The sequence below is a fragment of the Klebsiella sp. FDAARGOS_511 genome (genome assembly GCF_003812845.1).
Classification (GTDB): domain Bacteria; phylum Pseudomonadota; class Gammaproteobacteria; order Enterobacterales; family Enterobacteriaceae; genus Klebsiella; species Klebsiella grimontii.
Window position 1 is genome coordinate 1,944,796 of record NZ_CP033824.1, and the last position, 115,343, is coordinate 2,060,138.

98 protein-coding genes and 1 riboswitch (2 of these 99 only partly in view) are annotated in these 115,343 nt (G+C 55.0%); of the genes, 42 read left to right on the forward strand and 56 right to left on the reverse strand.

The window, feature by feature from the left end:
* The 12 genes from murD to leuO form a co-directional block, all read right to left on the reverse strand.
* Window positions 1-733 carry the 5' portion of a UDP-N-acetylmuramoyl-L-alanine--D-glutamate ligase gene (murD, locus tag EGY08_RS10355; RefSeq protein WP_004128946.1) on the reverse strand. 584 nt of this gene lie to the left of the window's left edge, so the window shows 733 of its 1,317 coding nt (coding positions 1-733); the start codon lies at window positions 731-733; the stop codon falls past the left edge of the window.
* Window positions 734-735: 2 nt separating this feature from the next.
* Window positions 736-1,818, reverse strand: a complete 1,083-nt coding sequence (mraY, locus tag EGY08_RS10360) for a phospho-N-acetylmuramoyl-pentapeptide-transferase (RefSeq protein WP_004098585.1) — start codon at window positions 1,816-1,818, stop codon at window positions 736-738.
* On the reverse strand, window positions 1,812-3,170 hold the full coding sequence (gene murF / locus EGY08_RS10365; RefSeq protein WP_123828469.1) for a UDP-N-acetylmuramoyl-tripeptide--D-alanyl-D-alanine ligase: 1,359 nt from the start codon (window positions 3,168-3,170) through the stop codon (window positions 1,812-1,814). The genes mraY and murF overlap by 7 nt, the downstream gene beginning before the upstream one ends.
* Entirely contained in the window at window positions 3,167-4,654 is a 1,488-nt protein-coding gene (murE, locus tag EGY08_RS10370; RefSeq protein WP_004128941.1) for a UDP-N-acetylmuramoyl-L-alanyl-D-glutamate--2,6-diaminopimelate ligase, read from the reverse strand. Before murE ends, murF begins: the two co-directional genes overlap by 4 nt.
* Window positions 4,641-6,407, reverse strand: coding sequence for a peptidoglycan glycosyltransferase FtsI (locus tag EGY08_RS10375; protein WP_004098582.1), 1,767 nt, complete (start codon window positions 6,405-6,407; stop codon window positions 4,641-4,643). The genes murE and EGY08_RS10375 overlap by 14 nt, the downstream gene beginning before the upstream one ends.
* A 15-nt stretch (window positions 6,408-6,422) precedes the next feature.
* Window positions 6,423-6,788, reverse strand: a complete 366-nt coding sequence (gene ftsL / locus EGY08_RS10380; RefSeq protein WP_002888550.1) for a cell division protein FtsL — start codon at window positions 6,786-6,788, stop codon at window positions 6,423-6,425.
* Window positions 6,785-7,726 (reverse strand): 16S rRNA (cytosine(1402)-N(4))-methyltransferase RsmH, encoded by a 942-nt coding sequence (rsmH, locus tag EGY08_RS10385; RefSeq protein WP_004128935.1) that lies wholly within the window; start codon window positions 7,724-7,726, stop codon window positions 6,785-6,787. The genes ftsL and rsmH overlap by 4 nt, the downstream gene beginning before the upstream one ends.
* Before the next feature lies 1 nt (window position 7,727).
* A complete protein-coding gene (gene mraZ / locus EGY08_RS10390; RefSeq protein WP_004108122.1) occupies window positions 7,728-8,186 on the reverse strand; it encodes a division/cell wall cluster transcriptional repressor MraZ in 459 nt (152 codons plus the stop codon).
* Window positions 8,187-8,812: 626 nt separating this feature from the next.
* Complete coding sequence (gene cra, locus EGY08_RS10395; protein WP_004098577.1) at window positions 8,813-9,817, reverse strand: catabolite repressor/activator; 1,005 nt, start codon at window positions 9,815-9,817, stop codon at window positions 8,813-8,815.
* A gap of 180 nt (window positions 9,818-9,997) precedes the next feature.
* Window positions 9,998-10,489 carry an acetolactate synthase small subunit gene (ilvN, locus tag EGY08_RS10400; RefSeq protein WP_004098573.1) on the reverse strand — a complete coding sequence of 164 codons (492 nt, stop codon included), beginning with the start codon at window positions 10,487-10,489 and terminating at the stop codon, window positions 9,998-10,000.
* A gap of 2 nt (window positions 10,490-10,491) precedes the next feature.
* Window positions 10,492-12,216 (reverse strand): acetolactate synthase 3 large subunit, encoded by a 1,725-nt coding sequence (ilvI, locus tag EGY08_RS10405; RefSeq protein ID WP_004128929.1) that lies wholly within the window; start codon window positions 12,214-12,216, stop codon window positions 10,492-10,494.
* Window positions 12,217-12,607: 391 nt separating this feature from the next.
* Window positions 12,608-13,576 carry a transcriptional regulator LeuO gene (gene leuO, locus EGY08_RS10410; protein WP_087828464.1) on the reverse strand — a complete coding sequence of 323 codons (969 nt, stop codon included), beginning with the start codon at window positions 13,574-13,576 and terminating at the stop codon, window positions 12,608-12,610.
* Between the two features lie 602 nt (window positions 13,577-14,178).
* On the opposite strand from leuO, the gene leuL reads away from it, so the two are divergent.
* From leuL to aroD, 9 genes are all read left to right on the forward strand, one after another.
* Window positions 14,179-14,265 carry a leu operon leader peptide gene (gene leuL, locus EGY08_RS31415; RefSeq protein ID WP_009654551.1) on the forward strand — a complete coding sequence of 29 codons (87 nt, stop codon included), beginning with the start codon at window positions 14,179-14,181 and terminating at the stop codon, window positions 14,263-14,265.
* A gap of 95 nt (window positions 14,266-14,360) precedes the next feature.
* Window positions 14,361-15,932 (forward strand): 2-isopropylmalate synthase, encoded by a 1,572-nt coding sequence (gene leuA, locus EGY08_RS10420; RefSeq protein WP_004128923.1) that lies wholly within the window; start codon window positions 14,361-14,363, stop codon window positions 15,930-15,932.
* Window positions 15,932-17,023, forward strand: coding sequence for a 3-isopropylmalate dehydrogenase (gene leuB / locus EGY08_RS10425; RefSeq protein WP_004128920.1), 1,092 nt, complete (start codon window positions 15,932-15,934; stop codon window positions 17,021-17,023). Before leuA ends, leuB begins: the two co-directional genes overlap by 1 nt.
* 2 nt (window positions 17,024-17,025) lie before the next feature.
* Window positions 17,026-18,426 (forward strand): 3-isopropylmalate dehydratase large subunit, encoded by a 1,401-nt coding sequence (gene leuC, locus EGY08_RS10430; RefSeq protein ID WP_004128917.1) that lies wholly within the window; start codon window positions 17,026-17,028, stop codon window positions 18,424-18,426.
* 10 nt (window positions 18,427-18,436) lie between these two features.
* A complete protein-coding gene (gene leuD / locus EGY08_RS10435) occupies window positions 18,437-19,042 on the forward strand; it encodes a 3-isopropylmalate dehydratase small subunit (protein ID WP_004128914.1) in 606 nt (201 codons plus the stop codon).
* Between the two features lie 405 nt (window positions 19,043-19,447).
* Window positions 19,448-21,481: an FAD-dependent oxidoreductase gene (locus EGY08_RS10440; protein ID WP_004128911.1), complete on the forward strand. Its 2,034-nt coding sequence runs from the start codon at window positions 19,448-19,450 to the stop codon at window positions 21,479-21,481.
* Window positions 21,482-21,491: 10 nt separating this feature from the next.
* Complete coding sequence (locus EGY08_RS10445; protein WP_004128908.1) at window positions 21,492-22,355, forward strand: shikimate dehydrogenase; 864 nt, start codon at window positions 21,492-21,494, stop codon at window positions 22,353-22,355.
* 11 nt (window positions 22,356-22,366) lie between these two features.
* Entirely contained in the window at window positions 22,367-23,581 is a 1,215-nt protein-coding gene (locus EGY08_RS10450) for an MFS transporter (RefSeq protein ID WP_087828465.1), read from the forward strand.
* A gap of 33 nt (window positions 23,582-23,614) precedes the next feature.
* Window positions 23,615-24,370, forward strand: a complete 756-nt coding sequence (aroD, locus tag EGY08_RS10455; protein WP_004128889.1) for a type I 3-dehydroquinate dehydratase — start codon at window positions 23,615-23,617, stop codon at window positions 24,368-24,370.
* Window positions 24,371-24,408: 38 nt separating this feature from the next.
* Here aroD and EGY08_RS10460 read toward each other — a convergent pair whose 3' ends face one another.
* Complete coding sequence (locus EGY08_RS10460) at window positions 24,409-25,305, reverse strand: LysR family transcriptional regulator (RefSeq protein WP_004128887.1); 897 nt, start codon at window positions 25,303-25,305, stop codon at window positions 24,409-24,411.
* Window positions 25,306-25,519: 214 nt separating this feature from the next.
* On the opposite strand from EGY08_RS10460, the gene EGY08_RS10465 reads away from it, so the two are divergent.
* Window positions 25,520-26,830, forward strand: coding sequence for an MFS transporter (locus EGY08_RS10465; protein ID WP_004128885.1), 1,311 nt, complete (start codon window positions 25,520-25,522; stop codon window positions 26,828-26,830).
* 46 nt (window positions 26,831-26,876) lie between these two features.
* Here EGY08_RS10465 and EGY08_RS10470 read toward each other — a convergent pair whose 3' ends face one another.
* Window positions 26,877-28,061, reverse strand: a complete 1,185-nt coding sequence (locus tag EGY08_RS10470; protein WP_049123176.1) for a sugar efflux transporter — start codon at window positions 28,059-28,061, stop codon at window positions 26,877-26,879.
* 231 nt (window positions 28,062-28,292) lie between these two features.
* On the reverse strand, window positions 28,293-28,445 hold the full coding sequence (gene sgrT / locus EGY08_RS10480; protein ID WP_004128878.1) for a glucose uptake inhibitor SgrT: 153 nt from the start codon (window positions 28,443-28,445) through the stop codon (window positions 28,293-28,295).
* Window positions 28,446-28,532: 87 nt separating this feature from the next.
* Between sgrT and sgrR the strand changes: the two genes are divergently transcribed.
* The 4 genes from sgrR to thiQ all read left to right on the forward strand — a co-directional run bounded on the left by sgrR (window position 28,533) and on the right by thiQ (window position 33,674).
* Entirely contained in the window at window positions 28,533-30,188 is a 1,656-nt protein-coding gene (gene sgrR, locus EGY08_RS10485) for an HTH-type transcriptional regulator SgrR (protein ID WP_049113167.1), read from the forward strand.
* 37 nt (window positions 30,189-30,225) lie between these two features.
* Window positions 30,226-30,388: riboswitch (TPP riboswitch) on the forward strand.
* A 31-nt stretch (window positions 30,389-30,419) separates the two neighbouring features.
* A complete protein-coding gene (gene thiB, locus EGY08_RS10490; protein WP_049113168.1) occupies window positions 30,420-31,403 on the forward strand; it encodes a thiamine ABC transporter substrate binding subunit in 984 nt (327 codons plus the stop codon).
* Entirely contained in the window at window positions 31,379-32,989 is a 1,611-nt protein-coding gene (gene thiP, locus EGY08_RS10495; protein ID WP_004128869.1) for a thiamine/thiamine pyrophosphate ABC transporter permease ThiP, read from the forward strand. Before thiB ends, thiP begins: the two co-directional genes overlap by 25 nt.
* Window positions 32,973-33,674, forward strand: a complete 702-nt coding sequence (gene thiQ, locus EGY08_RS10500; RefSeq protein WP_123828471.1) for a thiamine ABC transporter ATP-binding protein ThiQ — start codon at window positions 32,973-32,975, stop codon at window positions 33,672-33,674. The genes thiP and thiQ overlap by 17 nt, the downstream gene beginning before the upstream one ends.
* On the opposite strand, the gene EGY08_RS10505 is transcribed toward thiQ, so the two are convergent.
* The gene (locus tag EGY08_RS10505) at window positions 33,661-34,428 is read right to left on the reverse strand and encodes a DedA family protein (protein WP_004128864.1); all 768 of its coding nucleotides are present in this window, start codon (window positions 34,426-34,428) and stop codon (window positions 33,661-33,663) included. The genes thiQ and EGY08_RS10505 overlap by 14 nt on opposite strands.
* Before the next feature lie 128 nt (window positions 34,429-34,556).
* A complete protein-coding gene (gene araC / locus EGY08_RS10510; RefSeq protein WP_004128863.1) occupies window positions 34,557-35,402 on the reverse strand; it encodes an arabinose operon transcriptional regulator AraC in 846 nt (281 codons plus the stop codon).
* A 337-nt stretch (window positions 35,403-35,739) separates the two neighbouring features.
* Between araC and araB the strand changes: the two genes are divergently transcribed.
* The 6 genes from araB (at window position 35,740) to rluA (ending at window position 46,046) form a co-directional block, all read left to right on the forward strand.
* Window positions 35,740-37,449: a ribulokinase gene (gene araB / locus EGY08_RS10515; protein ID WP_004128862.1), complete on the forward strand. Its 1,710-nt coding sequence runs from the start codon at window positions 35,740-35,742 to the stop codon at window positions 37,447-37,449.
* Between the two features lie 10 nt (window positions 37,450-37,459).
* Window positions 37,460-38,962: an L-arabinose isomerase gene (araA, locus tag EGY08_RS10520; protein ID WP_004128861.1), complete on the forward strand. Its 1,503-nt coding sequence runs from the start codon at window positions 37,460-37,462 to the stop codon at window positions 38,960-38,962.
* Window positions 38,963-39,029: 67 nt separating this feature from the next.
* Window positions 39,030-39,725 carry an L-ribulose-5-phosphate 4-epimerase gene (gene araD / locus EGY08_RS10525; RefSeq protein ID WP_004128860.1) on the forward strand — a complete coding sequence of 232 codons (696 nt, stop codon included), beginning with the start codon at window positions 39,030-39,032 and terminating at the stop codon, window positions 39,723-39,725.
* 197 nt (window positions 39,726-39,922) lie between these two features.
* Window positions 39,923-42,280 carry a DNA polymerase II gene (polB, locus tag EGY08_RS10530; protein ID WP_123828472.1) on the forward strand — a complete coding sequence of 786 codons (2,358 nt, stop codon included), beginning with the start codon at window positions 39,923-39,925 and terminating at the stop codon, window positions 42,278-42,280.
* A 187-nt stretch (window positions 42,281-42,467) separates the two neighbouring features.
* Complete coding sequence (rapA, locus tag EGY08_RS10535; protein WP_004128858.1) at window positions 42,468-45,374, forward strand: RNA polymerase-associated protein RapA; 2,907 nt, start codon at window positions 42,468-42,470, stop codon at window positions 45,372-45,374.
* A gap of 12 nt (window positions 45,375-45,386) precedes the next feature.
* Window positions 45,387-46,046, forward strand: a complete 660-nt coding sequence (gene rluA, locus EGY08_RS10540) for a bifunctional tRNA pseudouridine(32) synthase/23S rRNA pseudouridine(746) synthase RluA (RefSeq protein ID WP_004128846.1) — start codon at window positions 45,387-45,389, stop codon at window positions 46,044-46,046.
* An 81-nt stretch (window positions 46,047-46,127) separates the two neighbouring features.
* On the opposite strand, the gene citX is transcribed toward rluA, so the two are convergent.
* Together citX and EGY08_RS10550 are read right to left on the reverse strand one after the other, a co-directional pair.
* Window positions 46,128-46,667 (reverse strand): citrate lyase holo-[acyl-carrier protein] synthase, encoded by a 540-nt coding sequence (gene citX / locus EGY08_RS10545; RefSeq protein ID WP_004098536.1) that lies wholly within the window; start codon window positions 46,665-46,667, stop codon window positions 46,128-46,130.
* 168 nt (window positions 46,668-46,835) lie between these two features.
* Complete coding sequence (locus tag EGY08_RS10550) at window positions 46,836-48,191, reverse strand: 2-hydroxycarboxylate transporter family protein (protein ID WP_004128842.1); 1,356 nt, start codon at window positions 48,189-48,191, stop codon at window positions 46,836-46,838.
* A 322-nt stretch (window positions 48,192-48,513) separates the two neighbouring features.
* Here EGY08_RS10550 and EGY08_RS10555 point away from each other — a divergent pair, with 322 nt between their 5' ends.
* Entirely contained in the window at window positions 48,514-50,139 is a 1,626-nt protein-coding gene (locus EGY08_RS10555; protein ID WP_004128840.1) for an ATP-binding protein, read from the forward strand.
* On the forward strand, window positions 50,129-50,827 hold the full coding sequence (locus EGY08_RS10560) for a response regulator (protein ID WP_123828473.1): 699 nt from the start codon (window positions 50,129-50,131) through the stop codon (window positions 50,825-50,827). The genes EGY08_RS10555 and EGY08_RS10560 overlap by 11 nt, the downstream gene beginning before the upstream one ends.
* 30 nt (window positions 50,828-50,857) lie before the next feature.
* Here the strand turns inward: EGY08_RS10560 and djlA are convergent, their stop codons facing one another.
* Complete coding sequence (gene djlA, locus EGY08_RS10565) at window positions 50,858-51,685, reverse strand: co-chaperone DjlA (protein WP_004128836.1); 828 nt, start codon at window positions 51,683-51,685, stop codon at window positions 50,858-50,860.
* 244 nt (window positions 51,686-51,929) lie between these two features.
* Here djlA and lptD point away from each other — a divergent pair, with 244 nt between their 5' ends.
* From lptD to apaH, 6 genes are all read left to right on the forward strand, one after another.
* A complete protein-coding gene (lptD, locus tag EGY08_RS10570; RefSeq protein ID WP_032742034.1) occupies window positions 51,930-54,272 on the forward strand; it encodes an LPS assembly protein LptD in 2,343 nt (780 codons plus the stop codon).
* Window positions 54,273-54,326: 54 nt separating this feature from the next.
* On the forward strand, window positions 54,327-55,613 hold the full coding sequence (gene surA, locus EGY08_RS10575) for a peptidylprolyl isomerase SurA (RefSeq protein WP_004128832.1): 1,287 nt from the start codon (window positions 54,327-54,329) through the stop codon (window positions 55,611-55,613).
* A 121-nt stretch (window positions 55,614-55,734) separates the two neighbouring features.
* The gene (pdxA, locus tag EGY08_RS10580) at window positions 55,735-56,715 is read left to right on the forward strand and encodes a 4-hydroxythreonine-4-phosphate dehydrogenase PdxA (protein WP_004128831.1); all 981 of its coding nucleotides are present in this window, start codon (window positions 55,735-55,737) and stop codon (window positions 56,713-56,715) included.
* The gene (rsmA, locus tag EGY08_RS10585; RefSeq protein WP_004098527.1) at window positions 56,712-57,533 is read left to right on the forward strand and encodes a 16S rRNA (adenine(1518)-N(6)/adenine(1519)-N(6))-dimethyltransferase RsmA; all 822 of its coding nucleotides are present in this window, start codon (window positions 56,712-56,714) and stop codon (window positions 57,531-57,533) included. Before pdxA ends, rsmA begins: the two co-directional genes overlap by 4 nt.
* Before the next feature lie 2 nt (window positions 57,534-57,535).
* Window positions 57,536-57,913, forward strand: coding sequence for a Co2+/Mg2+ efflux protein ApaG (gene apaG, locus EGY08_RS10590; RefSeq protein ID WP_004128828.1), 378 nt, complete (start codon window positions 57,536-57,538; stop codon window positions 57,911-57,913).
* A 4-nt stretch (window positions 57,914-57,917) separates the two neighbouring features.
* Complete coding sequence (gene apaH / locus EGY08_RS10595; RefSeq protein ID WP_004128827.1) at window positions 57,918-58,766, forward strand: bis(5'-nucleosyl)-tetraphosphatase (symmetrical) ApaH; 849 nt, start codon at window positions 57,918-57,920, stop codon at window positions 58,764-58,766.
* Window positions 58,767-58,804: 38 nt separating this feature from the next.
* Here the strand turns inward: apaH and folA are convergent, their stop codons facing one another.
* The 12 genes from folA to citC form a co-directional block, all read right to left on the reverse strand.
* On the reverse strand, window positions 58,805-59,284 hold the full coding sequence (folA, locus tag EGY08_RS10600) for a type 3 dihydrofolate reductase (protein WP_004128826.1): 480 nt from the start codon (window positions 59,282-59,284) through the stop codon (window positions 58,805-58,807).
* Between the two features lie 197 nt (window positions 59,285-59,481).
* Window positions 59,482-61,347: a glutathione-regulated potassium-efflux system protein KefC gene (gene kefC, locus EGY08_RS10610; RefSeq protein ID WP_123828474.1), complete on the reverse strand. Its 1,866-nt coding sequence runs from the start codon at window positions 61,345-61,347 to the stop codon at window positions 59,482-59,484.
* On the reverse strand, window positions 61,340-61,873 hold the full coding sequence (gene kefF, locus EGY08_RS10615) for a glutathione-regulated potassium-efflux system oxidoreductase KefF (RefSeq protein WP_004128823.1): 534 nt from the start codon (window positions 61,871-61,873) through the stop codon (window positions 61,340-61,342). The genes kefC and kefF overlap by 8 nt, the downstream gene beginning before the upstream one ends.
* A gap of 167 nt (window positions 61,874-62,040) precedes the next feature.
* Window positions 62,041-62,274: a YgdI/YgdR family lipoprotein gene (locus EGY08_RS10620; protein ID WP_004098521.1), complete on the reverse strand. Its 234-nt coding sequence runs from the start codon at window positions 62,272-62,274 to the stop codon at window positions 62,041-62,043.
* Window positions 62,275-62,665: 391 nt separating this feature from the next.
* Window positions 62,666-65,890 carry a carbamoyl-phosphate synthase large subunit gene (carB, locus tag EGY08_RS10625; protein ID WP_004098519.1) on the reverse strand — a complete coding sequence of 1,075 codons (3,225 nt, stop codon included), beginning with the start codon at window positions 65,888-65,890 and terminating at the stop codon, window positions 62,666-62,668.
* An 18-nt stretch (window positions 65,891-65,908) separates the two neighbouring features.
* Window positions 65,909-67,057, reverse strand: a complete 1,149-nt coding sequence (gene carA / locus EGY08_RS10630) for a glutamine-hydrolyzing carbamoyl-phosphate synthase small subunit (protein ID WP_004128821.1) — start codon at window positions 67,055-67,057, stop codon at window positions 65,909-65,911.
* 457 nt (window positions 67,058-67,514) lie between these two features.
* Window positions 67,515-68,336 carry a 4-hydroxy-tetrahydrodipicolinate reductase gene (gene dapB / locus EGY08_RS10635; RefSeq protein ID WP_123828475.1) on the reverse strand — a complete coding sequence of 274 codons (822 nt, stop codon included), beginning with the start codon at window positions 68,334-68,336 and terminating at the stop codon, window positions 67,515-67,517.
* Between the two features lie 247 nt (window positions 68,337-68,583).
* Window positions 68,584-69,477, reverse strand: coding sequence for a triphosphoribosyl-dephospho-CoA synthase CitG (gene citG, locus EGY08_RS10640; protein ID WP_369894326.1), 894 nt, complete (start codon window positions 69,475-69,477; stop codon window positions 68,584-68,586).
* Between the two features lie 33 nt (window positions 69,478-69,510).
* Window positions 69,511-71,037, reverse strand: coding sequence for a citrate lyase subunit alpha (gene citF, locus EGY08_RS10645; protein ID WP_049122859.1), 1,527 nt, complete (start codon window positions 71,035-71,037; stop codon window positions 69,511-69,513).
* Between the two features lie 10 nt (window positions 71,038-71,047).
* Entirely contained in the window at window positions 71,048-71,917 is an 870-nt protein-coding gene (citE, locus tag EGY08_RS10650) for a citrate (pro-3S)-lyase subunit beta (RefSeq protein WP_004128813.1), read from the reverse strand.
* Window positions 71,914-72,207 carry a citrate lyase acyl carrier protein gene (gene citD, locus EGY08_RS10655; RefSeq protein WP_004128811.1) on the reverse strand — a complete coding sequence of 98 codons (294 nt, stop codon included), beginning with the start codon at window positions 72,205-72,207 and terminating at the stop codon, window positions 71,914-71,916. The genes citE and citD overlap by 4 nt, the downstream gene beginning before the upstream one ends.
* Window positions 72,208-72,236: 29 nt before the next feature.
* Entirely contained in the window at window positions 72,237-73,265 is a 1,029-nt protein-coding gene (gene citC / locus EGY08_RS10660; RefSeq protein ID WP_032742031.1) for a [citrate (pro-3S)-lyase] ligase, read from the reverse strand.
* Between the two features lie 403 nt (window positions 73,266-73,668).
* Here citC and citS point away from each other — a divergent pair, with 403 nt between their 5' ends.
* From citS to EGY08_RS10690, 6 genes are all read left to right on the forward strand, one after another.
* The gene (gene citS / locus EGY08_RS10665; RefSeq protein ID WP_004128807.1) at window positions 73,669-75,009 is read left to right on the forward strand and encodes a citrate/sodium symporter CitS; all 1,341 of its coding nucleotides are present in this window, start codon (window positions 73,669-73,671) and stop codon (window positions 75,007-75,009) included.
* Window positions 75,010-75,169: 160 nt separating this feature from the next.
* On the forward strand, window positions 75,170-75,415 hold the full coding sequence (locus tag EGY08_RS10670) for an oxaloacetate decarboxylase subunit gamma (protein WP_117085769.1): 246 nt from the start codon (window positions 75,170-75,172) through the stop codon (window positions 75,413-75,415).
* Between the two features lie 15 nt (window positions 75,416-75,430).
* The gene (gene oadA / locus EGY08_RS10675; protein ID WP_004125768.1) at window positions 75,431-77,206 is read left to right on the forward strand and encodes a sodium-extruding oxaloacetate decarboxylase subunit alpha; all 1,776 of its coding nucleotides are present in this window, start codon (window positions 75,431-75,433) and stop codon (window positions 77,204-77,206) included.
* 15 nt (window positions 77,207-77,221) lie between these two features.
* Window positions 77,222-78,523: an oxaloacetate decarboxylase subunit beta gene (locus EGY08_RS10680; RefSeq protein ID WP_004125763.1), complete on the forward strand. Its 1,302-nt coding sequence runs from the start codon at window positions 77,222-77,224 to the stop codon at window positions 78,521-78,523.
* 255 nt (window positions 78,524-78,778) lie between these two features.
* The gene (locus EGY08_RS10685) at window positions 78,779-80,407 is read left to right on the forward strand and encodes an ATP-binding protein (protein ID WP_004128802.1); all 1,629 of its coding nucleotides are present in this window, start codon (window positions 78,779-78,781) and stop codon (window positions 80,405-80,407) included.
* Window positions 80,400-81,098, forward strand: a complete 699-nt coding sequence (locus EGY08_RS10690; protein ID WP_004128800.1) for a response regulator — start codon at window positions 80,400-80,402, stop codon at window positions 81,096-81,098. The genes EGY08_RS10685 and EGY08_RS10690 overlap by 8 nt, the downstream gene beginning before the upstream one ends.
* 44 nt (window positions 81,099-81,142) lie before the next feature.
* On the opposite strand, the gene EGY08_RS10695 is transcribed toward EGY08_RS10690, so the two are convergent.
* Window positions 81,143-81,772, reverse strand: a complete 630-nt coding sequence (locus tag EGY08_RS10695; RefSeq protein ID WP_004128797.1) for a hypothetical protein — start codon at window positions 81,770-81,772, stop codon at window positions 81,143-81,145.
* A 92-nt stretch (window positions 81,773-81,864) separates the two neighbouring features.
* On the opposite strand from EGY08_RS10695, the gene EGY08_RS10700 reads away from it, so the two are divergent.
* On the forward strand, window positions 81,865-82,809 hold the full coding sequence (locus EGY08_RS10700) for a LysR family transcriptional regulator (protein WP_049123170.1): 945 nt from the start codon (window positions 81,865-81,867) through the stop codon (window positions 82,807-82,809).
* Here EGY08_RS10700 and EGY08_RS10705 read toward each other — a convergent pair.
* The 5 genes from EGY08_RS10705 to EGY08_RS10725 all read right to left on the reverse strand — a co-directional run bounded on the left by EGY08_RS10705 (window position 82,742) and on the right by EGY08_RS10725 (window position 89,694).
* Window positions 82,742-83,104, reverse strand: coding sequence for a DUF805 domain-containing protein (locus tag EGY08_RS10705; RefSeq protein ID WP_117077311.1), 363 nt, complete (start codon window positions 83,102-83,104; stop codon window positions 82,742-82,744). The genes EGY08_RS10700 and EGY08_RS10705 overlap by 68 nt on opposite strands.
* A gap of 185 nt (window positions 83,105-83,289) precedes the next feature.
* A complete protein-coding gene (locus tag EGY08_RS10710; protein WP_123828476.1) occupies window positions 83,290-85,581 on the reverse strand; it encodes a hydratase in 2,292 nt (763 codons plus the stop codon).
* A gap of 77 nt (window positions 85,582-85,658) precedes the next feature.
* Window positions 85,659-86,918 (reverse strand): SLC13 family permease, encoded by a 1,260-nt coding sequence (locus EGY08_RS10715; RefSeq protein ID WP_032742247.1) that lies wholly within the window; start codon window positions 86,916-86,918, stop codon window positions 85,659-85,661.
* Window positions 86,919-87,097: 179 nt separating this feature from the next.
* Complete coding sequence (locus tag EGY08_RS10720) at window positions 87,098-88,531, reverse strand: anion permease (RefSeq protein WP_032742245.1); 1,434 nt, start codon at window positions 88,529-88,531, stop codon at window positions 87,098-87,100.
* A gap of 107 nt (window positions 88,532-88,638) precedes the next feature.
* A complete protein-coding gene (locus EGY08_RS10725; RefSeq protein ID WP_004128782.1) occupies window positions 88,639-89,694 on the reverse strand; it encodes a 4-oxalomesaconate tautomerase in 1,056 nt (351 codons plus the stop codon).
* A 278-nt stretch (window positions 89,695-89,972) separates the two neighbouring features.
* Here EGY08_RS10725 and EGY08_RS10730 point away from each other — a divergent pair, with 278 nt between their 5' ends.
* On the forward strand, window positions 89,973-90,911 hold the full coding sequence (locus EGY08_RS10730; RefSeq protein ID WP_123828477.1) for a LysR family transcriptional regulator: 939 nt from the start codon (window positions 89,973-89,975) through the stop codon (window positions 90,909-90,911).
* A gap of 29 nt (window positions 90,912-90,940) precedes the next feature.
* Here EGY08_RS10730 and rihC read toward each other — a convergent pair whose 3' ends face one another.
* The 6 genes from rihC to ribF form a co-directional block, all read right to left on the reverse strand.
* Window positions 90,941-91,855: a ribonucleoside hydrolase RihC gene (gene rihC, locus EGY08_RS10735; protein WP_123828478.1), complete on the reverse strand. Its 915-nt coding sequence runs from the start codon at window positions 91,853-91,855 to the stop codon at window positions 90,941-90,943.
* A 65-nt stretch (window positions 91,856-91,920) separates the two neighbouring features.
* Window positions 91,921-92,871 (reverse strand): 4-hydroxy-3-methylbut-2-enyl diphosphate reductase, encoded by a 951-nt coding sequence (ispH, locus tag EGY08_RS10740; protein ID WP_004128779.1) that lies wholly within the window; start codon window positions 92,869-92,871, stop codon window positions 91,921-91,923.
* A gap of 1 nt (window position 92,872) precedes the next feature.
* Window positions 92,873-93,322, reverse strand: coding sequence for an FKBP-type peptidyl-prolyl cis-trans isomerase (gene fkpB, locus EGY08_RS10745; RefSeq protein ID WP_004128778.1), 450 nt, complete (start codon window positions 93,320-93,322; stop codon window positions 92,873-92,875).
* 54 nt (window positions 93,323-93,376) lie between these two features.
* Window positions 93,377-93,877: a signal peptidase II gene (lspA, locus tag EGY08_RS10750; RefSeq protein WP_004098485.1), complete on the reverse strand. Its 501-nt coding sequence runs from the start codon at window positions 93,875-93,877 to the stop codon at window positions 93,377-93,379.
* Entirely contained in the window at window positions 93,877-96,693 is a 2,817-nt protein-coding gene (ileS, locus tag EGY08_RS10755) for an isoleucine--tRNA ligase (protein ID WP_123828479.1), read from the reverse strand. Before ileS ends, lspA begins: the two co-directional genes overlap by 1 nt.
* Window positions 96,694-96,737: 44 nt before the next feature.
* The gene (gene ribF / locus EGY08_RS10760; protein WP_004128776.1) at window positions 96,738-97,676 is read right to left on the reverse strand and encodes a bifunctional riboflavin kinase/FAD synthetase; all 939 of its coding nucleotides are present in this window, start codon (window positions 97,674-97,676) and stop codon (window positions 96,738-96,740) included.
* Window positions 97,677-98,006: 330 nt separating this feature from the next.
* Here ribF and rpsT point away from each other — a divergent pair, with 330 nt between their 5' ends.
* Window positions 98,007-98,270, forward strand: coding sequence for a 30S ribosomal protein S20 (gene rpsT, locus EGY08_RS10770; protein WP_003018940.1), 264 nt, complete (start codon window positions 98,007-98,009; stop codon window positions 98,268-98,270).
* Window positions 98,271-98,380: 110 nt separating this feature from the next.
* Here rpsT and nhaR read toward each other — a convergent pair whose 3' ends face one another.
* From nhaR to EGY08_RS10785, 3 genes are all read right to left on the reverse strand, one after another.
* Entirely contained in the window at window positions 98,381-99,280 is a 900-nt protein-coding gene (nhaR, locus tag EGY08_RS10775; RefSeq protein ID WP_049115939.1) for a transcriptional activator NhaR, read from the reverse strand.
* A gap of 52 nt (window positions 99,281-99,332) precedes the next feature.
* On the reverse strand, window positions 99,333-100,508 hold the full coding sequence (gene nhaA, locus EGY08_RS10780; protein WP_112167043.1) for a Na+/H+ antiporter NhaA: 1,176 nt from the start codon (window positions 100,506-100,508) through the stop codon (window positions 99,333-99,335).
* Window positions 100,509-100,759: 251 nt separating this feature from the next.
* Entirely contained in the window at window positions 100,760-102,865 is a 2,106-nt protein-coding gene (locus EGY08_RS10785) for a glycosyl hydrolase family 18 protein (RefSeq protein WP_112167041.1), read from the reverse strand.
* 381 nt (window positions 102,866-103,246) lie between these two features.
* Between EGY08_RS10785 and EGY08_RS10790 the strand changes: the two genes are divergently transcribed.
* Window positions 103,247-103,681 carry a winged helix-turn-helix domain-containing protein gene (locus EGY08_RS10790; protein WP_172880739.1) on the forward strand — a complete coding sequence of 145 codons (435 nt, stop codon included), beginning with the start codon at window positions 103,247-103,249 and terminating at the stop codon, window positions 103,679-103,681.
* Window positions 103,682-103,699: 18 nt separating this feature from the next.
* Window positions 103,700-104,233 (forward strand): glycoside hydrolase family 108 protein, encoded by a 534-nt coding sequence (locus EGY08_RS10795; protein WP_004128765.1) that lies wholly within the window; start codon window positions 103,700-103,702, stop codon window positions 104,231-104,233.
* 84 nt (window positions 104,234-104,317) lie between these two features.
* On the opposite strand, the gene EGY08_RS10800 is transcribed toward EGY08_RS10795, so the two are convergent.
* The 6 genes from EGY08_RS10800 to dnaK all read right to left on the reverse strand — a co-directional run bounded on the left by EGY08_RS10800 (window position 104,318) and on the right by dnaK (window position 110,538).
* Complete coding sequence (locus tag EGY08_RS10800; protein WP_004128764.1) at window positions 104,318-104,665, reverse strand: phage holin family protein; 348 nt, start codon at window positions 104,663-104,665, stop codon at window positions 104,318-104,320.
* A gap of 107 nt (window positions 104,666-104,772) precedes the next feature.
* On the reverse strand, window positions 104,773-105,126 hold the full coding sequence (locus EGY08_RS10805; protein WP_228712774.1) for a hypothetical protein: 354 nt from the start codon (window positions 105,124-105,126) through the stop codon (window positions 104,773-104,775).
* An 11-nt stretch (window positions 105,127-105,137) separates the two neighbouring features.
* Window positions 105,138-106,339, reverse strand: a protein-coding gene (locus EGY08_RS10810) for an IS3 family transposase (RefSeq protein WP_096913407.1) whose coding sequence is annotated in 2 segments (ribosomal slippage) — window positions 105,138-106,024 and window positions 106,024-106,339 — 1,203 coding nt in all. Because the reading frame shifts where the segments join, the coding sequence is not laid out codon by codon here.
* A gap of 74 nt (window positions 106,340-106,413) precedes the next feature.
* A complete protein-coding gene (locus EGY08_RS10815) occupies window positions 106,414-107,055 on the reverse strand; it encodes a LysR family transcriptional regulator (protein WP_228712775.1) in 642 nt (213 codons plus the stop codon).
* A 345-nt stretch (window positions 107,056-107,400) separates the two neighbouring features.
* Window positions 107,401-108,534: a molecular chaperone DnaJ gene (dnaJ, locus tag EGY08_RS10820; RefSeq protein ID WP_004128760.1), complete on the reverse strand. Its 1,134-nt coding sequence runs from the start codon at window positions 108,532-108,534 to the stop codon at window positions 107,401-107,403.
* Between the two features lie 87 nt (window positions 108,535-108,621).
* Window positions 108,622-110,538 (reverse strand): molecular chaperone DnaK, encoded by a 1,917-nt coding sequence (gene dnaK, locus EGY08_RS10825; protein ID WP_004128758.1) that lies wholly within the window; start codon window positions 110,536-110,538, stop codon window positions 108,622-108,624.
* 386 nt (window positions 110,539-110,924) lie between these two features.
* Between dnaK and EGY08_RS10830 the strand changes: the two genes are divergently transcribed.
* The 3 genes from EGY08_RS10830 to satP all read left to right on the forward strand — a co-directional run bounded on the left by EGY08_RS10830 (window position 110,925) and on the right by satP (window position 112,761).
* A complete protein-coding gene (locus EGY08_RS10830; RefSeq protein WP_004128755.1) occupies window positions 110,925-111,329 on the forward strand; it encodes a DUF2541 family protein in 405 nt (134 codons plus the stop codon).
* 27 nt (window positions 111,330-111,356) lie between these two features.
* Window positions 111,357-112,106 (forward strand): acidic protein MsyB, encoded by a 750-nt coding sequence (gene msyB / locus EGY08_RS10835; protein ID WP_049115934.1) that lies wholly within the window; start codon window positions 111,357-111,359, stop codon window positions 112,104-112,106.
* A gap of 88 nt (window positions 112,107-112,194) precedes the next feature.
* Window positions 112,195-112,761: an acetate uptake transporter gene (satP, locus tag EGY08_RS10840; protein WP_004128752.1), complete on the forward strand. Its 567-nt coding sequence runs from the start codon at window positions 112,195-112,197 to the stop codon at window positions 112,759-112,761.
* Between the two features lie 46 nt (window positions 112,762-112,807).
* Here the strand turns inward: satP and EGY08_RS10845 are convergent, their stop codons facing one another.
* The 3 genes from EGY08_RS10845 to tal all read right to left on the reverse strand — a co-directional run.
* Entirely contained in the window at window positions 112,808-114,118 is a 1,311-nt protein-coding gene (locus tag EGY08_RS10845) for an MFS transporter (RefSeq protein ID WP_004128749.1), read from the reverse strand.
* Between the two features lie 120 nt (window positions 114,119-114,238).
* Window positions 114,239-114,826: a molybdopterin adenylyltransferase gene (mog, locus tag EGY08_RS10850; RefSeq protein WP_004128747.1), complete on the reverse strand. Its 588-nt coding sequence runs from the start codon at window positions 114,824-114,826 to the stop codon at window positions 114,239-114,241.
* A gap of 99 nt (window positions 114,827-114,925) precedes the next feature.
* A protein-coding gene (tal, locus tag EGY08_RS10855; protein ID WP_004098458.1) for a transaldolase crosses the window boundary here: on the reverse strand, window positions 114,926-115,343 show its 3' end. The gene runs 536 nt beyond the window's last position; the window shows 418 of its 954 coding nt (coding positions 537-954); the start codon falls outside the window, past its right edge; it ends in the stop codon at window positions 114,926-114,928.

Here is a 115,343-nt window from a genome sequence, read left to right on the forward strand (position 1 = left end):
CTTGCTGACGATTCAGGTGATAGTCGCCAACGTCCACGCCGAAGCTAATGCAACGATCGTCAGCACCGCGTACCGGCATGGTTAACGCATCGTCAGCGTTGACGATACAGGCCCGCGCATTTTCGTAAACTCGCAGTTTGGCGGCGCGGTACTGCTGAAGCCCCAGCGGGTAGCGGTCCATATGATCTTCGGTGACGTTAAGGATCGTCGCCGCTACCGCTCGCAGGCTCGAAGTGGTTTCCAGCTGGAAGCTGGAAAGCTCAAGAACATAAAGTTCGCGCTCAGGATCCAGCAGCATCAGCGCCGGCAGACCAATATTGCCGCCTACGCCGACGTTCAGACCCGCCGCCTTCGCCATTTCCCCTACCAGCGAAGTTACGGTGCTTTTACCGTTAGACCCGGTGATAGCTATAATCGGCGCCTGCGCCTCGCGGCAGAAAAGTTCGATATCGCCGACAATTTCTACGCCTGCATCCGCCGCCGCGCTCAGGGAAGGATGCGCCAGCGCGATGCCCGGGCTGGCGACAATCAGGTCAGCCGTCAACAGCCAATCTTCGTTCAGACCGCCGACATAGCGCTCAACGGCTTCCGGCAGTTTATCCAGTCCCGCAGGCGCAACGCGGGTATCCATCACCCGCGGCGTCACGCCGCGAGCCATGAAAAAGTCCACGCATGACAGGCCGGTCATACCCAGCCCAATAATGACGACTTTTTTACCCTGATAATCTGCCATGATTAACGTACCTTCAGCGTCGCCAGGCCTATCAGCACCAGCATCAGCGAAATAATCCAGAAGCGCACGATCACGCGCGGTTCCGGCCAGCCTTTCAGTTCATAGTGATGGTGGATCGGCGCCATGCGGAAGATGCGCTGACCGCGCAGCTTGAAGGAGCCGACCTGCAGAATCACCGAGAGCGTTTCCACTACGAATACGCCGCCCATAATCACCAGCAGAAACTCCTGGCGCAGCAGCACGGCGATAATACCCAGCGCGCCGCCGAGCGCCAGAGAACCCACATCGCCCATAAAGACCTGCGCCGGATAGGTGTTAAACCACAAGAAGCCCAGCCCCGCGCCGACAATCGCCGTACAGACGATCACCAGTTCACCAGCGTGACGCAAATAAGGGATATGCAGGTAGTTGGCGAAATTCATGTTACCCGTCGCCCACGCGACCAGCGCGAATCCGGCGGCAACAAATACGGTCGGCATAATCGCCAGCCCATCGAGGCCGTCGGTCAGGTTGACCGCATTCCCGGTTCCGACGATGACAAAGTAGGCCAGCAGGACGTAGAACAGGCCCAGCTGCGGCATGACGTCTTTGAAGAACGGCACTACCAGCTGAGTCGCTGGCGTATCTTTACCCGCCATGTACAGCGCAAAGGCAACGCCCAGCGCAATCACCGACATCCAGAAGTATTTCCAGCGGGCAATCAGCCCCTTGGTGTCTTTACGTACTACCTTACGGTAGTCGTCAACAAAACCGATGATGCCGTAGCCGACCAGAACCGTCAGCACACACCAGACGTAGGGGTTGGAAGGATAGGCCCATAGTAGAACGGAGACAACAATGGCAGTCAGGATCATAATCCCGCCCATCGTTGGCGTACCGCGCTTGCTAAAGTGAGATTCCGGGCCATCATTACGTACAACCTGGCCAAAAGAGAGTTTTTGCAGACGGGCAATCATGCGCGGGCCCATCCACAAAGAGATGAACAGCGCGGTCAGCAGGCTGACAATGGCGCGAAACGTCAGGTAAGAAAAGACGTTAAAGCCTGAGTAATATTTGACCAAATGTTCGGCCAGCCATACTAACATGTTCCGTTCTCCTGTAATGCGCGTACTACCACTTCCATGGCGGCACTACGTGAACCCTTCACTAAAATGGTCATAATTTTATGTTCTGACAGCAGCGCTTGCAGCCGCGTTACCAGCAACGCTTTATCGTTAAAGTGTTCACCGACGCCGCTGGCGCCGCTAATCTCCGCGCTCAAGGAACCTACGCTCAATACGCGATCGAGCCCGGCCGCTTTTGCCGCTTCGCCCACCTGACGATGGCACGCCTGGCTTTCCGCACCAAGTTCAGCCATATCGCCAACAACCAGCACCCGGTAGCCCGGCATCTCAGATAGCACCTGTACCGCGGCGGTCAGCGAGCCGACGTTGGCGTTATAGGAGTCATCCAGCAGGAGCTGGCTATCGGTGAGTTGAATCGGGAATAAACGCCCCGGCACCGCTTTTAGATCTTTCAGCCCCGCTTTAATTGCCTCATGCGTCGCGCCTACCGCCATAGAGAGCGCCGCTGCGGCCAGCGCGTTGGCGATGTTATGGCGCCCCGGCAGCGGCAGCAGCACATCAACGCTGCCGGTTGGGGTTCGCAGAGTAAATTCGGTCCCGTGCGAAGTCACATGAACGTTAGTTGCCGTGAAGTCGCTATTGGCGGCATTCGGCGAGAAGCGCCAGGTTTTACGCTCGCCAATGACGTTTTGCCAGTTCAGCCAGTCATTATTGTCGGCATTCATAATTGCGATGCCGTTGAGCGGCAGACCGGTGTAAATTTCGCCCTTCGCTTTCGCTACGCCTTCCAGGGAACCAAAACCCTCCAGGTGCGCGGCGGCCAGGTTATTCACTAACGCGGCGTCGGGACGGGTCAGGCTAACGGTCCAGGCAATTTCCCCCTGGTGATTAGCGCCTAACTCGATGACCGCGTAGTCATGCTCTTTGGTGAGACGCAGCAGCGTCATCGGCACGCCGATATCGTTGTTCAGGTTGCCAGCGGTATACAGCGTATTACCACACTGGCTCAGAATCGCGGCGGTCATCTCTTTGACCGAGGTTTTTCCAGAAGAGCCCGTCAGCGCGACCACCCGCGCCGACACCTGCTGACGCACCCACGCGGCCAGTTCGCCAAACGCCAGACGCGTATCCTTTACTACCACCTGCGGCAAATCGCAGGCCAGTCGATGGCTGACCAACAATGCGCCCGCGCCGGCAGCCTTAGCCTGTTCGGCAAAGTCATGAGCGTCAAAGCGCTCGCCTTTTAGCGCCACAAACAGGCAGCCTGCCGTGACCTTACGGGTGTCAGTGGTGACGTCTTCGATCGCCACATCGCTGCCGTGCAGCTCGCCGCGCGTGATGTCGGCCAGCTGGCTGAGAGTCAAGCGAATCATGCTACCGCCCCCAGCAGACGCGCCACGGTGACGCGATCGGAGTAATCGAGTCGGCGATTGCCGACAATTTGATAATCCTCGTGGCCTTTACCCGCCACCAGAACGACATCGTTTTCTTTCGCCTGCATCACCGCGTTGGTCACCGCCTCCGCGCGCCCTTCCACCGCTTTGGCATGGCCCGCATCGAGCATACCGGCCAGGATATCGTTGATAATCGCCCGCGGCTCTTCGGTACGCGGGTTGTCATCGGTGACAACCACGATATCGGCAAACTCTTCGGCGATAGCGCCCATCAGCGGACGCTTGCCTTTGTCGCGGTCTCCACCGCAGCCGAACACGCACCACAGTTTACCGTTGCAGTGCAGACGCGCCGCCTGCAGCGCTTTTTCCAGCGCGTCGGGCGTGTGAGCATAATCAACCACGACGGTCGGTTTACCCGGCGCGCTGAACACTTCCATACGCCCGCAAACCGGCTGCAGGCGCACGGCGGTTTTAAGCAGTTCGGCCAGCGGATAGCCCAGCGCCAGCAGAGTGGCTAACGCCAGCAGCAGATTGCTGACGTTAAAGGCGCCCATCAGGCGGCTTTCGATCTCGCCGTTCCCCCAGCTGGAGGCAAACTGAATGGTGGCGCCGCTGTCGTGATAGTTCACGGCGGTTGCTTTCAGCCAACGCCCCCGGCAGTTCGGATTAATATGGTCTTCCATTGATACGGCAACCGCATCCGGCAGCTTCGCCAGCCAGCGGCGACCAACCTCATCGTCCGCGTTGACGATCGCCTGTCCGCAATGGTGGGTTGAGTAGAGCAGCCATTTCGCCGCTTCGTAATGCTCCATATCACCATGGTAATCAAGGTGATCGCGGCTCAGGTTGGTGAAGACTGACGCGGCAAACTGCAGCGCGGCGACGCGGTGCTGTACCAGGCCGTGAGAGGAAACTTCCATCGCGGCGAACGTCGCCCCCTGCCCTACCAGGCCAGAGAGTACGTGTTGAACATCAACCGCCGAACCGGTGGTGTTTTCCGTGGGGATAACTTTCTCCAGCAGGCCATTGCCTACGGTTCCCATTACCGCGCTAGTTTCCCCCAGCAGCTGCGCCCATTGCGCCAGCAGCTGGGTGGTGGTGGTCTTGCCGTTAGTCCCGGTGACGCCAACCAGGCGCAGTTGCTCCGAAGGCTGATGGTAAAAACGTCCGGCCAGCGCGGATAAGCGCTCGTTGAGTTGGCTCAGATAGATAACCGGCACACCGTGCATTTCACGGATTTCACCGTCATGAGCCTCATCTTTGGCCTCAGCAATAATGGCAGCAACACCTTGCGCTATCGCCTGCGGGATATAACGACGCCCGTCCGCCTGATGACCTAAAACCGCGACAAAAAGATCGCCTGAAGCAGCCACCCGGCTGTCCAGCGTCATTTCTCGCAGAATTCGCTCCGGCGCATTTGGCACCCACGGAGCGAGAAGGTCGCGCAAATTACGATCTGCCACCTGTTCCCTCGCCTTGATTAATCACTAATTCACTTTTTTCAGCCGTTGCCAGCGCATCCGGTTCAATGTTCATGGTACGCAGTACGCCGCCCATGATGGCACCGAAGACCGGCGCGGAAACGGCGCCGCCGTAGTATTTACCTGCCTGCGGATCGTTGATCACCACCACCAGCGCGAAGCGTGGATGGCTGGCGGGCGCAACGCCTGCGGTGTAAGCAATATATTTGTTGATGTAGCGACCATCAGGCCCTACTTTCTTCGCCGTACCGGTTTTAATGGCGATGCGATAGCCTTTGATCGCCGCCTTCACGCCGCCGCCGCCGGGCAGCGCCACGCTTTCCATCATATGAACAACGGTACGAACGAGTGATTCCGGGAAGACGCGCTCGCCCGGAACCGGTGGATCAACTTTGGTAATCGACAGCGGGCGATAGATGCCGTAGCTGCCGATCGTTGCGTAGACTCGCGCTAACTGTAACGGGGTTACCATTAGCCCATAGCCGAAAGAAAAGGTGGCCCTCTCTATGTCAGACCACCGTTGTTTTTGAGGGTATAAGCCACTGCGTTCTCCGACCAACCCCAAATTGGTCGCTTTTCCAAGTCCAAAACGTGAGTAAGTGTCTACTAACGCTGAGGACGGCATCGCTAACGCCAGCTTGGAAACACCGACGTTACTCGACTTCTGTAGCACCCCGGTCAGGGTCAATTCGCTATAGCGCGCCACGTCTTTGATTTCGTGGCCGTTAATTCGATAGGGAATGGTGTTCAGTACGGTATTTTCGTTAACAATACCGCGCTGAAGCGCCGTCATCACCACCATCGGCTTCACCGTTGAACCCGGCTCAAACACGTCGGTAATGGCGCGGTTACGCATAGTATCTTTGGAGGTGCCCGCGAAATTGTTCGGGTTGTAGGATGGGCTATTGGCCATCGCCAGTACTTCGCCGGTGTTGACGTCAACCAGAACCGCAGTGCCGGACTCCGCTTTGTTAAACGCCACCGCATTATTAAGCTCGCGATACACCAGCGCCTGCAGGCGCTCATCAATGCTCAGCGCCAGGTTATGCGCGGCCTGGCTATCGGTAGATGAGATATCTTCGATGACACGCCCATAGCGGTCTTTACGCACGATACGCTCGCCGGGCTGGCCGGTGAGCCACTTATCGAAGCTCTTCTCAACCCCCTCAATCCCCTGGCTATCGACGTTAGTGAAGCCAATGAGGTGAGCAGTTACTTCGCCCGACGGATAATAGCGGCGGGACTCTTCCCGCAGATGAATCCCCGGCAGCTTAAGTTTGCGGATATAATCGGCCATATCAGGATTCACCTGACGCGCCAGATAGATAAAGCGCATCCGCGGATTGGTATTGATGCGCGATGCCAGCTGATCCAGCGGCATATTCAGCGCATCGGCCAGGGCCTTCCAGCGGTTGTCGAGCGTCACGCCGCCGGCTTCATGCAGCTCTTTCGGGTCAGCCCAGATAGCTTTTACCGGCACGCTCACCGCCAGCGGGCGGCCGGAACGATCGGTTATCATGCCGCGCGCGGTGGAGACCTCCTGCACGCGCAGAGAACGCATATCGCCCTGACGTACCAGCATGTCCGGACTAATCACCTGTAGCCAGGCCACGCGACCCAGCAGGAAGCCCAGCGCCAGCAGAATACAGCCGCACAGCAACGCAAAACGCCAACTGATAAAGTTGGCCTGTTCTTCCTGACGTTTTGCTTTTGGCGTTTTCGGCGCTGCTTTCATGCGTCGCAATAATCCTTATTTCTGTACAACGATATTTTCTTGTGATGGATCGACGTGCTGCATCTGCAGCTTCTCGGTCGCGATCCGCTCAACCCGACTGTGATCGCCGAGAGCGTTCTCTTCGAGGATCAGGTTGCGCCATTCAATATCCAGCGCGTCGCGTTCCAGCACCAGCTGTTCACGCTGCGCGGTTAACAGGCGAGTATGGTGCGCCGTTGTCACCACCGTAATCGCCGTGATAATGATGCAAATGAACAGGCAGAGTGGCAGCTTCCCAAACCGCAGAAGGTCGTCTCCGATCACGCCAGGCAAAGCATGGCGCTCGTTGCTTCCTATCGACCCTTTCACCTTGCTTAGGGCTTCTGTCACTCTGCCGATCATGCGTTCGTCCTCTCTGCAATACGCAGAACTGAACTACGGGCACGAGGATTTTCAGCTACCTCTTTTTCGCCCGGCATCAACTTGCCTAATGCTCTTAACTCACGACCGCCCAGTTTTTTAAGCTGCTCTTCGGTCATCGGTAAGCCGGCTGGAACCTGCGGACCGCGGCTTTGCTCGCGCATAAAGCGCTTCACAATACGGTCTTCCAGCGAGTGGAAACTGATGATTGAGAGCCGCCCGCCTGGGGCCAGCACGCTGAGCGAGCTTTTTAGCGCCTGCTCTATCTCCTCCAGTTCACTGTTCACCCAAATGCGCACCGCCTGGAAGGTACGGGTCGCGGGATGTTTGAATTTGTCTTTCACCGGCGTCGCCGCCGCAACGACTTCCGCCAGCTCTTTGGTGCGCGTCATCGGTTCGATGCGGTTGCGTTCGACGATGGCGCGGGCGATGCGTTTACCAAAGCGCTCTTCGCCAAAGGTTTTAATGACCCAGGCGATGTCCGCCTCGTCGGCGGTTTGTAGCCATTCAGCGGCAGATTGACCGCGCGTCGGATCCATACGCATATCCAGCGGGCCATCGCGCATGAACGAGAAACCACGTTCAGCGTCATCCAGCTGCGGCGAGGAGACGCCAAGATCGAGCAAAATACCGTCGATCTTACCGGTTAGATTGCGCTCGCCAACATAGTCGGCCAGCTGAGAAAAAGGACCATGAACGATGGAAAAGCGGGGATCATCGATAGTTTTCGCGACGGCGATAGCCTGCGGATCGCGATCGATCGCCAGCAGACGTCCCTCCGCTCCCAGTTGGGAGAGAATCAGGCGCGAGTGGCCGCCGCGACCAAAGGTACCATCAATGTAGATACCATTTGGACGAATATTCAGGCCGTTAACGGCTTCATCCAGCAGTACCGTAGTGTGTTTATAATTTTCCATCATTTTACAAAGACAAATCCTGCAGGCGCTCCGACAGTTCCCCGGAAGCGGACTGCTCAGCGTCGATATCTTCCTTGACCCGTTGATACCAGGTCGTTTCATCCCACAGCTCAAACTTATTGAACTGCCCGACCAGCATCACTTCTTTTGTCAGCCCGGCATGTTGCCGCAGCACCGGCGCTATTAATAGCCGCCCGGCGCTATCCATCTGACATTCGCTGGCATGTCCCAAAAGCAAACGCTGTACGCGCCGCTCGGTGGGGTTCATGCTCGATAAACGCGACAATTTTTGCTCGATGATTTCCCATTCAGGCAAAGGGTAAAGCAGCAGGCACGGGTGATGGATGTCAATGGTGCACACCAATTGACCGGAAGCGTCCTCGATCAGCCCATCGCGGTAGCGCGTCGGTACGGCCAGACGGCCTTTGCTGTCGAGATTGACTAACGTTGCCCCACGGAACATGCCAGCCTCACCCCTTTTCGCCACTTTACCCCACAAATTCCCACAAGAAGGAGTTTACGGAGCGGAGGAAAAGCTTGTCAAGCCAGCACGAATGCCAACAGAGCTCAAAAACCCATTATTTACAGCCGATATTTGCCCTGAGGAAAAATCAACCAACAAACGAGGCAAATTAACGTTATGAATATCGGTAAGAAAACAACCAACAAACTTGTAACAGTTAAAGCAGCAAAATATCTTCGCGGGGAAAATATAAAGTGTCAGTTTGCGACGCGAGCGGCATTTTAGGTCATTCTGATGACCGTTAACAGTACCAGTTTTCGCAGGAGAGGCTCTCTTACTGCGGGGTATAGCGCTTATGGCACTCATAATAGTGAGGAAACGGGCGTTAATTCAGCAACTCACCCGCCGAATGTAACAAAATAATACAAATAAATACGCTAATCCTTTTATCGGTTAATTAAACCACTAAATAAATGGCGCTAAGAATAGAATTAAAAGAGATGTCAGGAAGATTAAGGATTTGTCTGAAAGATGCTTAACCCTGCAATTTTTACGTCATTTATCCAGATTATCGCCAGACGTGTCTCCGTCTGGCGAATTTCCTACGAATAATCCTGGTATTGCGCTCAGCGACGGTTCAGGCTGCCGCGACGATAAAGATTGCGCCGAATGCGGCTTAACCCCGGTTTCGGCTTCCGCGGTTCATCAAGGCTGGCGAGCACAATCTCCAGCACGCGTTCCGCAACGTCGCGATGACGCTGAGCAACGGCTAAAACGGGGCACTGGAGAAAATCCAGCAGTTCATTATCGCCAAAAGTGGCAATAGCCAGTTCCGAAGGCAACTTCCCTTCCCTGCGCAGCGTCACGTCCATCACACCCTGCAGCAGCGGAAACGAAGTCGTGAACAGCGCCTGAGGCATCGGATGGGTTTCCAGCCACTTTTCAAATAGCTGCGCCGCGGCTTCGCGCTCGTAGCTGTTAGCGTAGAGGAAATGCACCTCTCGCGGATCGTCCTTCCACGCCGTACGGAACCCCTGCTCACGCAGGAAGCTCACCGAAAGTTCCGGCAGGGCGCCAAGGTAAAGCACCGTTTCAGCGGGGAATTTACGTAACTCCGCGCCGAGCATTTCAGCATCGTCCTGATCGGCGCCGACGACGCTGGTGAAGTGCTCACGATCGAGCGCGCGGTCAAGAGCAACAATCGGGAACGGATCGTTAGCCCAGCGCTGATAGAACGGATGCTCAGGAGGTAATGAGGTGGAAACGATAATCGCATCGACCTGACGCTGCAGCAGATGCTCTATACAACGCATTTCGTTATCCGGTTGATCTTCGGAACAGGCGATCAGCAGTTGGTAGCCGCGCTGGCGGGCCTGACGCTCCAGGTAATTAGCGATGCGCGTATAGCTGGTGTTTTCCAGGTCCGGGATAACCAGACCAATGGACCGCGTACGTCCTGCACGCAAGCCTGCAGCAACCGCATTCGGGTGATAGTTGTGCTCACGAACGACCGCCATCACCTTTTCAACAGTTTTATCGCTGACGCGATACTGCTTCGCTTTACCATTAATCACATAGCTAGCGGTAGTTCGCGAGACACCGGCCAGCCGGGCGATTTCATCCAGTTTCACAATTGCCCCTTGGGTAATAAGTACAGAACATAACCATTCTTCAGGTATGGATTCGTTTTTATAACATCTAAGCGCAGAAAAGTAAGTGCAGCAACCGCTTTAGTCTACAGTTCCCACCGATTTCGCAAAAAAATAGCCCGACAGGGGGTGTCGGGCTATTTTTACGTCAGTTTGCGCTGCTCAGCGCATGATTTTGTCGCCGCGCGACAATCCGACAACGCCGGAGCGGGCAACCTCAACAATACGGGCCACATCGCGCAGCGACGCTAAAAACGCATCCAGCTTGTCGCTAGTTCCCGCCAATTGAACGGTATAGATAGACGGCGTGACGTCGATAATTTGCCCGCGGAAGATTTCCGTATTGCGCTTTACCTCATCGCGCCCATAGCCGCTGGCCTGGACCTTCACCAGCATAATCTCGCGCTCTACGTGCGCGCCTTGCCCGAGTTCGTTAACGCGCAGCACGTCCACCAGCTTGTGCAGCTGCTTTTCTATCTGCTCAATCGCTTTCTCATCGCCAACGGTCTGAATCGTCATTCTGGATAACGTCGGATCGTCCGTCGGCGCTACCGTCAGGCTTTCAATATTATAACCGCGCTGTGAAAAGAGGCCGATCACGCGGGATAAAGCGCCCGATTCGTTCTCCAGTAATACTGATAATATCCGGCGCATAATCAGGTCCTCTCCGTTTTGCTCAGCCACATCTCGTCCATACCGCCGCCACGAATCTGCATGGGGTATACATGCTCACTGCCGTCAACCGTGACATCGACAAAAACCAGTCGATTGTTACGCACCTGCTCCAGCGCCTCGGCTAGCTTCGCTTCCAGCTCCTGCGGGTCGCTAATACGAATTCCCACATGGCCGTAGGCTTCCGCTACGCGAGCAAAATCGGGCAATGACTCCATATAGGACTGCGAATGACGGCCAGAATAGAGCATATCCTGCCACTGCTTCACCATCCCGAGATAGCGGTTATTAAGGTTCAGCACCAGTACCGGCAGCTCGTACTGCAGCGCGGTAGAAAGCTCCTGAATATTCATCTGGATACTGCCGTCGCCGGTCACGCAAATCACCGTTTCTTCCGGCAGCGCCATCTTCACGCCCAGCGCGGCAGGAAGACCAAATCCCATGGTCCCCAGACCACCAGAGTTAATCCAACGCCGCGGTTTGTCGAAAGGATAATAAAGCGCCGCGAACATCTGATGCTGACCAACATCTGACGTCACGTACGCATCGCCGTGAGTCAGCCGCCAGATGGTTTCAATTACCGCCTGCGGTTTAATCTTGCCGCTTTGCGTGTCGTATTGCAGGCAGTGACGCGCGCGCCACTGTTCAATCTGCTGCCACCAGTCACGGATTTCATCCAGCGGCTGCTGGGTCTCCTCGTGTTCGAGCAGCTCCAGCATCTGTTCCAGCACCAGGCGGGCGTCGCCAACAATAGGCACGTCGGCAGGCACCGTCTTGGATATTGAAGTGGGATCGATATCGATATGCAGTACCGTCGCGTTCGGACAGTACCTGGCCAGATTATTCGTCGTACGATCGTCGAAGCGCACGCCAACGGCGAAAATCACGTCGGAATTGTGCATGGTCATGTTGGCTTCATAAGTGCCATGCATGCCCAGCATCCCCAGCGCCTGCTGGTGCGATGCCGGAAAGGCGCCGAGCCCCATCAGCGAAGACGCCACCGGCAGCTTCAGCTTCTCAACCAGTGTATACAGCTGCGGTTCACATTGGGCGTTAATCGCCCCGCCGCCGACATAAACCACCGGTTTTTTTGCCGAAACCAGCGTCTGTAACGCGCGTTTAATTTGCCCTTTATGGCCCGACGTTGTCGGGTTATACGAGCGCATGCTAACCGTATCCGGCCAAACGTACGGCAGCTTTTTGGCCGGATTGAGGATATCTTTCGGTAAATCGACGACAACCGGGCCGGGACGCCCGCTGGCCGCCAGCCAAAAGGCTTTTTTCAGCACGCCAGGAATATCTTCGGTTTGCTTAACCAGGAAGCTGTGTTTGACCACCGGTCGGGAGATACCCACCATGTCACATTCCTGGAACGCATCGTAGCCGATTAAGGAGGTCGCGACCTGACCGGAAAGAATCACCAACGGAATGGAATCCATATAAGCCGTCGCAATACCGGTTATCGCGTTAGTCGCCCCCGGACCGGAGGTGACCAGCACCACTCCAACTTCGCCGGTTGCGCGGGCAAGGCCATCCGCCATGTGAACGGCAGCTTGCTCATGGCGGACCAGAACGTGATCGATACCGCCCAGGGTGTGTAACGCATCATAAATATCGAGGACAGCGCCCCCGGGATAACCGAATACTTGCTTGACGCCCTGATCGACCAGCGACTGGACGACCATCTCGGCTCCTGACAACATCTCCATGGTTTGCCTCCCGGCTTATTGTTTTTAACGACAGCGGAATCCGATTTCCGCGCGCTCGCACAAGACGAAGCGCAATGGCTTCGTAGTGAGGTGAATAGACTGCATGGCGTTACCATAACTGCTCGCTAACGGGCAGGCAATTGGCGACCGTCGGCACATAAGAGGCATTAAAAGGATAAAAGAAAGGTTCGCAGGTAAAACACGGTGAAAAACTTCGGAGATAAGAAAATATGATAGTCAATACTCGGGGAAAATAACCAACTACAGCAAATCATCCATTTTTTAACGGACAGCGCCGGGAGCGGACAATCGCAAACAGAATAAAATTCTACGTTTAGTGATTTTTGTCACACAAAGCAGGAGCCGAAGCCCCCGTTTGTATTGCGACCGTTTATCGCTGGCAGATATTGACCAGCAATTCTTCCATCCACTGATGGCCTTTATCGCGGCCTGCCGCTTCATGCCAGGAAAGATAGCAGGTACGGCTATTCACTTTCAGCGGCAAAGGTAATATTTGCAAATCCAGCTTATCGGCAAACTCGCTGGCTAACCAGCGTGGCGCGATAGCAACCATGTTGGTCTGGGAAACCACATTTAATACGCTAACCATCGCGTTCCCCTGATAAGCAATACGCGATTGTTTATCCGCAGTGTCATACCATGGCTGGCTAAATGAAGCGTATCGATCGAGAGCGACAACCGCGTGCTCCTCCTGATAAATATCATTTTCCATCATTGGGCCAGAAATACGCGGATGTTTCCGGCTCGCCACCAGCACCATTTCATCTTTAAATAAAGGCACGCAGGCAAACTCAGGGCGACGAAACTCTTCATAGCCAATAACGAATTCAATTTCCTGATAACGTAATTGATGTTCCGTGTTTTGATTCAATGCCGATTTAAAGACCAAATGAATGTTGGGCGCAATCTCACCAACTTTATTGAAAATAACCGAAGTCAATGCGTTATCCAGCGGGCTGCAAACGCATAAATTAAACACCCGCTCGCTGCTAAGCGGCTCAAAGCCCGAGCCCGGCAATTCGTTCTGCACTAATTGCAATGCCTGCCGCACAGAACCAAAAAGCTGATAAGCACGTGCCGTTGGCTGGATGCCGCGTCCATAACGAACAAACAGCTCATCATTAAACATCACTTTCAGTCTTGATACGGCATTGCTGACCGCCGGCTGCGACATTCCCAGGGAATGTGCCGCACGAGTGATATTTTGTTCCTGCATGACCGCATCGAATACGGTTAGCAGATTGAGGTCGACCATCCGCAGCTGAGGTTTGGTGTTTTCTACCTCAGAGGTTGGTTTATATTCAGTATCTTCTTTTAACATATTTAACTCCACTGTCACGCTAAATTCCCTTTGCCAAAGTGCAGTAATTAATTCTGAAATATCATTTATCATGCATATGACATTTGCAAAAGAGCAAAGATGAATTTTAGGAATATATCAAGGTTATGAGTGGCGACGAAAAATCTGCAGCCGAACGGACCCGCAACCCCCTAAATATATTGTTTACTTGATAAAACCAAGTGTACCCATAAATATTAAAAATAAACAATAACAGCAGCGATTAATTATAATTTAAGCACTATTACAATATCGATTTAAGCTGCCCTTAACATTCACATTTCATTATCATTGATAATTCCCCCTTACAAACTTGGACGCATTCAGCAAACAAATAATCCCAGCTATTTCATTAAGATATGATTCCGGCCAAGCGCCCTATCCTTGTGGCTTTCAGCGAAAATAAAAATTATCAAATGGTGAAATTATCTCAACATGCCGCGGCACCCTAAAAAAGATCATCGGTAAAAAAGCGCGATTGTCAGCACAATTAGCTAATTCATCTCTCAGGTAAAAAGGCCTTTTCTTCACCCAAGGGTTGACATCAAACCCCATATCCAGTAACTCTAAAAGCATAACGATTTCATCTGGAGCATGACGCAATGATTCGCAGCATTCGCTTTCTCAGCCTACTACTACTAAACGCATCCATTTTGCGCGGTAGGCTGTTGGGCGACGTTCATCGTTAAGTCATCTTCCAGCAAGACTATAAAACCCGCGCCAATGCGCGGGTTTTTTTATGCTCGCAAGCAAGGCGCCAGGACAGAGAACAAGGATCTAAACCATGAGCCAGCAAGTCATTATTTTCGATACGACCTTACGCGACGGTGAACAAGCGTTACAAGCCAGCCTGAGCGTGAAAGAAAAACTGCAGATTGCTATGGCCCTTGAGCGGATGGGCGTTGACGTGATGGAAGTTGGTTTTCCGGTCTCATCCCCTGGCGACTTTGAGTCCGTACAAACCATTGCGCGCACAATCAAAAACAGCCGCGTTTGCGCGCTGGCCCGCTGCGTAGAAAAAGATATCGACGTCGCGGCGGAATCATTAAAAGTCGCAGAGGCGTTCCGTATTCACACCTTTATTGCCACCTCTCCGATGCATATCGCGACCAAGCTGCGCAGTAACCTGGACGAGGTTATCGAACGAGCGATCTATATGGTGAAACGCGCACGTAACTACACTGACGATGTCGAGTTTTCCTGTGAAGACGCTGGCCGTACGCCGATCGCCGATCTGGCTCGCGTCGTTGAAGCCGCCATTAATGCAGGCGCAACGACCATCAATATTCCGGATACCGTTGGCTACACCATGCCTTTCGAATTCGCCAACATTATCACCGGTCTGTACGAACACGTCCCCAATATCGACAAAGCCATTATCTCCGTCCATACCCATGACGACCTGGGTATCGCGGTCGGTAACGCCCTCGCAGCGGTCCACGCAGGCGCTCGTCAGGTGGAAGGTGCGATGAACGGTATCGGCGAACGCGCCGGTAACTGCTCGCTGGAAGAGGTGATCATGGCCATCAAAGTGCGCAAAGACATTATGAATGTGCACACCCGCATTAATCACCAGGAAATCTGGCGTACCAGCCAGACCGTGAGCCAGATCTGCAATATGCCGATCCCTGCCAACAAAGCTATCGTCGGAACCGGCGCTTTTGCCCACTCTTCCGGTATTCACCAGGACGGCGTGCTGAAGAATCGCGAAAACTACGAAATCATGACGCCGGAATCTATCGGCCTCAACCAGGTGCAGTTGAACCTGACTTCCCGCTCCGGCCGCGCTGCGGTGAAACACCGTATGGAAGAGATGGGCTATAAAGAAACCGACTACAACATGGACCATTTGTATGATGCGTTCCTGAAGCTGGCGGATAAGAAGGGCCAGGTATTTGACTATGACCTGGAGGCGTTAGCTTTCATTAACAAACAGCAGGAAGAACCGGAGCATTTCCGCCTCGATTACTTCAGCGTGCAGTCCGGTTCCAGCGATATAGCAACCGCGTCCGTGAAGCTGGCCTGCGGCGATGAGACAAAGGCTGAGGCCGCCAACGGTAACGGACCGGTGGACGCCATTTATCAAGCCATTAACCGCATCACCGGCTATGAGATTGAGCTGGTTAAATATGACCTGAATGCTAAAGGCCAGGGTAAAGACGCGCTGGGTCAGGTTGACATCGTGGCTAATTACAACGGCCGCCGTTTCCACGGCGTTGGTCTGGCGACGGATATCGTGGAATCGTCCGCGAAAGCCATGGTTCACGTCCTGAACAACATCTGGCGCGCCGCTGAAGTCGAAAAAGAGTTGCAACGCAAAGCTCAGAATAAAGAGAACAATAAGGAAACCGTGTAATGTCGAAGAATTACCATATTGCTGTTTTACCAGGTGATGGTATTGGCCCGGAAGTGATGAACCAGGCGATGAAAGTACTGGAAGCCGTTCGCCACCGTTTTGATATGAGCATTACCACCAGCCAGCATGACGTGGGCGGTATCGCCATTGACCGTCAGGGCACCCCGCTGCCGCAGACTACCGTCGAAGCCTGCGAGCAGGCCGACGCGATTCTGTTCGGCTCCGTTGGCGGACCGAAATGGGAGCATCTGCCGCCCGCGGAACAGCCGGAGCGCGGAGCGCTGCTGCCTCTGCGTAAGCACTTCAAATTATTCAGCAACCTGCGTCCGGCTAAGCTGTACCAGGGTCTGGAAGAATTCTGTCCGCTGCGCGCCGATATCGCCGCCAACGGCTTTGATATTTTATGCGTCCGCGAGCTGACGGGCGGCATCTACTTCGGCCAGCCGAAAGGCCGCGAAGGCAGCGGCCAGCACGAGAAAGCGTTTGATACCGAGGTGTATCATCGCTTTGAGATTGAGCGTATCGCCCATATCGCCTTCGAGTCCGCCCGCAAGCGTCGCCACAAAGTGACCTCAATTGATAAAGCAAACGTGCTGCAGTCTTCTATTCTGTGGCGTGAAATCGTCAGCGAAATCAGCAAACAGTATCCTGACGTTGAGCTGTCGCATATGTATATCGACAACGCCACCATGCAGCTGATTAAAGATCCGTCCCAGTTCGACGTTCTGCTGTGTTCCAACCTTTTCGGCGACATTCTGTCTGACGAATGCGCCATGATCACCGGTTCAATGGGGATGCTGCCGTCCGCCAGCCTCAACGAGCAGGGCTTTGGCTTATATGAGCCCGCAGGCGGCTCCGCGCCGGACATCGCCGGTAAGAACATCGCTAACCCGATCGCGCAGATCCTCTCGCTGGCGCTGCTGCTGCGCTACAGCCTGGATGCCGATAGCGCGGCAACAGCGATTGAAAATGCGATCAACCGTGCCTTAGAAGAAGGCGTGCGTACCGGCGATTTAGCGCGCGGCGCGGCGGCGGTCAGTACCGATGAAATGGGCGATATCATTGCCCGCTATGTCGCTGAAGGGGTGTAATCATGGCGAAGACGTTATACGAAAAGTTGTTTGATGCTCACGTAGTTTATGAAGCGCAAAACGAAACCCCGCTGCTGTACATTGACCGTCATCTGGTTCACGAAGTGACCTCGCCGCAGGCGTTTGACGGCCTGCGCGCGCATAAACGCCCGGTGCGTCAGCCGGGTAAAACCTTCGCCACGATGGATCACAACGTTTCGACGCAGACGAAAGATATCAATGCGTCCGGCGAGATGGCGCGTATCCAGATGCAGGAGTTAATTAAAAACTGCAAAGAGTTCGGCGTTGAGCTGTATGACCTGAACCACCCTTTCCAGGGGATCGTCCACGTGATGGGGCCGGAACAGGGCGTCACCCTGCCGGGTATGACCATCGTCTGCGGGGACTCCCACACGGCAACCCATGGCGCATTCGGCGCGCTGGCCTTCGGTATAGGCACCTCTGAAGTCGAGCACGTTCTGGCGACACAGACCCTGAAGCAGGGTCGCGCTAAAACCATGAAGATCGAAGTCAAAGGCAAAGCCGCGCCGGGTATCACTGCCAAAGATATCGTCCTGGCGATTATCGGTAAAACCGGCAGCGCTGGCGGGACCGGTCACGTCGTGGAGTTCTGCGGTGAAGCCATTCGCGATTTAAGCATGGAAGGCCGTATGACCCTGTGTAATATGGCTATCGAAATGGGGGCTAAAGCGGGCCTGGTGGCGCCGGACCAGACCACATTTGATTACGTCAAAGGCCGTCTGCACGCGCCGAAAGGCGAAGATTTTGCCGACGCCGTCGCTTACTGGAAAACCCTGACCACCGACGATGGCGCGACGTTTGACAGCGTTGTCACCCTGCAGGCGGAAGAGATTGCCCCGCAGGTCACCTGGGGCACTAACCCAGGCCAGGTGATCTCCGTTACCGACATCATTCCGGATCCGGCCTCATTCTCCGACCCGGTAGAACGCGCGAGCGCCGAGAAAGCGCTGGCCTATATGGGGCTGAAATCTGGCGTGCCGTTAACCGAAGTCGCCATTGATAAAGTCTTTATCGGTTCCTGCACCAACTCACGTATCGAAGACTTACGCGCGGCGGCCGAGATCGCTAAAGGCCGCAAAGTCGCGCCGGGCGTTCAGGCGCTGGTCGTACCAGGTTCCGGTCCGGTGAAAGCGCAGGCTGAAGCAGAAGGCCTGGATAAAATCTTTATTGAAGCCGGTTTTGAGTGGCGTTTACCCGGCTGCTCCATGTGCCTGGCGATGAACAACGACCGTCTTAATCCGGGCGAGCGCTGCGCCTCCACCAGCAATCGTAACTTTGAAGGCCGTCAGGGCCGCGGCGGACGCACTCACCTGGTTAGTCCGGCAATGGCAGCCGCGGCGGCCGTGACCGGTCATTTCGCCGATATCCGTAGCTTGAAATAAGGAAACCATCATGGCAGAGAAATTTACCCAACATACCGGCCTGGTGGTTCCGCTGGACGCCGCGAACGTCGATACCGATGCAATCATTCCAAAGCAGTTTCTGCAGAAAGTTACGCGTACCGGTTTTGGCGCCCATCTGTTTAACGACTGGCGCTTCCTGGACGATAAAGGCGAACAGCCTAATCCGGAATTCGTGCTGAACTTCCCGGAGTATAAAGGCGCCTCTATCCTGCTGGCGCGGGAAAACTTCGGCTGCGGCTCTTCGCGCGAGCACGCGCCGTGGGCGCTGACCGATTACGGCTTTAAAGTCGTTATCGCCCCCAGCTTCGCCGATATCTTCTACGGCAACAGCTTTAACAATCAGCTGCTGCCGGTCACGCTGAGCGAAGCGCAGGTCGATGAGCTGTTTAATCTGGTCCACTCTCGGCCCGGCATTAAATTTGAAGTCGATCTGGAAGCCGGGGTGGTTAAAGCTGGCGATAAATCCTACAGCTTTAAAATTGACGCTTTCCGCCGTCACTGCATGCTTAACGGCCTGGACAGCATCGGCCTGACTCTGCAGCACGAAGAAGCTATTTCAGCCTATGAGCAAAAACTACCGGCCTTTATGAATTAAGGCGAACCGCAGCTAATAACCCAGCCCGAACTTCGCTTCGGGCTTTTTTTCATCGGGCAAAAATGAGATCTGGCGCACATATATCATTTTTGGTTGCCCTGTCAGAACAAATTTTTATCCGTAAAAAATATAAATCATTATCAATTGGGCATCTATTCAATCATTCCCCCACTCTTTTTGTGTCATTCCACAAGTACAAGTAAAAAATCGATTGAAATATTTAAGATAAAACCATGAATATGTAAATTGATTGTTAATCCCATAGAATCCCGCTATAGCTCCGCGCAAAAAAAAGCATTATTTTTCTATTAAACGCCTCGTTATCTTTCCCCACAGAGAAATATTAACTTTGGACAGGCCAGAATCGCCGTATCGCGGCCATCGGGCATCCAGTGGAGAGAGCATATGAGCCACTATCCCCATCTTTTTTCCCCGTTGACCATTAACGGGATGACAATAAAAAACCGCATCATCATGCCGCCAATGGGGACCAACCTGGCGAGTCTGAACGGTGAAGTCACCCAAGAACAGATTGACTACTATGAGCTACGGGCGCGGGGCGGCACAGGACTCATCACTATCGAGAATATTTGTATCGATTTTCCTTTCGCCTCTAACGGCACAACGCAGCTGCGTATCGATAACGATCAATATATTCCGCGCCTGTTCAAATTAACCGAAACCTTACATAAACACGGCGCCTGCGTCAGTATTCAATTAAACCACGCTGGCGCGTCGGCCTATGCGTATCGCCTGAACGGTGAAATGCCGCTTTCTTCTTCAAGCACCCCATCCAAAAAGAACGGTAATATTCCCCGCCCGATGACGCACGACGAGATTTATCATGCCGTCGATAAATTTGGTGATGCCGCGGAACGCGTACGCCGCGCGGGATTCGACTGCGTGGAAATTCACGCCGGCCACTCTTATTTAATTAGCCAGTTTTTATCACCGCTGTTTAATAAGCGCACCGATGAATTTGGCGGTAGCGTAGAGAATCGCGCCAGAGTATTAACCTTAATCGTCGATAAGGTACGCGCCTGCGTAGGTCCGCGTTTCCCGGTCAGCCTGCGTATTAGCGCCGATGATTTCCTGGAGGGCGGGAATACGCTTGAAGATTCACTGCGGATCCTCGAACTGTGCCAGGAAAAAGTGGATATTATCAACGTCTCCGCGGCGCAAAACGACAACCTGAATTTCCAGATTGACCAGATGTCTCTGGAAGATGGCTGGAAGCGCTACCTCTCCCGCGCGGTACGTGACAAGTTCCACAAACCCACGGTGATTGCCGGCAACATCCGTACCCCGAAAGTCGCAGAAGATATTATCGCCAGCGGCGATGCCGACCTGATTGCCATCGGTCGCGGACTGATCGCCGAGCCGGAGTGGGTGCAAAAAGTTCAGAGCGGTAACGAACGTTTGATGCGGAAATGCATCTCCTGCAACATTGGCTGCGCGGATCACCGCATTGCCCGCTCGCGCCCTCTGCGCTGTTCGATCAACCCGGACATCATCCACGGCGACGCTTACAAACAGCAGCGCGTGATCCGTGATACCAACGTTGTGGTTATCGGCGCGGGTACGGCGGGGATGGAAGCCGCCTGCACCGCAGCTGAAGTCGGCTGCCATACCTGGCTGCTGGAAGAGAAACACAGCATCGGCGGGCTGGCCAGCGAGATCTCCCTGCTGCCGGAGAAAAAGCGTATCGCTGATTTTCCGCAGTTTATGAAAAACCGTATCGCCTCCCTCGATAACCTGATGCTTCAGGTCGGCAAGCGCGCCACCGTGGCGTCCGTTTCCGCTTTGCGCCCGAATTTAATCGTCAACGCCACCGGCTCAGTTCCCCTGCTGCCGCCGATTGAAGGGCTGCGCGAGAACATCGACGTCGAAGGCGGCAACGTCTTCTCCATTACCAACATGATTCATCATCTGGACCAGTTTGCCGATGCCACGGGTAAACGCATCGCCGTCGTCGGCGCGGGCGCCGTGGGTCTGGACGTTATTGAATACTTCTCCGCGCGCGGTGCCAGCGCCGTGCTTATCGAGATGCAGGACGCGCCGGGACGCGACCTGGACATCATTACTAAAAATGCCATGTTGACCATGCTCGATGAACATCACGTGGAACAGCACATGCGTACGCAGCTGGTTGCCGTCACCCCAACGCATTTCACCGTTAAAAATGCGGATGGCGCCTTCAACATTCCTTTTGATTACGGCTTCGTCTGTCTGGGAATGCGCGCCAACACCGCCGGTCTCAATGAGATTGAGCAATGGGCCAGAGCCAATAACGTAAAAATAATGAACATCGGCGACAGCCTGATGGCCCGGCGAATTATTGATGGCGTGCGCGAAGGGCGCAACGTGCTGGATACCCTCGAAGATATGGGGGCTCTCGGCAACCGCGAATCGACAAAAATTCCATTTCTAACATATTGAGGATTTTATCATGGCAGAACGTATTACCGGACATACCGAGCTGATTGGCCTGATTGCGACCCCGATTCGTCACAGCATGTCGCCAACCATGCATAACGAAGCTTTTGCTCATCTGGGGCTGGACTATGTTTACCTGGCGTTCGAAGTCGGTAACGAAGAGCTGAAAGACGTGGTACAGGGCTTTCGCGCGTTAAAACTGCGCGGCTGTAACGTCTCGATGCCGAACAAAACGGAGATTTGCCAGTATCTGGACAAACTCTCTCCGGCTGCAGAGCTGGTTGGCGCGGTGAATACCGTGGTGAACGACAATGGCGTACTGACCGGCCACATCACCGATGGCACCGGATATATGCGCGCTCTTAAAGAAGCGGGCATCGATATTATCGGCAAAAAAATGACCGTGCTGGGCGCCGGCGGAGCAGCAACCGCGCTCTGCGTCCAGGCCGCGCTGGACGGCGTCAAAGAGATCTCCATCTTCAACCGCAAAGATAAGTTCTTCGCCAACGCAGAACAGACCGTCGCTAAAATCCGTAACAATACCAACTGCGCGATCCACCTGTTTGATCTGGACGATCATGACAAACTGCGCGCCGAGATCGACAGCAGCGTCATTCTTACTAATGCGACCGGTGTTGGCATGAAACCGTTTGAAGGCCAGATGCTGCTGCCTGACGACAGCTTCCTGCGCCCGGACCTGATCGTATCTGACGTGGTCTATAACCCGCGCAAAACCTATCTGCTGGAAGTGGCCGAGAAAAAAGGCTGCCGCACCATCAACGGTCTGGGGATGATGCTCTGGCAAGGCGCGCGCGCTTTTGAAATCTGGACAGGCAAAGAAATGCCGGTTGAACACATCAAAAGTATCCTGTTCTAAGGATGGGCGCGATGAAAAATCCATATGTCCCAACAGCAGCTGGGCTCTATCTTAACTACCTGATCCATGGCATGGGGGTATTATTAATTACCCTCAATATGGCGAATTTACAGACGCAATGGGGAACCGACGCTGCCGGCGTCTCCATCGTCATTTCGTCGCTCGGGATCGGTAAGCTCGCCACGATCGTCACAGGATTCCTGTCCGACCGTTTTGGCCGTAAACCCTTTATCTATCTCGGCATCGCCAGCTATCTGGTGTTTTTCCTCGGTATTTTACTGACGAAAAACATTTATATGGCCTACTTCTTCGGCATTATGGCCGGTCTGGCAAACAGCTTCCTCGATTCCGGAACCTATCCGGCGTTGATGGAGTCTTTCCCTAACTCCGCCAGCCGGGCAAATGTGCTGATCAAAGCCTTCGTCTCTGCCGGACAGTTCCTGCTGCCGTTCATTATCAGCCTGCTGATTTGGGCGAATATGTGGTACGGATGGTCGTTTATTATCGCCGCGGCATTGATGCTCCTGAGCGCTATCTACCTGATAAAAATGCCGTTCCCGGACCATCGGGCGAAAAAAGAGAGCGCAGAAAAATCGCCGGCCGCCGCCGCTGCCCCACAGGCGGACTCCAGCAAACTGGATATGGTTATCTTTACCCTGTACGGCTATATCGGTATGGCGACGTTTTATCTGGTCAGCCAGTGGCTAGCGCAGTACGGCGAGTTCGTTGCCGGTATCCCGCATGAGTCAGCCATTAAATTGCTGAGCGTCTATACTGCGGGTTCCCTGACGTGCGTATTCGTCACCGCCGCCTTTGTTAAAGAGGTATTTAGTTCAGCCGTCGCCATGATCGTCTACACCTTCCTGTCGATGATTTCATTGCTGATCGTTTGCCTGTTCCCGACGCCAATGGTGGTTACCGGCTTCGCCTTTATCATCGGTTTCTCCGCCGCCGGCGGCGTACTACAGATAGGCGCGACCATTATGGCCATGAGCTTCCCGAACGGGAAAGGCAAAGCCACCGGGATCTTTTATACCGCAGGCAGTCTGGCCAGCTTTACGATCCCGTTGATCACCGCAAAACTGTCGAAGATGGGTATCGCCAGCATTATGTGGTTTGATCTTCTGATCGCTATCGTCGGCTTTGTGATCGCCCTGTACATCGGTTATCGTCAGCTTCAGGTTCGCGCCGCTGCAAGAACATCCCATGTTGCAGCAACCGCCTGATGGTCAATGACAAAAAGAATAATGGATACCAACATGACTCAAGCAATAACAGTAAAAAACATCACCTTCCAGGAAGGGGAAACCTTAATCTGCGTACCGCTGATCGGCAAAACGCTTGCCGAACTGCAGACTAACGCACGCGAGCTGGCTACCGCCGGAGCCGATATTATCGAATGGCGCGTCGATCACTTCACCCAGGTCAGAGAAACTGAGCAGGTTCTGCTGGCGCTGGGCGAAATTCGCCAGTTGCTGAAAGAGATGCCTCTGCTGTTTACCTTCCGCAGCAAAAAAGAGGGGGGCGAAACGGAAATCAGCGATGAAGCCTACTTTGAGCTAAATCGCCGGGCGGCCGTTAGCGGTCTGACCGACGTGATTGATATCGAGCTGTTCAACGACGAAGCGCAAATTCGCTCGCTGGTGAGCGATGCCCACGCTGCGGGCGTCAAAGTTATCATGAGCAATCATGATTTCCATAAAACGCCGGCTCAGGAAGATATCATCTACCGCCTGCGCCGCATGCAGGATCTTGGCGCCGATCTGCCGAAGATCGCGGTCATGCCGCAGTCGCCGCAGGATGTCCTGACCCTGCTCTCGGCAACCCTGACGATGAAAGAGAAGTACGCGACTCGGCCGTTGATCACCATGTCGATGGGTAAATCCGGCGGCGTGAGCCGGGTAACCGGCCGTTTGTTCGGTTCAGCAATGACCTTCGGTACCGTCGGCCAGGCTTCTGCGCCAGGGCAAATCGCCATTACCCAACTGCGTGAACTGATGGATATTCTTTCCTGATAAAACATCGCCCGGGGGTCACCCTCCGGGCGATGTTGCTAGCGGATTTTTTGGCTGTCATTAATAATGACATCTTTAAATGACTGAATAGCGGGAGAAAGTACCCGTTCTTTCATCGTTGCCAGGTAGATATAACGTGGTGGAATCGCATTTTTGATCGTCATGATATGCACGTTGTAATACGAGAGTGCGGAAATTCGCGGCATAATCGCAATCCCATAATCAATACTGACCAGCCCCGCCATCGCCGTATCCTCATCAACGTAGCAGGCAATATCCGGGACCAGCTTTTGCTGCATAAACACGTTATCAATAAAAGGGCGAAGACCGCTATTTTCCGAAAAATAGATGTAGGGATAGTGGATTGTCTCCACCAGGTCGACTTCATTTTCATAGAGTCTGGCCAGAGGATGATCTTTCGCCGTCACCACCACTAATTCTTGCTGAATAATAGGAATAAAATCGATATCTGGTTCATCTGCAATATAAGAACAAATAGCCAGATCGCTTTTCCCGGCCTTGAGTTCCTGCAGAAGCGTTAACGACGTGCCCTGCGTAAAGGAAAATGTCACATTGTGACGAGATGGTGAAAGTGAATACTTATTAATTAACTGCGGAACAACATACTCCCCCATGGTATAAATAAACGCAATGCGTATATTTTCTTTGTTCTCTGCGCTATTTTTTTGCAACGTCATGCGGCCATTTTCTAACGAGGCCAGCGCATCTTCCACGTAGGGAAGAAATCGCTTACCGTTCTGCGTAATCTTGATATTGCGCCCTTGCCTGGCGAATAGCGCCACGCCCAGCTCTTTCTCCAGTTCAGATATGGCATGGCTCAGCGAGGGTTGAGTGATAAAAAGGCTGGAGGCTGCTTCAGTGTAGTGCTCGGTTTCTGCCAGCCGCTTAAAATAATAAAGTTGCTTTAGGTTCATTATTTTTGCTCGTATAATATAAGAATAAAACTAATGACCTAATATACCATACAAGCCATCTATGATGAGCCAAAAGGGAGAAATACCGGAGTTATATCAAATATTGTTTACGTAGCAAAGCGTGACTTCTCATCGATAGAGTCAATGCTTAATTAGAATATTTCTGCATACATAAATACATGCAAAAATATTTTAAACTTTAAAGGAAATTACTATGAGGACGATCGATGCTCAGGAACGGCCGATTTTGCCGTCGGCCACGCAGAAGCGAACTAAAACGCGAATTGTAATTTTAATGTTACTATCGATAGGGACGATGATAAATTATCTCGATCGTACTATTTTAGGTATTGTTGCTCCCAAGTTAACAAGCGAAATACATATTGACCCAGCGATGATGGGGATCGTTTTTTCTGCTTTCGCCTGGACCTACGCGCTGGCACAAATTCCTGGCGGGATGTTTTTAGATCGCTTTGGTAATAAACTGACCTACGCGCTTTCTATTTTCTTCTGGTCAACCTTTACCTTATTACAAAGCTTTTCTGTCGGGCTAAAGTCTCTGCTGCTGCTGCGTTTAGGCTTAGGTATCAGCGAAGCCCCCTGCTTCCCGGTTAATAGCCGAGTCGTCAGTAAATGGTTTCCCCAGCATGAACGCGCCCGCGCGACGGCAACTTACACCGTCGGTGAATATATTGGTCTGGCCGCATTCTCCCCGCTACTTTTTTTAATTCTTGAACATCATGGCTGGCGAACGTTGTTTATTCTGACCGGCGGACTGGGCATCGCGTTTACTTTTGTATGGTGGAGGTTTTATCACGAACCGCATCAATCAACAACGGCAAATAAAGCAGAACTGGAGTATATCGGCGTAGAAAATACGGCTGCCGCCAATGAAAACATCCCTTTCAACTGGCCTGATGCGAAACGTTTACTGTGCTGCCGACAAATCATTGGCGCTAGCCTTGGGCAATTTGCCGGTAACACCACGCTGGTATTTTTCCTGACATGGTTCCCGACTTATCTGGCCAACGAGCGCCACTTACCGTGGCTGCACGTGGGTTTCTTCGCCTCCTGGCCGTTCCTGGCCGCCGCTATCGGGATATTTTTCGGCGGCTGGACATCCGATAGAATATTAAAGAAAACCCGTTCGGTTAATATTAGCAGGAAGCTGCCGATTATTTCAGGGCTGCTACTTTCGAGCAGCATCATCCTTGCAAACTGGGTCGACAGCAATACCGCGGTGATTATTATTATGTCGATCGCATTTTTTGGTCAGGGGATGGTTGGCCTGGGCTGGACGCTTATCTCTGATATCGCCCCAAAAAATATGGCCGGGCTTACCGGTGGCATTTTTAACTTCTGTGCGAATATGGCATCAATTATTGCCCCTTTAATTATAGGGGTCATCATATCCATGACCGGTAATTTTTTCTACGCGCTGATTTATATCGGTTTAACCGCGCTGGTTGGCGTTATCGCTTATATTTTTATTATCGGCGATATAAAAAGAATTGAATTGAAATAACCGCCCCAGACATTGCCCCGGCAGGATACCGGGGCAATGAAAACGCTTAGATATCTTTCACCCTGCTGGTCATAAACAGCGTCACCAGAGAAATCGCAGCAATCGTCCAGTAGACGCTGGCGTGCCCATAGCTTTGCGACAGCGCCCCCTGAATGACCCCGGCCAGAATGACTCCGGTGGAAATACTGTTGGTAAACAGCGTCGTCGCGGCCCCCGCCCTTCCTGGCATCAGATCCTGAAACCACAGCATGCCAATCCCGGCCACAATGCCGATAAAGACGGCATTAAACAGCTGTAAAATCAGCAGCGCAACGCGGTCGTGAAACAGAATCAGACCAATATAAAACAGCACGCCCGCCGCAACCGCCGTCACCATCATATTGCGTTTGCCCCAGCGCTTAACGTAGTAGCCCGCCAGAATCATCGCCGGGATCTCCAGCCCGGCTGCGGTGCCCATCAGGATCCCAGCAAGGCTGTCGGGAAGACCAAGATCGCTGCTGATCCATAAAGGCATATCAATGATATACATGGTATTGCAGGTCCACATCAGCGTGGAAGCGATAAACAGCATCCGTACGTTTTTATCGTGCCACCCTCCGGCCTGCACCAACACTTCGGCCCCTTCCGAGGGTTGTTCAACGCGGGCGACCGACGGTAGCTTAAAAGCGATCAGCACCAGGCTAATAACAAAGATCCCGGCGGCAATGGAGAACATGGTGGTGAAGCCATAATTCAGCGCCAGCATAAACGCCAGCGGTGGGCCAATGACCCACGCCAGCGAGAGCTGCGCGCGCATTATCGAACTGAACATCACCACTTCGCGCGCCGAGCTATCGGCATATTCCCGCGCCAGAGCGAAGAGTTGCGGCATCGCGGCATTCGCCACGGAGGCCAGCATAACCCCGCAGGTAATCAGCGTCAGATAGTGGCGATTGAACGCAAACAGCAGCGCGTTTCCTACCGCCATCAGGCAGCAAAACATTATCAGCCGTCGACGATCGCCCCGACTATCGGAGCGTTTAGCCAGCGCCAGGCTGACCAGAATCCCGGCAATGGCGTTAACGGTATAGAACAGCCCCACCCAGAAAGGCTGCGCACCGACTTCGCGGCTAAGAAATAAGCTGAGCGTCGGCGCCTGCAGCGCGCCTGCGATCCCCATCATGAAAGCGACAAGCATAAAAGCGGCGTAAACGCCGTTAAGCCGACGCCCCATCGTCATTAACCACAGCATGAAATATCCTTAAACACGCGAAGAAGAAAACGAAAAAAGCCAGCAGAAGTTTTCTGCTGGCGGGTGATTCTATACTCTATGGATTTCGAGTTGCGGGCAGGCGGCCAGAACGTAAGTCCCTGGGAACATAGATAACTATGTGACCTGGGCGAGCGGGCGCAGCCAACGCACCTGCAGCTTGAAAGACGACGAGTATAACACCAATACTCAGTCACACATGATGTCTGCAAGTCAATGTTCAGAGGTCTGCGACGTAACTCCCCACTGCATCAGTTCACCGAGAATTTCCTGCTGTCTTCCTGCCATCAGGCGGGCCAGCCAGGACGCATCCTGCGTCGCAGAAAAGTAGCGTTGGTAGAACTGTTTTGCAGTTGACCTCATCATATCCACCTCCTCGCTTCATCGACGTTGATTATTGCCTTAATATAGGGAGTAATAAATTGCTGAGTTTTTATCAGGAGTTCCCCTTTTATGTCTTCCGGTCGTTTACAACAGCAGTTCATCCGCCTGTGGCAGTGCTGCGACGGCAAGTCGCAGGAGACCACGCTCAACGATCTGGCCACTATGCTGAGCTGCTCGCGCCGCCATATGCGAACCTTACTGAACATGATGGAGGAGCGCGGTTGGCTAACCTGGGCGGCGGAAGCCGGACGCGGCAAACGTTCCCAGCTCTCATTTCTCTATACCGGCCTCGCGCTGCAGCAGCAGCGAGCGGAAGACCTGCTGGAACAGGACAGAATCGATCAGCTGGTGCAGTTGGTTGGCGATAAAGCCGCCGTCCGACAAATGCTGGTTTCCCATTTGGGCCGCAGCTTTCGTCAGGGACGGCATATTCTGCGCGTGCTCTACTATCGGCCGATGAAAAATTTGCTGCCCGGCAGCGCGCTGCGCCGCTCGGAAACCCACATCGCCCGGCAGATTTTTAGCGCTCTCACTCGGGTAAATGAGGAAAATGGGGAACTGGAGGCCGATATTGCTCACCATTGGCAGCAGATCACCCCGACCCACTGGCGCTTTTTCCTGCGTCCGGGGATTCATTTTCATCATGGACGCGAACTGGAGATGGAGGATGTCATCACCTCCCTGCAGCGCAGCAACGCCCTGCCGCTGTTCTCACATATCGAGCGCATCGACTCCCCTACTGCCTGGACCCTCGATATTCATCTCGCCCAACCTGACCGCTGGTTGCCGTGGTTGTTAAGCCAGGTTCCGGCCATGATCCTGCCGCACGAGTGGCAGTCGATGGATAATTTCTCCAGCATCCCCGTCGGCACCGGGCCCTACTCGGTGGTGCGCAATAACCAGAATCAGCTCAAAATTCACGCCTTTGACGACTATTTCGGCTACCGGGCGCTAATCGATGAAGTGAACGTCTGGGTCCTGCCGGAAATCAGCGAAGAGCCCAACGGCGGGTTAACGTTACAGGGCACCACGCAAAGCGAGAAAGCGGTAGAAAGCCGTCTGGAAGAAGGTTGTTATTACCTGCTGTTCGATGCCCGCAGCCCGCTCGGCGCCAACGCGGCGGTACGCCAGTGGCTGAGTTATCTGTTCCAGCCCGCCAGCCTGCTCTACCACGCCGGCGAGCACTATCAGGGTAACTGGTTCCCGGCCTATGGCCTGCTGCCCCGCTGGCATCACGCGCGCAGCCACGCCTGCGAAAAACCGCCGGGCCTGGAAACGGTCAGGCTGACCTACTACCAGGACCACGTCGAACATCGCGTGATCGGCGGAATCATGGCGACGTTGCTGGCCGAGCATCAGGTTAAGCTGGAAATTCAGGAACTGGAATACCAGGAGTGGCACCGCGGTGAAGCGGTCAGCGACGTGTGGCTCAACAGCGCCAACTTTACCCTGCCGATCGATTTTTCCCTGTTTGCCTGGCTGTATGAAGTCCCGCTGATTCGCAACTGTATTCCCATCGACTGGGAGGAGGACGCAAGCCTCTGGCGTGCGGGAGAGCTTAACCCCGCCACCTGGAGCCAGAAGCTGCTGGCCAATCAAACCGTAGTGCCGCTCATTCACCACTGGCTGATGATCCAGGGACAGCGCAGCATGCGCGGCGTACGCATGAACACGCTTGGCTGGTTTGACTTTAAATCCGCGTGGTTCGCGCCGCCGGAGCCGTAATACTTTCAGTCCGCAGACAAAATCATTACACTAACTGCCGTTCTCAACGGGGTGCTAATAAACATACGCAATCTCATTCAAGTTGCCTCAAGGCGCGGTTAGCGCAGAAGCAACCCGAAGATAAAGCGTATGGGCTGAGAAAATACCCGTCGAACCTGATCCGGATAACGCCGGCGAAGGGATTTGAGGCCCACTCAAAATCCTTTGCCCCCCCTTTTTCTGAGGTGCAAAGTGTTGAAAAAATTACTCCCGCTGTTGGCGCTGGTCGCCGCGCCCGTTTTTGCCAAACCGCTGCTCACCGTTTATACCTACGACTCGTTCTCCGCCGACTGGGGCCCCGGCCCGGCGGTTAAAAAAGCCTTTGAAGCCGACTGCGGCTGCGAACTGAAGTTCGTGGCGCTGGAAGACGGCGTCTCGCTGCTCAATCGTCTGCGCATGGAAGGCAAAAACAGCAAAGCCGACGTGGTGCTTGGGCTGGATAACAACCTGCTGGAAGCCGCCTCGCAGAGCAACCTGTTCGCCAAAAGCGGCGTACCGGCCAGCGCGGTCAGCGTGCCCGGCGGCTGGGACAACGACACCTTCGTCCCGTTCGATTACGGCTACTTCGCTTTTGTTTACGATAAAAACAAGCTGAAAAATCCGCCGAAAAGCCTGAAAGAGCTGGTTGAGGGCGAGCAGAAATGGCGGGTGATTTATGAAGATCCGCGCACCAGCACGCCGGGACTGGGGCTGCTGCTGTGGATGCAAAAAGTTTACGGCGATAAAGCGCCGGAGGCCTGGCAGAAGCTGGCGGCGAAAACCGTCACCGTCACCAAAGGCTGGAGCGAAGCCTACGGCTTGTTCCTGAAAGGCGAGAGCGATTTGGTGCTGAGCTATACCACCTCCCCGGCTTATCACATTATTGCAGAGAAGAAAGAGAACTACGCCGCGGCAAACTTTGCTGAAGGCCACTACCTGCAGGTCGAGGTTGCCGCCCGCACTGCAGCCAGCAAACAGCCGGAGCTGGCGGAAAAATTCCTCAAATTTATGGTTTCCCCTGGCTTCCAGAACGCGATCCCGACCGGCAACTGGATGTATCCGGTCACTCAGGTTGCGCTTCCAGCAGGCTTTGACGCGCTGATGAAACCACAAACGACCCTCGAATTTACCCCGCAGCAGGTGGCTACCGAACGCCAGAACTGGATCAGCGCATGGCAACGCGCCGTCAGCCGCTAGCTTTCGGCTGGCTACTGCCGGGAGTCACGGCGGCCATCATTCTGGTCGTCGTGGCGCTGGCCGCCTTTCTGGCGCTGTGGTTCAGCGCGCCGGAAGCGGCCTGGGGCGTGCTGATCAGCGATAGCTATCTCTGGCACGTCGTACGTTTCTCTTTCTGGCAGGCCTTTCTTTCGGCGCTTTTTTCGGTGCTGCCGGCGATATTTCTCGCCCGCGCCCTCTACCGGCGTCGATTCCCCGGGCGAACGCTGCTGCTGCGCCTTTGCGCAATGACCTTAATTCTGCCGGTGCTGGTGGCGGTCTTCGGCATCCTTAGCGTCTACGGCCGTCAGGGCTGGCTGGCCGAATTATTTAACGCTTTCGGCTGGCAGTGGTCGTTCTCGCCTTACGGGCTACAGGGGATCCTGCTGGCGCACGTATTCTTTAATATGCCCATGGCCACGCGCCTGCTGCTGCAAACGCTGGAAAATATCCCCGGCGAGCAGCGGCAAATCGCCGCCCAGCTCGGCATGCGCGGCTACGTTTTCTTCCGTCTGGTCGAGTGGCCGTGGCTGCGCAGGCAAATTGCTCCGGTCGCGGCGCTGATCTTTATGCTCTGTTTCGCCAGCTTTGCAACCGTGCTGTCGCTGGGCGGCGGCCCACGGGCAACCACCATCGAACTGGCGATTTACCAGGCCCTTAATTTCGACTACGACCCGGGCCGCGCGGCGATGCTGGCGCTGATCCAGATGATCTGCTGCCTTGGGCTGGTGCTGCTTAGCCAACGGCTGAGCAAAGCCCTCGCCATCGGGGCCAGTCATATTCGCGGCTGGCGCGATCCCGACGACCGGCGGTACAGCCGGTTGTGTGACATGGCGTTGATTGGCGCAGCGCTTTTGCTGCTGCTGCCGCCGCTGCTGGCGGTGATACTTGACGGTCTGAATAGCAATCTGTTTCGCGTGCTGCATCAGCCCGCGCTGTGGCAGGCGCTGGGGACATCGCTGCGCATCGCGGTTGCCGCCGGGCTCTTGAGCGTTATCCTGACCATGATGCTGCTGTGGAGCAGCCGCGAGCTTCGCGCCCGCCGTCGCCCTCTGGCCGGGCAGGCGCTTGAGCTGAGCGGGATGCTGATCCTCGCTATGCCGGGCATCGTGCTGGCCACCGGCTTCTTCCTGCTGCTCAATAACAGTGTGGGCCTGCCCGAGTCCGCCGACGGTATCGTGATTTTCACCAACGCGCTGATGGCGATCCCCTACGCGCTGAAGGTGCTGGAGAACCCGATGCGCGATATCGCCGCCCGCTACGGCACCCTCTGCCAGTCGCTGGGGATGCACGGATTTACCCGTCTCAGGGTGGTTGAGCTTCGCGCGTTAAAGCGCCCGCTGGCCCAGGCGCTGGCCTTCGCCTGCGTGCTGTCGATTGGCGACTTCGGCGTGGTGGCGCTGTTTGGTAACGAAGATTTTCGTACCCTGCCATTCTACCTGTATCAGCAGATCGGTTCTTATCGTAGCCAGGACGGCGCCGTAACCGCCCTCCTGCTCCTGCTGCTGTGCTTTTTACTCTTTAGCGTGATTGAAAAACTTCCGGGGCGCGATGCTAAAACTGAATGATGTGACCTGGCTTTACCAGCATCTGCCGATGCGCTTTACGCTTTCCGTCGAACGCGGAGAACGCATCGCGGTGCTTGGCCCCAGCGGGGCCGGGAAAAGCACGCTGCTGAACCTGATTGCCGGTTTTTTGCCTCCCGCCAGCGGCAGTATCGACATCGACGGCCAGCCTCATACCCACACGCCGCCCGCGCGTCGTCCGGTATCGATGCTGTTTCAGGAAAATAACCTGTTTAACCACCTCACAATCCGCCAGAACATTGCTCTGGGAATGCATCCGGGGCTTAAGCTGAACCCGGAACAAACCGCCCATTTGCGGGTCATCGCCGGACAGATGGGGATCGACGCGATGCTAGAACGGCTGCCGGGCGAGCTTTCCGGCGGCCAGCGTCAGCGCGCGGCGCTAGCGCGCTGTCTGGTACGCAAGCAGCCGGTGCTGCTGCTGGATGAACCTTTCTCGGCGCTCGATCCCGCGCTGAGGCAGGAGATGCTGGCGCTGGTTGCCAACGTCTGCCAGCAGCAGCGGCTGACGCTATTAATGGTATCGCACAGCGTAGAAGATGCGGCGCGCATCGCGCCGCGGTCGGTGGTTGTGGCTGAGGGACGAATCGCCTGGGATGGCGACACCGCCTCGCTGCTCAGCGGCAACAGCAGCGCCTCGACGCTGCTGGGAATTAGCGCAAAATAACCTTCTGTAGGATCTCAAGATAGACTGGCATCAGCGGGTGGCGGAAGGTGAAAACCAGCGTGGCCCCGGCGGCGCACACCGTAAGCGGAGCAAGCCACAGCAGACGCGAACGCGGCAGAAAGCGGGTTAACCGATCGGCGGAATTTTTGGCGCTGCGCCACAGCCGCCAGCACAGCCACGCCGCCAGCCACGCCAGCAGCGCCGCGCCCAGCAACAGCCACTTAAAGCTGGCGCTATTCTCATCGGACGGAATATCAATGGCCGCCCCGGCGAGGATCCCCGGTAAGAAGTAGAGCGGCGGCCACAGCAGGCAGCCAATGATATTTGGCGGAATGAATTTCGCGACCGGCAGATCGAGCATTCCGGCGACCATCGGCACCAGCGGGCGCGTCGGCCCGACAAATCGGCCAATCAGAATGGTCAACATGCTGTGCTGGTGCAGCGCATGTTCGGTTTTATCCAGCAGCGCTTTATTTTTCTTTAAAAAAGACCAGCGGTGTAGCGGCTTTTTGAAGCGCCAGCCCAGCCAGAACGAAATCCAGTCACCGAGCAGACAGCCGATAATCCCCGCCAGCCACGCCTGCCAGAAGTTAACCTCGCCGCTGCCGATCAGCGCCCCCAATCCGGCCATCATCACCGTTCCCGGTAAGATAAGCCCCACCAGCGCCAACGACTCCAGGAAGGCAACCAGCAGAACGGCTATCAGGGAATAGACCGTGGATTGAGTAATAAAGTGTTCCAGCAATGCTTGCATAATGTACCCGGTTTAAAAACGAAGCACGGATTCTCCGGAGCCGTAAATACTTCGTCAAGCCATCATTTGTTTGTATAGTTTACTGGCTGTGTTAATAATCCGGGCCATCATTTCACTTTCTTTACTTTTTATTCACACCCGGCGCGAAACTCGCTCGGGCTGGCGCCGGTACATTTCTTAAATACGCGCGAAAAATAGAGCTGATCCTCGAAACCGACGTTACGGCCAACGGTGGCGATCGGCATCCGCGTGGTGCTCAGCAGCAGCTTGGCCTGGCTAATGCGCTGATCCTCCCGCCACCCCAGCACGCTGATCCCCAGCTGCTGGCGGAACAGATGCGACAGGCGCGACGGCGACAGGCACACGTGCTGGGCGACGCTGGCGATATCAAAATGACTGTCCGCCAGATGGTCGCTGATGTACTGGCAGGCATCGCGCACCCGATTATCCAGCGGCGGATGCAGCGATTCGTTGATGGCCTCCATGCGCCTGAGCAGCAGTTGCTCCATGAGATTGATCGCTAGCAGTTCAGAGTAACGCCCGGCCCCCTGCCCAGCTTCCACAATCTGCCCGAACAGTTCGCCAAAGCGCGTCTGCCACTGCTCATCGGGACGAAAAAAACCGGTCTGGGCGAAAATAGTCGGCCAGTTTAGCCATTCATGCCAGTAGGCGCGCGGCCGGAAATAGACCCACTGGTGATACCACTCGCGAGCATCGGGGTGACGGCCATAATGGTGAATCTCTCCCGGTGGAAATAGCAGCATATCGCCGGGCCGACAGATAAACTGCTCCCCGTGGTTATTGATCACCCCTTCACCACGAATCGTCAGGTTCAGGATATAGCCTTTCATCCCCAGCGGACGGTCAATAAAGAAATCCAGATACCCATCGGCGTCAATCGGCGTCAGGCCCGTCACCAGATGGGCGTTAAAAGAGTAACCCGGCAACAAAGGATCGTTTTGCGTTTCGGCCATAAACTCTGCTCTCCTGGAGACATTGAGGACACCAATTGTCCATACCTTGCATTTTATCCTCTGGCTGACAGCGCGTGCTGCGACGCGGGTTATAAATTGAATTAAAACCCGCCGCCTCTCGGCTAAAACTGAGCGCAGCGCACAATTCAGGCGCTTTTAGCGCATAACTGAAGTGTCTATAAAGACGACAGGAAAGTCCACATTGAATATTTGCACGGCGTCACACTTTGCGACGTCACAGCAATATAGTCCATAAGATTAGCGAATACAGCCTGACGGTTTTCAGCCCAGATATCTACTGTTTCACCATGAATGATTTTTAGCATGGAGTAACAGCATGGCAATTGCGATTGGCCTCGATTTTGGCAGTGATTCAGTACGCGCCCTGGCGGTAGAGTGCGCAACGGGCGAAGAGCTCGCCGCAAGCGTCGAGTGGTATCCGCGCTGGCAGGAGGGGCTGTTTTGTGATGGCCCGAACAACCAGTTCCGCCATCATCCGCGCGACTATATTGAATCGATGGAAGCCGCGCTGAAAAGCGTCCTTGCCTCACTGAGCGCTGAACAGCGCGCTGCCGTGGTGGGTATCGGCGTGGATAGCACCGGCTCAACTCCCGCGCCCATTGACGCCGACGGCAACGTCCTGGCGCTACGCGACGAATTCGCCAGCAACCCCAACGCCATGTTCGTCCTGTGGAAAGACCACACCTCGGTGGAAGAAGCGGAGGAGATTACCCGCCTGTGCCACCAGCCGGGTAAAGAAGACTACTCCCGCTATATCGGCGGTATCTACTCCAGTGAATGGTTCTGGGCCAAAATCCTCCACGTTACCCGCCACGATAGCGCCATCGCCGAGGCCGCCGCGTCGTGGATTGAGCTATGCGATTGGGTACCCGCGCTGCTTTCCGGGACCACCCGCCCGCAGGATATTCGTCGCGGCCGCTGCAGCGCCGGGCATAAATCGCTGTGGCACGAAAGCTGGGGCGGCCTGCCGCCAGCCGGTTTCTTCGATGAACTCGACCCGATTATCAACCAAAACCTGGCCTACCCGATGTTCAGCGATACCTGGACTGCGGATGTCCCGGTGGGCACCCTGACCGCCGAGTGGGCCGCGCGCCTGGGCCTGCCGCAAACCGTCGCCATCTCCGGCGGCGCTTTCGACTGCCATATGGGCGCCGTCGGCGCCGGTGCACAGCCAAACGCGCTGGTCAAAGTGATCGGCACCTCCACCTGCGACATTCTGATCGCCGATAAACAGAGCGTCGGCGAGCGTACGGTGAAGGGTATTTGCGGCCAGGTCGACGGTAGCGTTGTGCCTGACTTTATCGGTATGGAAGCGGGGCAATCCGCTTTTGGCGACATCTACGCCTGGTTTGGCCGCATCCTCGGCTGGCCACTGGAGCAGCTGGCGCAAGCGCATCCGGAACTCAAAGAGCAGATCAAAGCCAGCCAGAAACAGCTGCTGCCTGCCCTGACCGACGCCTGGGCGAAAAATCCGTCTCTTGACCATCTGCCGGTCGTGCTGGACTGGTTTAACGGCCGCCGTACGCCGAATGCCAACCAGCGTCTAAAAGGGGTCATTACCGATCTCAATCTCGCCACCGACGCCCCGGCGCTGTTCGGCGGGCTGATTGCCGCCACCGCCTTCGGCGCCCGCGCCATTATGGAGTGCTTCACCGACCAGGGGATCCCGGTCAATAACGTGATGGCGCTCGGCGGCATCGCGCGGAAAAACCCGGTGATCATGCAGGCCTGTTGCGATGTGCTAAATCGCCCGCTGCAAATCGTCGCCTCCGATCAGTGCTGCGCGCTGGGCGCGGCTATCTTCGCCGCCGTCGCTGCGGGCGTATACCGCGATATACCCGCCGCGCAGGAAAACATGGCCAGCCAGGTGGAAAGTACCCTGCAGCCCCGTCCGGCCCAGGCGCAACGCTTCGAACAACTCTACCAGCGCTACCAGCAGTGGTCGCTCAGCGCGGAACAACGTTATCTCCCTTCGACTGCAAAGGCGGAAACCGCGCCGCAATCGCAGGCAGCTCTCACCCATTAAGGATATAAAAATGACTATTTTTAATAATTATGAAGTGTGGTTCGTCATCGGTAGCCAGCATCTGTATGGCCCTGAAGCGCTACGTCAGGTTACGAAGCACGCAGAACATGTGGTGAGCAGCCTGAATGCGGAAGCCAAGCTGCCGTGCAAACTGGTGCTGAAACCGCTGGGTACAACCCCGGATGAGATTACCCATATCTGCCGCGACGCCAATTACGATGACAAGTGCGCCGGGATGGTGGTGTGGCTGCATACTTTCTCGCCCGCGAAAATGTGGATTAACGGCCTCACGATCCTGAATAAACCGCTGATGCAGTTCCATACCCAGTTCAACGCGGCCCTGCCGTGGGACAGCATCGATATGGACTTTATGAACCTGAACCAGACCGCGCACGGCGGCCGCGAGTTTGGCTTCATCGGCGCCCGAATGCGTCAGCAGCACAGCGTGGTGACCGGCCACTGGCAGGATAAAGAAGCGCATCAGCGCATCGGCGCGTGGATGCGTCAGGCGGTCTCTAAACAGGATACCCGTCACCTGAAAGTCTGCCGCTTCGGCGATAACATGCGCGAAGTGGCGGTTACCGACGGGGATAAAGTCGCCGCGCAGATCAAGTTTGGCTTCTCGGTTAACACCTGGGCGGTGGGCGATCTGGTGCAGGTCGTCAATGCGGTCACCGACGGCGAAATCAGCGCGCTGATTGATGAGTATGAAAGCAGCTATCGTCTGACGCCCGCGGTACAAATCCACGGCGATAAACGGCAGAACCTTCTCGACGCCGCGCGCATTGAGCTGGGGATGAAGCGCTTCCTGGAACAAGGCGGCTTCCACGCGTTTACCACCACCTTTGAAGATTTACACGGCCTGAAACAACTTCCGGGTCTCGCCGTGCAGCGTCTGATGCAGCAGGGCTACGGCTTTGCGGGCGAGGGCGACTGGAAAACCGCCGCTCTGCTTCGCATCATGAAGGTGATGGCAACTGGTCTGCAGGGCGGCACCTCCTTTATGGAGGATTACACCTATCACTTCGAGAAAGGCAACGATCTGGCTCTGGGCTCGCATATGCTGGAAGTCTGCCCGACCATCGCCACCGCGGAGAAACCGATTCTCGACGTCCAGCCTCTAGGCATCGGTGGTAAAGCCGATCCGGCGCGCATCATCTTTAACACCCAGACCGGCCCGGCGATCGTTGCCAGCCTGATCGATCTCGGCGATCGCTATCGTCTGCTGGTGAACACCATTGAGACGGTGAAAACCCCGCACGAGCTGCCGAAGCTGCCGGTCGCCAACGCCCTGTGGAAAGCGCATCCGGATCTGCGCACCGCGTCTGAAGCGTGGATCATCGCCGGCGGCGCGCACCACACTGTCTTCAGCCATGCGCTAACCCTCGACGATATGCGCCAGTTTGCTGAGCTGCAGGATATTGAGCTGACCGTGATTGATAACGAAACCCGTCTGCCCTCCTTCAAGGACGCGCTGCGCTGGAACGAAGTGTATTACGGTTCAAAACGCTAAGAGGCCGTTCCCTCACCCTCTCCCTTGGGGTGAGGGGAACTGACTCGCCAGCAATTCGGAGCACAGTATGTTAGAAGATCTCAAGCGCCAGGTTCTCGAAGCCAACCTGGCCCTGCCAAAGCATAATCTGGTCACCCTCACCTGGGGCAACGTCAGCGCCGTCGACCGTGAACGGGGCGTGCTGGTGATTAAACCCTCCGGCGTCGACTACAGCGTAATGAGCGCCGAAGATATGGTGGTGGTCAGCCTGGAGACCGGCGAAGTGGTTGAAGGCGAGAAAAAACCCTCGTCGGATACGCCAACCCACCGTTTGCTGTATCAGGCATTCCCGACGCTGGGCGGCATTGTTCATACTCACTCGCGTCACGCCACCATCTGGGCGCAGGCCGGACAGTCGATTCCCGCCACCGGCACCACCCACGCCGACTACTTCTACGGCGCGGTCCCCTGTACCCGTCTGATGACCGACGAGGAGATCAACGGCGAGTACGAATGGGAAACCGGCGCGGTGATCGTCGAAACCTTCCGTGAAAAAGGGATCGATCCAGCGCAAATGCCCGGCGTGCTGGTGCACTCGCATGGCCCGTTTGCCTGGGGGAAAAACGCCGAAGATGCGGTGCATAACGCTATCGTTCTGGAAGAGATCGCCTATATGGGTATCTTCTGCCGCCAGCTGGCACCGCAGCTGCCGGAGATGCAGCAAACGCTGCTGGATAAACACTATCTGCGCAAGCACGGCGCGAAAGCCTATTACGGACAGTAAACCTCCACAGTAGTCCCGGCTCGCTCTACGCTTAGCCGGGCTACCCTCTGCGGACGAGTAGCCCGGATAAGGCGTTTACGCCGCAATCCGGGAAACAGCGCGCAACACAACCTCCGGCCTATACCTGTATAAAACCCCAGCATCATTTCGTGAACCAGGCTATAATCAGGCCTGGTTTTGACTCATGAGAGCACGGCGTGACGCAGCCACGAGCAGGTTTTTTACTCACCCGTCACTGGCGGGATACCCCACAGGGCACCGAACTGACTTTCTGGCTGGCGACTGATGACGGCCCGCTTGAGGTCACGCTGCCGCCGCAGGAATCCGTGGCGTTCATTGCCGAATCTCAGCGTCCGCAAGTTGAACGCCTGCTGCAGGGCGAAAACGGCCATCGCCTTGCTGCGCTCAATCTGCAAGATTTTCATCGCCAGCCGGTATTTGGCCTCTACTGCCGCGCTCACCGCCAGCTGATGCGGCTGGAAAAAAAGCTGCGCGAAAACGGCATCACGGTATATGAAGGCGACATTCGCCCGCCGGAGCGCTATCTGATGGAGCGCTTTATTACCGCCCCGGTGTGGGTGGAAGGCGAGGCGCGCGGCCAGCGGCTGGTTAACGCGCGAATGAAGCCCAACCCCCACTACCGTCCGCCGCTGAAATGGGTGTCGCTGGACATCGAAACCAGCCGCCACGGCGAACTCTACTGCATTGGTCTTGAAGGCTGCGGCCAGCGGGTCGTCTATATGCTCGGGCCGGAGCCCGCCTCGCTGCCAGCCGTCAACTTCACGCTGGAGTACGTCGCCAGCCGCCCGCTGCTGCTGGAAAAGCTTAACGCCTGGTTTGCCGCTCACGACCCGGACGTGCTGATTGGCTGGAACGTGGTGCAGTTCGATTTACGCGTTCTGCAAAAGCACGCCGAGCGCTATCGTATCCCGCTGATGCTCGGGCGCGGCAACAGCGAACTGGAGTGGCGCGAGCACGGTTTTAAAAATGGCGTCTTCTTTGCTCAGGCCAACGGCCGACTGATTATCGATGGCATCGAGGCGCTGAAATCCGCGTTCTGGAACTTCTCCTCTTTTGCCCTGGAATCGGTGGCCCGCGAACTGCTCGGTGAGGGCAAAGCCATTGATAACCCTTGGGATCGGATGGATGAAATCGATCGCCGTTTTCACCAGGATAAACCGGCGCTGGCGACATACAACCTGCAGGACTGCGAGCTGGTTACGCGCATCTTCCATAAAACCGAGATCATGCCTTTTTTACTAGAGCGCGCGACGGTCAACGGCCTGCCTGCTGATCGCCACGGCGGTTCGGTCGCCGCCTTCAGCCATCTCTATTTCCCGCGCATGCACCGGCTCGGCTACGTTGCGCCGAACCTTGGCGCAGTACCGCCGCAGGCCAGTCCCGGCGGCTACGTGATGGACTCGCGCCCCGGCCTCTACGACTCGGTGCTGGTGCTGGACTACAAAAGCCTGTATCCGTCGATTATCCGCACCTTCCTGATTGATCCCGTGGGGCTGGTTGAAGGGCTGGCGCATCCCGATGACGCTCATAGCACCGAAGGCTTTCTCGGCGCGCGCTTTTCGCGAGAAAAACACTGCCTGCCGTGCATTGTCGGGCAGATCTGGCACGGTCGCGACGAGGCCAAGCAGCATAAAAACAAGCCGCTGTCGCAGGCGCTGAAGATCATTATGAACGCCTTCTACGGCGTACTCGGCACCAGCGCCTGCCGCTTTTTCGATCCCCGTCTGGCCTCCTCCATCACCATGCGCGGCCACGCGATTATGCGCCAGACCAAAGCGCTGATTGAATCCCAGGGCTACGACGTTATCTACGGCGATACCGACTCCACGTTCGTGTGGCTCAAGCGGGCCCACAGCGAAGAGGAAGCCAACGGTATCGGCCGCTCGCTGGTGGACTTCGTCAACGCATGGTGGGCGGCGGAGCTCAGCAAAGAGGGACTTGTCAGCACACTGGAGCTGGAGTTCGAAACCCACTTCTGCCGCTTTCTCATGCCCACCATTCGCGGCGCGGACACCGGCAGTAAAAAGCGCTACGCCGGGATGATTCAGGAAGGCGGCGAGCAGCGAATGGTGTTTAAAGGGCTGGAGACGGTACGTACCGACTGGACGCCGCTGGCCCAGCAGTTTCAGCAGGAGCTTTATCTGCGCATTTTTCGTCATCAGCCCTATCAAGATTACGTACGCGAAACCATCGATAAGCTGATGAACGGCGAGCTTGACGATCGTCTGATTTACCGTAAACGCCTGCGTCGTCCGCTGGCGGAGTATCAGCGCAACGTGCCGCCGCACGTGCGCGCGGCCAGGCTCGCTGATGAGCAAAACGTCAGGTTAGGCAGGCCGCAACAGTACCAGCAGCGCGGCAGCATTAAATATGTCTGGACCACCGGCGGGCCGGAGCCGGTGGACTATCAGCAATCACCGCTGGATTATGAACACTACCTTTCTAAGCAATTAGAGCCTGTCGCCGAAGGAATACTTCCCTTTGTCGACGACGATTTTGCTACAATAGTGACGGGGCAACTGGGGCTATTTTGATTTTTCCTCACCCATTCCGCTGGCGCAAAAGCCGTAAAATGAAGGGTGAGGAGGACGTGACGAACGTTCCGCCATCCAGTAATATAGCGCCCTTTCCATTCCTGGACCCAATTTTGACGTATCTCCGATTCTCCATGGAGATGATCAACTATTGCCTGCAATCAAAGAACTAAAGAGCCGAACATATATGCCTTTTACACTTGGTCAACGCTGGATTAGCGACACAGAGAGCGAACTGGGATTAGGGACGGTCGTTGCGCTGGACGCGCGCATGGTGACTCTGCTTTTCCCCGCCATCGGCGAAAACCGTCTGTACGCACGCAACGACTCCCCGATCACCCGCGTGATGTTCAACCCGGGCGATACCATCACCAGCCATGAAGGCTGGCAGCTCCAGGTTGACGAAGTTAATGAAGAGAACGGTCTGCTGGCCTACACCGGTACCCGCCTCGATACCCAGGAAGCCAACGTCACCCTGCGTGAAGTGCTGCTCGACAGCAAACTGGTCTTCAGCAAACCGCAGGACCGTCTGTTCGCCGGGCAGATCGACCGTATGGACCGTTTCGCCCTGCGCTATCGTGCGCGTAAATTTCAGAGCGAACAGTACCGTATGCCGTGGAGCGGCCTGCGCGGCCAGCGCACCAGCCTGATCCCGCATCAGCTGAATATCGCTCACGACGTTGGCCGCCGCCACGCGCCGCGCGTCCTGCTGGCGGACGAAGTGGGTTTAGGTAAAACCATTGAAGCCGGGATGATCCTGCATCAGCAGCTGCTCTCCGGCGCTGCCGAACGCGTTCTGATCGTCGTTCCGGAAACCCTGCAGCACCAGTGGCTGGTGGAAATGCTGCGCCGCTTTAACCTGCGCTTTTCGCTGTTTGACGATGAGCGCTACGCCGAAGCGCAGCACGACGCCATTAACCCGTTCGAAACCGAACAGCTGGTTATCTGCTCGCTGGACTTCGTGCGCCGCAGCAAGCAGCGCCTGGAGCACCTGTGCGATGCCGAATGGGACCTGATGGTCGTCGATGAAGCGCACCATCTGGTGTGGAGTGAAGACGCGCCAAGCCGCGAATATCAGGCCATTGAGCAGTTGGCCGAGCGCGTGCCGGGCATTCTGCTGCTCACCGCGACGCCGGAACAGCTGGGGATGGAGAGCCACTTCGCCCGCCTGCGCCTGCTCGACCCTAACCGTTTCCACGATTTCGCTCAGTTTGTTGAAGAGCAGCAGAACTACCGTCCGGTCGCCGACGCCGTCGCCCTGCTGCTGGCCGGGAATAAACTGAACGACGCCGAGCTGAACGCGCTGAGCGATCTGATCGGCGAACAAGATATCGAACCGCTATTGCAGGCCGCCAACAGCGATCGCGATGATGCCCAGGCTGCTCGTCAGGAGCTGGTGTCGATGCTAATGGACCGCCACGGCACCAGCCGCGTGCTGTTCCGCAACACGCGTAACGGCGTCAAAGGTTTCCCGAAACGCGAGCTGCATACAATTCGTCTGCCGCTGCCGACCCAGTACCAGACAGCTATCAAGGTTTCCGGGATTATGGGTGCCCGTAAAACTGCCGAAGAGCGCGCCCGCGATATGCTCTATCCGGAGCAGATTTATCAAGAGTTTGAAGGCGATACCGGCACCTGGTGGAACTTCGACCCGCGCGTTGAGTGGCTGATGGGCCATCTCACCAGCCACCGTTCGCAGAAAGTGCTGGTGATCTGCGCCAAGGCAGCTACTGCGCTGCAGCTGGAGCAGGTCCTGCGCGAACGCGAAGGCATCCGTGCGGCGGTGTTCCACGAAGGGATGTCGATTATTGAACGTGACCGCGCTGCAGCCTGGTTTGCCGAAGAAGATACCGGCGCTCAGGTGCTGCTGTGTTCTGAAATCGGCTCAGAAGGCCGTAACTTCCAGTTCGCCAGTAACCTGGTGATGTTCGATCTGCCGTTCAACCCGGATCTGCTGGAACAGCGTATCGGCCGTCTTGACCGTATCGGCCAGGCTCACGATATTCAGATCCACGTTCCCTATCTGGAAAGAACCGCCCAGTCGGTGCTGGTGCGCTGGTATCACGAAGGTCTGGACGCTTTCGAGCACACCTGCCCGACCGGCCGTACCGTCTACGACAGCGTGCATAACGAACTGATTAACTATCTCGCCGCCCCGGAAAATACCGACGGCTTCGACGAGCTGATCAAAGCTTGCCGCCAGCAGCATGACGCGCTGAAAGCGCAGCTGGAGCAGGGCCGCGACCGCCTGCTGGAGATCCACTCCAACGGCGGTGAAAAAGCCCAGCAGCTTGCGGAAAGCATTGAAGAGCAGGATGACGACACCAGCCTGATCGCTTTCTCCATGAACCTGTTTGATATCGTCGGCATCAACCAGGACGATCGCGGTGAGAATCTGATTGTCCTGACCCCCTCCGACCATATGCTGGTCCCGGATTTCCCGGGTCTGCCGGAAGATGGCTGCACCATTACTTTTGAGCGTGATGTTGCCCTGTCCCGCGAAGACGCACAGTTCATCACCTGGGAGCATCCGCTGATTATCAACGGTCTGGATCTGATCCTTTCCGGCGATACCGGAAGCAGCACCATTTCGCTGCTGAAAAACAAAGCGCTGCCGGTCGGCACTCTGCTGCTGGAGCTGATTTACGTCGTTGAAGCGCAGGCGCCGAAGCATCTGCAGCTCAACCGCTTCCTGCCGCCGACGCCGGTACGCATGCTGCTCGACAAAAACGGCAACAACCTCGCCGGTCAGGTGGAGTTCGAAAGCTTTAACCGTCAGCTGAGCGCGGTTAACCGCCACACAGGCAGTAAGTTGGTTAATGCCGTCCAGCAGGACGTCCACGCGATTTTACAGCAGGGTGAAGGCCAGGTCGCCAAAGCGGCCCAGGCGCTGATCGACGCCGCGCGTAAAGAAGCCGACGACAAGCTGACGGCCGAGCTGTCGCGCCTGGAAGCGCTGCGCGCCGTGAACCCGAACATCCGCGATGATGAACTGGCGGCTATCGAGAGCAATCGTCAGCAGGTGATGGACGCGCTGGCTCAGGCAGGCTGGCGTCTTGATGCGCTGCGCTTAATCGTCGTCACCCACCAGTAACGGAACGCGAATATGGCGATGGAAAACTACAATCCGCCGCAGGATCCCTGGCTGGTTATTCTTTACCAGGATGAGCACATTATGGTGGTCAACAAGCCTAGCGGCCTGTTGTCCGTGCCGGGCCGGCTTGAGGAGCACAAAGACAGCGTGATGGCGCGCGTTCAGCGCGACTTCCCGCAGGCCGAATCGGTGCACCGGCTGGATATGGCGACCAGCGGCGTGATTGTGGTGGCCCTGACCAAAGCGGCAGAGCGCGAGCTAAAGCGGCAGTTCCGCGAACGCGAGCCGAAAAAACAGTATGTCGCCCGCGTCTGGGGGCATCCGGAAAAAGCGGAAGGTCTGGTGGATTTACCGCTGATTTGCGACTGGCCGAACCGGCCAAAGCAGAAGGTGTGTTACGAAACCGGCAAAGCGGCGCAAACCGAGTATGAAGTGCTGGAGTTCGCGGCGGACAACACCGCCCGCGTGCGCCTGAAGCCGATTACCGGGCGTTCGCATCAGCTGCGCGTACATATGCTGGCGCTGGGCCATCCGATTCTCGGCGACCGCTTTTATGCGTCGCCGGAAGCGCTGGCGATGGCGCCGCGTCTGCTGCTGCACGCCGAAACGCTGACCATCACCCATCCCGCTTTCGGTAATTCGATGACCTTCCGCGCGCCGATCGACTTCTGACCGTTTATCTCTGTCCCGGGTCGTGCCGCCAGCGGCTCACCCGGGCTATTCCTCGCTCATCAATGCCGCGGAAAACGGGCGTCAGTCGCGGGCAAACCACGCATCAATCATCTGCTCAACGCGGGCCACAACCTGCCCGGTGTCATGACGGCGGCTGCGCGCGCAGGCGTGCGCGGGCTCGTCGCACAGCAGGCAGCGGCGCTGGTTCTCCCCCATTGACTGACGGCCCACCAGACCATTTTTCGGGCAAATCACGTCAATATCCCACAGGCGGCCCAGCGGATGAGTATGCTCAAGATCGGTACAGAAGGCTTTGATTTCACTGGCGGCGTGATCGACGCACCACAGCGCTTCCGGCCCGGTCGGCAGCCACAGCACCTGGCGATCCAGCGTCTGCCAGCGGTGTTTCCACAGCATCTGATCGCAGGCCTGCAGCGCCACGCCCATCATATTACGGTAGCGAATGCTGTCTTTCACCGCGCCCGGCGTCACCAGGGTCAGCGAAATCACCGGCCGCTGATAATGGGCTAACCAGTCGGCCTGGCGCGCGGCGCGCTGCTCTTTCGCCGCCAGCAGCGCTTCCATGCTTACGCCCTCACGGGCGAGAGTATCCACTGACATTTGTTTTTCTCCTCACTTAATAAAAGGCAGCGGACAGGCTGCCGTCGCAGTCGCGAATAATGGCGCTGATTGTATCGCTAAACGATCCCTGTTTTGGAGACGGGGCGCAGATATTTTCTGCGCCATTTAGCACGAAAAAGCAGACTTAGCGGTTATAAAAAAGTTAAATCAGGCCAAAAAATGACTGAGGAACAGCAGACCCAGCGAAACATTAATCGCGCCGCCGATCCGGGTTGCGATCTGGGCGAACGGCATCAGGTTCATGCGGTTGCCGGATGTCAGAATCGCCACATCGCCGGTACCGCCCTGGCCGCTCTGGCAGCAGGAGACAATCGCCACGTCAATCGGGTGCATGCCAATCTTTTTGCCGACCAGGAAACCGGTCGCCACCAGCGCCGATACGGTGCTGATAATCACCAGCAAATTGGTAAGGGTAAAGGCGTTGACCAGCTCCTGCCATGGCGTGATCGCCACGCCGACGGCAAACAGAATCGGATAGGTCACCGCCGTGCGGAAGAACTTATACACCATCTGCGAGCCCTCCTGCAGGCGCGGAGAGACGCCGTTTACCAACTTCAGCAGCACCGCGAGGAACAGCATGCCCACCGGCGCGGGCAGGCCGATGGTCTTCTGGCCAAGCATACCCAACATATAGAGCAGCACCGCCAATAGCGCGCCGGAGGCCAGCGTCGTCACCTCCATTTTGCCCTCGGCGGGCGTTTCGCGGTGCGTCTCGTTGCGGCGGTTAGGCATCAGTTGCCCCTCGCCGGTCAAATGCGGGAAACGCTTGCCCAGTTGGTTTAAACAGCCGGCGATCACAATCGCCGTCAGGCTGCCCAGCATCACCATCGGCAGCACGCGCCCGAGCGCAACGCCCTGATCCATATGCATCAGCGCGGCGTAGCCAATCGACAGCGGAATCGCCCCCTCGCCGACGCCGCCGGCCATGATCGGCAGGACGATAAAGAAGAACACCTGAAACGGCTCCAGCCCCAGGGCGGTACCGACGCCGACGCCGACCACCATGCCGACGATTTCGCCGCACAGCATCGGGAAGAAAATCCGCAGAAAGCCCTGAATCAGCGTGGTGCGGTTCATGCTCATAATGCTGCCGACAATAATGCAGCAGATATAAAGGTAAAGAATGTTGGTCGACTTATAGAATTTGGTGGTCGACTCCACCACCACCTCCGGCAGCAGGCCGTAATGCACCAGCGCAGAAGGGATGAAGGTCGCGCAGATGGCCGCCGCGCCGAGCTTGCCGAGTACCGGCAGGCGTTTACCGAATTCGCCGCAGGCAAAGCCGAAAAAGGCCAGCGTCGCCACCATCACGACGATATCGCTCGGCAGCTTGCCGCCCAGACAGTCCAGCGCGATCAGGCCACCGGCCAGCAGAAAGAGCGGCAGCGGGATAATACCGACTTTCCAGTTATCGAGGATATGCCACCAGCGCTGCTTAAGCGCGGGTTTCGGCGTATTAATAGGGTCGATGGTTGCAGAGAATGCATTGTCTGTGGTGCTCATAATTAAGCCCTCTGGTTATTATTACTTTTCAGGTTAGAGGGCCACGCGCGGAGTTAATGTGAGGATCGGCAGATTAAAAAAGAAGTTTTAATGGTCACTATGGTTTTTATGGTTTCTATTATTATTGTGAAACCGCTCTGATTTATTACCGTGGTTTTTAAGGTTTTTAAATCCAGCGCCTGATTAACCTTGATAAATTCCCCGCCAGCGGATAATTGTGGTTGCCGGACACTCTTGTGACGTTCACCGGTTTCCCTCAGCCACGATGCCGGCAGCGAAAAAAAGATACGCTGCCGTATCCCTGATACTGTGCATTATACTTATGAAGGTTTCATTTCAGTTTAAGCTGTTCATTTCGCTGGTCGCTTTTTTCTCAGTGCTGTTTGCGCTGCTGGGCGTGTATTACTATTTCGACGCCAGCCATCAGCTTTATCAGGAAATGAGCGCCCGCGCGAAAATACAGGCAGAAGAAATCGCGCTGATGCCGGATTTACGTCAGCAGGTGGCGCGTGAAGACGCGCTGGCGATAAAGCCTTTTATGCAAAATATCGCCGCCCACAGCGACGCCAGTTTTATCGTCATTGGCGATAAGCGGGGCGTGCATCTGTTTCACTCTGTCCATCCGGAGTGGGTCGGCACGCGGCTGGTTGGCGGCGATAACCAGTCGGTACTTGAGGGGAAAAGCACGACCACCATCCGCAAAGGGGGACTCGGTATTTCTCTGCGCAGCAAAGCGCCCATTTTCGATGACGCGGGTCGGGTCGTTGGCATTGTCTCCGTCGGCTACCTCACCAGCTATCTCGACAGCATCACGCTGGCAAAAGTCATCAATATCTTCATCGCCGCGGTGCTGCTACTTATCGCGCTGTTTACCTTTTCCTGGTACTTCACCCGCAGCATTAAGAAACAAATCTTCTCGCTGGAGCCGCGGGAAATCGGCCTGCTGGTGCGTCAGCAAAAAGCGATGATGGAGTCGATATACGAAGGGGTGATTGTGATTGACCATCACCGGCGTATCGAAGTGATAAACCACGCCGCCCGCAGCCTGCTCGGACTGAGCCAGCCCGCGCACCAGCTGCGCGGTAAGTCGATCGATAGCGTCATTACCCCGCAGCCGTTTTTCGCCGGCGGAGAGATGTTCGAAAGCGATACCCACGACGAGCTGTGCCGTTTTAATCAGCTGACGGTACTCGCCAGCCGGGTGCGAATCATGCTGGAGAATTCGCTCCAGGGCTGGGTGATCACCTTCCGCGACCGCGATGAAATCAACTCCCTGAGCGCCCAGCTCAGCCAGGTAAAACGCTACGTTGATAATCTGCGCATCATGCGCCATGAACAGCTCAACCGGATGACGACCCTCTCCGGCCTGCTGCATATGGGCCACTATGATGAGGCAATTCGCTATATTCAGGCGCAGTCGGAGCATGCCCAGGAGCTGCTGGACTTTATCTCCTCGCACTTTAATTCGCCGACCCTGTGCGGCCTGCTGCTGGGTAAAGCCGCCCGTGCGCGGGAAAAAGGAGTTGAGCTGAGCTTTGACCCGGCCTGCCGCATCGACCGCCCGCTGCCATCATTGATAGAGTCCGAGCTTATCTCTATCATCGGTAATCTGCTGGATAACGCCATTGAGGCCACCCAGCGCGCCGAACTGCCGCACGAACCGGTAGAGATCCTGATTCAGCTCAACGCCAGGGAATTAATGATTGAAGTCGCCGATCGCGGCGTCGGTATTCGCCCGGAGATCCGCGAGCATATCTTTGAACGCGGCGTCACCACCAAAACCCGGGGCGATCACGGTATTGGACTGTATCTTATTGAGCGCTATGTCACCCAGGCTGGCGGTACGATTGAAGTGGCCGACAACGCGCCGCGCGGGGCGATTTTCACGCTGTTTATTCCCGCCAGCGGGCCAGCCCATCCGCAAGAAGAGACGCACTATGCATCATGACCTGGTCGATGTCCTGATCGTTGAAGATGAAAGCGAACTGGCGCGGCTGCACGCCGAGCTTATCCAGAAACACCCGCGTATGCGACTGGCGGGCACGGCGGCTTCTCTCGCCCAGGCGCGGCAGATACTCAATGCCAGGCCGCCGCAGCTGGTGCTGCTGGATAACTACCTGCCGGACGGCAAAGGGGTCACCCTGATGAACGATCCTACCATGGCCCACGCTAGCTGCTCGGTGATCTTTATCACCGCCGCCAGCGATATGGAAACCTGTAGCCAGGCAATCCGCAACGGCGCCTTCGACTACATTCTCAAACCGTTGTCGTGGAAACGCCTGAGCCAGTCCCTTGAACGGTTCGTGCAGTTCTACGACCAGCAGCGCGAATGGAAGATTGTCGACCAGCAGAACGTGGATTCGCTGTATCAGTTGCAGGCTAAAAACTACCGAGCCGATAGCGGCAGTAAAGGTATTGAAGAAAAAACGCTGGCGCTGGTGCAGAGTCTGTTTACCGGCGAAGAAGCGCGCTGCTTTTCGGTAGATGACGTGGTGAGCGAGGCTGGATTGAGCAAAACCACGGCCCGGCGCTATCTGGAGCACTGCGTGGAAATCGGCTTTCTGCAGGTGGAAATGCTGTACGGCAAGATAGGCCATCCGCGGCGCATGTACCGCCGCGCCGCCAGCGCATCGTGACGCCTCTCCCGCCCGGGAGAGGCCGGTCGTTCAGAAGCCGCGCTGCTCTTTAACCAGCTCCCAGGCTTTCTGGATCTCCTGCGCTTTCTGCTTAGCCATCTCCATCATTTCCGGCGGTAACCCTTTCGCCACCAGCTTATCCGGATGGTGTTCGCTCATCAGCTTACGATAGGCGCGCTTGACGGTAGCGGCATCGTCGGTCGTTTTAACCCCCAGCACATTGCAGGCATCTTCCAGGGTTGGCCCGCGCTGCGCCTGCTGCCAGCCAGCGTTGCCGCCGCGCTGCCCGTATGATTGCTGCTGCGAACCACCGCCAAACTGCGCCCCGCCCTGCATCATGCGCAGGAACTGCTCGAACTGAGCCCGGGAGATACCCAGTTCATCGGCAATGACAAACAGCACATCACGTTCGTTGGGATGCAGTTCACCGTCGGCGAAAGCCGCCTGCAACTGAATTTCCAGAAACATCCGAATTAAATCAAAACGCCCAAAACAGACGCTGCGCAGCTGACGCATTTTCTCACGCAGCGGATAATCATCTGATTTCCCTACCCGAAACGCGTGCTGCGCCGCGGTACGCGCTTCGCCATGCAGATTCATGCGATCCATCAGCAAATTGGCGACATGAATATCGGCTTCAGTGACGCGTCCTTTCGATTTGGTCAGATGCCCCATCACTTCAAAAGTGGTGGAGAAGAACAGCGACTGGCGCTCCTGCTGGTTGGCGAAGACATTCAGCCGGCGACTGCGCGCGCGGTCAAACATATGCCCGACTAAGAACCCCAGCACCACGCCCCAGAAGCCGCCCCCCATCATCAACGCAACCGCAACGCCAATTATTTTACCCAAATACTGCATAGACTCCCCAATCTCTCTGCCGCCAGTTAAGCTATATCTGACCGCACGTTACAAAGCGTTTACGCCTCGGTCAATTGTGGGACATAGCCTATAATTTGCTTTATCATACTCGTCATTCTACACGGTGCCTAACGCTCGGGAAGTAAACGGGCAGGATTAACACTAGCGCGATTTAGACGAGTACGTTAGGCTCTGACCGTTTGCAAGCCGCTGCCACACGATGACGGAACAACAAATACAACGTATGAAAAAACGTATTCCCAGCCTCCTGGCCACCATGATTGCCAGCGCCTTGTATAGCCAACAGGGCCTCGCTGCCGATCTCGCCACGCAGTGTATGCTTGGCGTACCAAGCTACAATCGTCCTCTGGTTGAAGGGAAACCCAACGACCTGCCGGTGACGATCGATGCCGATCATGCGAAAGGCAACTATCCTGATAACGCCGTATTTACCGGCAACGTTGATATCAATCAGGGGAACAGCCGACTGCAGGCCGATGAAGTTCAGCTTCACCAGCAGCAGGCCGCCGGTCAGCCGCAGCCGGTGCGTACAGTTGATGCCCTCGGCAACGTTCACTATGACGACAATCAGGTGATCCTCAAAGGGCCGAAAGCCTGGTCGAACCTGAACACCAAAGATACCAACGTCTGGCAGGGCGATTACCAAATGGTTGGCCGTCAGGGACGCGGTACCGCTGACCTGATGAAACAGCGCGGCGAAAACCGCTACACCATTTTAGAAAACGGCAGCTTCACCTCGTGTCTGCCCGGCTCTGACACCTGGAGCGTGGTCGGCAGTGAAGTTATCCACGACCGCGAAGAACAGGTCGCTGAGATCTGGAACGCCCGCTTCAAGCTCGGTTCCGTGCCGATTTTTTACAGCCCTTACCTGCAGCTGCCGGTGGGTGACAAGCGTCGTTCGGGCTTCCTGATCCCCAACGCCAAATACAGCACCAAAAACGGCGCGGAGTTCTATCTTCCTTACTACTGGAACATCGCCCCGAACTTCGACGCCACGCTGACGCCGCACTATATGAGCAAGCGCGGCGGCGTCATGTGGGAGAACGAATTCCGCTATCTGACCAAAGCAGGAACCGGTTTAATCGAGTTCGATTACCTGCCTTCGGATAAAATCTACCAGGACGATCACTCAGGCGACTCCAATAGCCGCCGTTGGCTGTTCTACTGGAACCATTCCGGCGTCGTAGACCAGGTATGGCGCTTCAACGCCGATTACACCAAAGTCAGCGACCCGGACTACTTTAACGACTTCAGCTCGAAATACGGTTCCAGTACCGATGGCTACGCCACGCAGAAACTCAGCGCCGGCTACGCTAATCAGAACTTTGACGCCACCGTATCGACCAAGCAGTTCCAGGTCTTTGACCGCGACTCAAGCAATGCCTATTCCGCCGAGCCGCAGCTGGACGTGAACTACTACCAGAACGATGTCGGCCCGTTTGATACCCATCTTTATGGCCAGGCAGTGCATTTTGTTAACTCGAACAGCAGAATGCCGGAAGCGACGCGCGTTCACTTCGAGCCAACCATCAACCTGCCGCTGTCTAACGGTTGGGGAAGCATCAATACTGAGGCCAAACTGCTGGCAACCCATTACCAGCAAAGCAACCTTGACGACTACAACGCGGCCAACGGTACCGATTATAAAGACTCCGTTAACCGCGTGATGCCGCAGTTTAAAGTCGATGGCAAAATGGTTTTCGAGCGTGATATGCAGGAGAACTATACCCAGACGCTTGAACCGCGGATGCAGTATCTGTATATCCCTTATCGCGACCAAAGCAAGATCGGCAGCTACGACTCAACGCTGCTGCAATCGGACTACAGCGGCCTGTTCCGCGACCGCACCTACAGCGGTCTCGATCGTATAGCTTCCGCCAATCAGGTCTCCACCGGCGTCACATCTCGCGTTTATGATGCCGCCGCCGTTGAACGTTTTAATATTTCCGTTGGTCAAATCTACTATTTCACCGAGGCACGTACCGGTGACGACAACATCAACTGGGAGAACAACGACACGCGAGGTTCACTGGTATGGGCTGGCGATACTTACTGGCGCATCACCGACGACTGGGGCTTACGCGGGGGAATTCAGTACGATACGCGTCTGGATAACGTCGCTACCGGCAGCGGAACCGTGGAATACCGTCGCGACGAAAACCGTTTAGTACAACTTAACTATCGTTATGCGAGCCCGGAATACATTCAGGCGACCCTGCCGTCTTATTCCACCGCTAAGCAGTACAAAGATGGTATCTCGCAGGTGGGGATGACCGCCAGCTGGCCAATCGTCGATCGTTGGGCAGTCGTCGGCGCGTATTACTACGACACGAATACCAGAAAGTCAGCGAACCAGATGTTAGGGGTTCAGTATAGCTCCTGCTGCTACGCTATCCGCGTCGGCTATGAACGTAAGATCAACGGCTGGGATAACAGCAGCAGCGAAAGCAAATACGACAACACTTTCGGCTTTAACATTGAGCTGCGCGGCCTGAGCTCCAATTACGGTCTCGGCACCCAGCAGATGCTGCGTTCGAACATTTTACCGTACCAGAGCTCCCTGTGATGTGGCTGGTTTAAAACGTAATCCGCAATTGCGGTTAATTGAAATGGAAAAAGTATGAAGAACTGGAAAACGCTGCTTCTCGGTATCGCCATGATCGCGAATACCAGTTTCGCTGCCCCACAGGTTGTCGATAAAGTAGCGGCTGTCGTCAATAATGGCGTTGTTCTGGAAAGCGACGTCGATGGCTTGATGCAATCGGTAAAACTTAACGCCGGCCAGGCCGGGCAGCAGCTGCCGGATGACGCCACCCTGCGTCATCAGATCCTTGAACGTCTGATCATGGACCAGATTGTCCTGCAAATGGGCCAGAAAATGGGCGTGAAGATCTCTGACGATCAGCTCGACCAGGCGATCGCCAACATTGCAAAACAGAACAACATGACCATGGATCAGATGCGTAGCCGTCTGGCCTATGACGGCATTAACTACAACACCTACCGTAATCAGATTCGTAAAGAGATGATTATTTCGGAAGTGCGTAACAATGAAGTTCGTCGTCGCATCACCGTTCTGCCGCAGGAAGTTGAAACTCTGGCAAAACAGATCGGCGATCAGAACGACGCCAGTACCGAACTGAACCTCAGCCACATCCTGATCCCGCTGCCGGAAAACCCGACTTCTGAGCAGGTTGCTGAAGCTCAGGACCAGGCAAACTCCGTGGTTGAGCAGGCGCGCAGCGGTGCGAACTTCGGCAAGCTGGCTATCACCTACTCTGCTGACCAGCAGGCGCTGAAAGGCGGCCAGATGGGCTGGGGCCGGATTCAGGAGCTGCCGGGCATCTTCGCCCAGGCGCTGAGCACCGCGAAAAAAGGCGATATCGTCGGCCCAATACGCTCCGGCGTTGGCTTCCATATCCTGAAAATTAACGATATGCGCGGCGGCAGCCAGAATATCTCCGTGACTGAAGTTCACGCCCGTCACATCCTGCTGAAACCGTCGCCGATCATGAACGACGATCAGGCTCGGGCGAAGCTGGAGCAGATCGCGGCTGACATCAAGAGCGGGAAAACCACGTTTGCCAAAGCGGCGAAAGAGTTCTCTGAAGATCCGGGCTCTGCCAACCAGGGCGGCGATTTAGGTTGGGCGACGCCGGATATCTTCGATCCGGCTTTCCGCGACGCCATTCTGCGCCTCAATAAAGGCCAGACCAGCGCTCCGGTTCACTCCTCCTTCGGCTGGCACCTGATTGAGCTGCTGGATACCCGCAACGTCGACAGAACCGACGCCGCGCAGAAAGATCGCGCTTATCGCATGCTGATGAACCGTAAGTTCTCTGAGGAAGCGGCGACCTGGATGCAGGAACAGCGCGCCAGCGCCTACGTGAAGGTTCTGAGCAACTAATCGCATTAGCCTCATACACAACATCACTCAGGGTGTATCGAGGCGGCTGAGCAAATCGCCCCGGTCTCTGACGGGGGCGACGAAGCGCAGCCAGTAAGAGACCGCCTGAAGGATGAAGTGTATGAATCGAGTTGTTATCACTCCCGGTGAACCCGCCGGGATTGGCCCCGACCTCGTTGTGCAGCTTGCGCAGCGCGACTGGCCGGTAGAGCTGGTGATCTGCGCCGATGGCGCTCTGTTATCTGACCGGGCGAAGCTGCTCGGTCTTCCTTTAGCGCTTCTGCCTTACGACCCCTCCGCCCCCGCTACGCCGCAGCGCGCAGGCACTCTGACGCTTCTCCCCGTCGCGCTCAACGCGCCGGTTGAACCGGGCGTGCTCAACGTCAGCAACGGCAGCTACGTAGTGGACACGCTGGCCCGCGCCTGCGATGGTTGCCTGAACGGCGAGTTCGCCGCGCTGATTACCGGTCCGGTGCACAAGGGCATTATTAACGATGCGGGGATCGCATTTACCGGTCATACCGAGTTCTTTGAAGAGCGCTCGCAGGCCAGTAAAGTGGTGATGATGCTGGCGACGGAAGCGCTGCGCGTGGCGCTGGTGACCACTCACCTGCCGCTAAAAGCGATAAGCGATGCGATTACCCCTGAGCTGCTGCGGGAAATCATCACTATCCTGGATCACGATCTGCGCACCAAATTTGGCATCAGCAACCCGCACGTGCTGGTTTGCGGCCTGAACCCGCACGCCGGCGAAGGCGGCCATATGGGGACGGAAGAGATCGATACCATCATTCCGGTGCTCGAAGAGATGCGCGCGAAGGGCATGAATCTCAGCGGCCCGCTGCCGGCGGATACCCTGTTTCAGCCGAAATATCTCGACCATGCCGATGCCGTGCTCGCGATGTATCACGATCAGGGCCTGCCCGTGCTAAAATACCAGGGCTTTGGCCGCGGCGTGAATATTACGCTCGGTTTACCATTTATTCGCACTTCCGTTGACCACGGCACCGCGCTTGAACTTGCGGGCCAGGGGAAAGCGGAAGTCGGCAGTTTTATCACGGCGCTTAATCTCGCCATTAAAATGATTGTTAATACTCAATGAATAATCGAGTCCATCAGGGCCACTTAGCCCGTAAACGCTTCGGGCAAAACTTTCTCAACGATCAATTTGTGATCGACAGCATTGTCTCGGCCATCAATCCACAAAAAGGCCAGGCGATTGTTGAAATCGGCCCCGGCCTCGCCGCGCTGACCGAACCGGTTGGCGAACGCCTCGACCAGCTCACCGTTATCGAGCTGGACCGCGACCTGGCCGCTCGTCTGCAAACACATCCGTTCCTCGGACCTAAGCTGACGATTTATCAGCAGGATGCGATGACCATGAACTTTGGTGAGCTGTCGCAGAGCATGGGCCAGCCGCTGCGCGTCTTCGGCAACCTGCCGTACAATATCTCGACCCCGCTGATGTTCCATCTGTTCAGCTATACTGATGCCATTGCCGATATGCACTTTATGCTGCAAAAAGAGGTCGTCAATCGCCTGGTTGCCGGGCCGAACAGTAAGGCGTATGGTCGGTTAAGCGTAATGGCGCAGTACTACTGCCAGATCATCCCGGTACTTGAAGTGCCGCCGAGCGCCTTTACGCCGCCGCCTAAAGTCGATTCCGCCGTAGTGCGTCTGGTGCCTTACCGCACGCTGCCGCATCCGGTGAAAGAAGTACGCGTACTGAGCCGTATCACGACAGAAGCGTTTAACCAGCGTCGGAAAACGATCCGCAACAGCCTCGGCAACCTGTTCAGCGTTGAGGTTCTGACCGAACTGGGTATCGACCCGGCGAAGCGCGCAGAGAATATTTCCGTGGCGCAGTACTGTCAGCTAGCTAACTGGTTATCTGAGAACGCGCCCACCAAGGAGAGCTAACCATGATTAATTCGCCCCGAGTATGTGTGCAGGTACAAAGCGTCTATATCGAATCGCAATCTTCTCCGGAAGAAGAGCGTTACGTCTTTGCTTATACCGTCACCATTCGCAATCTGGGGCGAACTCAGGTTCAGCTTCTTGGCCGCTACTGGCTTATCACCAACGGCCACGGTCGCGAGACCGAAGTCCAGGGTGAAGGGGTTGTCGGCGAGCAGCCGCATATTCCCGCTGGCGGTGAGTATCAATATACCAGCGGCGCGGTCATTGAAACGCCGCTGGGCACCATGCAGGGACATTATGAGATGATCGATGTGAACGGCGCGCCGTTCTCCATTGAAGTCCCTGTTTTCCGTCTCGCAGTACCAACCCTCATCCATTAAAACAATGTCTACATACCTTATTGGCGACGTTCACGGTTGCTACGATGAACTGATCGCATTATTAGAGCAGGTGGAGTTTAACCCTGAGGTTGATACGCTGTGGCTCACGGGCGACCTGGTCGCGCGCGGCCCCGGTTCTCTGGAAGTGCTGCGTTTCGTGAAACAGCTTGGCGATAGCGTTCGCATCGTCCTTGGCAATCATGACCTGCACCTGCTGGCGGTCTTTGCGGGCATTAGCCGCAATAAACCCAAAGATCGGCTGAAATCGCTACTCGAGGCACCGGATGCCGACGATCTGCTCAACTGGCTGCGTCGTCAGCCAATGATGCAAATCGATGAAGAGAAAAAGCTGGTCATGGCCCATGCCGGGATCACCCCGCAATGGGATCTGGAAACCGCCAAACAGTGCGCCCGCGATGTGGAAGCCGTGCTCGCCAGCGACTCCTATCCGTTCTTCCTCGACGCGATGTACGGCGATATGCCGAACAACTGGAGTAACGAGCTCAGCGGCCTGGCGCGCCTGCGCTTTATCTCCAACGCCTTTACCCGCATGCGCTACTGCTTCCCGAACGGGCAGTTGGATATGTACGCCAAAGAGGCGCCGGAAAACGCCCCCGCGCCGCTCAAGCCGTGGTTTGCCATTCCCGGACCGGTGGCCAACGAGTACAGTATTGCTTTCGGTCATTGGGCTTCACTGGAAGGAAAAGGCACGCCGGAAGGCATTTACGCGCTGGATACCGGCTGCTGCTGGGGCGGCGATCTGACCTGCCTGCGCTGGGAAGATAAGACATATTTTACGCAGCCATCAAACCGGCAGGTAAATCTTGATGGGGATGAGGCAATCGCCTCCTGAAGATAGTCCCCCGGTGGGCTAAGCCACCGGGGAAAGCTTTAGCGGCGCTCCAGAATCTCGAAGCAGTAGCTATGGGAATTCTGCGCATCGGCATCGTGGAACTCGCTGAATACCGACTCCCACTCGTCCGGGTCGTAATCCGGGAAATGAGTATCGCCCTCCACTTCCGCATCAATATGCGTCAGATAGAGCTTGTGTGCTTTCGGCAGGAACTGCTCATACACGCGACCGCCGCCGATCACCATCATCTCTTCCACGTCGCCGCAGGCGGCAATAGCTTCATCGACCGATTTGACCCACTCCACGCGCTCGTCGGTTCCGGGCTGGCTGCTAATCACGATATTTTTACGTCCCGGTAACGGACGACCGATGGATTCCCAGGTAAGACGTCCCATCACTACCGGTTTGTTTAAGGTATTGCGCTTAAACCAGGCGAGATCGGCAGGCAGGTTCCATGGCATGGCGTTTTCCATACCAATGACGCGATCTACCGCTAACGCCGCAATCAGACTGATCATTAAATAATTCCCGAATGCAAAAAATTGTCGCCACTATACGGAAAGCGTAATACTTCGTCGACTGGGCAAAGGGTAAAGAATCAGAAAATTTTAAGTTTTGCTGGCGAGCCCACGTAAGCCCCGTGAGCCGCCAGAACAGGATTTAAATTGAAAACAAAATGTTACTTGTAAAGCTAACGTAACACCCTGAATTTACCCTATACCGAGGGCTTATTCTCCGGTTCATCAGCGATATCGCCGGTATGCCGTCCCTCTTCCGTCCCCTGCCAGCCGTGACGCTGAACCAGCGATAAATGATTGCGGTCCTCGTTAATAATGCCGGTCAGCATATCGCTGGTACGTTTGAACACCGCCACCCGCGAAGCCGCATCGTTTTCCGCCATCGCCACCATCTCTTCAACCATTTGCAGGTTGAAACGGCGGAACAGGTCGGCGCGTTCCCGGGCCTCATAGGCGCCGAGGCCCAGCGCCTCCAGCGTCATACGCCCGGACTTCAGCGCCGCTTCAAAGGTTTCGCGCTCCGGCGCTTCGACTCCGGCCTGGCGCAGCTTAATATAATGATCGACATCGCGGGCGCGGGAGATGATCTGCAGATGTGGGAAATGCTCTTTTGCCAGCTCCGCCAGCTGCAGGTTCGTCTGCGGATCGTCGATGGCGTTAATCAGCACTTCCGCTTTTTCCGCCCCCGCCGATTCCAGCAGGTCAACCCGCGTCGCATCGCCGTAGAACACCTTCATATCAAACTTACGCAGGGTATCGACGTGGTCAGGATCGTGATCGAGGATCACCATCTTCACGCCGCTGGAGAGCAGCACGCGGCCGGCAATCTGCCCGTAACGACCGAAGCCGGCGATAATCACCCGCGGCTGCTCTTCATCAATTTCATCGGCTTCGCGCTCCTGGCCGCTGGCGGATTTCTCCAGACGGGTCAGCAACACCAGCAAGATTGGCGTGGCAGCCATCGATAGCGCCACCGCCAGGGTCAACGCCTTCGCCCATTCGCCGTCCAGGACATCGGCCATCTGCGCCGCGCCGAAGACCACAAAGGCGAATTCACTCCCCTGCCCCAGCAGCACCGCAAACCAGCGGCGCTGGGCGCGAGGTACGCCTAACGGCCTGGCGATCAGCCACAGCATCAGGGACTTAATCACCAGGAATCCCACCAGCAAAATCAGGATCCGCAGCGGATGAGTGACCAGGGTACCGAAGTCGATAGACATGCCGACGCCGATAAAAAACAGCCCCAGCAGCAGCCCCTTAAACGGTTCAATATCGCTCTCCAGGGCGTGGCGGTACTCCGAGCTCGCCAGCAGCACCCCGGCGAGGAAGGCCCCCATCGCCATCGACAGCCCGACCTCTTCCAGCAGCAGTCCGAAGCCAAATACCAGGAACATGGCCACGGCGCTGAAGACTTCGCGCAGCCCGGAGCGCGCGACAAAACGCAGCATAGGCCGGGTCAGATAACGTCCGAGCGCCACCACCAGCGCCAGCGCACCCGCTACTTTCAGCGCCGAGAGCGCAAACGCGCCCAAGGTCGTCGAGCCGCCGCTTGCCGCCAGCAGCGGGATCATCGCCACCAGAGGAATGGCCGCGATATCCTGAAACAGCAGCACCGCGAAAGCGCTGCGGCCCAGTTGCGTAACCGTCAGGTTACGTTCGTTCATCGCCTGCATGGCGATCGCCGTTGAGGAGAGCGCCAGGGTCATACCAATCAGCTCGGCAACCTGCCAGCGCAGACCAAGCGACATGCAGAACAGGCCGATCAGCACGCCGCAGACAACCATCTGCAGCGCCCCGCCGCCGAACACCGAGGCGCGCAGTTTCCACAATCGTTGGGGATCCAGCTCCAGGCCGATGACAAAAAGCATCAGCACCACGCCGATTTCGGCAAAGTGCAGAATCGACTCGGCGTCGGTGACCAGCCGCAGCCCCCACGGGCCAATAATACAGCCAGCAATTAAATAGCCGAGTACCGACCCCAGTCCAAGACGTACGGCAATCGGCACAATTAGCGCAGCGGATCCTAAATAGATCAGCGCCTGTATCAGCGTATGGCTATCCATGGTTGTGCGCCTCCTGCCATTCGATTAAACGTTGACGATAGCGGCGCGCCTGCGCCTGAAGGGTTTCGTCATCGCAGATAAAAGTGCAATGCATCGCGAACGGCGGCAGCCATTTCATGCCGCAATACAGCGCGGTGGCCTGCAGCGGCTGCGCCAGCACGTCGAAACCGGGGAAGGAACCGATATCAAAGTGGCTTTCGCCGCCGCCGGTGGTGACTGCCCACATTAGCGATTTACCGTGCAGCGCGATACCGTTGTGCCCGTATGCCCAGCCGTGCGCCAGTACCTTATCCAGCCACAGCTTCAGCAACGGCGGTACGCTGTACCACTGCATCGGATGCTGCCAGATAACCAGATCGGCTCGGGCCAGCGCGGCCTGCTCGGCGGCGATATCGATATTGAAATCGGGATAAAGTTGATAGAGGGAGCGTATCTCTACGCCGTCAAGCGTTCCTGCCTGTTCAAGCATCCGCTTATTCGCATGCGAGTGCTGCGGATAAGGGTGCGCATAAATTATGAGAATCATTGATTAGCCTGCGTTAGTTCTTGTTGTAATCAGCAAGAGTGTAGACAGTTAATCGAATCGCTTACAATGATAAGTGTGATTTAAATCTCATTCAGGATGAGGGGCTGTCAGATGTGCGCAAAGGTAAGGACAGATATGACCCCGCCGCACGGGGCCATGGAGAACGCTTAGTTATCCAGTTCATCCATCGATTTAACCTGATCGCGATTGATCTGCTCGGTGCGGCCAGTCTCGGCATTTTTGTAGGACACAAGCCCGGTATCATCGTCCACCTGCGGCTTGCCATCGGTCACAATGGTTTTGCCGTCGGTCGTTTTTAGCGACTGATTGGATGAGCAGCCAGCGACGGTAAAAAGCGCGGCAGCGGCGAAAACAGCAGCAGTGAGGGGTTTATATTGCATCGTGTTTCTCTCCCGTTATTAAGAGCCTATCCCATTAGGACTATTTCACTTGCCATTTTGGACCTGGGCAGTGCTCGAAATCCTCACGTACTACGTGTACGCTCCGGTTTCTCCGCGCTGTCCGTATCCAAACTGGCTGCGCCAATAACGCCTACTGGGATAGGCTCTAAGTCATATTAATTATCACCCTAACCACTTTAGGCTAGCTGACTGAACCGAGGGAGAAAACCAGAACTCTCCGAAGTGGCCTGTTAGCGCCAGGCCCTCTATTTTTGATCGGCGTTCAGCGCCGCGGGGAGCGTCACTTTATTCCGCCCGGGCTTAGCGCCACGCAAAAAAAAAAAGCGCCTCCGGCGTTGGCCACCGGAGGCGCTATTAGTGGCAGATGAGATTACTTTTTAATCTGCGCGTGCATTTCTTGTACCGATGTCACCTTCTCCATCGCGTTGGCGTTCAGCGCCATTGCGGTGGCGAAACCGCCGTTCAGCGTGGTGTCATAGTGCACTTTGTACTGCAGCGCACTGCGGCGAATCAGCTTGGAGTCTTCAATCGCCTGACGACCTGCGGTGGTGTTGATGATATAGGTATATTCGCCATTCTTAATACGGTCCTGAATGTGCGGACGACCTTCATGCACCTTGTTCACCAGACGCGGGTTGATGCCGGCTTCGCCCAGCACAATCGCGGTACCGTGAGTGGCATCCAGCTCAAAACCGAACTTCAGCAGTTTTGCCGCCAGATCCACCACGCGCTCTTTGTCGCCTTCACGAACGGAGAGCAACGCGCGCCCCTGTTTCTTCATCGTGGAGTTGCTGCCCAGCTGCGCCTTGGCGAAGGCTTCCGCAAAGGTACGTCCCACGCCCATCACTTCACCGGTCGAGCGCATTTCTGGCCCTAACAGCGGGTCAACGCCCGGGAATTTGTTGAACGGCAGCACCACCTCTTTCACCGAGTAGTACGGCGGAATGATTTCTTTGGTCACGCCTTGCTGCGCCAACGTTTTCCCGGCCATCACGCGCGCCGCGACTTTCGCCAGCGGTACGCCAGTGGCTTTCGAGACAAACGGGACGGTACGCGCCGCGCGCGGGTTGACTTCAATCAGGTAGACTTCGTTGTTTTTGACCGCAAACTGCACGTTCATCAGGCCGCGAACCTGCAGCTCAAAGGCCAGCTTCTGCACCTGCTCGCGCATCACATCCTGAATTTCCTGACTCAGGGTGTAGGCCGGCAGTGAACACGCGGAGTCGCCGGAGTGCACGCCCGCCTGCTCGATATGCTCCATGATGCCGCCAATCAGCACCATTTCGCCGTCGCAGATCGCATCAACGTCAACTTCAACCGCATCGTCAAGGAAACGGTCCAGCAGTACCGGCGCATCGTTAGAGACGCTGACCGCGGTCTGGAAGTAACGGCGCAGGTCGATCTCGTCATAGACGATCTCCATCGCGCGACCGCCGAGAACGTAGGACGGGCGCACCACCAGCGGGTAGCCAATCTCTTTCGCTTTTTCGACAGCCATTTCGATCGCGGTCACAGTGGCGTTCGCCGGCTGCTTCAGCTTCAGGCGGTCAACCGCATGCTGGAAGCGCTCACGGTCTTCCGCACGGTCAATCGCATCCGGGCTGGTGCCGATAACCGGCACGCCAGCCGCTTCCAGCGCGCGCGCCAGCTTCAGCGGAGTCTGACCGCCGTACTGTACGATAACGCCTTTCGGCTTCTCGATACGCACGATTTCCAGTACATCTTCCAGCGTCACCGGTTCGAAGTAGAGACGGTCGGAGGTGTCGTAGTCGGTGGAGACGGTTTCCGGGTTACAGTTGACCATAATGGTCTCATAGCCGTCTTCGCGCAGCGCCAGGGAGGCGTGTACGCAGCAGTAGTCAAACTCGATACCCTGACCAATACGGTTCGGGCCGCCGCCGAGTACCATGATTTTATCGCGGTCAACGGACGGGTTCGCTTCGCACTCGTCTTCATAGGTGGAGTACATGTAGGCGGTGTCGGTGGCGAATTCCGCCGCGCAGGTATCCACACGCTTGTAGACCGGGTGCAGGTCGTACTGGTCGCGCAGCTTGCGGATTTCCGCTTCGCGCACGCCCGCCAGCTTCGCCAGACGCGCATCGGCAAAGCCTTTGCGCTTAAGCTGACGCAGGAAGTCGGCGTCGAGGCCGGTAATACCGACTTCGGCCACTTTCTCTTCCAGACGCACCAGCTCTTCAATCTGCACCAGGAACCAGCGGTCGATATTGGTCAGGTTGAAAACGCCGTCGACGGACAGGCCGGCGCGGAAGGCATCGGCGATGTACCAGATACGCTCAGCGCCCGCGTCTTTCAGCTCGCGGCGAATCTTGGTCAGCGCTTCCGGGTCGTCAAGGCTCACCTTCGGGTCGAAACCGGTGGCGCCCACTTCCAGGCCACGCAGCGCTTTTTGCAGGGATTCCTGCTGCGTGCGGCCAATCGCCATCACTTCACCGACAGATTTCATCTGGGTGGTCAGGCGATCGTTGGCGCCAACGAATTTTTCGAAGTTGAAGCGCGGGATTTTAGTCACGACGTAGTCGATGGACGGCTCAAACGACGCCGGGGTACGGCCGCCGGTGATATCGTTCATCAGCTCATCAAGGGTGTAACCTACCGCCAGCTTCGCCGCGACCTTGGCAATCGGGAAGCCGGTGGCTTTCGAGGCCAGCGCCGAGGAGCGGGATACGCGCGGGTTCATTTCGATAACGATCAGGCGACCGTCTTTCGGGTTCACCGAGAACTGAACGTTGGAACCGCCGGTCTCAACGCCGATTTCACGCAGTACCGCCATCGAGGCGTTACGCATGATTTGGTATTCTTTATCGGTCAGGGTCTGCGCCGGCGCAACGGTGATGGAGTCACCGGTATGGATGCCCATGGCGTCAAAGTTTTCGATAGAGCAGACGATGATACAGTTGTCGTTTTTATCACGCACCACTTCCATCTCGTACTCTTTCCAGCCAATCAGCGACTCATCAATCAGCAGTTCATTGGTTGGGGAGAGATCCAGCCCGCGCTCGCAAATCTCTTCGAATTCTTCGCGGTTATAGGCGATACCACCTCCGGTGCCGCCCATGGTAAAGGAGGGACGGATGATACATGGGAAACCAACGTCAGCGGCAACCGCCAGCGCTTCTTCCATAGTATGCGCGATACCGGAACGCGCGGTGTCGAGGCCGATTTTCTTCATCGCCACGTCGAAACGGCGGCGGTCTTCGGCTTTATCAATCGCATCGGCGGTCGCGCCAATCATGGTCACGCCGAATTCTTCAAGCACGCCCTGACGCTCCAGCTCCAGCGCGCAGTTCAGCGCCGTCTGGCCGCCCATGGTCGGCAGAACCGCATCCGGACGCTCTTTCTCAATAATCTTGCGCACCACTTCCCAGTGAATCGGCTCGATGTAGGTGGCATCGGCCATTTCCGGGTCGGTCATGATGGTAGCCGGGTTAGAGTTTACCAGAATGACGCGGTAACCCTCTTCGCGCAGCGCTTTACACGCCTGGGCGCCGGAGTAGTCAAACTCACACGCCTGACCGATAACAATCGGGCCCGCGCCCAGAATCAGGATGCTTTTTATATCTGTACGTTTTGGCATGGCTCTCTTAACTCCTGATTATTTCGCGGACTGACGGTACTGCTCAATTAATTCGATAAAATGGTCGAACAGCGGTGCGGCATCGTGCGGGCCAGGGCTCGCTTCCGGGTGCCCCTGGAAGCTGAACGCCGGTTTGTCGGTACGGTGAATGCCCTGCAGGGTGCCGTCGAACAGCGACTTGTGGGTCACGCGCAGGTTAGCGGGCATCGACGCTTCATCCACCGCAAAACCGTGGTTCTGCGCGGTGATCATCACCACGTTGTTATCCATATCTTTTACCGGATGGTTGCCGCCGTGGTGGCCGAACTTCATCTTCACGGTCTTTGCACCGCTCGCCAGCGCCAGCAGCTGATGGCCGAGGCAGATGCCGAATACTGGAATGTCGGTTTCCAGGAACTTCGTAATCGCGTCGATAGCGTAATCACAAGGCGCCGGGTCGCCAGGGCCGTTGGACAGGAAAATACCGTCCGGATTCATCTTCAGCACCTCTTCGGCGGAGGTCTGCGCCGGAACCACCGTCAGGCGGCAGCCACGATCGACCAGCATGCGCAGAATGTTGCGCTTGGCGCCGAAATCGTAGGCCACCACGTGGAACGGCAGCTCGCTTTCCGCTTTGGCTTCCGGCAGGTCTCCCGCCAGCGTCCAGCTCCCCTGTGTCCAGCTGTAGGTTTCTGCGGTCGTTACTTCCTTCGCCAGATCCATACCGTTGAGGCCCGGGAACGCTTTCGCTTTTTCCAGCGCCAGCTGCGCGTCCGGACTGTCGCCGGCAATGATGCAGCCGTTCTGCGCGCCTTTTTCACGCAGCAGACGGGTCAGCTTACGCGTATCAATATCGGCAATCGCCACGATGTTATGGCGCTTCAGATAAGAAGAGAGGTCTTCGGTGTTGCGGAAGTTGCTGGCAATCAGCGGCAGATCGCGAATGACCAGACCCTGAGCATGTACCTGAGAAGACTCTTCATCGGCGGCATTGGTGCCGACGTTGCCGATATGGGGATAGGTTAGAGTGACGATTTGGCGGGAATAGGAAGGATCAGTGAGGATTTCTTGATAACCGGTCATTGAAGTATTGAAAACGACTTCCCCAACCGCCGTGCCGGTAGCCCCTATGGCCCGACCGTGAAACTGGGTTCCGTCTTCCAGAACCAATAGCGCTGACTTAATCAAAACACCCTCCAGAGAATATCCACTCACTTTATTTGCATATTAATTCATAATGTAGATCTGAATCAATGCAAATCTGTTGCCCGCAGAATTTTGGCAAACGGCGGCATTCTGGAGAGATGGCCGGTAAAAGTCAACTTAAAGCGGATATTTTTAATCTTGTTTCAGGCGACTATTCAGCAATATCGGTCTTAATGGGCAAAAAGATCAACTAACTAGACTGGGAAAACGCTTGCGGAAGAGAATGATTGTAGAATCTTAGCGCAGGGATTGAAAAAGTAGACCAGACGGTCAAAATTCACAATAAAACAACAAAAAAAACATAGATAACGTACTATTTTGAACGCTTAACGATGAAAATCATCTAAACAACCAAAAATAAAAAAGGGCAATAAAGTATTGCCCCTTGCAATCAATTACTTATTGAATGCAATAACCACATCACGATGGGTAATAATCATTATAAAGAGTTCAGTTCAAGCACATCTCGCATATCAAAAAGGCCGTTTTTCATACCTTTTAACCATAAAGCAGAGCGTACGGCGCCATTCGCAAATGTCATCCGGCTGGAGGCCTTGTGACTGATTTCAATGCGTTCACCGATATCCGCAAACATCGCCGTGTGCTCGCCGACGATATCCCCGGCGCGGACGGTCGCAAAACCGATAGTGCCGGGAACACGTTCGCCGGTGTAGCCTTCGCGACTGTAGACCGCACACGCTTTCAGATCTTTATCCAGCGCACCGGCAATCGCTTCTCCCATCGCCAGCGCCGTACCCGATGGCGCATCCACTTTGTGGCGATGATGCGCTTCGATAATCTCAATATCGGTATAGTTGCCCATCACCTTCGCCGCCTTCTCCAGCAGCTTGAGCATCACGTTGACCCCAACGCTGAAGTTGGCGGCAAAGACGATGGCGATCTCCTGCGAAGCCTCGCGAATGGCCTGTTTGCCGGCGTCGTCAAACCCGGTGGTGCCGATAACCATTCCTTTACCGTGTTGACGGCAAAAGGCGAGATGGTTCAGCGTGCCTTCCGGGCGGGTAAAGTCGATGAAAACGTCGAAATCGTCTTTTACCGCCTCAAGGCTGCTTTGCACCACAACCCCCGCCTTGCCTACGCCCGCCAGCTCGCCCGCATCGCTGCCGAGCAGCGACGAACCTTCGCGTTCCAGCGCCGCGCCAAGCGCCGCGCCGTCCATCTGCTGTACCGCCTGAATTAACTGGCGTCCCATCCGGCCGCCCGCGCCCGCGATGGCCACGCGGATTTGTGCATCATGCATAGCTATTCTCTTTTGTTAACACTACGTAAATTGTTTTCAGAGTAACCAGCCCATCGATGGGCCGCTACTCAAAAACACCAATAATTAGAAATTTATGACAAACTGCCGCCGATATCAGTAAAAACTATAAGATTGTGCCGTGAATTTGCCGTTGAGTAGTGAGGAGAAAGGAGCAAGCGCGGTCCGCAACCCCGGATCGGCCCTCTGCTGGCCAATCCGGGTGAACCGTCGAGATAAAAGCGAGCGATTAGTGCAGGAACAGCTCCCCGGCCGGGAAACCGGACAGGAACGAGGTGACCGCCAGCAGGTCGGCGCTGCCACCGGGGCTAAGGTGGCGGACAATCAGTTCATCATCCAGCTGGCGGAGCGCTTCCAGGCCGCCGTCAGTCAGCACACCACCTTCCCACAGTAGCCTTTGCGCCTGCTGCTGAACAAAATTCAGCCCTTCAAGCCCGCCACGCGACACCAGGTTGGTGTCGTCATTCCAGGCCATCAGGTGCAGCAAGGTCTGCAATAACGCCAGATTGGTATCGCCGGTCTCCGCCATAACGCGATTGAATACCGGCATCGCCTGGGTGCGCACAGTGCGAAAGCCGCTTTCCGCTTCGCCCCGTGCGCCGGATAGCCCGTAGCGCAGGAAATGCCCCTCGCCTTTACTCACCTTCTTTCCTTCGGGAGAGGAGAGCTCTCGCCCGACCAGGCCCCGGCAGAAGCGGGCCACCTGATCGCAAACCCGATGCTGCTCAACTGGCTCCCCTCTGGCCACCAGCCTTCCCGCCGCCGCGCTGAGTAGGCCAAAAGCGAAGATCGCGCCGCGATGGGTATTCACCCCGCCGGTAGCTGCCAGCATATCCGTCTCGCAGGCCATGCCCACCGGACGCAGCATCGTCAGCACCTGTTCCGGCATGATATTGGCCGTGTCGTGGCCCATAATGAAAAACTTCTCCATCCATGGGGCGACAACCGCCGTGCTGGCCTCAAAAGAGGCGAGATCCATATCCCGATGGGCGCCGGCGTTACGAATATCCACCAGCCCGGGCTTCGGCGTCAGGCGAACTTCGGTCAACAGCGCCCGTTCTACGCGAGAAACCATCTCCTCCGCCGCCACCGTTTGACGGCTCAACGGGCGTTGCTGGCTCATTATCACTTCGCTCATGCCTTCCTCCTCGATGCGTTAGCTGGCGTTTTTAACCTGATGAATCACATCAATTACCGAACCGTCGCGATAGCGCACGACGGCCACGACGCGGTCGGTAAATTCGATAGGCTCAGGTTTACCGGTTAACAGCTCGGCGCGCTGCTGCAGCTCTTCGATGGTCATCAATGGGATACCGGCATTGCGTAGGGTATCAATCAGATCCTGACGAGCCGGGTTAACAGCGATACCGTGATCGGTTACCAGCACATCTACGCTGGCGCCCGGCGTCACGCGCGTCAGCACTTTCTCTACCACGCACGGAATGCGTCCGCGCACCAGCGGTGCGGTGATAATGGTTAAATCAGCGCCTGCCGCCGTATCGCTGTGGCCGCCGGATGCCCCGCGCAGCACGCCGTTAGAACCAGTCATCACGTTAACGTTGAATCCGATATCGATTTCCAGGGCGCTCAGCATCACCACATTCAGGCGTTCGCAAGCGATACCTTTAGAGCTTGGGTTGGCATATTGGTTAGCAGAAATTTCAATATGGTTGGGGTTATTCGCCAGCGAACGCGCGGCATCTCCGTCGAAGGACTGAGTATCCAGCAGCGCTTTAATCAGGCCCTTTTCATGCAGATCGACCATCGTGCCGGTGATCCCACCCAGACCAAAGCTGGCGGTGATCTCATTGCGACGCATTTTATCTTCGAGGAATCGAGTCACCGCCAGCGACGCGCCGCCGGTGCCGGTTTGCAAAGAGAATCCATCTTTGAAGTAGCCTGAGTGTTCGATCACTTTGGCTGCCTGGCGCGCGATCAGCAGCTCACGCGGATTACTGGTCAACCGGATCGCCCCGGCGGTAATTTTTGCCGGATCGCCAACTTCATCGACCTGAACGATCAGATCAACCTGATCCTGGGCAATGCTCGCCGGGTAATTCGGATAATCAACCCACTCTTCGGTTAGTAGCACCACGCATTTTGCGGCTTCTGCATCGACTTTGGCGTAACCCAGCGAGCCGCAGCGGGATTTACCGCTAAAGCCGTTGGCATTGCCATATTCATCGCAACAGGGCACGCCAAGAAATGCCACATCAATGGTCAGCTCGCCAGTTTGTACTAAATGCGCGCGGCCGCCGTGGGAGTGGATTTGTACCGGGTTTTCCATCAGACCAGCGGAAATCTCTTCTCCCAGTTTACCGCGCAGGCCGGAGGTGTAAATCTGGCGGACCACGCCATTTTTAATATGCTCAATCAGCGGCCAGTGGGCATCGATCAACGAACTTGAGGCCAGCGTCAGATCGCGAAAACCCATTTCAGCCAGCTTCGCCATCACCATATTGATCACTTTGTCGCCGCCGCGAAAGGCGTGGTGAAAGGAGATGGTCATGCCGTTTTGCAGGCCCGAACGGCGAATCGCCTCCTCCAGCGAGGCGCAGATTTTACGTTGGCGCTTTTCGCTTTCACTGGCCAGCCACGGGCTTTTCGCCGTCACACCCGCATAGGGCGCTAATCCTTCCGGCATCACGTACTGCTGATTAAGCATTGCTACGGTTTCTTTCATTATTTGCTCCTTAATCACGAATGCCGGAAGCCGACAGCGCCACGACTTTGCGCGCATGGTCGATAATCGGTCCATCTATCATCTTACCGTTCAGCGATACCACGCCCAGACCGCGCTGTTCCGCCTCTTCCGCCGCCGCGATAACGTCCCGCGCATGCTCAACGTCTTTCAGCGTTGGGGCATAGACCTGATGCAGCAGTTCGATCTGGCGCGGGTTGACCAGCGATTTGCCGTTAAAGCCAAGATTTTTCGCCAGGTTCGCTTCCGCGAGGAACCCCTCTTCATTGTTAATATCCGACCACACCACGTCGTAAGCCGCGATCCCGGCGACTCGCGCCGCGTGCAGCACCGCGCAGCGGGCGTAAAACAGCTCGGTGCCGTCGCCGCGGCAGGTGCCCATATCCATGACGTAATCGAAAGCCGCCAGCGCGATCGCCGACAGGCGCGGGCTGGCGCGAGCAATCTCAACGGCGTTCACCACGCCCAGCGCCGACTCAATCGCCGCCATTAGCTTAGTGCTCCCTACTTCCCGTCCGCACTCGCGTTCAATCCGCTCGACGTGCGCTTCCAGTTCGTGGATATCTTCTTTGCTGTCGGTTTTCGGCAGGCGCACCATGTCCACGCCCGCGCGCACTACCGCTTCAAGATCGGCGAGACCAAACGGCGTATTGAGCGGGTTAATACGCACCACGGTTTCCACATCCCGATAGAGCGGATGCTGTAGCGCGTGATGCACCAGCAGGCGGGCGGTATCTTTTTCACGGAGCGAGACGGCATCTTCGAGGTCAAACATCACCGCGTCAGCGCCGTACACAAACGAGGTGCTTAACATCGCGGCGTTGGCGCCGGGGATAAACAGCATACTGCGACGAGGTTTCATATCTGGCTCCATTGCGGTTGAGATTGTTGCGCCGCGCGCAGCGCCGCGGCCTGAACGCGAGCCTTCAGCACGCATTCGAGCGCGCCTTTATCATCGACGACGACGTTCGCCCGGGTAACGCCAAGCTGCGTCAGCGTCTCTCTGACCACCCGTTCAATCGCCGCGCCAAACTGCTGCTTCACAATGCTGTCGATCTCAAGCTGAATGCCTGGCTCATTAGCCGGCCCGATCCTGACCATCACATCGCTGGATTCCAGCGTGCCGGCCAGGGCGTCAATCTTCATTTCCATAGAAGCTGATCCTTAGTTATGGAGGTAAATCAGGCGGTTTGATGTTCGCTTTCCGCCAGATGCATTAGAAAAGAGAGAGTTCCCGGCGGTACCAGCGGCGCAATCGCCGACCACTGGCGCTGCTGATATAGCCTGCGCACCCGAGAGGCGGAAATCGGCCCGCCCTCTTTCTCAACCCGCGCCAGCTCAACCACCTGAATGGCCGGCGCGTCGCCGGGCGCTTCCAGCAGTTGGCGCATGCGCAGGTTGTACTGGCGGGTTAATTCGCACAGCGGTTCGCTGCCGACAAAGCGGTGGGTTACGCCCAGCGCCGGGGCTAAACGTTCACGGAAGAGTTGTAGATCGATCTGACAGTGACAATCGTCAACCACGCCCTGATCTTTAAGGAAGTAGCCCGGAAACGTGGCCCGGGAGATCAGGTAGGCCGATCCGGGATGCAGGGTCACATTGGCGATCCCGGCGATCCCCTGTTCAATCAGCGCCACGCGATCGCGATAGCTGAAAAACGAAGCATCTTCCTTCACCACGAACAGGTGCAGCCAGTCACACTGGCGAGCGGCTTGCTCCACCAGCCAACGATGCCCCAGGGTAAAGGGATTGGCGTTCATCACGATGGCGCCGATTTTCTCCCCGGGCTGGCGATACATCGTCAGCTGGCGGCAATAGCGCGACAGACGCTCGCGGCTATTCTCCATTAATACAGCCTGATCCCCCGCGCGGGCGATAGGCCAGAATCCGGCACAGGAAAATAGCGCCGCATTGTAGGGTTTGGTGAACAAAAACAGCTCGCTACGGCCCAGTTCATACGCCTGGGTCATCAATTCAGTCAGCAGCTTCAGACTGAGCCCCTCCCCCTGGAGCGAAGGATCGACGGCAATACATTTGAGCACGCAGCCGGCAATCGCGCCGCAGCCGACAATCCGCCGCTGGTATTCGGCAACAATCACGATTTCGCAGTCCACCTCCAGCGAAAGCTGATGCTGGTGAAGAAAGAGGTCAATCGCCTCTCGCCGCCGGGGATCTTTTTGCAACGCGACGCGTTTTAATATCAGATTCATTTTTCTGCGCTTCATTAACCAAAACGAGCTGTATTTCGCCATCGTTCGCATAGCGGTTCTTTTATTTAAATCACACTTTTCCCCGAACCTTAATTGGCTTTATGGTTTTTATGTTGTTAATTAATTCAGAAGAATAAAAACAATTAAATTAATTAAAAACACGGCCAATAAGTGAAGATAATCACATATCATCCTGAGGTACATTTATTATTATGCCGCCGTCCTATTATTGCTTTTTCTAACGGCATTAATACACAAAATCATTCAAGCTGCATCGAGGCGGTAACTGAATGAATCCCAGGAGCTTACGCATAGTAAGTGACTGGGGTGAGTGAAGGCTGCCAACAAAGAGGCAGCTTGAAGGATGATGTGTATATTCCTTTTTTTAACAGGGTGACGTCATATGACTAATATGAGCCAGGCTCCATCTGCAGAGAAAAAAGGCGTTAGCGATATTCTGGGGTTTAAAATCTTCGGCATGCCGCTACCGCTTTACGCCTTTGCGTTAATCACTTTACTACTTTCACACTTTTATAATGCCCTGCCGACCGACATTGTCGGCGGCTTCGCCATCATGTTTATTATTGGCGCCGTTTTTGGAGAAATTGGCAAACGCCTGCCGATCTTCAATAAATATATCGGCGGCGCGCCGGTGATGATCTTCCTCGTGGCCGCCTATTTCGTTTATGCAGGCATTTTCACCCAGAAAGAAATTGATGCAATCACTAATGTGATGGATAAAAGTAACTTTCTGAACTTATTCATCGCAGTATTGATTACTGGTGCAATCCTCTCGGTTAACCGTAAGCTGCTGCTGAAATCTCTGCTGGGTTATATTCCGACCATTTTAATGGGGATCCTCGGCGCATCCATCTTCGGGATTCTCATCGGCTTGTGCTTCGGTATCTCCATCGACCGCATTATGATGCTGTACGTCCTGCCGATTATGGGTGGCGGCAACGGCGCGGGCGCGGTGCCGCTATCTGAAATTTATCACTCCGTCACCGGCCGTTCGCGTGAAGAGTACTACTCCACCGCGATTGCTATCCTGACCATCGCCAACATCTTTGCCATCGTGTTTGCCGCGCTGCTCGATATTATCGGTAAAAAGCACACCTGGCTGAGCGGCGAAGGCGAGCTGGTGCGCAAGGCCTCTTTCAAAGTAGAAGATGATGAAAAAGCGGGCCAGATTACCCATCGCGAAACGGCCGTCGGCCTGGTGCTCGCCACAACCTGCTTCCTGCTGGCCTACGTTATCGCCAAGAAAATTCTGCCAAGCATTGGCGGCGTATCTATCCACTATTTCGCCTGGATGGTGCTGATCGTCGCGGCGCTGAACGCTTCCGGCCTCTGCTCGCCTGAGATTAAAGCTGGCGCTAAACGCCTGTCTGACTTCTTCTCTAAGCAACTGCTGTGGGTACTGATGGTCGGCGTCGGCGTGTGCTACACCGACCTGCAGGAAATTATCGACGCGATTACCTTTGCGAACGTCATCATCGCGGCGGTGATCGTCGTGGGCGCGGTCATCGGCGCGGCCATCGGCGGCTGGATGATTGGCTTCTTCCCGATTGAATCCGCGATCACCGCCGGTCTGTGCATGGCTAACCGCGGCGGCTCGGGCGACCTGGAAGTACTCTCTGCCTGTAACCGTATGAATCTTATCTCTTATGCGCAAATCTCCTCCCGTCTGGGCGGCGGTATTGTGCTGGTCATTGCCAGCATCGTGTTCGGCATGATGATGTAACCAACACGCACGATGGCGATGTTTGAGCGTCAACCACAGCGGTGCTATTTAGGGTCCAGAGCCGGGGGCGGCTTCGGGAAATCCACCCTACTCCTTAGCCGGAAGCACCGGTTGGTTAGCCTTCAGGCACGCCATCGTGCCCTTACTTTTGGATCTTTTCATGAGTGATGCAGTTCTGCTGGGTGAAGGCTTCACCCTGATGTGCCTCGGCATGGGCTTTGTGCTGGCGTTTCTGTTCCTGCTGATTTTCGCCATCCGCAGCATGTCCGCCGCCGTCAACCGCTTCTTCCCGGAACCGGCTCCCGCGCCGAAGGCCACACCTGCCGCCGCGCCCGCTGACGACTTCGCCCGCTTAAAGCCGGTAATTGTCGCCGCTATTCACCACCATCGCCGCCTTAACCCTTAATTCACGGAGGAATCCATGACCGTTGCCATTACCGATGTCGTCCTGCGCGACGCCCACCAGTCCCTTTTTGCCACCCGCCTGCGCCTCGACGATATGCTCCCCGTCGCCGCGCGGCTCGACGACGTGGGCTACGGCTCCCTCGAATGCTGGGGCGGCGCCACCTTCGACGCCTGCATCCGCTTCCTCGGCGAAGACCCCTGGGTCCGCCTGCGCGAACTGAAAAAGGCCATGCCGAAGACCCCGCTGCAGATGCTGCTCCGCGGCCAGAATCTGCTCGGCTACCGCCACTACGCCGATGACGTGGTGCAGCGCTTCGTTGAGCGCGCCGTCAAAAACGGCATGGACGTGTTCCGCGTCTTCGACGCCATGAACGACCCGCGCAATATGCAGGCCGCCCTGCAGGCGGTGCGCAGCCACGGCGCGCACGCCCAGGGCACGCTCTCCTACACCACCAGCCCGGCTCACACCCTGCAGACCTGGCTCGACCTGACCGAACAGCTGCTGGAAACCGGCGTCGATTCCATTGCGATTAAAGACATGTCGGGCATTCTCACCCCGATGGCCGCCTTTGAGCTGGTGAGTGAAATCAAAAAACGTTATGACGTGAAGCTGCACCTGCACTGTCACGCCACCACCGGGATGGCGGAGATGGCCCTGCTGAAGGCCATCGAGGCCGGCGTCGACGGCGTCGATACCGCCATCTCGTCCATGAGTGCCACCTACGGCCACCCGGCCACCGAGGCGCTGGTGGCGACGCTGGCCGGAACGGAGCATGACACCGGGCTGGATATCCTGAAGCTGGAGAGCATCGCCGCGTACTTCCGCGAAGTGCGCAGAAAATACCACGCCTTCGAAGGCCAGCTGAAGGGCACCGACAGCCGTATCCTCGTGGCCCAGGTGCCGGGCGGCATGCTCACCAACCTCGAAGGCCAGCTGAAGCAGCAGAACGCCGCCCACCGTCTGGATGAGGTGCTGGCGGAAATCCCCCGCGTGCGCGAAGACCTCGGCTTTATCCCGCTGGTCACCCCCACCTCGCAGATTGTCGGCACCCAGGCGGTGCTTAACGTCCTCACCGGGGAGCGCTACAAAACCATTGCGAAGGAGACCGCCGGCATTCTGAAGGGCGAGTACGGCCACACCCCGGTGCCGGTCAACGCGGCATTACAGGCCCGCGTGCTGGACGGCGCCGAAGCCATCACCTGCCGCCCGGCGGACCTGCTGAAGCCGGAGCTGGCGGAGCTGGAAGCCGACGTGAAGCGCCAGGCGCAGGAGAAGGGCATTACGCTTGCGGAGAACGCCATCGACGACGTGCTCACCGTGGCGCTGTTCCCGCAGGTCGGCCTGAAGTTCCTTGAGAACCGCCATAACCCGGCGGCCTTTGAGCCGCTGCCGCAGGCGGAAGAGGCAAAACCTGCCGCCGCTCCGGTGAAAGCCGCCGCTTCCGGCGTCTACACCGTGGAAGTGGAAGGGAAAGCCTTTGTGGTGAAGGTCAGCGACGGCGGCGATATCAGCCCGCTGACGGCGGCCGCTCCGGCGGCGCCTTCCGCCCCGGCTCAGGCTGCCGCCCCGGCAGGCGCCGGTACGCCGGTGACCGCGCCGCTGGCGGGCACTATCTGGAAGGTGCTGGCCACCGAGGGCCAGAGCGTGGCCGAGGGCGACGTACTGCTGATTCTGGAGGCCATGAAGATGGAAACCGAAATCCGCGCCGCGCAGGCCGGAACCGTGCGCGGTATCGCGGTGAAATCCGGGGACGCGGTCGCGGTGGGCGACACCCTGCTGGCCCTGGCGTAAGGAAGAGGAACGGAAATGGAAAGTCTGAACGCCCTGATTCAGGGCATGGGGCTGATGCACCTCGGCGGCGGCCAGGCCGTCATGCTGCTGGTGAGCCTGCTGCTGCTGTGGCTGGCCATCGCGAAGAAGTTCGAGCCGCTGCTGCTGCTGCCGATTGGCTTCGGCGGGCTGCTGTCGAATATTCCCGAGGCCGGGCTGGCGCTGACCGCCCTGGAGAGCCTGCTGGCCCATCACGACGCCGGGCAGCTGGCGGTGATTGCGGCGAAGCTTAACTGTACGCCGGACGTTCATGCCATCAAGGAGGCACTGGCCCTGGCGCTGCCGTCGGTGCAGGGGCAGATGGAAGACCTCGCCGTGGATATGGGCTACTCCGCCGGGGTGCTGGCGATTTTTTATAAGGTCGCCATCGGCTCGGGCATCGCCCCGCTGGTGATATTTATGGGCGTCGGGGCGATGACCGACTTCGGCCCGCTGCTGGCCAACCCGAGGACCCTGCTGCTGGGGGCGGCGGCACAGTTCGGCATCTTCGCCACGGTGCTCGGGGCGCTGACGCTGAACTACTTCGGGATTATCAGCTTCACCCTGCCGCAGGCGGCGGCCATCGGCATCATCGGCGGCGCGGACGGGCCGACGGCGATTTACCTCTCCGGGAAACTGGCGCCGGAGCTGCTGGGCGCCATCGCGGTGGCGGCGTACTCGTATATGGCGCTGGTGCCGTTAATCCAGCCGCCGATTATGAAGGCGCTGACCAGCGAGAAGGAGCGGAAAATCCGCATGGTGCAGCTGCGCACGGTGAGTAAGCGGGAGAAGATTCTGTTCCCGGCGGTACTGCTGCTGCTGGTGGCGCTGCTGCTGCCGGACGCGGCGCCGCTGCTGGGGATGTTCTGCTTCGGCAACCTGATGCGCGAGAGCGGGGTGGTGGAGCGCCTGAGCGACACGGTGCAGAACGGGCTGATAAATATCGTGACGATATTCCTCGGGTTATCGGTAGGGGCGAAGCTGGTGGCGGACAAGTTCCTGCAGCCGCAGACGCTGGGGATACTGGTGCTGGGGGTGATTGCGTTCTGCGTGGGGACGGCGGCGGGCGTGCTGATGGCGAAGCTGCTGAACCTGTGCAGTAAGCACAAAATCAACCCGCTGATTGGCTCGGCGGGCGTGTCGGCGGTACCGATGGCGGCGCGGGTGTCGAACAAAGTGGGGCTGGAGTCGGATGCGCAGAACTTCCTGCTGATGCACGCGATGGGCCCGAACGTGGCGGGAGTGATTGGCTCGGCGATTGCCGCCGGGGTGATGCTCAAGTACGTGCTGGCGATGTAAACCGTTACCTTTCCCGGATTATGGCTGACGCCTTATCCGGGCTACAAATGCACCGCCGTCTGCGGATAGGGAGCCCGGACAGGCGCTACGCGCCGCCTCCGGGAAATATCCCAGGCGGCGCCAAAGCCCAAACCGGAGGTACGTAAAACGTCGTATTCCGACTAAACGTGTTCTGAAATCAGTAAATTTGTGGGCCAATTCCGCGCCGTCGGCCGCTAAAAAAGAGAAAATAACCTTTTGATATCAATTCGCCCAATGTTTGCCCGAAAAATCACGCACTGGTTTGCCCGACGTTCGTTTCAGAACCGCATCTTCCTGTTGATCCTGTTTACCTCGACAATCGTGATGCTGGCGATGTCATGGTATCTCACCAGCATTACCGAGGAGCGCCTGCATTACCAGGTCGGACAGCGCGCGCTGATTCAGGCGATGCAGATCTCCGCTATGCCCGAACTGGTTGACGCGGTGGAGAAACATGATCTACCGCGCATTAAAGCACTTATCGACCCGATGCGTTCGTTTTCCGACGCTACCTATATCACCGTCGGCGACGCGAAAGGCCGGCGCCTGTATCACGTGAATCCAGAGGAGATCGGTAAATCGATGGAAGGCGGAGACAGCGACGAGGCGCTATATAACGCTAAAAGCTACGTGTCGGTGCGTAAAGGATCGCTCGGTTCTTCACTACGCGGCAAGTCGCCGATCCAGGACAGCACCGGGAAGGTGATCGGTATTGTATCGGTGGGCTACACCATCGAACAGTTAGAAAACTGGCTGAGTCTGCAAATCGGATCGCTGATGATCCCGATGGCGATCATGCTGCTTCTGCTGCTCTACTGCGCCCGGCGCTTCTCGCTCCACATTAAAAAACAGATGCTGAATATGGAACCCCAGCAGCTCTCACAGCTGCTTATCCAGCAGAGCGTCCTGTTTGAATCGGTCTTTGAGGGGCTGATAGCCATTGACTCCCACTACCGAATTACCGCCATCAATCAAACCGCAAGGAGGCTATTAAACCTGAGCCAGCCGGAAACCATTCTGATTGGCAAAAGCATCAGCAGCGTGATCTCTCAGGAGACATTCTTCTATGACGCGCCGCAGACCAATAAAAAAGACGAAATCGTCACCTTTAACCAGATTAAAGTGATCGCCAGCCGCATGGCCGTCACGCTCAATAGCGAGCCTCAGGGCTGGGTCATTAGCTTTCGCAGTAAAGACGATATCAACACCCTGAGCCTGCAGCTCAGCCAGGTTCAGCAGTACGCGGATAATCTGCGGGCCGTGCAGCACGAGCATCGCAATCTGATCTCCACCATAGCCGGGCTGCTGTTTTTAAAACGCTATGACAACGCGCTGGATCTTATTCAGCAGCAATCTGAAAGCCACCAGAAGGTGCTCGATTTTATTGCCCGTAATTTTAAAGTGAATCACCTTGCCGGGCTGCTGATCGGCAAGTATTACCGCGCCAAAGAGCTCGGAATAGAGCTGGTATTCGATCCCGCCTGCCACGTTGAGAGCTTACCCTCGTCGCTTTCGCATAATGAGTGGATCTCGATCGTCGGTAATTTGCTGGACAATGCCTACAACGCCACCTTGCGCCAGCCGACAGGTTCAAGGCAGATCGAATGCCTGATCAACAGCGAGGGCGACGAAGCGATTGTCGAGATCGCCGACCAGGGCTGTGGAATTGACGAATCGCTGCGCGATCGTATTTTTGAACGCGGCGTCACCAGCAGCGGCAGCGGCGATCACGGCATTGGACTCTGGCTGGTTCGCAGTTACGTTGAGCAGGCCGGCGGTAATATCGTCGTTGATAACAACATTCCTTTTGGCACCATTTTTACCCTTTATATCCCCCTGACCAGAGATGAACATCATGGATAGCATTACAACTCTCATCGTTGAAGACGAACCTATGCTGGCGGAAATCCTGGTGGATACGATCAAGCAATTTCCCCAGTTCGAAGTCATTGGTATTGCCGATAAACTGGAAAGCGCGAAAAAGCTGCTTCGCCTCTATCAGCCCCAGCTCACTCTGCTGGATAACTTCTTGCCCGATGGTAAAGGGCTCGATTTGATCCGCCACGCCGTCAACACACATTATCAAGGGCGCATCATTTTCATCACTGCCGATAACCATATGGATACCATCAGCGAAGCCCTGCGGATGGGCGTTTTTGATTACCTGATTAAACCGGTTCATTATCAGCGATTACAGCATACCCTGGAGCGTTTTGCCCGCTATCGCAGCTCTCTGCGCTCGAGCGAACAGGCAAGCCAAACCCATGTTGACGCCCTGTTCAACATCCAGGCAAAAGAGCATACGGAAGCCGCAGGCTCTCCGCTGCGCGGTATTGATGAGAGCACCTTTAACCGGGTATTACAGCTTTTCGCCGACCCGGAAACGGTCCATACCGCAGACACGCTCGCCCGTATTCTCGGCAGCAGTAAAACCACCGCCCGCCGATACCTTGAGCAGGGGGTTAAAAACGATTTTCTTGAAGCTGAAATCAGCTATGGCAAAGTCGGCAGACCGGAGCGGATTTATCACGGTAAACATCCTGCGCATATTTAAGTCCCAGGAGATGCCCTGTTCATCGCGCATCTCCTTTCATGCGCTTATTCCACGGTGTAGCTGACAATAATTTGGCCTTTTTTCATCTTCACCTGGTTAATGACGATTTTCCCCAGCTCGGACAGGCTGGCAACGTGCGTACCGCCGCAAGGATAGCTCTGCATATCGCCGAACCCAACCTGGCGCAGGCCATCGGCAAAAGCGACCTGAAGCGGTAAATTTTCTGCCTGCCAGGCGGCGACTTTTTCCAGCAGTGCGCTGGCTTCGGGCAGCCCACCGTTAGCCCCCACGGCAAAAATTATACGGCTTTCTCCCGGCCAGTGATGTCCTTTCATCGGCTGCCAGCCTGACTGCTCGCCGGCCTGGGCAAGCACGTGCCCGGCGGAGTGCAGGCGCGCGTGAAGCCGCCGGCTTTCGGCATCGATACGGATCGTGACCTCGCCTGGCGGCAGCGGCTGTGAAACGATATGCGCTACGCTATCGCCGCGCGAAACCACGCCTTCGACCGCCAGATCGGCAATCCAGCCGCGATCCGCCGGCTGCCCGCCACCCTGCGGGTGAAACAGCGTGCGGTCCAACTCAATGGCATAGCGGCCATCGGCTTCGCTCAGGCAGTTGACGACTCGCGCCAGGCATTCAGTGGCGTCGCTGGTGTAATAAAGGCGTTCAGTCATGGTTGTCCTCCTCTCTGTCAGGACAGTATATTGATATTACTGGTGGCGATAATCCCGCCTGACATCAATGCAATTTTGCTCTGGAAGCACGAATGAATCTGAGCCTACTGCCCGACCTCGCCCTGTTTGTGCAGATTGTCGAACAGGGCAGCTTTTCCGCCGTCGCGCGCCAGGCGGGCGCGACGCCTTCAGCTATCAGCCGCAGCGTTTCGCGCCTTGAACAGGAGATGGGCTGCAAGCTGCTGCACCGTACAACGCGCAAGCTGCGCCTCAGCGAGCCCGGTAAGACGGTGTATGAACATGCGCTGGAGATGCTGGAGTCGGCGCGTCTGGCTATCGATTCCGCCAGCAGTACCCAGGCGGTGGCGCAGGGCAAGCTCACGCTAAGCGTGCCGAAAGCCGTGGGCCGGTTTGCCATTCACCCGCTCATGCTGGAATTTTTTACCCGCTATCCACAGGTCGACGTCTGTCTGCGGCTCGAGGATCGGGTTCTCGATTTTATTGATGACGGTATTGACCTGGCGCTGCGTATCACCCCTACTCCCTCACCGGGGCTACACGGTAAGCCTTTGATGACCATCAGCCACGTCATCTGCGCGACGCCCGGCTACCTGGAGCAATATGGAAAGCCGCGAACGCCGCAGGACCTGCGCGATCATAGCTGTATCAGCCTTGGCGAAACGCCCGCCGATGCGCGCTGGAAGTTCCGCCGAGGGGGGAAAACGGAGACGATCCAGACCCACGGCCGCTACGCCGCCAACCACACCGCCGTACGCCTCGATGCCGTGAAGCAGAATCTGGGGATCGGTAGCCTGCCGCTGTTTACCGCCCGTGAGGCGCTGGCGCGCGGCGAGATTGTGCAGGTTTTACCGGAGTGGGAGTTTATCAGCAGCTATTCCGGCCAGCTGTGGCTACTGTGGTCGGGCAATAAGCATATGCCCGCCAGAATGCGGGCGATGATTGATTATCTTAGCGAGAAGATGCAGCCGGCTTCAGGCAGCACAGCCATAGTGCGACGATCAAAAACCATGGAATAATAAGGCACAGGGCGAACCACCATCCTGAACGACCGATATCGTGCATCCTGCGACAGCCAACGGCCAGCAGCGGGACAATCATCAGCAGTAACAGAATACCGCTGAGCGGCACAGCGAAAAAAATGAACATGCCGTACTCAGAGTTATGCTGCACCGCCAAAAACCAGGTCGCCAGCGGCAAGGCAAGAATCAACAGGTTGATGAGCAAAAAAGACCAAAACTCCTGCCTGCTGGCCACTCCGCTAAAATCGAGGCCCTTTTTCCATCCGTTAAAATACGCTTGTCCATTCGTCATTTTTCTCTCCCTGTTCATAGCCCAATCCAGTATTGGCTGCGTACCGGAGAGATTACGCCAGAATAACCCATCGTGCGATAGCGTAAAGCAGCAAGAATTTTGAACGTGAGTTATTTTATCTCGACTATAAATAAAGCGGGGATGATATATCATCCCCGCTTATTCATCTTGACGATGAATATCATTTAATATTGGTGGGTTGTTAAGTGTAATTTATTATAATTAATTAAGCTCCCCGCTTTAATAATCTCCCGCTCTGATGCGGTTAATCCCTCCATATAAAGCGAGATCTCTTTGACGGGATGCTGAGGGCTAATCACGAAGGCGGTAATCTGGCTCAGATCGCTTTCCAAAGCTGACTTGATTCCCGGGATATAGATAAAGTCGCCCACTTCAAACTCCGGCAGCGCCTCCATCTGCAGCGGCAACATCCCCCAGTTGATAACGTTTGAACGATAGCGCTTGGTCGCATACTGCTGGGCAATATTCGCCAGGCCGCCAAGGACTCGCTGGCAGCTGGCAGCCTGCTCGCGCGCGGAGCCATCGCCGGGTTTAACCGCATACACCATACTGCCTATCTCCGTCTGCTCGAGGGTGACATTTTCCTGTCCCGGCAGTTGCCGGATCCGAGAAAAAACCGCCTCAAGCTCCGGCTCCAGACGGCAAGGGTTGTCGCCTGTCATCCGCAGTGTTTCCAGAGCGGCAATCTTCTTACTGCGGCCAACGTAGCCCGGATCGCGTCGTGAAAGGGTAAACTCGGCCAGCCCTAAAGGATTGGAGCGGAATGATGAGGTTTCTCCGGATGGAATTAGTTCATCGGTGGTGGTCACCGGATCCATTATCTTTGAGGTCACGTTTAACAGAATATTTTCCGTTAGCGCACTCATCTCCGGCCAGTCTTTAATATTCGGACCATAAATCAGCGATTGTTGCGTCGCCCCCTTAATAAAGCCTTGATAAACGCGATTTTTATAAGGCGAAGCATCAAATTCATACTGCGGAATGTTTTCCCAGCAATCGAGTTCGCAAGCCGATGTCAGCACGCCCCCATTGGCTGCCGTCGCCGCAATGGAGCGGGCATCCATCAGCGCGACAGCCGACATTTGCCCATTCCCCGGTTTTGATCCTTCCCGGTTTGGAAAATTACGCGTCGTGTGGCGAATGCTTAATCCGTTATGCATGGGCGTATCGCCTGCGCCAAAACAGGGTCCACAAAATGCGGTGCGCATAATCGCGCCGGCGCTCAACAGCGCGCTGGTCATGCCTTTTTTAGTCAGGTCCATCAATACCGGTTGGGAGGAGGGATATATCGACAGAGAGAAAGCGTTGTCACCACAGGAGTGGTTTTTTAAGGCATGCGCCGCTTCGACCACGTTAACATAGTTTCCGCCGGCGCAACCGGCGATGATCCCTTGCTGAATCCGCAGCTTACCATTTTCGATTTTATCCCGCAGGGTGAGCGCTGCGCGTCCTTGGGAAATTTTATCGGCCGCCGTTTCGACCTCATGCAAAATATCCTGCAAATTGTCATTAAGCGTATCAATTTCGTAGACGTTGGCGGGATGAAAGGGCAAGGCGATCATCGGCTTGATACTACTTAAGTCCACCTCTATGCAGCCATCATAGTATGCCATCTCTTTCGCTGAGAGCGGACAATAGTCCTGCTCCCTGCCATGAATACGTAAGTAGTGTTTGGTCTCTTCATCGGTTTGCCAGATAGACGATAGACACGTGGTCTCTGTTGTCATCACATCCACGCTATTTCTGAAGTCGGTAGACATCGTCGCCACGCCCGGGCCAACAAATTCCATAATTTTATTTTTCACGTAACCGCGCTCGAACACCGCGCCAATTATCGCCAGGGCAATATCCTGAGGGCCAACGCCGGGCGAAGGTTTACCCGTCAGATACACCGCAACCACCTCTGGATAATCAATATCCCAGGTCTCACCCAGCAGCTGTTTAACTAACTCTCCGCCCCCCTCGCCAACCGCCATCGTTCCCAGCGCGCCATACCGGGTATGGCTGTCTGAGCCCAGTATCATTTTCCCGCCGCCGGCCATCATCTCACGCATATATTGATGAATAACGGAAATATGGGGCGGGACATAAATGCCGCCATATTTTTGCGCTGATGACAAACCAAATATATGGTCATCGCTATTGATCGTGCCGCCGACTGCGCAAAGCGAGTTATGACAATTCGTTAAAACATATGGTAATGGAAAACGCTCCATTCCTGATGCCTTAGCGGTCTGGATGATGCCCACAAAAGTAATATCGTGGGAAGCCATCGAATCAAACTTAATTTTTAACTTACGATCATTCCCTGACGTATTATGTGCGGAGAGAATCGACCACGAGATCGTTCTCTTGCGCGCCTCCTCCTTCTCCTCTACCGCGGCTGAGTGATTATCAGCACAAATAATACCATGCTGATGCGAGATATAGACTCCATGGTCATATAATTTAATCATGACATATATCCTTAGATGTAGAAAAAATCACGCCTGAACGATTAGCCCTACTTATTTTAAAAAATCGCTGACCGCAATTAATAAAATGGAAAGAAAATGGGCAGCAAGATAAAGCTCACAATTACCGATATCAACATAAGCGGCAAGCCAACTTTTACATAGTCGACAAACTTATATCCGCCGGCGGAAAAAATCATCATATTGGCAGGCGTTCCCACTGGCGTCGCATAAGCGCATGAACAGCCGATAACAATCGCCATTAACACCGCCCGAGGATCGGCGCCCATCGAATGGGCAATAGACAGGCCAATCGGCATTAATAAAGCCGCCGTTGCCGTATTCGACATAAAATTGGTTAAAATACAGGAGATGATTAATACGGCGCTTAAAAGTAAGAAAGGCGAGGCCTGGTCCCCGAGCAAATCTATTATTGAGCGCGCCATGATCGCCCCAGCACCGGTGGTTTCCAGCGCCTTTGCTAATGCCAGAGTGCCGCCGAACAGGAAAATCGTTTGCGAGTCGATGGCCTGGTAGGCCTGTTTTTCAGTAATCACCCGGGTAATAACCAACGATAAAGCACCAATCGAACCAATAATCGCAATCGGTATACCAATGCTCTTTTCGAAGATCATGCCCAATACCGTCGCGATCAATACCGCCAGCGCAATCACCTGCTTGTACGTCGGGCAATCGACCGTCCTGATGCTTTCAACGCCGTGCTTCTGGAGCGTATTTTTGTCGGGTAATATCCGGTAGCCGATAGTCACAAAATAGAGAATACCGCAGGCTAACATGGGAATACCTAACTTAGCATATTCAAAAAAGCTAAAACTTTGGCCAACCTGTTCCAGCGCCGATTGCGCGATCAGGTTGCCGGGTGAACCGATCAGCGAAAGATTTCCGCCCAACGCAGAGGCACACGCCAGTGGCATAAGCAGTCGAGAGCGGGCGTACCCTGATTTTATCGCTGCGCCTATCACCACAGGAATTAAAACCGCCGCCGTGCCGGTATTGGACAATACTCCAGAAAGGATCCCACAGACTAACATAATGATGACAATGAGCTGCTTTTCGCTCCGCGCATAACGCGTCACAATACCGCCAATCTTATCCGTTACGCCGGTTTCAAATAAGGCTCCGCCAACCACAAACATTGCCACAAACAAAATGACATTTTGATTAATAAAACCGGAAAATGCCGTTTGCACATCAAAAACGCCGGTAACCACCAAGGTAATACAAACAATCATGGCCGTTACAGCCAAAGGGATTTTTTCCCACACAAACATTACTACAGAAAAAACCAATAGCGACAATGTAATCGTAACTGGAGACATAAATATATCACACCTCACCTTATCAAAGGCCATATAATCATATTTAAAATCAGGTAACTTCACCCACACTTAAACGCTCAAATAAAACAACAGAAAAGCCCCATGCCGCTCTGAATAATAAATCTTGCCCATGGGCATCCTGCGATGCCCAGGTAATCCATCATTTTCTCAAAAATAGTTTAAATTACCTTCCAGGCGATTAATATTTCCCACCACCATACCCCTAGCGTGATTTGCAGGAGGAAAGTAAGTAACGCTAATATTCCACCGATAATCCACCATGATTTAATATCATTATAGCCAACGCCAAAAATAACTGGCCCTGCAGCCCCGCCGTAGTGGGTTACCATGCCACCATAAGAGTTGCTGAAGAGTAAGGCCAGCGCGGTTAGCATGACCGGCGCGCCAGAAACATTCGCCAGCATGGCAAAGACCGGTACCATGGCGACAATATAAGCGCTACCCGACGCAAAGAAGTAACGAACTAAAATGCTTAAGGCAACAATAACGATGAAAGCAACATTACCATGACCGTTAAATGAAATATTATTTTTTAATAATTCAGCCAGCCATAAGAAAAAGCCAACTTTAGAGAGCAGGGAACTTAAACCAATAATACCACCGTACCATATGAGCGTATTCCACCCCCCCTTATTCTTAATCACGTCATCCCAGGTCACGATTTTCAATACCAGCATCAGCGCCATTACACAGATTGCAACAGTAGACTCATTGACCCCCAGGGCGCTGCTGAATACCCAACCGCCGAGCGCAAGAACAAAGAGGCAAGACAGCATCTTTTCCCGCACCGTCATGGGCCCCAAAGCGTCTATGCCTGTCTGAGCGATCTTTTTATTATCAACTCGCTTTAATTCTGGCGGATATAGCTTGTAGGTAATCAGCGGCGTCAGCAGCAACATAATGATGCCAGGTAGTCCAGCGGCCAGCGCCCATCCTCCCCAGCTCAATTTTATGTGGCAAATATCTTCGATCATTTTCAGCGCAAGGATATTCCCGGCCATAGCGGTGAAGAACATGTAGCTGGTCGTTTTAGTGACCATATAGATGTTCAGCATGAGGTAATGGCCCACGCGCTTCGCGCTCCTCTCCGGCTCTGACCCTAAGGCGACGGCGACACTATTGATTATGGGTAAGACGATGCCGCCGGCACGGGCCGTATTCGACGGCGTGGCGGGCGCCAGAATCAGGTCAAGAAAAGCGGTAACATAGCCCAGGCCCAACGTCGTACTACCAATTTTGCCGATCAGAATATACGCAATTCTTTTACCCAATCCGGTAATGACAAATGCCGCGCTCAGAGTAAATGCAGAAAACACCAACCAGGTGGTACCTGATGAATATCCGCTTAACACGCTGGCCGCTTTTATCGAACCGTCGCCTAAATTTCCCACGACCACCATTGATGCGGCTACCGCGATCAGGAGGACCACGGGCTCAGCAAAGGGTTTAATGACTAACCCGACGATCGCTGCCAGATAGATACCGGATAATACCCAGGCAAGTTTTGATAACCCTTCTGGCGCTGGGAATAAACTGATGAGTAACGGTATTGCTATTATAACAAGCAGCTTCCATAATTTATTCTTTTGCATTTCCATTCTTTCCCTGTAATCAATATTTAAGGATGCTGGTGAAACGTATTCACATCACTCCCCTCCCCGATTCCGGGTATTTTTATAGATACTAAGACAGTGGGTATTTATTCGGGAATGTAAACCGTTCCTGAAAGGATCTTCCGCGCGGTGCGAATAACCGATGCGCGGATATTTTCTGGGCGTTCAGCAGTCTGACTTAAGTCGACTTCAATACCGCCGCTGGGATGTTCGACTTTAATGATTCCGTCGCCTGATAGATTCGTCAGTTCATTAGCAATGGTTTCCGGAATAATACATGCGCTTGCCAGACCGATAGCACCGGTAATCGCCAGCGATTTATGGCAATTATGCGGCATAAAATAGCGTACGTTTATACTTCCGCCACTTAGCGCAGGAGAAATCAGAACCGGTTTAGGGATAACCATATTAGTTACATCCCCAAACCCCATCGCCTTGCCAGCCTGGATACGAATAGATTCAAGCGATTTTAATAACGCGCTATCCCGATCTAATTCACTTGCAGATTCATATCCGGTTTTGCCCAGACTCTGAGCCGGGATCACCACCATGGGCATCGCCATATCAATACAGGTCACTCGCACATTATCGAATACGTCCATGCGATTACCTGTCGGGAAAAGGCGTCCGGATTTTGCCCCCGCCGCATTCAAAAAAGTCAATGCCACCGGCGCAGCGCGGCCCGGAACGCCATCGATTTGGCTATCCCCTTCATAGATAACCTTTCCTTCAGGTGTTTGAACGTCAGCATCAATAAAAGTATTGGTGTTTACGTTTCTTATACGCACTCGCGTAACCGGAGACGCCGCCTCAACTAACCCATGCTCAATCGCAAAGCCGCCTACCGCACACAGCATATTGCCGCAGTTTGGCGTCGTATCCACCCGCCGTTCATTGACGATGACCTGAACAAACAGATAATCGATATCCGCTTCTTCGCTAAGCGATTGACTGATAATCGCCACCTTACTGGTTTGTGGGCTCCCTCCGCCAATGCCGTCAATTTCCAGCTCATGACCCGAGCCCATGATCGCTAATAAGCAGTCATCACGTTGCTGAATATCCTTGGGTAAATCATCTGCTAATAAAAAGGCACCTTTCGATGTCCCGCCACGCATTAATACACAGGGAATGCTCTTCATAGCATGTTCCTTATTCGCTAAGAAATAGAAGAATGGTGTAAAACGGCTTCGTGAATTTAATTGGTTTTATGTTTTTTAAGATTTTTATTTACTTAATTAACGGCCAAAACAATCACCTCAGGCATTTTACAAATTCATTCTACTTGCAAGAATTTCACCGGTTGATAAAATTTTGCCATAAGAGTTATTCCTGCTGAGCATTAATTAAAAAATACTCCCGCTTAATAATGACTTGTCATCTACTTAGAGAAACGCTTATTAAACCCTACGGAGCAATAATGAAAAATGAACTATCCGGTATGAAAGCCTTTGTCACGGTTGCGGAGCTTGGCTCATTTAGTAAAGCAGCCGAGCAGCTCAATCTCACGCAACCCGCGCTGACCAAAAAAATAAAAAAAATAGAGGGTAATCTGAACATTGCGCTGTTCGAACGAACCACGCGAAAAATTGCGCTTACTCAGGCCGGAAAAATGCTTCTCCCAAAGGCCAAAGCGTTGATTGCCAGCCTTGATGCGGCAATATTTAACCTCAACGATTTAACGTCTCAAATACATGATACGGTGACGCTATCTTGCATTCCGACCGCCGTATTTTACTTTTTACCGCGTGCTATCGTGCAATTTAATCAAAGCTATCCCAACATCAAAGTACGAATTTATGAACAAGGTATAGAAACGTGCATGAACTCAGTACGCAAAGGCGATGTTGATTTTGGAATAAATATGAACTTCATCACATATCCAGACATCGATTTTATCCCTCTGGTGAATGAACCCTTCGTTCTGGCGTGTCGGCAAGACCATCCGCTGGCGGGGAGACAATTAGTCGAGTGGCGTGAACTGGTGAGCCAAACCTTAATCGGCGTCAGGAAATCAAGCGGCAACAGACAGTTAATCGAGAAATGCCTGGCGGATAAGCCCTGGCGACTGGATTGGTTTTATGAAGTCCGACACTTGTCGACCTCGCTCGGTCTTGTCGAAGCCGGGCTGGGCGTCTCAGCGCTCCCCTGTCTGGCGTTGCCCCATAGCGGCAACAGCACCGTCGTGAGCGTTCCGCTTGTCGAGCCGGTGATCCGGCGCACGCTTGGTATGATCCGCGTAAAGAACCGGCCCCTTTCCGCGGCGGCAGAACGATTAGCGTCGCTACTACTGCTGATGTGGACCGATGAAGCGGGCACGTTATGGCGCAACGTCGTCGACCCCATTCAAAACACCTGAGCACCATGCCCGGCCGCTTTATTACCGGGCTAGGGCGCCAACGCAATCACCTCGGCCGCCCAGCGCTGAAATCCTTCGACATCCAGCCCCAGCGCCACCTGCGCATTTGCCGGTTGGCCAAGTTTACCTTCGATATCCACCACCGTGGAGCCTGAAGTCCATGTACCCTGGGTTTCTACCGCCACGAAGCACGGTGCAAGGGTAAAAAGCTGCGGGCGAACCAGCCACGCAATCGCGCACAGGTCGTGCATACGCAGACCGCTGCTCATGCTGCCGCTACGGTAGTGGCTAAACAGCGCGTGCAGCATTTTCCCGGTCTGATTCAACGTCGGCAGAGTGGCGAGATAATCCGGCGCCAGCATCGCCTGATTAGTGACGTCCAGCCCGCACATGACGATATCCAACCCGCTGTTGAACACTTTAGCCGCCGCTTCCGGGTCGATGGCGATGTTAAATTCCGCGTTCGGCGTAAAATTGCCGCGCCCGGCAGAGCCGCCCATGATCACCAGGCGACGGATATTAAAGTGGCATTCTGGGTACTGGGTCAGCAGTAGCGCAATATTGGTTAGCGGGCCGATCGCCACCAGGGTCATCGGCTCCGGGGCGTGCATCAGCGCGTCGCGGATCGCCTGAAACGCCGGTTTCGCCAGCGGCTGGCGGTGATGTTCAACGAAATCGTAGCCTTCCATCCCGGACTCGCCGTGCACCGAGGCGGCGTCGCGCAGAGGGCGAACCAGCGGCATCGACGCGCCCTGGGCCAGGGGAACATCGGCGTTCCAGAAATGCAGAAGCTGAAGGGCGTTGCGGGTCGTTTTCTCCACCGACACGTTGCCCGCTACCGTGGTCATCAGCTGCAGATCAAGCTCGGGGGCGAATAGCGCGGCGGCAATCGCCGCGGCATCATCAATGCCGGGATCGGTATCCAGAATGATAGGTAAGCGCATCGTTTCTCCATAAAAAATGCCAGACGTTAAGTCTGGCATCTTCTCATACTGCAGCGGAAAAGAACTTACTCTACTTCACGGACATCTACGCGCAGCTCTTTCGGCACCTCGAAAACAATGTTCTCTTCGCGGCCTTCCAGCGGCACCGCATCGCCACCGCCCAGCTCCTGTAAACGCGAAATCACGTTCTGTACCAGGATATCCGGCGCCGATGCGCCCGCGGTCACGCCGACGCAGCCCGCTTCTTTCACCCAGGCTTCCTGGATATCGGTCGCGTCGTCAATCAGATAGGCCGCTTTTCCCATCCGCTGGGCCAGCTCGGCAAGGCGGTTTGAGTTCGAGGAGTTCTTCGACCCCACCACCAGCACCACATCGGCCTGCCCGGCCAGCGCGCGGACGGCTTCCTGACGGTTAGTCGTGGCGTAGCAGATATCATCTTTACGCGGCCCGACGATTTTCGGGAAACGCTCGCGCAGAGCGTCAATCACGTCGGAGGTATCGTCGACGGAGAGCGTCGTCTGGGTCATAAACGACAGTTTAGCGTCGTTTTTCACGTCCAGCGTCCAGACATCGTCCGGCGATTCCACCAGGTACATTCCCCCCAGCGGGTTGCTGTACTGGCCCATGGTGCCTTCGACTTCCGGGTGACCAGCGTGGCCAATCAAAATGGATTCTTCGCCGCGACGGCTGGCGCGGGCGACTTCCATATGCACTTTGGTGACCAGAGGACAGGTGGCGTCAAACACCGTCAGATCGCGGCTTTTCGCCTCGTTGCGAACGGCCTGAGAGACGCCGTGGGCGGAGAAGATCAGGATTGCGCCGTCCGGCACTTCGCTAATCTGCTCGATAAAAATCGCACCGCGTTGACGCAGGCTGTCGACAACATAACGGTTGTGCACGACTTCATGACGCACGTAGATCGGCGCGCCGTATAGCGTCAGCGCGTTTTCAACAATGCTGATAGCGCGGTCAACGCCTGCGCAGAAGCCGCGCGGGTTAGCCAACAGAATCTGCATCTTACCCCTCCAGCGCCGGATCGATCTCCAGCACGTCAACATCAAAATGAACGGTACGCCCAGCCAGCGGGTGGTTGAAATCAACGGTGATCGAATCGCCGTTCACTTCGCGGATCACGCCGGGCATTTCGCTGCCATCCATTGCGGTAAAGAGCATAATCGCGCCGACTTCCGGCTCGCCCGCGTCGATAAATTCCCGGCGCGAGAAGTATTGGATCAGGTCCGGGCTCGGTACGCCAAATGCAGCGTCCGGCTCCAGCGAAAAGGTGGTTTTATCCCCTTCTTTCAGCCCCAGCAGATGCTGTTCCAGGCCTTCAGAAAGCGAGGTATCGCCCAGGCGAAAGAGCGCGGGTTTACCGTTATTGCGGGTTGACTCTGCGGTGGAGCCGTCGTCGAGCTTTAAGGTGAAGTGCACCAGCACCGCACTGTTGCTCTGTACTGATTTAGACATGCAGGTTGCTCACTTGTTTTACCCGGCGGCGGTGGCGCCGCCGGGCGAGTTTTGTTACGCCTGTTTCTTCGCAGCCGCGTTCGGTAAGAAGCCTTCCAGCACGATCAGCGCCGCGCCGATACAGATAGCGGTATCGGCGAGGTTGAAGGTGGCGAAGTGCCAGTTCCCGACGTAGAAATCGATCATATCGACGACAAAACCATGCCACAGCCTGTCGAATAAATTCCCCAGCGCGCCGCCAATAATCAGCGCATAGGCAATGTTATTCAGCTTCTGCGTCGCCTTAGAACGATACATCAACACCGCGAGGATCACGCAGATACCGATAGCGATACCGGCGAAGAACCAGCGCTGCCAGCCGCCGCTGTCGGCAAGGAAGCTAAAAGCCGCGCCATAGTTGCGCGCATAGTGCAGATTAAGCGATGGGAACAGCGATACCGTATCCCCCAGAGCAAAGTTCTGGAGGATCAGGAATTTACTGCCTAAATCGATAATCAGCACGGCTACGACGACCCACAGCCAGCGTAGCCCCGTTGAACAAATCGGTTTACTCATCAGGCAAACTTACGTTTTTCGCCGTCACCGGCGATGTTGCTGACACAGCGTCCGCAGATATCCGCGTGTTCCGCCACCTTGCCGATATCCGTGGTGTAATGCCAGCAGCGCGGGCACTTGTCACCTTCGGCTTTGCTCAGCACGACTTTCAGGCCTTTCAGCAGCTCACTCTGCCAGGCGTCGGCCGGAGCCTGCGCATAATCGGCAACTTTCGCCCCTGAGGTCAACAGGACAAATCGTAATTCATCGCCCAGCGCGTTCAGCTTCGCCGCCAGATCGGCATCGGCGTAGAGCGTCACAGCCGCCTCCAGCGAGCCGCCAACCTGCTTATCCGTACGCGCCTGCTCAATGACCTTATTGACTTCGCCACGCACCTTCAGCAGCGCGTCCCAGAAGCCGTCGTTCATCGCTTCGTCCGCGTCCAGGCCAAACAGGCCGGTATACCATTCGCCGGTAAAGACGTATTTCTCGCGGTCGCCCGGCAGGTAACCCCAGATTTCGTCAGCGGTAAAAGACATGATCGGCGCCATCCAGCGCACCAGCGCTTCGGCAATATGGTACAGCGCGGTCTGGCAGCTACGACGCGCGATGCTGTCCGCCTTGGTGGTGTACTGGCGATCTTTAATGATATCGAGCCAGAACGAACCCATTTCGATGGAGCAGAAGCGCATCAGGCGCTGCACCACTTCGTGGAAATCGTAAGATTCGTAGGCTTTGACGATATCGTCCTGCGCTGCTTGCGCACAGCCTACGGCCCAGCGGTCCAGCACGACCATCTCTTCCGGTTTCACCATGTCTTTTGCCGGGTCGAAGCCGTTGAGGTTCGCCAGCAGGAAGCGCGCGGTGTTACGGATACGACGATAGCTGTCGGCGGCGCGTTTGAGGATCTCGTCGGAGACGGCCATCTCGCCGGTGTAGTCGGTGGAAGCCACCCACAGGCGCAGAATATCCGCCCCCAGCTTGTTCATCACGTCCTGCGGAGAAACGGTGTTGCCGATGGATTTGGACATCTTGCGGCCCTGACCATCAACGGTAAAGCCGTGGGTCAGTACCTGGCGATAAGGCGCTTTGCCCTTCATCGCGGTAGAGATCATCAGGGATGACATGAACCAGCCGCGGTGCTGGTCGGAACCTTCCAGATACATATCGGCGGCGTGACCGGTAAATTCCGGACGCACGTCAACAACGGAGGAGTGGGTCGACCCGGAGTCAAACCACACGTCCAGCGTATCCGGCACCTTCTCGTAGCTATCCGCGTCGGCGCCGAGGATATCGCGGGAATCGAGATCCCACCACGCCTGGATGCCGTCGACTTCTACGCGTTTAGCGACTTCTTCCATCAGCTCCAGCGTACGCGGGTGCAGCTCTTGCGTCTCTTTATGCACGAACAGCGACATCGGTACGCCCCAGGTGCGCTGACGGGAGATACACCAGTCAGGACGGTTGGCGACCATCGATTCGATACGCGCCTGGCCCCAGTCCGGGATCCACTGCACGCCTTTGATTTCGGAAAGCGACTGCGCGCGCAGGCCTTTTTGATCCATGCTCACGAACCACTGCGGCGTGGCGCGGAAGATGATTGGCGTTTTGTGGCGCCAGCAGCACGGGTAGCTGTGCTGCATTTTTTCAACGTGCAGCAGCGCGCCTTTTTCTGACAACAGCGCAACGACAACCTCGTTGGCTTTGAAGACGTTTACGCCGTCCAGCGTCGGGTAAGTTCCCGGCAGATAGGCGCCGTCCGGGCCAACCGGGTTAGCGACTTCCAGACCATATTTTTGACCGATGACATAGTCATCCGGGCCGTGGCCTGGCGCGGTATGTACCGCACCGGTACCCGCGTCCAGCGTGACGTGATCGCCCAGGATCGCCGGGACGTCGAAATCGAGGAACGGATGCTTAAAGCGCATCAGCTCCAGCTCGGCACCGTTCACCACCGCCAGGATGGTGTAATCAGCAATGCCGGCGCGCTTCATCACGCTTTCGACCAGGTCTTTCGCCAGGATCAGCGCCTGACCGGCAACCTGCACCAGCGCGTAGTCAAACGCCGGGGAGAGGGAGATGGCGCGGTTCGCCGGCAGGGTCCACGGGGTGGTGGTCCAGATAACCAGAGAAACCGGGCCGTTAACGTCCGCCACACCGAATTTCGCTAGCACCGCCGCTTTATCGGTCGCGTGGAACGCCACGTCGATGGACGGGGAGGTTTTGTCGTAATACTCAACTTCCGCTTCCGCCAGCGCTGAGCGGCAGTCTACACACCAGTGCACCGGCTTAGCGCCTTTGTGCAGGTGGCCGTTGCCGATGATTTTACCCAGCGCGCGGATGATGTTGGCTTCGGTTTTGAAATCCATGGTCAGGTACGGGTGCGACCAGTCGCCGAGCACGCCCAGACGGATAAAGTCTTTACGCTGTCCATCAACCTGGGTGGCGGCGTATTCGCGGCACTTGGCGCGGAACTCGGCAGCGGTGAATTTCTCGCCCGGCTTGCCGTACTCCTGCTCCACTTTCAGCTCGATCGGCAGACCATGACAGTCCCAGCCCGGTACGTACGGAGAGTCATAGCCCGCCAGCCCTTTGGACTTAACGATAATGTCTTTCAGAATCTTGTTAACCGAGTGACCAATATGAATGCTGCCATTCGCATAAGGAGGGCCATCATGCAGAATGAAGGTTTTTTTGCCTTTTTTGGCTGCACGAATGATGCCGTACAGGTCATCATCGGTCCAACGCGCCAGCATTCCCGGTTCACGCTTGGCGAGGTCGCCGCGCATCGGGAACCCTGTTTCCGGCAAATTCAGGGTCGATTTATAGTCACTCATCAGATTCTCGGTTCCGTATTTCGGTTTGATAAACACCGTCAGGGTTATGCCTGTCCGGTTAGCCCAAAGAAGTCGCGGGCCGTTAACTCATCACGTGCGATTTGCGTTTTTAGTTCATCAAGCGACGCAAATCGCTGCTCGTTACGTATTTTTTTACGCAGTATTACATCTATATGGCGACCGTAGAGGTCCATTACAACATCCAGGAGATGAACTTCCAGCTGCTGACGCACGCCGGATACCGTTGGACGAGTACCAATGTTGGCGACCCCCATAAACGGTTTGTCGCCAAGCCCTGTCACTTCTACCGCATAGACCCCTTTTACCGGGGAAACCTGACGGCGCAGCGGTAAATTCGCCGTCGGGAAGCCTATTGTGCGCCCGAGCTCATCGCCGTGCACTACGCGCCCGGAGATGGTAAACGGATGCCCCAGCAGCGTCTCCGCGAGGGGCAGATCGTCGTCAGCCAGCGCCTGGCGCACCGCCGTGCTGCTGATGCGCACACCGCCTTCACAGAAGGTTTGGGTGCTGGTGACGTCAAAGCCATACTCCACGCCGGCTTTTTGTAATAACAAAAAATCCCCCTGGCGACCCGCGCCAAAGCGGAAATCATCGCCAACGGCGAGGAACTGGACACCCAGTTGGCGGACCAGCAGTTCGCTGATAAAGTCCTGGGCGGTCAATGCGGCAAAGCGCCGATCGAAGCGCACGCACAGGACGTAATCGACGCCGCTTTCGGCCAGATAGTTCAGCTTCTCACGCAGGCGCGTTAATCGCGCCGGCGCTTTATCGGCGGCAAAAAGCTCAAGCGGCTGCGGTTCAAAAATCATCACCACCACCGGTAAGCCACGCTGGCGGCCTTCTGCGCGCAAACGCTGCAATAATGCCTGGTGCCCGCGATGCACGCCGTCAAAATTTCCAATGGTCAGCACGCACCCGTGCGGGGCCTGACTGAGATTATGTATGCCGCGTATCAGCTTCATGTCTGGCTCAAAACAGTGAAAATCGTCCGAGTATACCTTGTACAACTGGCGACGTTAACCAGCGATTGCACCTCTTCACTGAAAGATCCCGGTAATTCATTCACTCAGCGCGAGATTGCGGGAAAATCTCTCCGGCGTCGTCGATTTTTATGGTCGAAAGGCTGTATTCGCCAGCAACAAGCTGGTAGAATCTTGCGCCATCACTACGTAATGAAGCGTTGTTAGTTTGAACGACGCTTATTTGCACAAATCCATTGACAAAAGAAGGCTAAACGGGCATTCTCCTCGGCCTTTGAATTGTCCATATAGAACACATTTGGGAGTTGGACCTTGGCTAATATCAAATCAGCTAAGAAGCGCGCCGTTCAGTCTGAAAAGGCCCGCAAGCACAACGCTAGCCGTCGCTCTATGATGCGTACTTTCATCAAGAAAGTATACGCAGCTATCGAAGCTGGCGACAAAGCTACTGCACTGAAAGCATTTAACGAAATGCAACCAATCGTGGACCGTCAGGCTGCTAAAGGTCTGATCCACAAAAACAAAGCTGCGCGTCATAAAGCAAACCTGACCGCTCAGATCAACAAACTGGCTTAATCGCCCGCGCGTTGTCGCTTTGAAAAAAACCCGCGAAAGCGGGTTTTTTTATGTCTGCCATTTATTACGCTGGAGCCTGAACCCGGCCTCGGCATTTTCCTCATGCAGCCCTATGACTGAGGCGGCGTAAAAAGCGCCGAATAGTCACGGTTACAAATCCGCTGCACCGCCGGATGCTGGATCATTCGTTCCGCAAAGATGGCGTGATACTCCTCCATAACGTTGTCCATGCGCCCGATCTCAACTATCGATTCATCGCTATAAAAATCATGCGCATACAGCGTCGGCGCAACGAATATCGCATTGTGCGCCGCGCCGAAGGCCTTCATCAACGCCGCATCGTCGAACTCGCCCAGAATTTCCACCTGTAGCCCCTGCGAATTAAACCAGTTGAGCAGCTTGCGCCCTAGCATGGAACGACGGCCGGGGATCAGCAGCCGACGTTCTTCCAGACAGCCAGGGAACGGTCTTTCCGGCGGCGGATTCATGCACCAGAAGCTCACGCTACACTCGCCAATTTTTACCGAAAATAACCCTTCCTGCTGGGTGGAATCGATGGGACAGTCGGAGATGATCATATCGAGCTTATGCTGGCTTAGCTGCTCAAGCAGCATTTCATGGGTCGACTCGAAACAGCGTAAATGGATCTGTTCGTTATCGACGACGGCGGCATCCAGTACGCCGCTAACCAACCGTTTCGACAGCGCGTCCGCGACGCCAACATCAAACAGCAGATTCGACTCTTTACGATAGTTAACGATATCGAGCATTTCCTGGCTTAGCGTAAACATGCGATCCGCATAGCGGAATACCAGTTCACCTAATTCGCTAGGCTCCAGCCCTCTTCCTTTGCGCTTAAACAATTTCCCTTGCAGGCGTTCTTCCAGGGCCTTAATTTGCCCGGTAATGGTCTGCGGCGTCAGGAACAGCGCTTCAGCGGCACCGACAACGGAGCCTTCTTTGTAGACGTGCCAGAAGTAGTACAGGTGATTGTAGTTGATGTGCGACATGCTTCTCTCCCTGATAATGTCAGGAGAGCCGTAGCCGGCTCCCCGTGAGATGTTAAGCCGCGTAGCCCGAATCCGTTACGCGCTTACGCAATATGATGTATCCCGTGACGGCCGATAGTATCGATCCAATCAGGATGCCAAGCTTGGCCCAGTTGATCAATCCGGGGTCGACGCTGCCGAAGGCCAGGGTGGCAATAAAAATCGACATTGTGAAGCCAATCCCACACAGGATGCCCACCGCCATAATTTGCCTACAGGTGGTCCCTTCGGGTAACGAGGCCCATTTCAGCTTCAGCGCCAGCCAGCAGAATACGCTAATACCCAACGGCTTACCGATAAACAGCCCGGCAATGATACCCAACGGCAGCAGTGAGGTCAGCCCTTCTACCGTGACCCCTTGCAAAGAAACGCCCGCGTTAGCGAAGGCGAACAGCGGCAGGATCAGGAATGCCACCCACGGATGCAGCACGTGCTCAAGCTGCTTCGCCGGCGATTTACCGTTCTGCTCTTTTAGTGGGATCATAAAGCCGACAATAACCCCAGCCAGCGTGGCGTGCACCCCCGACTTAAGAACCGCGGTCCAGAGTATGGCGCCCACCAGGATATAGATCCCGGTACGCCGTACGCCGCACAGATTTAATGCCGTCAGCACAACAATGGCTCCAGCGGCGACAACCAATGACACGACAGAAAGGTCGTGTGTATAGAACAACGCAATAATAATAATTGCGCCCAGATCGTCAATAATGGCCAGCGCCATCAGGAAAATCTTCAGCGCAGCGGGAACCCTATTCCCAAGCAACGCCAGTACGCCCAGCGCGAAGGCAATATCGGTGGCTGCCGGAATCGCCCACCCTTCTCTGGCAATCGAATCCTGGCCGTTAAACGCCAGGTAGACCAGTGCCGGAACCACCATTCCGCCCAACGCTGCGACGACCGGAAATACCGCCTGGCGACGGCTGGCTAATGCTCCCTGATTCATTTCACGCTTCACTTCAAGGCCGATAAGCAGGAAAAATACCGCCATCAGCGCGTCGTTAATCCACAACAGCATGTTCTTGTTGATCTCAAGCGCGCCGACCTTCAGCTGAACCGGCGTCTCAAGAAAAGCGCGATACCAACCGCTAGTCAGGCCGACGTTGGCCATTAGCATAGCCAGCGCCGCGGCGATGATAAGAATGATGCCTCCGGAGGCATCACTAGTAAAAAAACGATGCAGATGTTTCACTTTTTATAATCTCTTTATGGGTAATACTTCGTAATTACTATCCTACTCCGCCTGAATCATCGTTAAAATTAGATTATACATGATAAATAGATCGGTTTTTACGAATCAAAAAAACCCGAGACATATCGGGCTTACCTGCTGTCATCGCGTCCTGGAAAAACTTAATTATGGATAGAGTTCCATTTTGTACACACGGAAACTAATAAAGACCCCGGAAAATCCGGGGTCTGCTGATATTGACGTTAAAGAGATTAATACGCGCCGAGGTCGGTCCAGGTCTTACCCGCGCCGCAGTTCAGATCCGGCTGATTGCCCTGGGACCACCAGTTCACCTGGTAGTTGTGGCCTTTCCAGCTCACGATCTCGAAAGTGCCCCAGTTTGCGCCATAGACGGTATTCGCATCCCACAGCGGGTACGGCGTCGTGGAGTCATCAGGTTCCGGGGTTGGCTCAGGAGTCGGTTCCGGGGTTGGCTCAGGAGTCGGTTCCGGGGTCGGCTCAGGAGTCGGTTCCGGAGTCGGCTCAGGAGTCGGTTCCGGATCAACGCTGCTTGCCGCAGGTACGACCATCAGTACAAAGCGCTGCTGAGTGGACGGCTCATTGTGAACGTCACGGACAAACAGGGTGAACTGGAAGTCGGTGGCTACTGTCACTACAGGCGTCACAAACTCAATCACTTGTGCCGTTTTATCAGCGACGTCAATCGCTACCGGTACGCCCCAGCTGAAGCTCAGCACATCATGGTCTTCATCCGTGGAGCCTGCGCCTGACAGCTGCACGCGGGAGCCGCCAACAACGAGCAGTTCAATCGCTGCTTTTGGCGCATGGTTGACCTTATCGCTATCGTCATCGTTATCAGCCGGATCGACGTTGATACCTTCAAAGTAGAACGGCTCCATATCGATGACTTCTTTACTCATCTGGTAACCCAGACCTTCACGCGCCGCATTTACTAGCACGCCGTTATCCTGGTCGATAGTCCAGGTAAACAGGCCGCCCAACCCCCGTTTCGCTGCATATTCCCCTTTAGCTTTCACGGTACGCGGCGTATCCAGCGACATGAACAGTTTTGACTGCGGGTTATAGAGATAATCAGCATTCGCGACTTTATCGGTATAGACGTTGAAGCCGTTGCGTCCTTTCTGATTTTCCAGATCCAGATAGTTATAAATGGTGTCGTACCATTCGGTGCAACCGGATTCAAACGAGCCGGTAGTGGTACCTTCGCCTGGTTTGTAGGTGCCTTTCAGCGGAGAGAAGCTCTCAATCTCGACGTTACGGCCGTTGCGGGTATAGCCAGCGTAGCCTACGTTGATGCGGTCAGCCGGGAAGCCTTCACCGATCAGATAATCAACAACCGTTTCAACGCTCCACCCGCCCGCGGTCAGTGGAGAGAGGTTGGTGTGATGAGTCACCGTTTCCGCCCATGGGGTGCCGAAGAAGTCATAGGTCATCACATTGATGCCATATAGACCAGCTTCCAGCAGCGCTTTCACGTTGGAATAACCCAGCGTCTGAACGACGGCGGAGCTGGCGATAGAAATTTTAACGTCGCTGCGGCCCGCTGCATCCAGCTGTTTTTTCAGCTCTTTGATAAGCAGCGCATAGTTATCGCCATCTTCCGGACCGAATGGGTTGTTATTGCCCGCATTGTTCGGGTATTCCCAGTCAATATCCACTTCGCTGAACATCGGGAACTGTTTGAACAGTTTTACCACCCCAGCAGCAAACGTTTTACGCGCCGCATCGGTTTTCGCCATTTCATGGAAAGCGTTACTCATGGACCAGCCGCCGATGCTCATAGACAGCGCCAGCGTATGCCCCAGTTGTTTTGCTTTCGCCTGCAGATCGCGCAAACCGCCTAAAATACCGTGAGTAGTTTGTTCGGTGACGGTCATTGGGTCGACATCCCAGCCGCTGGTAGACTGGTTGCAGTTCACATAAGACTGGAAATCGCCCCACGGATCGAGGAAAGTCGGCTCATGAGTGGTTTTACCGGTCTGCGCCGCCGCGGTTTCGATGGTGTATTGCTTCTCACCTTTATCACCAACAATACCAATAAAGCCAAAAATAATTTTGTCGTAAGCCAGCGGATCAACGCTCGCCAGGTCGTAACCCCGACCGCGGTTATTCGGGGTGTCCTGTCCCTGGAGGCGACCATCATATTGTGACCAGTCTGTATAGTAACCAAACACTTTCGGTTTAGCGGCTTCGGCTTTATAGACGTTATATACCGGTTGCGCCACGCGGGCAGACGTATAGCTATACTTGCTGTCTTCAGTAGCAGGATAAAAACTATCTGCTGCATTACTGGTTTCAGTCAGAGTATCACCCTTAATTAATTTGCTGGTAGCCATGATATATTCCTTTTCAATGTAAATAAATTAGCAGTTCGTTCTGCGAGACAGATAATCCATTTTCATCGATGGCATAGCTAATCACTAAACCTCACATGAGAAATTGATTTTTAAATTATGCCTACCTGGTAACAATCACTCACATCAAAATAAACATATCGCGCATTAAGTTAAAAAAACATGAATATCTTAAACATACCATTTTTTCTTAAAGAATATTAAAAAGGCAGTTAAATAGAATTTAAAAATGCTTAAAAGCTGTGATGCAACCAATAAAGCTGCAAGGAAAAAGATGAATATTAAAAATGAAATATGGAATAAGAAAAAACTGATTATTAATATTCTAACCGCTCTCGCACACTCGGATAAAAGGACATGATTGTGAAAACATACATCATCAATGACGATTGCATTTTCAATGAACGGAAATATGAATTAAGAAATGTCTCTAACTCATTAGTCATCAGAATGACCGCAATGCGTGCCAGATGTTTAAGCTTCATTATTGAACATGCACAGGAGGAGGTAATAGGCAGACAGGAACTGACTTCGGCGCTGTGGGGAAGCCGGGGAAATTATGTTAATGACGCGAACCTGACGCAGATCCTCTATCTCATTCGCAAAGACCTCAAAACTTTCGGTATCAATGATCTGTTGATTACCATCCCCCGCAAGGGCATCCAGGTTAACGATCAAATTTCCATTGCAGCGGCAGATTCAGAGACCAGCACAAAACCAGCATTGACCATCATGCTCTTTTGCAAAAAAATCCTGGCCCTCTTGTTCCCTCGCGGACAAAAACGCCCCTTTTTCTGACTTATTAAGGAGATACAGATGAACCCTATTCTTGACGGCATTCTCAACCTCGAGGGTGACTACGTTAATCATCCAAAAGACCTTGGCGGGGAAACCCACTGGGGGATCACTGAAGCGGCCGCCCGCGCAAACGATTACGTAGGCGATATGAAAGAACTAACGCGAGTTGAGGCGTATAGCATTCTTGAAAATATGTACTGGATCAAACCCGGATTTGAGAAAATTTCCCGGATCTCATGGGCCGTGTCGTTTGAATTATGCGATGCCGCGGTAAATATCGGCCCGCATTTTCCCTGCACCTGGCTACAGCGCTGGCTGAACGCATTAAACCGAGAACAGCGTTTTTATCAGGATATTAAAGCAGATGGGATTATTGGGAAAAGGACCCTGGAGATGCTGAGCACTTTCCTCGATATACGAGGCAAAGAGGGTGAAGAGGTTCTGCTGAAGGCCCTTAACTGTAGCCAGGGCGCTTATTATCTCAGTATTACGGAGAGCCGACCTGCAAATGAAGAGTTTATCTATGGCTGGCTAAAAAATCGAGTTACATAACTTCGTCCTACAGGCAGCTAACAAAACGTTGCAGCCACCAGTAAACGAACAAGGCTCATATGAGCCTTGTTCGTTTGTACGATATTATTTAAATAAATCATTACTATTTAATATCTGCCGGACTTTTGTCCCCACGATTTTTAATATAGGTACAGCGAATACCCCTCCGATACCGGAAAAAAGTAAAATCATATTAAGGCTTAAGCCTTTTTCAATGGCGACAGCGCTAACCAGAAAGCTGGTAAAACAGGAAATAACAATTTGCGCCAGGCAACTGATAATACCTTTGTGCAAATGGTTGGCTTTACGGGCATTTGATTTCATCAAATAGCTGACGAAACCACCCCATGCACCGGTTGCGATGACGGTAAAAAGAATTTCCATTTCAAGCAGCATCGCCTTTGGCGTTTCAATCTGAGCGGGAACTGACATATACGACTCCTTATGATTATGACACACTCTGAATCTACCTCTGTTTAAACAAAGTACAGAATCAAAAATAATCATTAAGCGTCCTTTGACGGCCACTACTGTCCTTTTCAACGGCGAAATGCCGAGAGCGTATGCAGCATTGTCACCACTTCTTCAATATTCTGACTCTTACGATTCTTTTTATGCCAGTAAGCATAGATATTAATGGGTTTAAACGTCATCTCGCCAGGCGGTTGGATAATATTAATATTATAATTGCGGTTATTTTTATAAAATATCGCAAGCTTAACTGGCATTAACGCTATCAGCGAGGTGCGCTCCACAATACTGATGATACCGGTGATCGAATCACTCTTATACCCTTTCAGCCTGTGGCCCTGATAAGCGATCTCGCTGTCATATAAGTTTTCGTCATTAATCATCATTGGGGAGAATGGATTGGCCCCTATATTTCCAGACACTTTTTATCGCTTTACCCATTACTGGTTCGCCGCCGCAGATATTCCCGTGGCGAACGATATCCCAGTGCACTGTGCGGATGCCATTCGTTGTAATGTTCGAAGGCCTCCGCAAGGTTCTTTGCCGCTGTTAACCCGTCAGGTTTTGGCATGATGCTGATGTAGTCGCGCTTCATCGTTTTCACGAAGCTCTCCGCCATTCCGTTGCTTTCTGGACTACGTACCGCCGTATGTTTTGGCTCCAGTCCTACCATTCTGGCGAACTGACGCGTCTGATGAGAACGGTAGGCTGAACCGTTGTCTGTCAGCCACTCAACGGGGGATGTCGGCAGCCTGTTACCGAAGCGACGCTCTACTGCACCCAGCATGACGTCCTGCACGGTTTCACTGTCATATCCACCGGTACTTGCCGCCCAGTGAAGTGCCTCGCGATCGCAACAGTCCAGTGCGAACGTGACCCGCAGTTTTTCACCGTTATCACAGCTGAACTCGAAGCCGTCGGAGCACCACCGCTGGTTACTTTCTCCAACGGCCACTTTCCCTCTATGCGCCCGCTTCGAGGGCGGTATTGCCGGTTTACGCTCAAGCAGCAGCGCATTCTGACGCATGATGCGGTATACGCGTTTGGCATTGATCACCGCCATGTCGTCAGTTTCTGATTGTCTGCGCAGCAGTGCCCATACACGACGATAACCATAGGTGGGCAGATCGTCGATAACGGTATGGATACGAGCCAGCGCTTCAGTATCATCAGGCTTGCGCTTGCACCGACGATCCTGCCAGCCCTTCGACCGACGGGCCATGGCATGCAGTTGCGCACGTGAGACCCGGAGGCAACGACTGACAAGGCTTATTCGCCATCCTCCGGCAACAAGGGCACGTGCGCTATCCACTTTTTTTGTCGGCCATATTCAACGGCTTCTTTCAGCAGCTCGTTTTCCATGGTTTTTTTGCCCAGCAGGCGCTGTAACTCTTTAATTTGCTTCATTGCAGATGCCAGCTCCGACGCGGGTACAACCTGTTCACCCGCGGCAACCGCAGTGAGACTGCCTTCCTGATATTGCTTACGCCACAGGAACAGCTGACTGGCAGCAACGCCATGCTGACGGGCGACCAGCGACACGGTCATTCCGGGCTCAAAGCTCTGCTGAACAATGGCGATTTTTTCCTGAACGCTGCGCCGTCTGCGCTTCTCTGGACCTAGAACATCAATCATTCGGACTCCAACGACTAGTCTAAAACTAGTATTAAGACTATCACTAATTTAAGTGATACCAACTGTCTGGAGATTCATGGGGCCAGTCTAGAGAATAAGCTGGTTTGATAGACGGCATGACGGGAAGAAAAAAAATTATGCAAGGATAGCTGTGACAGTTCGCTCAACAAACTATCTTCACTACAGATACAACAAAAATCTTTAAAGCTATCAATAAAGCGACTCTCAAACGCCTCATTGTTGATCGCTTCAGTACTTATCGCGAGATCGCAATCGCCGGAGATGAGTAAGCTTTTCATCTCCTCATTATCTCTGTTTCGGTTAGAAAAATGCCCGAACAGATAGCGATCGAATACTTTTTCATCGTAAAGCTGTGAAAGATAATAGTTTTCGGTAATGTCACCGCCAAGAATAGTGATTCGGTTCTCCTCCTGATGCTTACGCTCTGGGGTTAATGCCATCCTGACGAGGTCGATGACCTGACGAAAACTCTGGTGCACTTCCAGCGCTTTCACCGTCGGGATCAGCCCGTTTTTGCCCCTGACAAAAAGTTCCTCATTATAAAAAAGCTGCAGTCTGGTTAGCGCAATGGAAACAGCCGCCGGTGTTACGGATAATCTTTTTGATGCTTTTGTCACATTTCCTGCCGATATAACGGCATCCAGTACTTTCACCAGATTATAATCAAAATCTTTTTTAAGATTTCTTGCGTTCACGAGCCACCACCCTGGAATAAATAAATACAATATAAATAATTATTTAAGCCATGCATATCATATTCATTCAAAATGTACATTATTAGTATCAAAAAAAATCATATGTAAAAATGATATTTTTGCGCACTGCGCTGCTCATTTCTCATACATCTTTAGTTGGGTATTTATGCAGGCACAATAAAATTAACTATGTTTCAGACAAATAATATTACCATAATAAACAAATAATAATATTATTACCGCAAAGGTGAATATTTATTACAGAGGAGACACTTTTTTATTGCCAATGCGCAAGATATAAAAAAACCCGAAATAAATTTCGGGTTTTTTTATATAAAGTGATGATTAACGCGTCAAATCATCGAAAAATTTCTTCACACCATCGAAGAAACTTTTGGAGCGTGGACTATTCTTCTCACCCGTCGGCCCACCAAAGCTTTCCTGAAGATCTTTCAGCAGCTGCTTTTGTTTATCGTTAAGACCAACCGGTGTTTCGACGACCACGCGGCACAGCAGATCGCCCTGCGCACCACCGCGCACGGACTTCACGCCTTTGCCACGCATCCGGAACAGCTTCCCTGTCTGCGTCTCGCCAGGCACCTTAAGGTTCACACGACCGTCCAGCGTCGGGACCTCAATCTCGCCGCCGAGGGCGGCCATAGTAAAGTTAATCGGTACTTCACAGTACAGGTTGTTGCCTTCACGCTCGAAAATGGCGTGCTGCTTAACCTGAACCTGAACATACAGATCGCCTGCTGGCGCGCCATGCTCGCCGGCTTCACCTTCTCCAGCCAGACGAATACGGTCACCGGTATCGACGCCCGCCGGAATCTTAACCGACAGCGTTTTGGTTTTCTCTACGCGACCATGACCATGACATTTATTACATGGATCTTTGATCAGCGTACCGCGCCCCTGACAATGCGGACAGGTCTGCTGCACGGCGAAGAAGCCCTGGCGCATCTGTACCTGACCCGCACCGTGGCAGGTAGGACAAGTCTGCGGCTGGCTCCCCGCTTTGGCGCCGCTGCCGTGACAAACGTCGCACTCTTCGAGCGTTGGGATACGGATCTCTTTGGTGACTCCGCGAACCGCCTCTTCTAAGGTCAGTTCCATGTTGTAGCGCAGGTCTGCCCCGCGCGCTGCGCGCTGGCGACCACGACCGCCGCCAAAGATATCACCGAAAACATCGCCAAAGATATCGCTGAAATCCGCGCCGCCGCCAAAACCGCCGCCGCCGCCCATGCCGCCTTGCTCAAATGCGGCGTGGCCGTACTGATCGTAGGCGGCGCGCTTCTGGGCATCGGTCAGGACTTCATACGCTTCTTTGATTTCTTTGAATTTAGCTTCAGCCTCTTTATCCCCCTGGTTACGGTCCGGGTGATACTTCATGGCCAGGCGCTTATACGCCTTTTTGATTTCACGCTCTTCCGCCGATCTGGAAACGCCTAAAATCTCGTAATAGTCTTGCTTTGCCATTGGTGTTTTTCAGCCCCTTAACATGCGTGCACGGGCGGAGAGGAAACCTCTTCGCCCGTGCCAGTGTTTTACCCGTTCAAAGGGCGATTATTTTTTGTCTTTCACTTCTTCGAACTCAGCGTCAACAACATCGTCGTCCTTCGCGTTGCTCTCGGAAGCGTCAGCGCCGCCAGCCTGCTGCTGGGCGTGCTGCTGCTGCGCGATTTCCATTAGCTTCTGGGAAGCCTGAGCCAGCGCCTGCATTTTCGCTTCAATATCGGCTTTATCTTCACCTTTCAGCGAAGTTTCCAGCGCGGTCAACGCAGACTCGATAGCGGTTTTATCGTCAGCCGGCAGTTTGTCGCCTGCTTCTTCAACCTGCTTACGCGTGCTGTGCAGCAGGTGGTCACCCTGGTTGCGGGTCTGCACCAGTTCTTCGAACTTACGGTCAGCTTCTGCGTTCGCTTCAGCATCGCGAACCATTTTCTGAATCTCTTCTTCATTCAGACCAGAAGACGCTTTGATGGTGATCTTCTGTTCTTTACCGCTGTTTTTGTCTTTCGCGGAAACGTGCAGGATACCGTCAGCATCGATATCGAAGGTCACTTCGATCTGCGGCATACCGCGCGGTGCCGGGTTGATACCATCCAGGTTAAACTGACCCAGTGATTTGTTATCAGAGGCGCGTTTACGCTCACCCTGAATAACATGGATGGTTACCGCGGACTGGTTGTCTTCGGCGGTAGAGAACACCTGGCTGTGCTTGGTCGGGATCGTGGTGTTCTTATTGATCAACGCAGTCATCACGCCGCCCATGGTTTCGATACCCAGAGACAGTGGGGTAACGTCCAGCAGCAGTACGTCTTTCACTTCGCCGGTCAGAACACCGCCCTGTACGGCTGCGCCAATAGCAACGGCTTCGTCCGGGTTAACGTCTTTACGCGGTTCTTTACCGAAGAACTCAGCGACTTTTTTCTGCACCATAGGCATACGAGTCTGACCACCGACCAGGATAACGTCCTGGATATCGGATACGGACAGGCCAGCATCCTGCAGAGCAACTTTCAGCGGCTCGATAGAACGGTTAACCAGATCTTCAACCAGGCTTTCCAGTTTCGCACGGGTCACTTTGATGTTCATGTGCTTCGGACCGGTGGCATCTGCGGTGATATACGGCAGATTGACGTCGGTCTGCTGAGCGGAAGAGAGTTCAATCTTCGCTTTCTCAGCGGCTTCTTTCAGGCGCTGCATAGCCAGCGGGTCGTTACGCAGGTCAATGCCCTGATCTTTCTTAAACTCGTCAACGAGGTAGTTGATCAGACGAGTATCGAAGTCTTCACCGCCCAGGTGGGTATCACCGTTGGTCGCCAGAACTTCAAAGGTTTTTTCGCCGTCAACTTCGTCGATTTCGATAATGGAGATATCGAAGGTACCACCACCGAGGTCGTATACCGCGATGGTGCGGTTGCCGACTTCTTTATCCAGACCGTAAGCCAGCGCGGCGGCGGTCGGTTCGTTGATGATACGTTTGACTTCCAGACCTGCGATACGGCCGGCGTCTTTAGTAGCCTGACGCTGAGCATCGTTAAAATAAGCAGGTACGGTGATAACCGCTTCAGTTACCGGCTCACCCAGGTAATCTTCAGCTGTTTTCTTCATTTTCTTCAGCACTTCAGCAGAGATCTGCGGCGGTGCGGTTTTGGTGCCCTTCACATCAAGCCATGCGTCGCCATTGTCTGCGGCAACGATTTTGTACGGCATGATAGAAACGTCACGCTGGACTTCTTCGTCCTGGAAGCGGCGGCCAATCAGGCGTTTAATCGCAAACAGGGTGTTTTGCGGGTTTGTCACTGCCTGACGTTTAGCCGGCTGACCAACCAGAGTTTCACCATCCTGGGTATAGGCAATGATAGAAGGCGTGGTGCGATCGCCTTCGGCGTTCTCCAGCACGCGTGCAGTAGTGCCATCCATAATCGCTACACAAGAGTTGGTAGTACCCAGGTCGATACCAATAATTTTACCCATCTAAACGTCTCCACTAAAAATTCAGTCAACATGTGGTTGTGAACCTGTAATAAGGGCGAAACGTGCGGTTTCAACTGCCCAGACATCATTTTTTTTCAGGTTCATTCACTGCGGTTGACTACAAGATGGGGTCACCCGCCGCTTCATCAAGGGGCAAGACAAAAAATTTTTTGTCTTGCCCCTGCCGTCGCGGGGGGCTGGGCATCAGAAGAAGGCCGAAAAGCGGGTTTAAAAACGCACAACACATAATAAATAATAATAATTAAATTAAAACTCATTCATATGATAATTGACATAATCCGCAATGATTACGAGCTAAAGACAATAAAGTTCTGGTGATAAAATATTTTCCACTGATAACAGAACAAAATAATAAGGAAATCCTCATGAAATCACTCATTCATATACCAGTAGGATTATTGTTTAGCGCTGCGTTAATAACATCCGCATCCGCTAACGATCATAAAATCTTAGGCGTTGTCGCCATGCCGCGAAATGAGACTAACGATCTCACCCTGAAGCTGCCGGTTTGCCGGGTGATTAAGCGTATCCAGCTCACCGCCGATCGCGGCGATATCCAGCTTTCCGGCGCGACGCTGTACTTTAAAGCCAGCAATAGCGCCAGTCAGAACATCAGCGTGCCTTCAACCATCCAAGAAGGGGCAACCACCGACTGGATTAACATTAATAGCGATAACGATAACAAGCGCTGCGTTAAAAAAATCGCTTTTTCCGGCCACACCATTAACTCTTCTGACATGGCTTCGCTAAAAATCATTGGCGACGATTAATATCACTGTTCACATTATCTGAGATTTATGAAAATTAATTATCTGGATGATGAAGACCTCTCTTTTCTTCATCGCTGCAGCGAAGAGCATCTGGAAACATTCACCCGAATTCTGACCCACAATGAGAATGGTAAGCCGCGCCTTTCAAGCTCGCTATTGCGTAATGAAAATTTTCAGGCGATGGCCGGGCACCCTGAACGCTATCGTCGCAACTGGCAGCTTATTGCCGGCGAGCTCCAGCACTTTGGCGGCGACAGCATCGCCAACACGCTGCGTCGTCACGGAAAGTTCTACCGGGAAATTTTGCTGGACGTCTGCAAGAGGCTAAAAATCAAAGTAGAGAAACAGATGTCTACGCCGGAAATCGAGCAGCATCTTCTGGAGCACTTTCTGGAACATAGCTGGAAGAAGATGGACGATCGGCAGAAGGCTGACTTTTTCATTGCCGTTGAGTGTCGGGTCAACGAGCATAAAGAGATACTTCCCTATCTGCTACAGACGAATAAGCTGGCGCAGGGCGTCTCGCATCTTCTCGAAGCCCGTCTGACGAAGATCCTCCGCACCCACGCTGCCGTTAGCGTAATCGGCCACGGTTTGGTGCGCGGTGCCGGACTTGGCGGCCCTCTCGGCGCCGCGTTTAATGGCGTCAAAGCCGTGAGCGGCAGCGCTTATCGCGTAACCATTCCGGCCGTACTGCATATTGCCTGTTTGAGGCAAATGACCAGACTTCATCAGGTGAAAAATGAAATTGGTGAAAAATACCCCGCCAGATCATAGACAGTAACGCAGCGCCTAATTATTATGCCGCGCCCCGCCGCTGAGTGGCGGGGAATGCTTCCCTTTCTAATCATTATTTTGAGGAATTATGGGCAACACTAAGTTGGCTAATCCGGCACCGCTGGGCCTTATGGGCTTCGGCATGACCACTATTCTGCTTAACCTGGCAAATAGCGGCCTGTTCGCGTTTGATGTAGCTATCCTGGCGATGGGCATTTTTTACGGCGGCATTGCGCAGATTTTTGCCGGCCTGTTGGAATTTAAAAAAGGCAACACTTTTGGTTTAACCGCATTCACGTCTTACGGCGCTTTTTGGCTGACGCTGGTTGCCATTCTTTTGATGCCGAAAATGGGGCTTGCAGAAGCGCCTAACGCGCATTTCCTTGGAATGTACCTAGGATTGTGGGGCGTTTTTACCTTGTTTATGTTCTTTGGCACCCTGAAAGCCGCGCGTATGCTTCAGTTTGTATTTCTCAGTCTGACCGTGCTGTTCGCGCTGCTGGCGATTGGCCACCTGGCTGATAACGAAGGCATTGTGAAGATTGCAGGCTGGGTCGGTCTGGTCTGCGGCGGCAGCGCCATCTATCTGGCGATGGGTGAAGTGCTGAACGAGCAGTTTGGCCGCACCGTTCTGCCAATTGGCGAAAAGCATTAATTAACTTCGCCGCCCGTCCGCGAGCGGCGAAGTAAGCCCTATCGATTTACGGCAGGCGCTGCAGTTCAGCTTTCGGCGCAGCGACCTGCTCATCCAGTCCCTGGCGTAGCCAAATCCCCAGCCCCAACCCCATAAACGACAGCGCCAGCACGTACCACGCGGGCGCCATCGGCGAAACGCCCATCAGCATGGTCACCGCAATCGGCGTCAGGCCGCCAAAGATGGCGTAAGAGACGTTATAAGAGAATGAAATACCGGTAAAACGGACTTCAGCCGGGAACGCGCGTACCATCACATACGGAACCGCCCCTACCACGCCGACGCACAGGCCCACCGTACCGTAGAGCAGAAACAGACGCTGCGGGCTAGCGCCGGAAAGATGGTAGAAAGCCCAGCTTGCCGCCGCGAGGAATACGCTGCCGACAATAAACGTGCGGCTGGCGCCAAAACGGTCGGCGGCCAGGCCTGCCAGCAGGCAGCCAATGCACAGCATGATGGTGGCTATGCTGTTCGCCTGCAGGGTAATGGCGGGGGCAAAGCCGTAGTGTTTTTGCAGCCAGACCGGCGACATCAGGATCACCACCACCACGCCAGCGGATAACAGCCAGGTTAGCAGCATTGAGACCGCCACCGCTTTCTGATGCTTCAGCGCGACGGCCTTAACCGGCAGCTCCTGCGCTAACGCCTTGCGCTGCTGCATTTCGAGGAAAACAGGCGTCTCCTGGAGCCAACGGCGCAGATACATGGCAACGAGCCCAAACGCGCCGCCCAGCAGGAATGGAATACGCCAGCCGCCATCATGGATACCCTGCGGCGTCAGGTTGGTATTAATCAGCGTCGCCACCACCGATCCCAGCAGGATCCCAACCGTCAGGCCGGCGGTCAGCGTCCCGCAGGCGATACCGATTCTTTTTTCCGGCACATGCTCAGCCACAAAAACCCAGGCGCCGGGGACTTCACCGCCAATCGCCGCCCCCTGAAGAATACGCATAAATAGCAGCAAAAGCGGCGCCACGATGCCCACCGACGCGTAGGTGGGCAGCAGGCCAATCGCCAACGTAGGCAGCGCCATCAGTAAAATGCTCAAGGTAAACATTTTCTTACGCCCGACCAGATCGCCAAAGTGGGCCATAATGATGCCGCCAAGAGGACGCGCTAAATAGCCCGCCGCAAATATGCCGAAGGTCTGCACCTGGCGCAGCCACTCCGGGATATCCGCCGGGAAAAATAGCTCGCCGACAACGGCGGCGAAGAAGACAAAGATGATGAAATCATAAAACTCCAGCGCGCCGCCAAGGGCGGCCAGCGTCAGTGTTTTATAATCCTGTCGGTTCAGAGGTCGGGTATAGTGTGGCATAACGGGCAATCATCCAGAGGTATGAAGATGTTCTACGCAATGTGTAAAGTTAAAAACACTATATCGTAAATAAAACAACACACCACTGGAGATGCAGGTTATATCAGGAATGTGGGAAATTCAGGATAATGTTTCACGCCTGGCGCTTTTAGGGCGAAAAGCTGCTACTACATCGCAGTTCGTTTCGACATAGGGCCCCTCAAGCAACTGTACACAATACGGTACACTTGCAAATACCCCGTGCACCAGCACGTTGCCTTCCGCATCTTTCACGCCTTCCAGCGTTTCCTCGATAGCTTTTGGCTGCCCGGGCAGATTAAGGATTAGCGCCTGCTTGCGGATGACGCCAACCTGACGAGAAAGAATGGCCGTTGGTACGAAGTGAAGGCTAACCTGGCGCATTTGCTCGCCAAAGCCGGGCATAACCCGATCGGCAATCGCCAACGTCGCATCTGGAGTGACGTCACGACGGGCCGGGCCCGTGCCGCCGGTAGTCAACACCAAATGGCAGCCCATTTCATCAACCAGTTCGCACAGCGTTTGCTCAATAATAACCTGTTCATCCGGGATCAAGCGGGTCTGCAATTCGAAAGGCGTGGAGAGCGCACGGGCCAGCCACGCTTCAAGCGCGGGGATGCCTTTATCCTGATAGACGCCGCTGGAGGCGCGATCGGAAATGGAAACTAAGCCGATTCGTAAGGTGTTCATGATTATTCCGTTCAAACAGTATTAATAAACAGAATAATACACCGAGGGGAGCAAGGCAGACAGTTTAATGTGGCCGACGGGCGTCGGCCACATGCGGAATTACAGCAGATCGCCGATCATTTTTTCCAGTTTTTCCTGGTCGATCGCAAACTTGCGGATACCTTCCGCCAGTTTGTCTACCGCCATCGGATCCTGGTTGTGCTGCCACAGGAACTCGGATTCGGTGATACGAGCCGGACGCGCTTTAACTTCGCCGCTAAAGGCCAATTTACGCTCGATAGCGCCTTCGCTTTCCGCCAGCTCTTTCAGCAGGGCCGGAGCGATAGTCAGGCGGTCACAGCCAGCCAGCTCCAGGATCTCGCCGAGGTTACGGAAGCTTGCGCCCATAACCACCGTCTCGTAGCCGTGCTGTTTGTAGTATTCGTAGATTTCGCTTACCGAAACCACGCCCGGATCTTCTGCCGGCGCGTACTCTTTCTTATCGGTATTGGCTTTGTACCAGTCGAGGATACGGCCA

Excerpts from the sequence above, each read along its gene's own strand:
- mraY (WP_004098585.1), bottom strand. The coding sequence starts at position 1,818 with ATGTTAGTATGGCTGGCCGAACATTTGGTCAAATATTACTCAGGCTTT.
- murF (WP_123828469.1), bottom strand. The coding sequence starts at position 3,170 with ATGATTCGCTTGACTCTCAGCCAGCTGGCCGACATCACGCGCGGCGAG.
- EGY08_RS10375 (WP_004098582.1), bottom strand. The coding sequence starts at position 6,407 with ATGAAAGCAGCGCCGAAAACGCCAAAAGCAAAACGTCAGGAAGAACAG.
- ftsL (WP_002888550.1), bottom strand. The coding sequence starts at position 6,788 with ATGATCGGCAGAGTGACAGAAGCCCTAAGCAAGGTGAAAGGGTCGATA.
- rsmH (WP_004128935.1), bottom strand. The coding sequence starts at position 7,726 with ATGATGGAAAATTATAAACACACTACGGTACTGCTGGATGAAGCCGTT.
- mraZ (WP_004108122.1), bottom strand. The coding sequence starts at position 8,186 with ATGTTCCGTGGGGCAACGTTAGTCAATCTCGACAGCAAAGGCCGTCTG.
- ilvN (WP_004098573.1), bottom strand. The coding sequence starts at position 10,489 with ATGCGCCGGATATTATCAGTATTACTGGAGAACGAATCGGGCGCTTTA.
- ilvI (WP_004128929.1), bottom strand. The coding sequence starts at position 12,216 with ATGGAGATGTTGTCAGGAGCCGAGATGGTCGTCCAGTCGCTGGTCGAT.
- leuL (WP_009654551.1), top strand. The coding sequence starts at position 14,179 with ATGATTCGCAGCATTCGCTTTCTCAGCCTACTACTACTAAACGCATCC.
- leuA (WP_004128923.1), top strand. The coding sequence starts at position 14,361 with ATGAGCCAGCAAGTCATTATTTTCGATACGACCTTACGCGACGGTGAA.
- leuB (WP_004128920.1), top strand. The coding sequence starts at position 15,932 with ATGTCGAAGAATTACCATATTGCTGTTTTACCAGGTGATGGTATTGGC.
- leuC (WP_004128917.1), top strand. The coding sequence starts at position 17,026 with ATGGCGAAGACGTTATACGAAAAGTTGTTTGATGCTCACGTAGTTTAT.
- leuD (WP_004128914.1), top strand. The coding sequence starts at position 18,437 with ATGGCAGAGAAATTTACCCAACATACCGGCCTGGTGGTTCCGCTGGAC.
- EGY08_RS10440 (WP_004128911.1), top strand. The coding sequence starts at position 19,448 with ATGAGCCACTATCCCCATCTTTTTTCCCCGTTGACCATTAACGGGATG.
- EGY08_RS10445 (WP_004128908.1), top strand. The coding sequence starts at position 21,492 with ATGGCAGAACGTATTACCGGACATACCGAGCTGATTGGCCTGATTGCG.
- EGY08_RS10450 (WP_087828465.1), top strand. The coding sequence starts at position 22,367 with ATGAAAAATCCATATGTCCCAACAGCAGCTGGGCTCTATCTTAACTAC.
- aroD (WP_004128889.1), top strand. The coding sequence starts at position 23,615 with ATGACTCAAGCAATAACAGTAAAAAACATCACCTTCCAGGAAGGGGAA.
- EGY08_RS10460 (WP_004128887.1), bottom strand. The coding sequence starts at position 25,305 with ATGAACCTAAAGCAACTTTATTATTTTAAGCGGCTGGCAGAAACCGAG.
- EGY08_RS10465 (WP_004128885.1), top strand. The coding sequence starts at position 25,520 with ATGAGGACGATCGATGCTCAGGAACGGCCGATTTTGCCGTCGGCCACG.
- EGY08_RS10470 (WP_049123176.1), bottom strand. The coding sequence starts at position 28,061 with ATGCTGTGGTTAATGACGATGGGGCGTCGGCTTAACGGCGTTTACGCC.
- sgrT (WP_004128878.1), bottom strand. The coding sequence starts at position 28,445 with ATGATGAGGTCAACTGCAAAACAGTTCTACCAACGCTACTTTTCTGCG.
- sgrR (WP_049113167.1), top strand. The coding sequence starts at position 28,533 with ATGTCTTCCGGTCGTTTACAACAGCAGTTCATCCGCCTGTGGCAGTGC.
- thiP (WP_004128869.1), top strand. The coding sequence starts at position 31,379 with ATGGCAACGCGCCGTCAGCCGCTAGCTTTCGGCTGGCTACTGCCGGGA.
- thiQ (WP_123828471.1), top strand. The coding sequence starts at position 32,973 with ATGCTAAAACTGAATGATGTGACCTGGCTTTACCAGCATCTGCCGATG.
- EGY08_RS10505 (WP_004128864.1), bottom strand. The coding sequence starts at position 34,428 with ATGCAAGCATTGCTGGAACACTTTATTACTCAATCCACGGTCTATTCC.
- araC (WP_004128863.1), bottom strand. The coding sequence starts at position 35,402 with ATGGCCGAAACGCAAAACGATCCTTTGTTGCCGGGTTACTCTTTTAAC.
- araB (WP_004128862.1), top strand. The coding sequence starts at position 35,740 with ATGGCAATTGCGATTGGCCTCGATTTTGGCAGTGATTCAGTACGCGCC.
- araA (WP_004128861.1), top strand. The coding sequence starts at position 37,460 with ATGACTATTTTTAATAATTATGAAGTGTGGTTCGTCATCGGTAGCCAG.
- araD (WP_004128860.1), top strand. The coding sequence starts at position 39,030 with ATGTTAGAAGATCTCAAGCGCCAGGTTCTCGAAGCCAACCTGGCCCTG.
- rapA (WP_004128858.1), top strand. The coding sequence starts at position 42,468 with ATGCCTTTTACACTTGGTCAACGCTGGATTAGCGACACAGAGAGCGAA.
- rluA (WP_004128846.1), top strand. The coding sequence starts at position 45,387 with ATGGCGATGGAAAACTACAATCCGCCGCAGGATCCCTGGCTGGTTATT.
- citX (WP_004098536.1), bottom strand. The coding sequence starts at position 46,667 with ATGTCAGTGGATACTCTCGCCCGTGAGGGCGTAAGCATGGAAGCGCTG.
- EGY08_RS10550 (WP_004128842.1), bottom strand. The coding sequence starts at position 48,191 with ATGAGCACCACAGACAATGCATTCTCTGCAACCATCGACCCTATTAAT.
- EGY08_RS10555 (WP_004128840.1), top strand. The coding sequence starts at position 48,514 with ATGAAGGTTTCATTTCAGTTTAAGCTGTTCATTTCGCTGGTCGCTTTT.
- EGY08_RS10560 (WP_123828473.1), top strand. The coding sequence starts at position 50,129 with ATGCATCATGACCTGGTCGATGTCCTGATCGTTGAAGATGAAAGCGAA.
- djlA (WP_004128836.1), bottom strand. The coding sequence starts at position 51,685 with ATGCAGTATTTGGGTAAAATAATTGGCGTTGCGGTTGCGTTGATGATG.
- lptD (WP_032742034.1), top strand. The coding sequence starts at position 51,930 with ATGAAAAAACGTATTCCCAGCCTCCTGGCCACCATGATTGCCAGCGCC.
- surA (WP_004128832.1), top strand. The coding sequence starts at position 54,327 with ATGAAGAACTGGAAAACGCTGCTTCTCGGTATCGCCATGATCGCGAAT.
- pdxA (WP_004128831.1), top strand. The coding sequence starts at position 55,735 with ATGAATCGAGTTGTTATCACTCCCGGTGAACCCGCCGGGATTGGCCCC.
- rsmA (WP_004098527.1), top strand. The coding sequence starts at position 56,712 with ATGAATAATCGAGTCCATCAGGGCCACTTAGCCCGTAAACGCTTCGGG.
- apaG (WP_004128828.1), top strand. The coding sequence starts at position 57,536 with ATGATTAATTCGCCCCGAGTATGTGTGCAGGTACAAAGCGTCTATATC.
- apaH (WP_004128827.1), top strand. The coding sequence starts at position 57,918 with ATGTCTACATACCTTATTGGCGACGTTCACGGTTGCTACGATGAACTG.
- folA (WP_004128826.1), bottom strand. The coding sequence starts at position 59,284 with ATGATCAGTCTGATTGCGGCGTTAGCGGTAGATCGCGTCATTGGTATG.
- kefC (WP_123828474.1), bottom strand. The coding sequence starts at position 61,347 with ATGGATAGCCATACGCTGATACAGGCGCTGATCTATTTAGGATCCGCT.
- kefF (WP_004128823.1), bottom strand. The coding sequence starts at position 61,873 with ATGATTCTCATAATTTATGCGCACCCTTATCCGCAGCACTCGCATGCG.
- EGY08_RS10620 (WP_004098521.1), bottom strand. The coding sequence starts at position 62,274 with ATGCAATATAAACCCCTCACTGCTGCTGTTTTCGCCGCTGCCGCGCTT.
- carB (WP_004098519.1), bottom strand. The coding sequence starts at position 65,890 with ATGCCAAAACGTACAGATATAAAAAGCATCCTGATTCTGGGCGCGGGC.
- dapB (WP_123828475.1), bottom strand. The coding sequence starts at position 68,336 with ATGCATGATGCACAAATCCGCGTGGCCATCGCGGGCGCGGGCGGCCGG.
- citG (WP_369894326.1), bottom strand. The coding sequence starts at position 69,477 with ATGAGCCAGCAACGCCCGTTGAGCCGTCAAACGGTGGCGGCGGAGGAG.
- citF (WP_049122859.1), bottom strand. The coding sequence starts at position 71,037 with ATGAAAGAAACCGTAGCAATGCTTAATCAGCAGTACGTGATGCCGGAA.
- citE (WP_004128813.1), bottom strand. The coding sequence starts at position 71,917 with ATGAAACCTCGTCGCAGTATGCTGTTTATCCCCGGCGCCAACGCCGCG.
- citD (WP_004128811.1), bottom strand. The coding sequence starts at position 72,207 with ATGGAAATGAAGATTGACGCCCTGGCCGGCACGCTGGAATCCAGCGAT.
- citC (WP_032742031.1), bottom strand. The coding sequence starts at position 73,265 with ATGAATCTGATATTAAAACGCGTCGCGTTGCAAAAAGATCCCCGGCGG.
- citS (WP_004128807.1), top strand. The coding sequence starts at position 73,669 with ATGACTAATATGAGCCAGGCTCCATCTGCAGAGAAAAAAGGCGTTAGC.
- EGY08_RS10670 (WP_117085769.1), top strand. The coding sequence starts at position 75,170 with ATGAGTGATGCAGTTCTGCTGGGTGAAGGCTTCACCCTGATGTGCCTC.
- oadA (WP_004125768.1), top strand. The coding sequence starts at position 75,431 with ATGACCGTTGCCATTACCGATGTCGTCCTGCGCGACGCCCACCAGTCC.
- EGY08_RS10680 (WP_004125763.1), top strand. The coding sequence starts at position 77,222 with ATGGAAAGTCTGAACGCCCTGATTCAGGGCATGGGGCTGATGCACCTC.
- EGY08_RS10685 (WP_004128802.1), top strand. The coding sequence starts at position 78,779 with ATGTTTGCCCGAAAAATCACGCACTGGTTTGCCCGACGTTCGTTTCAG.
- EGY08_RS10690 (WP_004128800.1), top strand. The coding sequence starts at position 80,400 with ATGGATAGCATTACAACTCTCATCGTTGAAGACGAACCTATGCTGGCG.
- EGY08_RS10695 (WP_004128797.1), bottom strand. The coding sequence starts at position 81,772 with ATGACTGAACGCCTTTATTACACCAGCGACGCCACTGAATGCCTGGCG.
- EGY08_RS10700 (WP_049123170.1), top strand. The coding sequence starts at position 81,865 with ATGAATCTGAGCCTACTGCCCGACCTCGCCCTGTTTGTGCAGATTGTC.
- EGY08_RS10705 (WP_117077311.1), bottom strand. The coding sequence starts at position 83,104 with ATGACGAATGGACAAGCGTATTTTAACGGATGGAAAAAGGGCCTCGAT.
- EGY08_RS10710 (WP_123828476.1), bottom strand. The coding sequence starts at position 85,581 with ATGATTAAATTATATGACCATGGAGTCTATATCTCGCATCAGCATGGT.
- EGY08_RS10715 (WP_032742247.1), bottom strand. The coding sequence starts at position 86,918 with ATGTCTCCAGTTACGATTACATTGTCGCTATTGGTTTTTTCTGTAGTA.
- EGY08_RS10720 (WP_032742245.1), bottom strand. The coding sequence starts at position 88,531 with ATGCAAAAGAATAAATTATGGAAGCTGCTTGTTATAATAGCAATACCG.
- EGY08_RS10725 (WP_004128782.1), bottom strand. The coding sequence starts at position 89,694 with ATGAAGAGCATTCCCTGTGTATTAATGCGTGGCGGGACATCGAAAGGT.
- EGY08_RS10730 (WP_123828477.1), top strand. The coding sequence starts at position 89,973 with ATGAAAAATGAACTATCCGGTATGAAAGCCTTTGTCACGGTTGCGGAG.
- rihC (WP_123828478.1), bottom strand. The coding sequence starts at position 91,855 with ATGCGCTTACCTATCATTCTGGATACCGATCCCGGCATTGATGATGCC.
- ispH (WP_004128779.1), bottom strand. The coding sequence starts at position 92,871 with ATGCAGATTCTGTTGGCTAACCCGCGCGGCTTCTGCGCAGGCGTTGAC.
- fkpB (WP_004128778.1), bottom strand. The coding sequence starts at position 93,322 with ATGTCTAAATCAGTACAGAGCAACAGTGCGGTGCTGGTGCACTTCACC.
- lspA (WP_004098485.1), bottom strand. The coding sequence starts at position 93,877 with ATGAGTAAACCGATTTGTTCAACGGGGCTACGCTGGCTGTGGGTCGTC.
- ileS (WP_123828479.1), bottom strand. The coding sequence starts at position 96,693 with ATGAGTGACTATAAATCGACCCTGAATTTGCCGGAAACAGGGTTCCCG.
- ribF (WP_004128776.1), bottom strand. The coding sequence starts at position 97,676 with ATGAAGCTGATACGCGGCATACATAATCTCAGTCAGGCCCCGCACGGG.
- nhaR (WP_049115939.1), bottom strand. The coding sequence starts at position 99,280 with ATGTCGCACATCAACTACAATCACCTGTACTACTTCTGGCACGTCTAC.
- EGY08_RS10785 (WP_112167041.1), bottom strand. The coding sequence starts at position 102,865 with ATGGCTACCAGCAAATTAATTAAGGGTGATACTCTGACTGAAACCAGT.
- EGY08_RS10795 (WP_004128765.1), top strand. The coding sequence starts at position 103,700 with ATGAACCCTATTCTTGACGGCATTCTCAACCTCGAGGGTGACTACGTT.
- EGY08_RS10800 (WP_004128764.1), bottom strand. The coding sequence starts at position 104,665 with ATGTCAGTTCCCGCTCAGATTGAAACGCCAAAGGCGATGCTGCTTGAA.
- dnaJ (WP_004128760.1), bottom strand. The coding sequence starts at position 108,534 with ATGGCAAAGCAAGACTATTACGAGATTTTAGGCGTTTCCAGATCGGCG.
- dnaK (WP_004128758.1), bottom strand. The coding sequence starts at position 110,538 with ATGGGTAAAATTATTGGTATCGACCTGGGTACTACCAACTCTTGTGTA.
- EGY08_RS10830 (WP_004128755.1), top strand. The coding sequence starts at position 110,925 with ATGAAATCACTCATTCATATACCAGTAGGATTATTGTTTAGCGCTGCG.
- msyB (WP_049115934.1), top strand. The coding sequence starts at position 111,357 with ATGAAAATTAATTATCTGGATGATGAAGACCTCTCTTTTCTTCATCGC.
- satP (WP_004128752.1), top strand. The coding sequence starts at position 112,195 with ATGGGCAACACTAAGTTGGCTAATCCGGCACCGCTGGGCCTTATGGGC.
- EGY08_RS10845 (WP_004128749.1), bottom strand. The coding sequence starts at position 114,118 with ATGCCACACTATACCCGACCTCTGAACCGACAGGATTATAAAACACTG.
- mog (WP_004128747.1), bottom strand. The coding sequence starts at position 114,826 with ATGAACACCTTACGAATCGGCTTAGTTTCCATTTCCGATCGCGCCTCC.